Here is a 115,343-nt window from a genome sequence, read left to right as displayed (position 1 = left end):
TTGCGTCCTTTCTGCCCAACACGGGCTTCGTCCTGGAACCAGAGCTGGATCTGTTTGCCTTTGTGCCGTTTGACGATGAGCTTCACGGCTTTGGCGCGCCCCCTTTTTGAAAGCCTTCTGGGCGGCATCGGCTTGAGGATGACGAGGCCGGCTCTTTTGCCGGCTGAGGTCGAGGCCCTTCAGGAGATCGAACATGCCGCTCACCGAATAGGCCACGCCGAAGCACTCCTCACAGAGGCGGCAGATGTCAATCAGGCGCCAAGCTGAAACGCCGTCGCGATCCGGATCGGGACCGCGCAGGACCATGGTCCGCAATACCGCCTGCTGGCCTTCGTCCAGAAACGGCTTCGGACCGGAGCGCTTGCGATCGCAAAGGCCGGCAATGCCTTCGGCGTTGAAGTGGATCCTCCAGTCGCGCAACGCCTGCCGGTCCATCCCGAATGCTCTCGCCACCTCGGCACGGCTCATGCCGTCAAGGGCATTGGCAATTGCCGGAAGCCGAACTGCACCCGCCCATCCCGTTCAAGCCGCTCCCGCCGGCGTAAAGTCTCAAGGCTGATCAGTGCGAATGATCCATTTGCTCGACATCATCGACCCTCCCGAACGGGAAGGGAATCAGAGCCGAGCTGATTTTCATAGACCGAGAGTCACGATCTGACGAAACCGGGTATCACGTCGCCGCAAGCCTTTCGGACCACGCGGGCGCCCCCCTATTCCAGATTGGCGTGGCGGGTGAACATCTCGTCGCTGGTCGCGTTCTGCCGCGCCATCAGTTCGAGTATGACGGCGTCGAGCAGCAGCAGCAGCGCCTGCTCGAACAGCGAGCCCATGGGCTGGATCGAGCGGACGCTGTCGCCGGCCCTGGCTTTCGGCGACGGCGCCGGCAACACCAGACGGCGGTCGGCGAGCTTGCCGATGGTGGAGTCCGGCACGATGGTCAGCAGCGCGATCCTGCCGCCGATCCGCTTCGCCTTTTCGGCGATCGACACGAGGCTGCCCGTCTCGCCCGAGCCTGAGCAGACAACGAGCAGATCGTCGCCGGAATAGGCGGGCGTGGCGATCTCGCCGATCACGTAGGCGTTGAGGCCGAAGTGCATCAGCCGCATGGCAAAGGCCCGGCCCGCCAGACCGGACCGACCAGCGCCGGCGACGAAGATCCGCCGCGCCGCCAGAAGGTCGCCGACGAAGGCGCTCGCCTCGTCGGGCGACACCTTCGACAGCACGGCCCGCAGTTCGTCCAGTATGGCGCTGCCGTAATCCGCGACGTTCATGATTGCCTCTCCCTGGTGTCCTGATGGGCCAGCCTCGCCAGTTCCTCCGCCGCCTTCACCGGGTCGGCGGCATGGCGGATGCCGCTGCCGACGATGGCGACGTCGGCGCCGAGGCGGATGTATTGCGCGATGGTCGCCGGGCTGATGCCGCCGGCCACGAACAGCTCGGACCGTTGCGCCACTGCCTTCATCACCTGCAGATCGTCGGCCGGCGTGCGGCCGGCCGCCTGCTGGTCGACGCCGGTGTGGACGGCCAGCGCCGTGACACCAATTTCCTCCAGTTGGCGGATGCGGTCGGGAAGGTCGGGGACGCAGATCATGTCGGCAACGACGGTGCCGCCGAAATCCGCCGCCACCTCCAGGCAACCCTTGACCGTCAGGAGATCGGTGACGCCCAGCACGGTGACGTAGGCGGCGCCGGCGGCGAAAGCCTGCCGCGCCTCGTAATAGCCGGCGTCCATGATCTTGACGTCGGCGAGCACCGGCAGGTCGGTGTAGCGGGCGCGGAACTCGCGCACCGGCTTCAGCCCGTCCTCGATCAGGAAGGGCGTTCCCACCTCGATGATGTCGATCAACGGATGCACCCGGTCGAGGAGGGCGACCGCCTCGTCGATCGTGATGTCATCCAGCGCGAGTTGCAGCTTCATCCGGTTTCTCCTCCTGGCGCCGGACCCTCGTCCGGAGCGCATGTCTTGCGGGCCGCCGGGACGGCAACGAGCACGGTCGCATTCGTGCGCCTTGCGGGCGCCCTTCCCCAGCCGACGGCGGCCCCTCCCCCGGGCGCCAGCTCGCAGTCTAGAGCATTTGCCTCGACGCGAAACCGATTCCACCCCGGCCGGAACCGCTCCAGCGCACCTTCCAAAGTCGTAGAGGCAGCGCCCCCTTGAGACGGTCCGACATTATTGACAGGTCCGGACGCCTGTGGCAGCTTTTGCCCCGTGAGATCGATCTCATCGCATAAGAGATCGATCTCACATCGGCCTGAAACGGTCAAGGGCGAGTTCGGGGCAAGGCACGCCAGCCTGGCTCGGGCGAGGACGGAACATGGGATCGGACGGGGACCACACCACGGCCAAGCCGAAACGCGCCGCCCGCCTGATCGACGTGGCGCGCGTTGCCAAGGTGTCCCGCGCCACCGCCGCACGGGCGCTTGGCGGCTATGGCGTCGTCACGCCCGACACCCAGCAGCGCGTCCTGGAAGCTGCCGCCAGCCTCGACTATCGGGTCAACGACCTCGCCCGCTCGATGCGCTCCGGCCGCACGCTGACCATCGGCGTCGTCGTCGCCGACATCTCCAACTCGTTCACGCTGACTTCCATCAGGGGCATCATCGCCGCCGCCGCCGGTGCCGGCTACCAGAGCCTGGTGCTCAATACCGACGGCGACGTCGAGCGCGAACGCGAGGCGGTGCGCGTGCTGCGGGAAAAGCGCGTCGACGGGCTGCTGATCGTTCCGGCCTCGCGCATGGAGGTCGAGCATCTCGTCTCCACCCGCCGACACGAAGCGCCGATCGTGCTGCTCGACCGGTTCATCGACGGCTTCGCGCTCGACTCGGTGATCACCGACGACTTCGGCGGCGCCCACGCCGCCGTCCGCCTGCTCATCGAGCGCGGGCATCGGCAGATCGGCTTGCTGCTGGGAACCGCCGCCCATCACGGCCATCAGGAAAGCGAGCCGGTCGATACGGTCTCGACGGTCGTAGAACGCGCCCGCGGCGCTGCGGCGGCATTCGCCGAGGCGGGGCTTGTCCTTGATCCCGGCCTGGTCCGCTATGCCGGATCGGTGGCCGCGACGGCGGTGGCGGCTGCCCGCCACCTGCTCGCCCGGACACCGCGCCCCACCGCCATCTTTGCCGGCAACGAGGAAATGCTGCTCGGCGCGCTGGCGGCTGCCCGCGAACTCGACCTGTCGATCGACCGCGACCTGTCGCTGATCGGCTTCGACGACGCGCCGTGGCTCGCCGTTTTCCAGCCGGCGCTGTCGGTGGTCAGCCGCCCGACCTACGAACTCGGCCAGCAGGCGGTGAATCGTCTGCTGGCCCACATCAACGGCGAGTCGCGCCTGCGACGGGTCGAATTGAAAACGACCGTGATCGACAGGGGGTCGATCGCCGATCTTAGATCATGAGATAGACAAAAATCGTATTCTTCATTCACCTACACCATAGGTATTGATCTTCTGCGCCCTTCGTATGGCTATTGAACCGTTTTAATTCTTATATACCAACGGATATATTCCATTCAGATGAAGACAGTTAGATTATATACTTGAGGAAATCGGATATTAGTTTGCGAGGATGGGGCAACTCTCAAAAGCCGTTCCATGACAGCATGGAGCGGTGGAGTCTTGTGCTGCCTGCCCCGATGTCTTGGGAGGACCAATATGAAAAAGCTACTCACCGCCTGCGTTGCCGCCCTCTGCCTGAGCGCGACGTTCGCTCATGCCGCCGACAAGAAGTTCACGGTCGCCGGCATCGTCTTCCAGGAAGACCAGTTCATGAAGACGACGCTGCTCGGCATGAAGTCGGTGGCCGAGAAGGAAGGCGTCAACCTGTTGACGTCCAACACCTCGAACCAGATCAGCAAGGAAGTCGAGGTGGTCAACACCTACGCCGCCCGCGGCGTCGACGCCATTGCTATCACCTATCTCGACCCGGCCGCCGCGTCGATCCCGGCCGTCAAGGCCGCCAGCGACAAGGGCATCAAGATCGTCAGCTTCAACAACAAGCTGGCCGCCGACTTCCCGGTATCGACCGTCATGTCCGACAACACGCTGCTTGGCGCCGGCACCGGCAAGGAAGCCGCCGCCTTCATCAAGGCCCACTACGGCGACAAGAAGGAGATCAAGGTCGCCATCGTCAACTACAAGGCCCAGCTGCCGCCGGAGAGCAACGCCCGCCAGGACGGCTTCTGGAACGAAATCAAGGACATCCCCGGCGTTACGCTGGTTGCCGAGGCGTCCTCGCCGGTGGCCGAAGAGGCCATCAAGAAGGCCGCCGACATCATCACGGCCCATCCTGATATCGATCTCATGTACGCCTGCAACTCCGGCGGCCTGATCGGCTCCGTGCTGGCCGTCAAGAACTCCGGCAAGAAGATCCCGGTGTTCGGCATCGACCTCGACAAGCAGATCGTCGGCTTCCTGCAGTCCAAGGACGACATCCTTCAGGCTTCCACCGCCCAGGACCCGTTCAAGATCGGCGCGCTGGCCATGGAGAACGCCATCAAGTCGCTGAAGGGTGAAGCGGTCGAGAAGGAAATCATCGTTCCCGGTCTGACGCTGTCCCGCACCAACGAAGCGGCGGTCGCCGAATACGCCAAGACCGTCAAGTAAGAGATTAGGAACGGATGATGGGACCCGCAAAGCTCGAAATCAGCAATCTGACGAAAGCCTATCCCGGGGTCCTCGCTCTCGACGACTTTTCCGCCGTCTTTGACGGCGGGAAAGTCTACGCCCTGCTGGGCAAGAACGGGTCGGGAAAGAGCACCTTCGTCAAATGCCTGTCGGGAGCGGTGATCCCGACATCCGGCGAGATCCGGATCGACGGCGTCGAAGTCAACTTCAAGGGGCCGGCGGACGCCAATGCCGCCGGCATCGCCGTCGTCTATCAGGAACTCAGCCTGATCCTCGACTTCACGGTGGCCGAGAACATCATGCTCGGCCGCTTCCCGACCATGGGGCCGGGCAGCATCACGGTCGACTGGAAGAAGACCAACGCCCACGTCCAGGACATCCTGACGTCGCTGAGGATCGACATTCCGGTCACCGCCAAGATTTCCGACCTGTCGGTCGGCCAGCGGCAGGTGATCGAGATCGCCAAGGCGATGTCGCTCAATCCGCGCGTGCTGCTGCTCGACGAGCCGACGTCGGCGCTGGCCCGCCACGAGATCAACAGCCTGCTCGAAGTGGTGCGCTCGCTGCGCGAGAAGGGCGTGGCGATCATCTTCATCACCCACAAGCTCAACGAGATCCGCGGCGTCGCCGACTACGTGACGGTGCTGCGCGACGGCCGCATGGTCGGCTCGGTGCCGATCGACGTCGCCACGCCCAAGGTGATCGTCGACATGATGTTCGGCGAAACGACGCTGCAAAACCGGCCGGCCGACCTCAAGGTGGGCGAGGAAATCCGCCTGAAGGTCACCAACCTCCGGCGCCGGGACAAGTACGAGGACATCAGCTTCGACCTCCGGGCCGGCGAGATCCTCGGCATCGCCGGCATGCTTGGCGCCGGCCGCAGCGAGCTGCTGCGCGGCATCTTCGGCGCCGATGCCATCGACGGCGGCGCCATCGTGCTGAACGGCACCGAGGTGAAGCGTCCGACGGTCAAGCGCATGAAGGACCTCGGCCTTGCCATGACCATGGAGAACCGCAAGGAGGAAGGCCTCATCCAGATCATGTCGATCGAGGACAACCTCTGCCTTGCCAGCCTCAATGAGGTGGGGCAGCGCGGTTTCCTCAGCCATTTCCTGCAGGCGCCGGTGGCCGAGAAGTGGATCGGGCGGTTGCAGATCAAGGTCTCCGACGCCTTGCAGGAGGTGCAGTCGCTGTCGGGCGGCAACCAGCAGAAGGTGGTCGTCGGCAACTGGCTCAACACCGACCCGAAGGTGGTGTTCTTCGACGAACCGACGCGCGGCATCGACATCGTCGCCAAGCAGCAGGTGTTCCAGATCATGTGGGACCTGTCGCGGCGCGGCCTCAGCGTCGTCTTCGTGTCCTCCGAGCTGGAGGAACTGCTGGAGGTCTGCCACCGCATCCTGATCATGGAAGCCGGACGCTTCATCGGCGAGGTCCGGGAACCGGAGAACACGCCGATCGAAACGCTATACGCCATGTGCATGGGAGAGACGGCGAAATGACCACCACCGACACCACCGGCCGGACCGGCAATCAGGCCGCCCGGCGCGCGCCGGCTTCGCGCCCCTTCTTCAAGCCGTCCGACTTCGTGCTCGAAGCCATCCTGCTGGTCATCATCGTGCTGCTCGCCTTCACCGCGCCCGGCTTCGCCTCCTGGGACAACGCGATGAACATCCTGCGCAACGCGGCGATGACCGGCATCATCGCCTTCGGTATGACCTTCGTGCTGATCCTCGGCGAGATCGACATCTCCGTCGGCTCGGGCCTCGCCTTCCACGGCTGCCTGCTGGCCGTGGTCACCGAAAGCATGACCAACGCCGGCTGGTCGGCCGAGACGGCGGTCGCCATCGGCGTCCTGCTGTGCTTCGGCATCGCCATCCTGGCCGGCATGTTCACCGGCTGGGTGCGCCACGCCCTCGCCGTGCCGACCTTCATCACCACGCTCGCCTGGATGGCCGCCTTCCGCGGCGGCGCCTATCTTCTCACCGGCAGCTTCCCGGTGACGCCCTATCCGGAGTGGTTCTTCTTCTTCGGCTCGGGCGCCATCTTCGGCATCCCCTTCCAGGCCTTCGTCTTCCTGCTGGTGTTCGTCGTCACCTGGTTCATTTCCCGCTACACGGTGTTCGGCAAGTCGGCCTATGCGGTCGGCGGCAACGCCGAGTCGGCGCGGCTCTCCGGCATCAACGTGCTCGGCGTCCGCATGGCGGTGATGTCGATGATCGGCGTCTTCACCGTGCTCTCCGCCATCATGGTGTCGAGCCAGATCCAGGCCGGCAACCCGACGGTGGGCGTCACCTGGGAGTTCACGGTGATCACCGCCTGCGTCATCGGCGGCGTCAGCCTGATGGGCGGCAAGGGCCGCGTCTGGGGCACCTTCGTCGGCGTGCTGTTCCTGTCGATCATGCTGAACGGCATGACGCTGCTCAACATCGACGAGTACTGGCAGTATGTCGCCCGCGCCATCCTGATCCTCGGCGCCGTGCTGATCTACCAGGTGCAGGCCATGAACGCCCGGCGCGGCTGAGCGCCCGGCAACGGGCACGGCGCGAGGCCCTCTCCCCGCCGTGCCCCCTCCCCCAAGTCGCACTCCATCGGAGAACGACCGTGCAACCTTATGAAAGCGCCTTCCGCGACACCTCGCATCTGGTGGTCGAGGAGCTGTCCCGGACGCTCGACCGCATCGAGCCCGCAGAGGTGCAGGCCTTCGTCGAGGCGCTGCTCGCCGCCGACAAGGTGTTCGTGGTGGGCGTCGGCCGCGTGCTGCTGGCGCTCCAGGCGATGACCAAGCGCTTCGCCCATCTCGGCATCGCCATCACCCATGTCGGCGCCGTCACCGAGCCGGCCATCACGCCGAAGGACTTGCTCATCGTTGGCTCGGGCAGCGGCGCGTCGCTGTTCCCGCTGGCCATCGCCCGCAAGGCCAAGGCGATCGGCGCCAGGGTGGTGCACATCGGCTCCAACCCGCAGTCGGACATGAAGGACGTCGCCGACTTCATGGTGCGCATTCCCGTCCGCACCAAGCTCTACCTCGACGACGAGATCGACTCCCGCCAGCCGATGACCTCGCTGTTCGAGCAGTCGCTGCTGATCTTCGGTGACATCGTCGCCAAGATGATCATCGACGAGCGCCATCTCGACCTGAAGGGGCTGTGGCAATACCACGCCAACCTCGAATGACCATGCTGTCCAAACGCGAACTGCTGGCGCGCGTCGGCAGCGTCCAGCAGGTGGCCTCGGTCCGGCCGGTCACCTTCCGCGAAGGGCGGGCCGACGGCCTCACCGCCTATGCGGTCAGGAACGGGCCGCTCGCCTTCGACGTGCTGGCCGACAAGGGGCTCGATATCGGCAGCTTCAGCTATCGCGGCGTCGGCTTCGACTTCCTGGCGAAAACCGGGCTGCTCGGCCGCACCGCCTACGACACGCACGGCACTGAAGCGCTGCGCTCGATCATGGGCGGGCTGATGTTCACCTCCGGCTACGAAAGCATCTGCTCCCCCTGCACCCTCGACGGCCGCGACTATCCGTTGCACGGCCGCATCCGCACGACGCCGGCCGAGCACCGTTCGGCCGATGCCTTCTGGGATGGCGACGATTACGTGCTGCGCGTCTCCGGCGAGATGCGCGAGGCGGAGCTGTTCGGCGAAAACCTGGTGCTCCGGCGCTCCATCGAGACGCGGCTCGGGGAACGGACGGTGCGTATCGTCGACGAGGTCGTGAACGAGGCGTTCCGGCCCGAACCGCTGATGCTGCTCTACCATTTCAACGTCGGCCATCCTCTCTTGTCGGAAGCGGCGCGCGTCGTGCTGCCGGTTCTCGCCACCAAGCCGCGCGACGAGGTCAGCCGGCCGCAGGTCGAGAGCTGGGCGACGATGCCGCCGCCCAAGGCGAACGAGCCGGAATATGTGTTCCTGCACGAACTCGCCGCCGACGCCGCCGGCGACACATTCGCCGCCATCGTCAATCAGGAGTTGAAGCTCGGCGTGCGCCTCGGCTTCAACCGCCAGGCCCTGCCCTATTTCATGCAGTGGAAGTCGACGGCGGCCGGCGATTACGCGATCGGTCTCGAACCGGCCAATTCGTCCGTCTACGGCCGGCCGCACCACGCCGACGCCGGTGACCTGCACATGCTGGCGCCAGGAGCGAAGGAAATATTCGAACTCACCATCACCGTCCTCGACGGCGACGAGGAGATCGACCGCGTCCAGGAAGAAGCCGATCGGCTGTCGCGCCGATGAACCGGAGGAAATCCCGATGAAGAGGTCCGAAATCAACGGTGCCATCAAGCGCATGGAGAAGATGCTCGGCGACTACAGGTTCGCGCTGCCGCCGTTCCTCAACTGGACGCCGGAGGACTGGAAGACGGCCGGGCACGACTACGACGAGATCCGCGACAACATGCTCGGCTGGGACGTCACCGACTACGGCATGGGCAAGTATGCCGAGCTGGGCATCGCCCTGATCACGCTCCGCAACGGCAACGTCAAGAACGACAAGTACACCAAGACCTATGCCGAGAAGATCATCATGATCGAGGAAGGCCAGGTGTCGCCGATGCACTTCCACTGGTCGAAGATGGAAGACATCATCAACCGCGGCGGCGGCAACCTGATCTTCCGCCTCTACAACGCCACCAAGGACGGCGCGATGGCCGACACCGACGTCGAGATCAGCCGCGATGGCCGCCGCTACAGCGTGAAGGCCGGCGAGGACATCGTCATCAAGCCCGGCGAGAGCCTGACCTTCTATCCCTACTACTATCACGAGTTCATCGTTCAGCCGGGCACCGGCCCGGTGCTGATCGGCGAAGTGTCGATGTGCAACGACGACAACACCGACAACCGCTTCCTCGAACAGTATCCGCGCTTCCCGACGATCGAGGAGGACGAGCCGCCCTACCGGCTCCTGTGCACCGAGTATCCGAAGGCCGCCTGACGGCCCTTGGCGCGGCGTGACGAAGCGGCCGGCCCGGCGTCCCCGCCGGGCGGACGGCCGGAGGAGTATGCGCGTGGATCTTCTCGCAATCGGCGAAATGGTCATCGACTTCCTGCCCGGTCCCGAGCCAGGCAGCTACCTGCGCAACGCCGGCGGCGCGCCGGCCAACGTCGCCATCGCCGCGACGCGCAGCGGACTGACGGCCGCCTTTCTCGGCAAGCTCGGCAACGACGACTTCGGCCGCTTCCTGGTGGCGACGCTCGAAGAAAACGGCGTCGAGGTAGTGCTGACGGAGCTGACCGACGAGGCGGTGACGACAATGACCTTCGTCACGCTCGGCGAGGACGGCGAACGCAGCTTCACCTTCGTCCGCAAGCCCGGCGCCGACATGCTGCTGGCGCCGGCCGACATCCGGACGGAGGTGATCGCGGCGGCAACGATCGTCCATATCGGCTCCTGCTCGCTGTCGCGTTCGCCGTCCGCCGAAGCTACGCTCGAAGGGCTGCGGCTTGCCCGCAACGCCGGTAAGCTCGTCTCCTTCGACGTCAATTACCGGGCGCCGCTCTGGCAGCGCGAAAGCGACGCCGTGGACAGGATCGCCGAGGCGCTGCCCTTCGTCGACCTCCTCAAGGTGTCCGAGGAGGAGGTGCATCTGGTCGGCGGCCCGGCCGGCTTCACCGATTGCATCGCGGCGCATGGCATCGCCGTGGCCGTCGAGACGCTGGGCGCCCGCGGCGCCCGCTGCCACTTCGCCGGACAGACCGTCGACGTGCCGGCGCCGCCGGCCGTCGCCGTCGATGCCACCGGCGCCGGCGACGCCTTCTGGGGCGCCTTCCTGGCCCATCTCGTCAAGGCCGGCGTCCGCAACGTCGGCGACATCGGCCTCGACGCGCTCGCCGCCGCCGCCCGCTACGGCGCCGCCGCCGGCTCGCTCTGCGTGCGGCGCAAGGGGGCGATCGCCGCCCTGCCGACGCGGACCGAAATCCTCGATCTTCTCAACAAGGAGGCCGTCCGATGAGCTTTTCCTGGCGCCAGTCCTGCATCGTCGCCCCGTCGTTGATCTGCCTCGACCTCTGCAACCTGCAAGCCCAGGTCGAAGCCTGCGAGGCGGCCGGCATCGAGGTGCTGCATGTCGACATCATCGACGGCCATTTCAGCCCCAGCCTGCCGCTCGGCCTCGAAACCGTCCGCCGACTGCGCGGGCTCACCAAATTGAAGTTCGACGTCCATCTGATGGCGACGGAGAACGACTATTTCATCGACGAACTCATCGACATCGGCGTCGAACAGCTCGTCTTCCACTTTGAGACGGAGCGGCACGTCGACAACCAGCTCAACCGCATCCGCGCCAGGGGCGTGCGGGCCGGCGTGGCGCTGAAGCCGGCGACGCCGGTCGCCATGCTCGACTACATGATCGAGAAGTGCGACGCCGTTCTCCTGATGCTGATCAACCCCGGCTATGCCTGGAACAAGGGCGAGAAGCAGGCGGCCTTCGCCGACCGCAAGATCCGCGAGTTGCGCGCGCTGATCGACGCCCGCGGCTCTGACACGGCGATCAGCATCGACGGCCGCGTGTCGTTGCAGAACATCGCCGACTACGGCGCCGGCCTCGTCGACATCTTCGTCGGCGGCACCACCTGCATCTCGCGCGACGACATCGCCGGCAGCGTCGGCAAGCTGAACGCCCTGCGCGGGACGCTCGTCACCGCCTGACAGGGGCGATCGCCGGCAATTGCCATGGGAATCGCCCCGAAGGGCGGCGATTCCTATGGCTTTTTTATTTTCGCGGCCGCCGCTCCGTCTCGAACCCCTATGCGGCCGTCGCCATACTCCTTCCCGACATGAGCCTTGCAAGAGAAGGAGTTTCAAAAATGGATATCGCCCTGCCGCTCCTCGGCGCCGCCGTCTTCGCGCTGATGGCCGGCTATATCGGCGCCTGCGAGCGGCTTTGACCGGGAGGCCACGGACATGCCGTTCGACTACCTCCTCGGCGCCGCCGTCGCCGTGTTCATCACCGGCTACCTGATCTACGCCCTCGTGCGCCCCGAACGCTTCTGAAGAAGCTTCCAGCCGGGAACATCTGCCATGACCATCAACGGATGGATCGAGATCCTCGTCTTCACGGGGATCGTCGTCCTGCTTGCCAGGCCGCTCGGCGGCTACATGACCGCCGTCTTCGCCGGCGAGCAGATGCCGCTCTCCGCGCTGCTCGGGCCGGCCGAGCGCGGCCTCTACCGCCTCGCCGGCATCCACGAACGGGACGAGCAGCCGTGGACGGCCTACGCGCTGTCGCTGCTCGCCTTCAACTTCGTCGGCTTCCTCGCGCTCTACCTGCTGCTGCGCCTTCAGGGCTGGCTGCCGCTCAACCCCGCAGGCATGACCAACGTGCCGCCGGCGCTCGCCTTCAACACCGCCGTCAGCTTCGTCACCAACACCAACTGGCAGAACTACGGCGGCGAAGCCACCGTGTCCTACCTCACGCAGATGCTGGGGCTGACCGTGCAGAACTTCCTGTCGGCGGCCACCGGCATCGCCGTGGCCATGGCGCTGATCCGCGCCTTCGCCCGCAAGTCGGCGCGGACGGTCGGCAACTTCTGGGTCGACCTGACGCGCGGCACGCTCTACCTGCTGCTGCCGATCGCCGTCGTCATGACCTTCGTCCTCGTCTGGCTCGGCGTGCCGCAGACGCTCGCCCCTTACGCCGACGCCACGACGCTGGAAGGCGCGCACCAGACGATCGCCCTCGGGCCGGTCGCTTCGCAGGTGGCGATCAAGATGCTCGGCACCAACGGCGGCGGCTTCTTCAACGCCAACGCCGCCCATCCGTTCGAGAACCCCGACGCCGTCTCCAACCTGATCCAGATGGTGGCGATCTTCGCCATCGGCGCGGCGCTGACCAACGTCTTCGGCCGCATGGTCGGCAACGAGCGGCAGGGCTGGGCCATCCTCGCCGCCATGGGCGTGCTGTTCGTCGCGGGCGTCGCCGTCTGCTACGCGGCCGAGGCGGCCGGCAATCCGCTGGTCCACGCGCTCGGCGTCGGCGGCGGCAACATGGAGGGCAAGGAAACCCGCTTCGGCGTCGCGCTGTCGGCTCTCTTTGCGGTCGTCACCACCGCCGCCTCCTGCGGCGCGGTCAATGCCATGCACGACAGCTTCATGGCGCTCGGCGGCATGATCCCGATGATCAACATGATGCTCGGCGAGGTGATCGTCGGCGGCGTCGGCGCCGGCTTCTACGGCATCCTGCTGTTCGTGATCGTCGCCATCTTCGTCGCCGGTCTGATGGTGGGCCGCACGCCGGAATATCTCGGCAAGAAGATCGAGGCCAAGGAGGTGAAGATGGCGATGCTCGCCGTGCTCTGCCTGCCGCTCGCCATGCTCGGCTTCACCGCCGTGGCCGTGGTGCTGCCGGCCGCCGTCGCCTCGACCGCCAACGCCGGGCCGCACGGCTTTTCCGAAATCCTCTACGCCTACACCTCGGCGGCCGCCAACAACGGCTCGGCCTTCGGTGGGCTTTCCGGCAACACCGGCTGGTACAACGTCACCCTCGGCCTCGCCATGCTGATGGGCCGCTTCCTGGTGATCGTGCCGGCGCTCGCCATCGCCGGTTCCGTCGCCGCCAAGAAGACGGTGCCGGAATCGGCCGGCACCTTCCCCACCGACGGCGCGCTGTTCGTCGGCCTCATCGTCGGCGTCATCGTCATCGTCGGCGGCCTCGCCTTCTTCCCGTCGCTGGCCCTCGGGCCGATCGTCGAGCACCTGGCGGTCGTCGCCGGCCGGACCTTTTGAGCCGAGCGGACGACAAGGAGCCTTTCATCATGAAGTCCAGATCCGCGAGCCTTCTCGACGCCCGTATCCTCGTGCCGGCGATCGGCGGCGCCGTCCGCAAGCTCGATCCGCGCAGCCTGATCCACAACCCGGTGATGTTCGTCGTCGCCGTGGTCACCCTGCTGACCACCGTGCTGCTCGCAAAAGACGCCTTCACCGGCGGCGGGCAGCTCGGCTTTTCGTTCCAGATCGTCGTCTGGCTGTGGGTCACGCTGCTGTTCGCCAATTTCGCCGAGGCGGTGGCCGAGGGGCGCGGCAAGGCGCAGGCCGACGCGCTCCGCCGCACCCGCACCGAGACCGAGGCCAAGCTGGTCGCCGGCGACGGCTACCGGACGGTGCCCGGCCACAGTCTCAAGATCGGCGATGTGGTGCTGGTCGAGGCGGGCGACATCATCCCCTCCGACGGCGAGGTGATCGAGGGCGTCGCCTCGGTCAACGAGGCGGCGATCACCGGCGAATCCGCCCCGGTGATCCGCGAATCCGGCGGCGACCGCTCGGCGGTGACCGGCGGCACCGAGGTGCTGTCCGACTGGGTCCGCGTGCGCATCACCGCCGCCGCCGGCTCCACCTTCATCGACCGGATGATCGCCCTCGTCGAGGGCGCCGAGCGGCAGAAGACGCCCAACGAGATCGCCCTCAACATCCTCTTGGCCGGCATGACGCTGGTGTTCGTGCTGGCGACAGTGTCCATCCCGAGCTTTGTCAGCTACGCCGGCGGCGGCGTGCCGGTCGTCGTGCTGGTCGCCCTGTTCGTGACGCTGATCCCCACCACCATCGGCGCGCTGCTGTCGGCCATCGGCATCGCCGGCATGGACCGCCTCGTCCGCTTCAACGTGCTGGCGATGTCCGGCCGCGCCGTCGAGGCGGCCGGCGACGTCGACACGCTGCTGCTCGACAAGACCGGCACCATCACCCTCGGCAACCGACAGGCGGCCGAATTCCGCCCGGTGCGCGGCGTCGAGGCACGCGAGCTGGCCGACGCCGCCCAGCTCGCCTCGCTGGCCGACGAGACGCCGGAGGGCCGCTCCATCGTCGTGCTCGCCAAGGAAAAATACGGCATCCGGGGCCGCGACATGGAGAGCCTGCACGCCCGCTTCATCCCCTTCACCGCCCAGACCCGGATGAGCGGCATCGACCATGACGGCGTCGCCATCCGCAAGGGCGCCGTCGACGCCGTGCTGCGGACCATCGCCGCCGGCCGCGCCGACGCGGCGGTGCGCGAGGCGCAGGCCATCGCCGACGAGGTGGCGAAATCCGGCGGCACGCCGCTCGCCGTGGCCAGGGACGGCCGGGTGCTCGGCGTCGTCCACCTCAAGGACATCGTCAAGGGCGGCATCCGCGAGCGCTTCGCCGAACTCAGGCGGATGGGCATCCGCACGGTGATGATCACCGGCGACAACCCGATGACCGCCGCCGCCATCGCCGCCGAGGCCGGCGTCGACGACTTCCTCGCCGAGGCCACCCCCGAGGACAAGCTCAGGCTGATCCGCGCCGAGCAGGCCAAGGGCAAGCTGGTGGCGATGTGCGGCGACGGCACCAACGACGCGCCGGCGCTGGCCCAGTCGGACGTCGGCGTCGCCATGAACACCGGCACCGTCGCCGCCCGCGAGGCCGGCAACATGGTGGACCTCGACAGCGACCCGACCAAGCTGATCGAGATCGTCGAGATCGGCAAGCAACTCCTGATGACGCGCGGCGCGCTGACCACCTTCTCGATCGCCAACGACGTCGCCAAGTATTTCGCCATCATCCCGGCGATGTTCCTGGCCTTCTACCCCGAACTCGGCGCGCTCAACGTCATGCGCCTCGCGACGCCGGAAAGCGCCATACTCTCGGCGATCATCTTCAACGCGCTGATCATCGTGGCGCTGATCCCGCTGGCGCTCCGGGGCGTCCGCTACCGGCCGGTCGGCGCCGGCGCGCTGCTTTCCCGCAATCTCCTCATCTACGGCCTCGGCGGCATCGTCGTGCCCTTCGTCGGCATCAAGGCGATCGACCTCGCCGTCACCGCCCTCGGCCTCGCCTGAAGGACCACGCTCATGCTGAAGCACCTGAGGCCCGCCCTTGTCCTCTTCGTCGCCCTTGCCGCTGTGACCGGCCTCGCCTACCCGCTGGCCATGACCGGCATCGCCGGCGCGCTGTTCCCGCGCGAGGCGGCCGGCAGCCTGATCGAGCGCAACGGCGTCGTCGTCGGCTCCGAGCTGATCGGCCAGGCCTTTGCCGGCGACGGCTATTTCCACGGTCGCCCGTCGGCGGCCGGCAGCGGCTATGACGCCGCGAATTCCGGCGGCTCCAACCTCGGCCCGGCCAACCCGAAGCTGATCGGCCGCATCCGCGCCGACGCCGAACGGCTGAAGGCCGAGAACCCCGGCGCGCCGGTGCCGGCCGACCTCGTCACCGCCTCCGGCAGCGGCCTCGATCCGCACATCTCGCCGGCCGCCGCTTATTTCCAGGTGCCGCGCGTGGCGAAAGCGCGCGGGCTGGAGCCGGCAGCGGTGCGGGCGCTGGTCGACGCCGCCGTCCAGCCGCGCGAACTCGGTTTCATGGGCGAGCCGGTGGTCAACGTGCTAGACTTGAATCTGGCGCTCGACGCCCGGTCGGCGCGATGACCGGCCGCGCGACGAGGACGAGATGTCGATGCCGGAGGACATGAGATCGGATCTGAGGCCGTCGCCGGACGCGCTGCTTGCCAGCGCCGAACGGGAGAGCCGCGGCCGGCTGAAGATCTTCCTCGGCGCGGCGCCCGGCGTCGGCAAGACCTACGAGATGCTGACGGCCGGCCGGGCGCGCCGCGCCGACGGCGTCGACGTGGTGATCGGCGTGGTCGAGACGCACGGCCGCGCCGAAACGGAAGCGCTGCTCGACGGCTTCGAGATCATCCCCCGCCTGCGGCTCGACCACAAGGGCCGCCGCCTCGGCGAGATGGACCTCGATGCCATCGTCGCCCGCCGGCCGAGCCTGGTCCTCGTCGACGAACTCGCCCACAGCAACGCCGAGGGCAGCCGCCATCCCAAGCGCTATCTCGACGTCGAGGAACTGATCGGCCGCGGCATCGACGTCTACACGACGCTGAACATCCAGCACGTCGAAAGCCTCAACGACGTCGTCGCCCGCATCACCCGCATCAGGGTACGCGAGACGGTGCCGGATTCGATCATCGACCGGGCCGACGACATCGAGATCATCGACCTGACGCCGGACGACCTGATCAAGCGCCTCCAGGACGGCAAGGTCTACCTGCCCAGGACGGCGGCGCGCGCCACGGCCAACTATTTCTCGCCCGGCAACCTCACCGCCTTGCGCGAGCTGGCGCTGCGGCGCACCGCCCAGCGCGTCGACGACCAGCTCGTCAGCCACATGCAGGCGCATGCCATCGCCGGCCCGTGGGCGGCCGGCGAGCGGGTGCTGGTGTCGGTCGACGAGCGGCCGCGCTCGGCGGCGCTGATCCGCTACGCCCGGCGGCAGGCCGACCGCCTCCGGGCGCCGTGGGCGGCGATCCACATCGAGACCGCCCGGTCCACCGCCCTGCCCGACGCCGACAAGGACCGCCTCGCCGACCATCTGCGCCTTGCCGGGCAGCTCGGCGGCGAAGCCGTCACCATCCCCGGCCAGGACGTGGCGCGCGACATCCTCCGCCATGCCAAGGCGGGCAACTTCACCCACATCGTCGTCGGCACGCCGCAGAAGCCGCGCTGGCGGGAGATGATCGAGGGATCGGTGTCGCACGAGTTGATCCGCGGCGCCGGCGACATCAGCATCCACGTCATCGCCGGCGCCGAGCCGGCGCCGCCGCCGGCGAGGGGCGTCCGCACGGCGCCGGCGGCGCGGCCCTTCCGCCTCCGGCCCTACGCGGTCTCGACGCTCTATGTCGCCGGGGCGCTCGGCCTCGGCGCGCTGCTCGACCGCTTCCTCGACGTCCGCAACCTCGGCCTCGTCCTGCTGACCGCCGTGCTGGCGTCGGCGGTCACCTCCGGCCTCGGACCGGCGCTCTACGCCTGCCTCGCCAGCGCGCTGGCCTTCAACTTCTTCTTCCTCGAACCCCGCCACACGCTGATCATCCGCGACCCCGAGAGCGTCGTGGCGCTGGTGGTGTTCCTGATCGTCGCGGTCACCGCCAGCAACCTCGCCGCCCGGCTGCACCGGCAGGCCGCCGCCGCCCGGCAGCGGGCGCGGATGACCGAGGACCTCTACCAGTTCTCGCGCAAGCTGGCCGGCACCGCCACGCTCGACGACGTCTTGTGGGCGACCGCCTACCAGATCGCCGCCATGCTCAAGGTGCGGGTGGTGATCCTGATGCCGGAGGGCGATAGCCTCGCCGTCAAGGTCGGCTATCCGCCCGACGACACGCTGGTCGACGCCGACATCGCCGCCGCCCGCTGGGCCTGGCAGCACGAGCAGGCGGCCGGGCGCGGCGCCGACACGCTGCCGGGCGCCCGCCGGCTCTACCTGCCGCTGCGCACCGGGCGGACGCCGATCGGCGTCATCGGCCTCGACAGCGACAGGGCCGGCGACAAGCCCGGACCGCTGCTGACGCCCGAGCAGCAACGTCTGCTCGACGCCCTCGCCGATCAGGCCGCCGTCGCCATCGAGCGCATCCAGCTCGTCGCCGACGTCGAGGAGGCGCGCCTGTCCGCCGAGGCCGACCGGCTGCGGGCGGCGCTGCTGTCGTCGATCTCCCACGACCTGCGGACGCCGCTCGCCGGCATTCTCGGCGCCGCCGGCACGCTGCGCGATTACGCCGCCTCGCTGCCGGAGACCGATAAGGCCGATCTCGTCACGACGATCATCGACGAGTCGGAACGCCTTAACCGCTTCATCGGCAATCTCCTCGACATGACGCGGCTCGAATCCGGCGCGACGCGGCCGAACGCCTCGCTGCATTTCCCCGGCGACATCGTCGGCAGCGCGCTCCGGCGCGCCGACCGGCTGCTCGCCCGCCACCGGCTCGACGTGGCGCTGCCGACCGACCTGCCGATGCTGAAGGTCGATGCCGTGCTCCTCGAACAGGTGGTCTTCAACCTGCTCGACAATGCCGCCAAATACGCGCCGGCCGGCTCGACCATCGCGGTCCAGGGCTGGCGGGATGGCGGGCATGTGCTGCTGCGCATCGTCGATGAGGGGCCGGGCCTGCCGCCGGACGACCTCGAACGCGTCTTCGACAGCTTCTATCGCGTCCGCAAGACCGACCACGTGCCGGCCGGCACCGGCCTCGGCCTCGCCATCTGCCGCGGCTTCGTCGAGGCGATGGGCGGCACCATCACGGCAGGCAACCGTGCCGGCCGGCCGGGCGCGGCCTTCACCATCCGCCTGCCCGTCCCCAGCGAGAGCCCGGAGGGTTCGTCATGACGGCGCCGCCGGTTCGCATCCTGGTGGTCGACGACGAGCCGCCCATCCGCCGTCTGCTGCGGGTCGGCCTGTCGACCGAGGGCTACGCCGTCATCGATGCCGCCGACGCCGGCGAGGCGCAGGCCGAGATCGCCCGCCAGAAGCCGGACGTGATCATCCTCGACCTCGGCCTGCCCGACATGCCCGGCCACGACCTCCTCGCCCGCTGGCGGCGCGAGGGGCTGGACCTGCCGATCCTGATCCTGTCGAGCCGCGCCGACGAGGCCGGCATCGTCCGGGCGCTGGAGACCGGCGCCGACGATTACGTGGTGAAGCCGTTCGGCGTCGCCGAGCTGGCGGCGCGGGTGCGCGTCGCCCTGCGCCACCGGTTGCAGCAGCAGGGCGAGCGGCCGGTGTTTCAGTCGGGCGACCTCTCCGTCGATCTCGTCAAGCGCATCGTCAAGGTTGGCGGCCGGGAGGTGAATCTGTCGCCCAAGGAATACGACATCCTGCGCCTCCTGGTGCAGCATGCCGGCAAGGTGCTGACCCACCAGCATATTCTCCGGCAGGTCTGGGGCGGCTCGGCCGACGTGCAGTATCTGCGCGTCTACGTCCGCCAGCTCCGGCAGAAGATCGAGCAAAGCCCCGACCAGCCGCGCTACATCCTCACCGAGACCGGCGTCGGCTACCGGCTGCGCGTTGACGGGTGAGCGCAATCCGTCCCGGTCCGCTGGCAGCTTCCCGCGACGCGGATGGCCGGAACGGCAGCCTCTCGCTTCCCGAGCCGGGAGAGGAGCGGCTTGCGTGGGATCGGCCCCGTTCCGGCGATTGCCCCGCTGCCATCCATCGCCATCGTCCATTTCGGGGGGATTCGTCCCCATGTCCGGCGATGCAACCGACGGTCAACGCCCGACGGAAAGTGACGCGATCAGAGTGCCGACGATCGGGAAAACTGCCGGGATCCCCCTGGGCCGGGCAGCAGACGGCCGCCAAAATGTAAAATGGTGCATAATGATTTGTTGAATTGGCTTAGCGGGATTAGCTGCCGGCGCGCATACTCTCCTCCATCGACAGCCGCGCAAGAGCGTCAGAGAACGCAGGTGAGCGGCTCCGGGAGGAAGCATCATGAAGGTAAGAGCCGTCGTCCTCGAGGGCATTGGTGACATTTGTCTCCGCGACATCGACATTCCCGGCACCCTGGAGCCCGGTGATACCGAGGTTCGGGTGGCCATCAAGGCGGTCGGCATCTGCGGCAGCGACGTCCATTACCTCAAGCATGGCCGCATCGGCGATTTCATCGTCAACGAGCCGATGGTGCTCGGCCACGAGGCGTCGGGCGTGGTGACCGCCGTCGGCGCCAAGGTCAGCCACCTCAAGGTCGGCGACCGCGTCTGCATGGAGCCCGGCATTCCCGACTTCGGCTCGCGCCAGACGCTTGAAGGCCACTACAATCTCGATCCGAGCGTCCGCTTCTGGGCGACGCCGCCCATCCACGGCTGCCTGACGCCCGAGGTGGTGCATCCGGCCGCGCTCACCTACAAGCTGCCCGACAGCGTCGGCTTCGACCAGGGGGCGATGGTCGAGCCGCTGGCCATCGGCGTCTATGCCGCCGCCAAGGGCGCCATCCGGCCCGGCGACATCGCCGTGGTGGCCGGTGCCGGCACCATCGGCATGATGGTCGCCTTCGCCGCGCTGGCCTCCGGCTGCTCGGAAGTGATCGTCAGCGACGTGGCACGCGCCAAGCTCGACATCATCGCCAAGGTGCCGGGCGTCGTGCCGGTCGACCTGACCCAGGAGAAGCTCGCCGACGTCGTGGCGGCGCGCACGGCCGGCAAGGGCGCCGACCTGTTCTTCGAGGCGAGCGGCAACCCCAGGGCCTTCGACGACATGCTGGACGTGGTGACGCAGGGCGGCCGGGTGGTTCTGGTCGGCATGCCGCAGGACCGGGTGCCGCTCGACGTGGTGGCCTTGGAGGTCAAGGAGATCAGCCTCACCGGCATCTTCCGCTACGCCAACGTCTGGGACCGCACGCTGGCGCTCCTCGGCTCGGGCAAGATCGACCTGAAGCCGCTGATCTCGGCCACCTATCCGTTCGACAAGTCGATCGAGGCCTTCGAGCGCGCCGCCGCCCAGAACCCCGACGACGTCAAGATCCAGATCGCCTTCTGAAGACCGGAAGCGCCCCCGCCAGAGGGGGCGCGACGCCACGATCATGCCGGGCCGGTGCGGCTCGGCAGGTGTCCTTTCGCTATTGCGGAGAGTCTAAATCGTTCAAACCGGTCGCGCCGCGAGGCGCTCCCAGTTGTCACAGGCATTCAGGGCAGAGGAGGCCCGCCGGATGACAAGGGGACGGGGGGAGAGGAACCATGTTCATTGGAGTCGACTGCGGAACGCAGGGGACCAAGGCGCTGGTCATTGACGGCGACGGCCGCGTGCGTGGCCGCGGCCACGCCGCCCATAGCCTGATCGAGCGCGACAGCGGCGCTCGCGAGCAGCATCCCTCGATCTGGGTGGATGCCATGATCGCCGCCGTGCGCATGGCGCTGTCCGAGGCGGCCGTGCCGGCCGAGGCGATCCGCTGCCTCGGCGTTTCCGGCCAGCAGCACGGCCTGGTGGTGCTCGACGCGTCCGGCGCGGTGATCCGGCCGGCCAAGCTCTGGAACGACACCGAGACCGCGCCCGACAACGAGCGGCTGGTCGCCGCGCTCGGCGGACCGGCGGCCTGGTTCGAGACGGTCGGCATCATTCCGCTCACCGGCTACACCATCTCCAAGCTGGCCTTCCTGGCCGATCGCGAGCCGGAGAACTTCGCCCGCATCGCCCATATCCTGCTGCCGCACGATTATCTCAACCACTGGCTCACCGGCCGCTTCGTCGCCGAGTTTGGCGACGCCTCGGGCACCGGCTTCTTCGATGTCCGCAAGCGCGCCTGGGCGCCGGAGGTGCTGTCGTTGATCGACGGCGGCAGCGGCCGTCTCGCCGCCGCGCTGCCCGAACTGGTGGCGCCCGATGCCGTGATCGGCACTCTGACGCCGGCTGCCGCCGAGGCGCTCGGCCTCACCACGGCTTGTCTGGTGGCGGCCGGCGGCGGCGACAACATGATGGGCGCCATCGGCACCGGCAACGTGCGCGAGGGCGTCGTCACCATCAGCCTCGGTACCTCGGCGACGGTGTTCTCCTATGCCGACGCCCCGGTGCTCGATCCGTCCGGCGCCGTCGCGCCCTTCTGCTCGTCGACCGGCGGCTGGCTGCCGCTCGTCTGCACCATGAACGCCACCAACGTCACCTCCGGCGGCGCTCACCTGTTCGGCCGCGACGTCGGCTTCGTCTCCGAGGCGCTGGAGGCGACCGGGCCGGGCGCCGGCGGCATCACCATGCTGCCGTTCCTCAACGGCGAGCGGACGCCCGACCTGCCGACCGCCCGCGGCAGCATCCTCGGCCTGTCCGCCGTCAACATGACGCCGGACAACCTGATGCGGGCGATGGTCGAGGGCGTCACCTTCGGCGTGCTGGCCGGGCTCCACCGCATCCGCGGCGACAGGGCGCCCGAGCGCGTGTTCATGATCGGCGGCGGCGCCCGCAGCAAGGCCTGGCGACAGATGGTCGCCGACATGACCGGCGCCGAGATCGTGGTGCCGACGGGCGACGAGGCAGGATGCCTCGGCGCGGCGATCCAGGCCATCTGGGCTTACGGCCGCGCCAGCGGGGCGGGCGAGGAGATCGCCACCATCGCCGACCGTTGCGTCGCCCTCGACCCGGACAAGACGACGGCGCCGGTCGCCGGCCGCAAGTCCGCCTACGACGACGCCTTCGCGCTCTACCGGCGCCGGCTCGCCGAGGTCCACGGCGTGCATTGAAGGACATGCCGGGACATTCCGCCGATGAGGCGCCAACGGACCACGTGTCGCATGGAGGAGCAGCATGACCCAAAGAAATCTTCTTGAAGTCAGGCACATCAGCAAGTCCTTCCCGGGTGTGAAGGCGCTCGACGATGTCAGCTTTTCTGTCAAGGAGGGGTCGGTTCACGTTCTATGCGGCGAGAACGGCGCTGGAAAATCGACCCTGATGAAGATCATCAACGGCATTTACCATCCCGATGGCGGCGAAACGCTGATCCGGGGTGAGAAGGTCAGGATCGATACCCCGATCCGGGCGGGCGAACTCGGCGTATCCATGATCTTCCAGGAGCTGAACTACACGCCCGAGATGTCGATCGAGGAGAGCCTGTTCGCCGGGCGCTGGCCGAAGACGCGGTTCGGCCGGGTCGACTGGAAAGCCATCCGGGAGCGGACGCTGAAGCTGCTGGCCCAGGAGAACCTCCCCTACGATCCGGAAACCAAGCTGAAGGATCTGTCGATTTCCAATCTCCAGATGCTGGAGATCCTGAAGGCGATCTCGCGGGATGCCGACATCATCATCATGGATGAGCCGACGTCGTCGATCACCAACAAGGAAATCGAGATCCTCTTCGAAAAGATCAACGACCTGCGCGCCCGCGGCAAGGCCATCGTCTACATCTCGCACAAGATGGACGAAATCTTCCGGATCGCCGACGAAATCTCCATCCTGCGCGACGGCAGGGTGGTCGAGACGCGGCCCAGGGATCAGTTCGACATCGATCAGGTCATCGCGCTGATGGTGGGGCGTGCTCTCGGGCAGGGCTACCCCAAGGAGGAGGTTGCGCGCGGCGACGTCGTCTTGGACGTGGAGCACTTCAGCGGGCCGAGCGGCTTTGCCGATGTCTCGTTCAACGTCCGCAAGGGCGAGATCGTCGGCTTTGCCGGTCTGGTCGGCGCCGGTCGGACGGAAGTGATGCGGGCGCTGTTTGGCCTCGACGCGCACACGGGGGGAACCGTCCAGGTCCATGGCAAGCCCGTCGCCATCCGCAACGTCCAGGACAGCATCCGCAACGGCGTCGTCATGCTGTCCGAGGACCGGCGGCGGTTCGGCATCGTGCCGGTACGGGACGTCAAGGAGAACGTCACCCTGGCTTCGATGAGGCAGTTCTTCCGGAAAGGCCGTCTCCACAAGGCCAAGGAAAGAAGAAAGGTCGAAGAAATCTGCGGCCGGATCAACGTCAAGATGGCGTCGATCGACGTGCAGGTCAGCACATTGAGCGGCGGCAACCAGCAGAAGGTCGTGCTGTCGAAATGGATGCTCCAGGACCCGGACATTCTTATCCTGGATGAACCGACCCGCGGCATCGACGTCGGCGCGAAATTCGAAATCTACAAGCTGATGACCAGCCTGGTGAAGGAAGGCAAGTCGATCATCATGGTGTCCTCGGAGCTGCCCGAGCTGATCGGCATGTGCGACCGCATGTACGTGATGGCCGGTGGACGGATAACCGGCGAGATCGACAGGGCGGACTTCTCCCAAGAGACGATCATGCGTTATGCCATGAACATCGTCAGGAAAGCAGGCTGAGCAGTAACGGACAGACGGGATACGAAGGGGAGGAACATGAACAATCTGATGACGAGGGAGAAATGGCAGACGATCAAGTCGCGATATTCCATTTACTTGGTCCTTATCGTGATGATCATCGTCTGTAATCTGCTGAACGAGAATTTTCTCTCTCCGCGAAACATCTCGAACATCTCGGCCCAGATTTCCGTTACGACGATCTTGGCCTTTGGCGAGACGATCCTGATCATCGGCGGCCTCCTGGACCTCTCCTGCGGCTCGGTGCTGGCGCTGGCCGGCGTGCTGTCGGTCTATGTGTTCAAGGAGACGGGCTCGCTGTCCGTTGCCTTCGCCGTCGGCCTGCTGGTCGGCGTGCTCTGCAACTGGGTGAACGGCATTCTCGTCCGCCGCTTCAACATTCCTGCCTTCATCGCCACGCTGGCGATGATGACGGTGGCCCGAGGCATCGCGCTGCTGTTCACCAAGGGCCAGAACATCTACCAGATCGGCGACTACGTCTGGTTCGGGCAGGGCAAGATCGGCTTCGTGCCCCTCCCGGTGGTGTTCATGATCATCATCGGCATCCTGACCTGGTACATCCTCGGCCATACCAGCTTCGGCCGCTCGCTCTACGCGGTCGGCGGCAACGAGGAAGCCGCCCGCGCCTCGGGCATCAATGTCGGCCGGGTGAAGATCGGCGCCTACCTGATCAACGGCGCCTTCGTCGGCCTCGCCGGTATCCTGCTGATGGCCCGCACCAACGTCGGCGCCCCCAATTCGGGCCAGGGCTACGAGTTCGAGGCGCTGACGGCGGCGATCATCGGCGGCACCAGCTTCTCCGGCGGCCTCGGAACGGCCGGCGGCACGCTGGCCGGCGCGTTCATCGTCGGCTTCCTGAACAACATCATGAACCTGACCGGCGTCGACTCGTACCTGCAGCAGGTTATCAAGGGCGCCATCATCGCATTGGCCGTCGGCTACGACATGTGGGCCAAGGTCAACCGCACCCGGAAGACTCTGGGTGCCGCCAAGACATCAAATGAGCGAAAGGAGGCTAAGGTATAATACTTTTGCTTTGGAGGAGCAACGGGGCTCGCATCGTGTAACGACAGCCCCTTTAGGTAGGAAACCTTGGAGGAGAACTAAATGAATACGTTTATGAAATCGCTCCGTACCGTTACGGCCGTCGCCGCCCTGTGCCTCGTCACCGCGACGGTGGCCCAGGCCCAGAACTACAAGGTGGCGTTCATCGCCCGTGCCCAGGCGGACTCGTTCGCGGCCTGGCTGGCCAATGGCATCATGGACGAAGCCAAGAAGTACCCGGACCTGACGGTCGACGTGATGGACTCCCAGGCCGACGACGCCAAGGAGAATGCCTTCATCGAGAACGCCGTCGCCAACAAGTACGACCTGATCATCGTCCAGCCGAACAACGGCGAGGCGCAGCGTCCCTATGTCGAGCAGGCCGTCAAGGATGGCGTCAAGGTCATCACGACCAACGCGCGCATCAAGGACATCCCCGGCTCGTCGTCCGTCGACGCCGATCCCTACGAGCAGGCTGCCGTGAACGCCCGTCTGGCGCTCAAGCAGGTGCCGGAGAACGCCAGCGTCGTCGTCCTGAACGGTCCGTCCGGCAACATGCACGCCGACATGCGTCGCGATGCCTGGCAGAAGGAGTTCTTCGACAAGCGCTCCGACGTCAAGATCGTCGGCGAGCAGATCGCGCATTGGAACAAGGAAGAAGCCATGCGCTACATGGAAGACTGGGTGCAGGCCAACGACAAGATCGACGCCATCGTCTCCATGAACGACAACATGGCGGCCGGTGCGCTGGAAGTCATCAAGGACGATCCGAAGTTCGACAAGATCCTCGCCTATGGCGTCGACGGCACCGCCGAGGCGATGCTGCTGATCCAGTCCGGCAAGATGACCTCCACGGCGCTCCAGAACGCCTATGATCTGGCCGCCAAGAACATCAGCGTCGCCCACGACCTCTTGACCGGCAAGATCACCCAGATCGACACCGACATCGACTGCCCGCTGGTGACCAAGGACAACGTGGCCGAGTTCATCGAAATCCACAAGAAGTCGGGCGCCATCAAGTAATAAGACGTTATCGATCGACTTCAGGGGCGGGATGGCAATCCCGCCCTTTTTTCATTGGGGTCACAACGGCAGGCCGATCCTGCGGATTTGCCTGAGTTCGTCCACGAACATCCCGAAGGCGGCGCGCTGCGCCTCGGGGTCGGGCAGGCGCAACAGATAGGACGGATGGACGGTCAGGTAGCCGCGCCGGTTGCGGAAGGTCATCGGTCCGCGCTCGCGCATGACGCCGACGGGGCGCTCGGCGAGCGCCAGACCGGCCGTGGCGCCGAGCGCCACGATGACGACGGGCTGCACCAGGTCGATCTCCTGCCACAGCCAGGGGCGCTGCGCGGCCACCTCGGCGTTACCGGGCTTGGCGTGCAGCCGCCGCTTGCCGCGCTCGACGAAATGAAACTGCTTCACCGCGTTGGTCATGTAGCTCATGCCGCGGTCGATGTCCGCCGCGTCGAGGGCGCGGTCGAGCAGGCGGCCGGCCGGGCCGACGAAGGGTCGGCCGGCGCGATCCTCGGCATCGCCCGGCGCCTCGCCGACGAAGGCGAAGATGGCCGTCGCCGGCCCCTCGCCCGGCACGAAGCGGCCGAGGCCGGGGCCGGGCATCAACTGCCGCTGCATGGCCTCGTTGAGCGCGTCAAGCGAGGTGAAGTCCTGTTGCATCGTCGTCATTATCCGGCCTCGTCAGCGGGTGGGTTCGGCGTGAACGCCGTGAAGCCGGCGGCGGTTCCTGAAGCCGTTAGCACATCGTTAAGGACGGCACGGATCAACGCCAGCGCATCGTCGGGCGCGTGCAGGCCGTCGGTGTTGTCGAAGAACAGGAAGACGTCGCGCGGCCGGTCGGGCGCCCGGTCGTCGCTGGCGAACTCGCCGTCGTCCATGGGGTCGCCCCGCGACCAGGCGGCGATGCGCCCGGCCCAGCGCCGGAGCTGCCAGTCGTCGTAGCCGGACCGGTACAGTTCGGGCGAGCCGTGCAGGCGGCAATAGACGAAGTCCGACGTCACGTCCATCAGCCGGGGCCAGCGCGGCGTATCGGCACAGACCAGCGCGATGTCCTGCTCGCGCAGCAGCCGGATGAAGGCCGGATCGCGGAAGCTGTCGTGGCGGACCTCGACGGCGTGCCTGAGACGGCGGCGGACGGGCGACGGCTCGTCGAGCAGGCTGGGCTCGGCCGCCGGCCGGCCGGCCGTCGCCGCGGCGGTCTCGGTATCCCGCGGCAGCAGGGAGAAGAAATCGCGCATCCGTCCGGCATCGAACGGCAGGCTCGGCGGCAGCTGCCACAAGAGCGGACCGAGCTTGCCGCCGAGCCGCAGCAGGCCGGCGGCGAAGAATTCGGCGAGCGGCGCCTCGACACTCCTGAGACGGCGGTCATGGGTGATGAGACGCGGCGCCTTGACGGCGAACACGAAGTCCCGGGGCGTCGCGGCGGCCCAACGGTCGAAGACGCGCGGCCGCTGCGGGCCGTAGAAGGTGGCGTTGATCTCCAGCGCCGGGAAGCGCGATGCGGCATGGGCCAGTTCGTCGCTCTGCCGCAGCCCCTTCGGATAGAAATGGCTGCGCCACTGCGGGTAGGCCCAGCCGGACAGGCCGATGCGAACGGTGCCGCTATTCACGCGCGTTTCCTCCGAAGGCGTCCTGTCTGGAACGTCGCCTCCGGACGACGGTTCCCCGGCGGTGCCTTGGAAGGGATTGCCCTTGTGTCATAGTGGTGTCTCAAGTGGCGCGACGATCCTCGTCGCGGAGGAGGTATGGCGCCATGGCGTTCGCGGTGTCGCTGATTGATCTCGCCGGCTATATCGCCCTGCTGCTCTGGGGCACGCACATGGTACAGACGGGGGTGCAGCGCGCCCTCGGCGCCGACCTGCGCGCCATTCTCGGCAAGGCGCTGCGCGATCGCGGCCGCGCCTTCCTGGCCGGTCTCGGGGTTACCGCCGCCTTGCAGAGCAGCACGGCAACCGGCCTGATGATGGCTGGCTTCAGCGCCGACGGCCTGGTCGGGCTGGTGCCGGCGCTGGCGGTGATGCTCGGCGCCAACGTCGGCACCACGCTGATCGTCCAGGTGCTGTCGTTCAACGTCAGCGCCGTCTCGCCGGCGCTCGTTCTGGTGGGCGTCCTGATGTTCCGGCGCGAGTCGTCCAGCCGGGCGCACGATTTCGGCCGCGTGTTCATCGGCCTCGGCCTGATGCTGCTGGCGCTGCACCAGCTGTTGCAGCTCATGGCGCAGTTCGAGGACGCCCCCGGATTGCGGCTGATGCTCGCCGCCGTATCGGCCGTTCCGCTGGTCAACCTGTTCATCGGCACCGTCGCCGCCTGGGCGGCGCATTCGAGCGTCGCCGTCGTGCTGCTGACCATGTCGCTCGCCGCCAACGGCGCCGTGCCGCCGGAGGCCGCCTTCGCGCTGGTGCTCGGCGCCAACCTCGGCTCGGCTATCAACCCCGTCTTCGAGGGACCGGCCGGCGACGACCCCGCCCACCGCCGCCTGTCGATCGGCAACCTCGCCACCCGCCTCGCCGGCATCGTCGCCGCGCTGGCGCTGCTGCAGCCGATCGGCCGGCTGCTGTCCGCCATCGAGCCGGACGCCGCCCGCGCCGTCGCCAATTTCCACACCCTGTTCAACCTCGTGACAGCGGCGGTCTTCCTGCCGCTGCTCACCCCTTATGCCCGTCTGCTCGAACGCCTGCTGCCCGACCGCGTCGATCCCGCCGATCCGGCGACGCCGCGCTATCTCGATCCGGCGGCGCGCGAGGTGCCGATCGTGGCGCTCGGCGCGGCGGCGCGCGAGGCGCTGCGCCTCGTCGACGTGCTGGCCGGCATGCTCGACGGCGCGCGCGAGGCGCTGGCCAAGGGCGACCGCCGCCTGATGGTCGAGACACGGCAACGGGACGACATCCTCGACAGCCTCACCACCGCCATCAAGGCCTATCTGACGCGTCTCGATCCGGACGACCTGTCGGAAGGCGACCAGCGGCGGCTGAACGAGATCCTGCTGTTCACCATGAACATCGAGCAGGCGGGCGACGTCATCGACCTCAACCTGCTGCCGCATGCCGCCAAGCGGCTGCGGCGCGGTCTGGTGTTCGCCGACCGGGACCGCGCCGAGCTGATCGCGCTGATCGACCGCCTGGCGGTCAACCTGCGCACGGCGGCGTCGCTGTTCATGACCGAGGACGTGCGGGTGGCCCGTCTGCTGGCCGAGGAGAAGGTCGCCTTCCGCGAGGCGGAGACCCGCGCCACCGCCGTGCATTTCGACCGCCTGCGCAGCGGCCAGCCCGACGTGTCGCAGGCGAGCGCGCTGCATCTCGACCTCCTGCGCGACCTGAAGCTGATCAACAGCCACATCGTGGCGGCCGCCGCCTATCCGGTGCTGGAACGCACCGGCGAATTGCTGCCGAGCCGTCTGGCCGGTGATGCCGTCGCGCCTCGCGGCAATCGCGGCGGCAAGCATCCGGGGTGATTGCCGGCGACCATCAGCGGCGGCGCCCAGCCTTGCAGTGGCCATCACATATGCGTGAATCTACGCAAGCCGCATCCTCATCGGCGGCACGGCGGCGTATCCTGTACAGGCAGCCAGGGAGACGGGAGGAGATCGACATGACGACGCGACGCGCCCTGCTATCGGCGGCCTCGGCCGCCATCGCGACCTCGCTGCTCGGCTGGCGGACGGCCGGAGCGTGGGCTGCCGGAACCTTCGCGGTGACGCACAGCGAGGCCGAGTGGCGCAAGCTGCTCACCGCCGAGCAATACGCGGTGCTGCGCGAGGCCGCCACGGAGCGGCCCTACAGCAGCCCGCTCAACGACGAGCATCGGCGCGGCACCTTCAACTGCGCCGGCTGCGGGCGCGACCTGTTCCCGTCGACGACCAAGTTCGACAGCGGCACCGGCTGGCCGAGCTTCTGGTTGCCGCTCGAAAAAGCGGTGGAAACCGAGCGGGACACCTCGGCCGGCATGGTCAGGACGGCGGTGCACTGCGCCCGATGCGGCGGCCATCTCGGCCATGTCTTCGACGACGGCCCACCGCCGACCGGTCTGCGCTATTGCATGAACGGTCTAGCGATGGGCTTCAGACCCGCCGAGGCGTAATGCCGGACTGCGTGCCCATTCCTCCCCCTTCGCCGAATGGAGGCCGCCACGATGAGACCCGCCAACGATACCAGGAGAGCAAATCGTCGCCATCGCGCCGCGGCACTGCTGGCGGCCGCGCTTTTCGCCACCGCCATGCCATCGGCACGGGCCGGGGAGGCACGGCTCGTTCCCGCCCCGGTGGTCGACGAGGCGGCTAATCCGGCCGCGGCGACGGAGGTCGCCGTGCTGGCGGGCGGCTGCTTCTGGGGCGTCCAGGGCGTCTTCCAGCATGTCGCCGGCGTTACCGGCGCCGTCTCCGGCTATGCCGGCGGCGATGCGGCGACCGCCCAATACGAGACGGTCGGGTCCGGCACCACCGGCCACGCCGAGTCGGTGAAGGTCACCTTCGATCCGCGGACGATCAGCTATGGCGAAATCCTCAGGATCTATTTCTCGGTGGCGCACGACCCGACGGAACTCAACCGGCAGGGTCCCGACTACGGCCCGCAATACCGATCGACGATCTTCCCGACCTCCGACGCGCAGGCACGCGTCGCCAGGGCCTATATCGCCCAGCTTGACAAGGCCCATGCGTTCGACGCCGCCATCGTCACCACCATCGAGCCGGGCAAACGCTTCTATCCGGCCGAGGCCTATCACCAGGATTTCCTGACGCTCAACCCGGACTACCCCTATATCGTGATCAACGACCTGCCGAAGATCGACGCCCTCAAGGCGTTGTTCAACGACCGCTACCGCGCCGAACCGGTGCTGGTGTCGGCGGCCGGGTGAATCGACCGTCAGCGGCGGCGGAACAACGCGGCGTCCGGATCGGGCCGGCCGGCGATCTCGGCGGCGACGATCTCTGCAGCGATCGTCGAGAAGGTGATGCCGTTGCCGCCGAAGCCCATCACCGAGAGCACCCGCCGGTAGCCCGGCACGCGGTCGATCACCGGCAGGCCGTCGTCGGTGACGCTGAACGGCGCCGACCAGACGTAGGCCGGCTTGCCGATGCGGATGCCGGTCAGCGCCTCCAGCTTGCCGGCGATCACCCTGGCCTTCCTGGCGAGCTTCGCCGGATCGGCATTGGCGTCGGACGCTTCCTCGTCCTCGCCGCCAGCGATGATCCGGCCGGATTCGTCGGCGCGAAAATAGAGATAGGGGTCGGACGCCTCCCAGACATTGGTGTCGAGGAGCCAGCCCAGCAGGCCGGCCAGCGGCCTTGAGGCCAGCGCCCAGGTGGAAACGACGCGCTGCGACGCCGTCTTCATGGGCGGAAGATACTCATAGCCGGTGCAGAAGACGGCGTGTTCGGCCACCAGCACCTGGCCGGCGGCGGTGGCCAGCGCGATGCCGCCGGGCAGCTCGGCCATATCGGTGATCTCGACCGGCGAAACGAGCCGCGCGTCGCGCGCCAGCGCCGCCCGCAGCAGTCCCGCCGCCAGTTGCGCCGGGTTGGCCGAGGCGGAGTCCTGCGACAGGATGGCCGCCGGCCGGTCCATGCCGAAGCGGTCGATCAGTTCGGACCGCGTCAGGTAGTCGGCGCGGATGCCGATGTCGGCGCGTGCCTCGGCCTCGCGGCGCAGCGCCCGCGCCGCCATGTCGTCTCCGGCCAGGAAGACGGTCGGCTTGCGGCGCATCCGGCAGTCGAGCTTCAGCCGGCCCGCAAGATCGACCAGATCGTCTACCGCCCTGACCGAGCGCCGCCAGACCGCATCGGCCTTCGCCTTGCCGATCTTGCGGCGCAGCCGGGTCAGCGGCACGTCGATCTCGTGCTGGATCATCGCCGTCGAGGCCGGGGTGGAGCCGCGCACCGGCGGCCGGCGGTCGACGATTAGCACCGACCTGCCCTGCCGCGTCAGCGCCTCGGCAACCAGCGCACCGCTGATGCCGGCGCCGACGACGATGACGTCGAACCGGTCGCGATCAAGGCGCGGCCTCGCCTTGACCGTCGAGTGCGGGGTTCGCACCCAGAAGGGCGTGCCGGTGCGCAGGTCGTCCTTGCGTGTGACGGCGTCGGAAGCAGACATCAAGGTCTCCGTGAGAGGCGGCAGCGGGCGGCCTGGCCGGCCGGGACAAGTGGCGATTGTCGGTTCCTCACTCGGGAACCACCTGGCCGACGGTCGCGGAGGTCTCGTCGTGGGCCCGCTGTTCCGGTTCCACCACGGCGTCGCCGGTGATCGCCGACACGACATTGGCGGCCATGGTGCCGAGCAGGTCGACCTCCTCGTCGTCCAGCTGGCGCGGTTCGCTGTCGAGCAGGCACAAGGCCCCCAGCACCAGCCCGTCGGCCGTCGTCAGCGGCGCGCCGGCATAGAAGCGCGTGCGCCACAGCTTGATGGCCGGATGGTCGGAAAAGCGGGGATCGCGCTCGGTGTCGTCGACCACCAGCGTCTCGCCGGAGGCGACGACATGGTCGCAGATCGCCTCATCGCGCGGCATGGTGATCATGTCGGTGCCGTCGCCGGCGCGCGTGCCGGGCAGCTCCATGCTCTGGCCGATGATGAACTCGGCATCGGCGCCGACGGCCGAGATCACCGCGAACCTGACGTCGAACACCTCGGCGGCGCGCTTGGCCAGCGCGTCGAGGTCCTCGCGGGCATGGCCGTCGAGCACCCCGGTGGCCTCAAGCGCCGCGACGCGCTCCGCGTCGTTGTCGGGCGTGTCGGCCATCTGCGCCCGCAGCTTCTCCTCGGGGGCGAGCAGGAGACGGATGCGGTGAATCGCCTCGTCCACCGAGGCGACCGCCTCGTCGGCGCCCATCGCCTCGATCCGGTCCGGCTCCAGCAGTTCGTCGGGCGCGTTCCACAGCGCCACGACGATCTTGCGGCCGGGCCAGCGGCGGCGCAGCCGGCGGCAGAAGGTGCGGGCGGACAACTCCGGCTGACGGCTGAAGTAGCTGAGGCAGATCACCTCGATGCCGTCGAGATCGAGCCTGTCGACATAGCGCGCCGTCGCAGCGCCCTCGCGGCGCTCTACGGCCGGCAGGCCGTCGAGCGACAGGGCATGGACCAGCATCTCGCAGGCGACGCTGTCGATCTCCCGCTTGCCGCCGATGCAGGCGACGCGCGGTGGCGTATCCGGGGCAAGGGACGGCGGATACTCCTCGCGCAGGTCGTCGAGCAGCAGGTCCATGCCGCTCGCCACACGCAGGCGATGCTCGGCGCGGGCGTTGCCCTGGCGGTCGTCGTTGATCCGCCGCAGCACCTCGATGCCGTATTCGTCGTAGAAATCGCCGACGCTGCCGTCGCCGATCGCCTCCTCGACGATCTCGATGGCCTCGTCCGGGTCGTCGGCGATCAGGCGCTGATAGATGCGCGTCGGCACATCCAGCACCGGCACCGAGCCGAGCAGCGTATCGAGAAACTGCAGCTGCGGCAGGTTGCGGCCAACCACCAGCAGGCAGACGGTGAGCGGGGTGGAGAGGATCAGGCCGACCGGTCCCCAGAGGGCGGTCCAGAAGGTGGCGGCGGCGATCAGCGACATGGCCGACAGGCCGGTGGAGGTGCCGTAGAGCAGCGGCTCGACGATGTTGTTGCTGATCAGTTCGAGCAGCAGGATCAGCGCCACCGTCCAGATCACCATGTTCCAGCCGGGATCGACGGCGAAGGCGAGCGCGACCGGGAATATCGCCGAGATCAGCGGCCCGGCGTAGGGCACGAAGCGCATCAGCGCCGCCAGCGCGCCCCAGAGAATCCAGCCGGGCACGCCGATGAACCACAGGCCGAGCGCCATGGGAATGGCATAGGTGACGTTCACCACCACCTGCATCAGCAGGTATTTGGAGATGCGCTTGCCCGCCTCCTCCAGCGCGCTGGTGGAGCGATGCAGGTTGCCGCCCATCAGGCGGATCAGCCGGTCGCGCAGGTCGCTGCGATCGATCAGGGCGAGAAAGACGAACACCAGGACGATGCCCGCCGTGGCGATCGGCTCCAGCGCCGGGGCCAGCCAGGCGATGGCCGTCTCGAATGGCGAGGCGGAGGGCTGGACGACCTCGATGCGCTGCGCCGGCCCGACCACGGCCGCCGGACCGGCGGTGGCAGCGGTCTCTTCCTTGACGGCATCGAGAATGCCGGTGGCGCGGATCCGGCTGCGGATGTCATCGAGCTTGGCGTGGACGGTGGCCTGATAGGTCGGCAACTGGGCGCTCAGCGACTTGATCTGGGATCCGACCAGAAAGCCCACTCCGGCTAGCAGCACGCCGGCGATCAGCATGACGACGACCACCGACAGCACGCGCGGCAGGCCGAGGCGGCTCAGCCAGGTCACCGGCGGGCTGAGCGCGAAGCTGATCAGGAAGGCGACGGCGAGCGGGATCAGCACGCCCTGCCCGAGGTAGAGGCCGCCGATGATGGCGGCGGCGACGATCAGCCAGGCGGCCAGGCGAACGATATCGCCCTGCTCGCCGGCATTCGGGGCGGCAGGGATCGAAGAGGGTGGGTCTTGCGCCATCGCGATACTCGGAGAACGGGAGCATGAGTTCCGTTAGCAACGCGGCGCCCCCGAACCCGGTTCCGTCCGGGCCGCAGCGGGCGGCGCGGCGTCAGGCGCCGGCCTGCCGGGCGTCGGGGCCGGCCATCGGCTTCAGCAGATGCGCCGGGCAGCGCCGGCAGTCGCTGCTGCCGAACCGCGGGAAAGCCGGCTCGAACCGTCCCGACCGCAGCAGGCGATCGACGATGTCGCATTCCGATCCGTGCGGCAGGACGAGCGCGGCCATCCGGTCGGCCGCGACGGTCAGCTCGTCGACGTGCCAGTGGACGGGCTTGCTGCGGCGGAAATGCCGCCCGAGCCGGGCGCGGACGCCGCCGCCGCCGCGGGCGCTGCCGGCATAGACGAACCAGCCGGCCAGCGACGCCGCCCGGCCGTGGCGCGCGAACCGGACCGGATCGGCGAGATGCAGAAGGAGCAGATAGGCGCCCGGCCCGCCGAAAGCCGTGTCGGGCGCATCCTCCGCGACCCTCTCGCTGCCCGGCAGCAGCCGCTGGATCGCCGGAAGCAGGTCCGCCAGGGGATCATCGGTCATCGGGCCTTCCCTCTCCGATGGGATCAGGCCGCGACGGAGGCCGCCACGGCTTCCAGCGTGGCGTCGCACAAAACCTGCGCGCCGGCAATCGCCTGATGCGGCTCGACATATTCCGCCTCATTGTGGCTGAGGCCGGCGCGGCAGGGCACGAAGACCATCGCCGCCGGGCCGAGGCGGGCCATGAACAGCGCGTCGTGAAAGGCGCCGGAGAACAGGCGCCGGCTCGCAAAGCCGCGCCGCTCCGCCGCGCCCTCGACGATGCCGACCAGACGCCGGTCGAAGCGGGCCGGCGCCACGTCCATGCTTCGCCGCACCGAGGCGCGGCAGCCGCCGGCCGCGGCGATACGGGCCGCCAGCGCGGTTATTTCGGCTTCCAGCCGGTCGATCTCGGCGCCGCTCGGATGGCGGAGATCGATCGAGAAGGCCACTTCGCCGGGAATGACGTTGACGGCGCCGGGGGCGATCGTCAGGCGTCCGACGGTGAGGCGCGCATCGGCGTCGGCCGGCATCACAGTCGTTTGCAGCCGGGTGATGACGGCGGCGGCCGCCGCCATGGCGTCGCGACGGTCGGCGAGCGGCGTGGTGCCGGCGTGCGCCACCTGCCCCTCGATGGCGACCTCCAGCCAGCGGGTGCCCTGGATGCCCTCGACGACGCCGATCAGCGCGCCCTCGCGTTCGAGCAGCGGGCCCTGCTCGATGTGCAGTTCGAGATAGCCGGCGAACGGGCCGCCGAGCGGCCGCATCGCCGCCTGCGGCAAGGCGGCCAGCGTGGCGGCCAGCTCGTCGCCGAGGCGGGCGCCGTCGCTGCCGACCGTCTCCGGCCAGCCGGCCGGCAGGGCGCCAGCGGCGGCGGACTGCGAGCCGAAGGCGCCAGGCGCGAAGCGGCTGCCCTCCTCGTTGGTCCAGGCGACCAGCTCGACCGGCCCGGCGGTGACGATGCCGCGATCCTCCAGCGTCTCCAGCACCTCCAGCGCGGCGAGCGTGCCGAGCGCGCCGTCGAAGCGGCCGCCGGTCGGCTGGCTATCGAGATGGCTGCCGATCAGGAACGGCGGCCGGCGGTCATCGGCGCCGGCCCGGCGCAGGAACAGGTTGGCGGCCGCGTCCTGGAACAGCGAGAAGCCGCGCGCCGCGCCGAGATCGGCGAGCAGCGCCCGCGCCGCCCGGTCGGCTTCGCTCAGCGCCGGCCGGTTGACGCCGCCGGCCGGCGTGGCGCCGATCGCCGCGAAGGCGTCGAGCCGGGCGAGCAGGCGCCTGCCGTCGATGGCCGGGAAACCGGTCATGGCCTGAGCCCGGCCATGAAGGCCCCGACGCGGTCGGGCTCGACCTCGTTCCACCAGACGCCGTCGTATTTGAGGGCACTGGCGACGATGACGCCGTCGACGATGGCGAGGATGTCGCGGGCGTTGTCGGGCGTGACGCCGCTGCCGACCAGCGTCGGCAGGTGCGAGGCCTCTTTGATCATCCTGATATAGCCGAGGTCGGCGGCGTGGCCGGTGCGCTGGCCGGTGGCGATCACCGCGTCGGCGTCGAAGAAGGCGAGGTCGCGCACCAGCTCCTCGACCGGCCGGTCGGCGACGATGGCGTGGGCGCCGTGCTTGACGTGGGCGTCGGCGAAGATGCGCACGCCGCTCGCCCGGAGGCGGGCGCGGTAGCGCATGGCGCGCGCCGCCTCGCCCTCGACGAAGCCCTCGTTGGCGACATAGGCGTTGGCCCACTGGTTGACGCGGACGAAGCCTGCCCCGGACGCGCTCGCCACGGCCAGCGCCGGGATGGCGGCGTTGGCGAGCACGTTGATGCCGATCGGCTTGCCGAACTCGCGGCGGATGCGGTCGGCCACCACCGCCATGTGGGCGGCGGTCTCCGGGCCGATGTCGTCGGGTTTGGAGAAGGGCACGTCGCCATGGTTCTCGACGATGACGCCGTCGCAGCCGCCGGCGAGATAGGCGCGGGCGTCGGAGAGGCCGCGCTGGTAGATCGCCTCGACGGCGCCGCCGTCATGGCGCGGCGCGCCGGGCAGCGGCGCCAGATGGACGACGCCGATCACCACCTTGGTCCGGCCGAACAGCTTGAGAAGGGCGTCGCCGGCGGTCTGGCCGACCGGGGTTGCGGCTTCGGTCATGATGGGTCCCTCGATATGCGGCCGATCAGCGCGGCGATTTCCGTCCGGCTCGGGCAGGCGGCGAGCGTGCCGCGACGGGTGACGGCGACGGCGGCGGCCTCGACGCCCACCCTCGCGGCGGCGGCGAGCGGCAGTCCCCGGGCGAGACAGCCGGCGATGACGCCGGCCAGCACGTCGCCGGCGCCGCTGGTGTCGATCGCCGTCACCGCCGGCGCCGGCAGCAGCCTCGCCCCGCCCGGCTCGTGCAGCCAGGCGCCGCGGGCGCCGAGCGTCACGACGATGCTTGCCGCGCCGTCCCGCGACAGGCGGCGGGCCGCCTCGGCCGGATCGGCGAGGCCGGTCAGCGCTTCGGCCTCGACGGCGTTGACGATGACGACATCGGCCTCCGGCAGCGCCGCGCCGAGCGGGCTGGGGTTGAGGATGGTGACGGCGCCCTTGGCACGGGCCGCGTCCAGACAAGCCCTGGTTACGTCCGGCCGAAGATTGCCCTGCATCAGCAGGTGGTCGCCGGCCGCAAGCGCCGCCAGATCGGCCGACGGATCGAAGGCCGAGGCGCATTCCGCCGCCGTGACGATGATGTTCTCTCCATCGCCATCGACCAGGATCGACGAGCGGTCGGTGGATGTGTCGAGCGTCACCAGCCCGTCGAGCGGTAGTTCGCCGAAGAGCGTCGCGCGCACGACATCCGCCTCGGCGTCGGCCCCGAGCGCGGCGCGCAGGATCACCTCGGCTCCCGTCCGCGCCGCCGCCACCGCCTGGTTGGCCCCCTTGCCGCCGACGCCGCGCCGCGTCGAGACGGCGTTCACCGTCTCGCCGGGGCGCGGCAGGCGGTCGAGGTAGAAGGTGGTGTCGACGCAGGCGTTGCCGACGACGTGGAGCGCCATCGCTCAGTCCTGCCCGGTCGCCCAGGCCAGCATCTGCTCGAACAGCGTCTTGTAGCCCTTCCAGGCGACGAAGTCGGGCGACAGCCAGTGCGGGCCGACGTCGGAGGTCCAGGCGACGGTGCGGCCCTTGCCGTAGAGGCCGGTGGCGAGCAGCGGCAGCGCGCCGTATTCGTTCGAGACGGTGGCCAGCACCTCGGCGCCGGGCTTCAGGCCCACCTCGTTGAAGCCGAGCAGCAGCGGCCAGTCGCCGCCGAGGCCCTTCAGGATCGGGTGATCGGTTCGGCCAGTGACCACGGCGGCGAAGCCCTCGGGCACCTCGACGCGGTCGTCATACGGCAGGCAGACGACCGGCAGCACATCCTCGACGGCGGTCTTGTGGTAGCGGGCGCCGCCGTTGATGCCCTGGAAGGAATAGTAGCCGCCGAACATCAGGAGACCGCCGCCGGCCAGAACGTAGTCGCGGATCAGCTTCAGGCGGTTGGGCGTGGTCTTCGAGTGGATCCATGTGTCGGGGTGGAGGAGCAGCGTGTTGGCGCCGATGTCGGAGAGCACCACCGCGTCATAGGCCGAAAGCGCCTCCATGGTCTGCGGGAAGTCGCGCTGCGCCTCGTGCGAGGGCATGAAGGTGACGTCGAACGGTCCGCCCTTCAGCGCCTTCAGGAGTTCGTCGGCGCCGGTGTGGTAGGTGACGGTGGCGAACTGGTCGAAGCCCTTGATGTGGGTGGCGGTCGACACCCAGGACTCGCCGGCCAGCAGGATCTTCTTAGTCATTTTGCTTTCCTCGGGCTGTTTCTTGAACGGCGTCCGTCAGGCGGAGAACACCGATTTCGGATTGTCGATCAGGATGCGGTCGATGGTGGCGGCGTCGAGGCCATGGCGCTTCAGGCGCGGCACGAAGTGGCGCAGCACGTGGGCGTAGCCGAAGCCGCCGTAGCGGGTCAGCATCATCTTCAGGAAGACGTCCTGCGACAGCAGCACGCGGTCGGCGTAGCCGCGCTCGACGAGATTGAGGACGCCGCGGGCGTTGTCCTCGTCGGACGGCGATTGGGCATCCTGGTCGGCGTAGTAATAGTCCATGCCGATCATGTCGTATTCGATGAAGGCGCCGCGGGCGGCAAGCGCAGCCTGATAGGCGGTGTCGTTCCAGCTCGGGTTCATGTGGCAGAGCACGGTGTGGCGGAGGTCGGCGCCCTCCGCCTCCACCACGTCGAGCACCTCATGGGCAAGGCGCTCCCAGCCCGGCAGGTGGATGGTGAGCGGCACGCCGGTGCGCGCCGAGGCCCGCGCGGCGCCACGCAGCGACCGGCGCTCGGCCTCGGTGAAATCCTTGGAAACGCCGATCTCGCCGATGATGCCGGCCATGATCGGCGGCTGCGTCTCGCCGCCGCCGACGTCGTCGACGATGAACCGGGCGATGGCCTCGACATCCATCGCCTTCATCCACTCGGGGTGGCTGAATTCCAGATAGAAGCCGCTGCCCATGACGATCTTCAGGCCGGACAGGCGGGCGATGCGGGCCAGCGCCTCCGGGTCGCGGCCGATGCCGATGCTGGTGGCGTCGACCACCGTGTTGCCGCCGAAGCGCCTGTAGCGGTCGAGTTCGCGCAGGGCGAGGTCGGCGTCGTCGAGCGACACGTTGTCGCGGTTGAGATAGGGGTTCATCCTGAGTTCACCGATGATCTCGATGTTCACCGGCTGCTCGGAGACGCGGCGGCCCTCGTCGTCGATGTCGCAGGGGCAGCGCCAGGCCTTGGCGCCGTCGAGCAGGATGTGCTCGTGCATCAGCGTGACGCCCATCTCGGTCACCGGCACCGGCCCGGTCACCGTCATCACCATGCCCGAGCGGACGCCGACCGGCCGCCGCTCCTCAGCCTTGTCCTTGAACAGATGGTCCATGGTCAGCGGCTCCTGGACCCGCCCTTGAACAGGCGGAAGTTCAGCCAGATGGCGATGAGGATGATCGATCCGGTGACGATCGGCGTCAGGAAGGGCGACAGATGGGCGAGGATCAGGCCGTTGGCGATCACCGCCACGGTGAGGGCGCCGAGGACGGTGCCGACGATCGAGCCGCGGCCGCCGAACAGCGACGTGCCGCCCAGCACCACGGCGGCGATGACGTCCAGCTCGAAGCCCTGGCCGGAGTTGGACGAGCCCGAGCCGAGGCGCGAGGCGAGGATGATGCCGGCCAGCGCCGCCGCCGCGCCGGTCAGCACGTAGACGGCGAGCGTGACGAGGCGGGTGTTGACGCCGGCCCGCCTCACCGCCTCGGCATTGGCGCCGACGCCGGTGACGTAGCGGCCGAAGGCCGTCTCGTTGAAGACGATATAGGCGACGGCCAGCACGGCGACGGCGATCAGCGCCGGCACCGGCACGCCGAGGAACCAGGCGCGGCCGATGACGTTGAACGGGCTGGCCGGATCGACGGGGATCGAATAGCCGCCGGTGATCAGCAGCGCCACGCCGCGGATCACCGAGAGGCCGGCCAGGGTGACGATGAAGGCCGGAATGCCCTCATAGGCGACGAAGAAGCCCTGCGCGGCGCCGACAGCCGCGCCGAGGCAAAGGAGGCCGAGCACGACGAGCGGCCAGGGCACGCCCCATTGCAGCAGCACCGCCGACAGCGTCGCGGTCAGCGCCAGCACCGAGCCGACCGACAGGTCGATGCCGCCGGTGGTGATGACGAAGGTCATGGCCGAGGCGACGATCAAGAGCGGCGCCGACTGGCGGACGATGTTGAGGAGGTTCGGCGCGGTCAGGAAGGCGTCGGTGGCCAGCGAGAAGACGATGCAGACCGCCGCGAAGAACAGGGCGATGGAGACGACGCCGCCCCGCGCCACGGCCTTCTCGTGCCAGCTCGCCCGGACGAGGCGCGACGGCGCCTCCGGTTTGATCACGCTGTCGCTCATGCCGGCACTCCCGCGCTGTCGGCGGACTTCGCCGAGCGGGCGGCGAACTTGCGCCCGACGATCAGGTTGACCACTTCCTCGATGCTGGTGTCGGAGACGTGGCGTTCGGCGACGTTGCGGCCCTCGTACATCACCTGGATGCGGTCGCAGACCAGGAACAGGTCCTGCAAGCGGTGGGTGATCAGGATCACCGACACGCCGCGGGCGCTAACGGCGCGGATCAGGTCGAGCACCGCCTCCACCTCGGCGACGGCCAGCGCCGCCGTCGGCTCGTCCATGATCAGGACGCGCGGATCAAAGGAGGCGGCGCGGCCGATGGCGATCGACTGCCGCTGGCCGCCGGACAGGTTTTCCACCTTGAGGCGGGTGTCGGCGATGACGATGCCGAGCCGGTCGAGCATGGCGCGCGCCTCGGCGTGCATGCGCGGCTTGTCGAGGAAGGAAAGGCCGGCGACGCGGCGGCGCGGCTCGCGGCCGAGGAACAGGTTGCCGGCGACGTCGACCGTGTCGCAGAGAGAGAGGTCCTGGTAGACCATCTCGACGCGGGCGGCGCGGGCGTCGGCGGGGGTGGCGAAGCTGACGGCCTCGCCGTCGATCTCGATGCGGCCGGCGTCGGGGATGATCGCCCCGGACAGCACCTTGGAGAGCGTCGACTTGCCGGCGCCGTTGTCGCCGACCAGGCCGAGCACCTCGCCGGGCTTCAGCGTCAACGACACGTCGTCGAGCACCTGGATGGGATGATAACGCTTGGAAATACCGGTCATCCGGACGCGGTAGAGCGAACTTTCGGTCATGCTGAAGTCCAGTCGGGAGCGCCTCGTCTGAGAAGCTCCATTGTCCGAGCCTGAAGCCGGGCCGGCAAGCCCGAACGGCGGCCGGCCGGCGTACGAACGGCCGGGGCGCCACGGGGCCGCTCCTCTTCGGTTGCGTACCCCGGCGCCCCGCCGCCCGTGCTGGCTCGGCTTATTGGAACATCGACTTGAAGTCGGCGACGTTGTTCTTGGTGACGATGGTCACGGGGACGTTGATGATCGGATCGACCGTGCCGCCCTTCTTCAGCGTCATCAGCGCCTCGACGGCGGCCTTGCCCTCGCCGGCCGGGTCCTGCTGGACGACGGCGACGACCCAGCCTTCCTCGATGCCCTGGGCGGCCTGCTTGGTCAGGTCCCAGCCGAACACCTTGACGCTGTCGGTGTGGCTCTGGGCGGTGACCGCCGATACCGCGCCGATCAGCGCCGGCTCGCCGGTGGCGTAGAGCGTCGACATCTGCGGGTTGGCGGTCATCAGGTTCTCGGCGGCCGACAGCGCCACGTCCTGGACGTTCTGGCCGTCGACGGTATCGAGGAAGGTGACGTCGGCGCCGCTGCCTTGCACGGCCTTCTTGAAGCCGTCGAGCCGCTGGTTCTGGATGAAGGAGTTGAGGGCGCCGACGATGCCGACCGTCGCCTTGCCGCCCATCTCGGCCTTGACGTAGTCGGCGTAGAACGTGCCGATGTCCTCGCCGGCCTTGGTGTTGTCGACGCCGACGAAGGCGACGTTGTCGCCGTCGGGAATCTGCGCGTCGATGGCGATCACCGGAATGCCGGCCGCCTTGGCGGCGGTGATGGCCGGCTTGACGCCGTTGACGTCGATGGCCACCAGGATGATGCCGTCGACCTTCTGGGTGATGTAGTTCTCGATGGCGTCGTTCTGGGCGGCCGGCACGTTGTTGGCGTTGAAGATGACGAGGTCGACGCCCGCCGCCTTGGCGGCCGCCGTGGCGCCGTCGTTGATCTGGTTGAAGAACAGCGCCTGCTGGTTGATGTTGACGAGCGCGAAGGTCTCGGCGGAGGCCGCCGACACGGACAGGGCAGCGGCAGCCGCCATCGCGCAGCCCGCGAGTAGCTTGGAAATAGACATCTGGGTTCCCCTTTTCGGACCGCCCGTTTTCGGGCTGGGCGTTTCTCACGCTCGTCGATAATTCAAGAACATTGATTTGCTGTCAAGTAGCTTGAATGGCGACTTTGGCGGCATTCCGCCCCTGTTCTGGCCCGGACGGCGCCGATGCCAAGGCCAACTGAGGCGACGGCGCGGCGCGCGGGAAAGCCGCCGACGCGGCCTAGAACGTCGCCGGCGTGTTGACCCAGAATATGCTGGCCCGCGTGTCACCGGCGTTGCGATAGTGATGCGGAAGTTCGGAGTTGAAGACGAAGGCGTCGCCTTCCGACAGGCGGAAGCGGCGGCTGTCGACGATCAGTTCCACCTCGCCGGCGATGACGTAGCCGACTTCCTCGCCGACGTGCTGGATGGGGCCGGCACTCTCGCCGCCCACCTCGACGTGGTGGATGTTGCACTGGAGGAGATGGCCGGGCGAATAGGGAATGACCCGCTCGAGCGCGATGCCCTTGCCGCGGCGCAGGGGATCGAGCGTCAGCACCGGCCGCGTGCCGGCGCGGAAGATCATGCCCTCCTCGCCGTGCGACTCCTCGAAGAACCAGCCGATGTTCTTGTCGAGCACCTTGATGATGCGATGGAGCATGGGCAGCGACGGCGACGCCTTGCCGTTCTCGATCTTCGACAGCAGGCTCTCCGAGCAGCTCGCCGCCTCGGCCAGCGCCTTCAGCGTCATGCCGCGCGTCTGGCGCGCCAGCTTCAGCCGCGTGCCAAGGCCGGCGGGCATGCCGTGGCGGGGGTCTTCGGGCTGGGAGCTAGGGACATCAACGAGGACCGCGTCGTCCATTTCTTCAAGACACTTTCCTGGCCGGAGCGCTTCTTCATGGACACGCTCAGGCTTCCTGGTTTCGGGCAATTCCGGACGGAGAAGCGATCACACTTTTCCTGGAATTGCTCAAGTGGCGTTCCCTCGCCCCGGCGGAGGATCTCGTCCATCCGGGCCGCGCCGCCCGGCGTCGAGCCGGAACGCCGCGGCCCGAATACACCGGGATTGAGCCTCAACTCTCGCCTTTCGTCAATGCGCGGCTCCCAAACCCGCCCTCAGGCGAGATAGTCGTCGAGCACGAAGTCGTCGAGGCCGGGGATCACCGCGTCGGCCTCGGTCAACACCGAGGGACGGCCGATGCCGAGCGCCGCCATGCCGGCGCCCTTGATCGAGGCGACCCCGGCCACCGCGTCCTCGACGCCGAGGCAGTCGGCCGGCTCGACGCCAAGCTGCGCCGCCGCCTTCAGGAAGATTTCCGGATCGGGCTTGCCGCGCGCGAGCAGCCGCGCGTCGACCACCGCGTCGAACAGGTCGGCGATGCCGAGCCGTTCCAGGATGGCCGGGGCGTTCTGGCTGACCGAGGCGAGGCCGACCTTGAGGCCGGCGGCGCGCACCGCCTCAAGCGTCTCCAGGGCGCCGGGCAGCAGATCGTCGCGCGTCATGGTGCCGATCAGTTCCTTGTACCAGACGTTCTTCATGTCGGCGAGACGATCGAATTCGGCCGGCTCCAGCGTGACGCCGCCCTTGTCGAGGATCATCGTCAGCGACATGCGGCGGTCGATGCCCTTCAGGCTCTCGGCCAGTTCGTCGTCGAAGCCGATGCCCAGCGTATCGGCCAGCCGCTTCCAGGCGAGATGGTGGAAGCGGGCGGTGTCGGTGATGACGCCGTCGAGATCGAACACCACGGCCTTGAACGGCTTCCGCGCGAAGGCCGGCGGCAGCGGCGCGACGCGCACCGATTCGGCCGCCGACAGGTCGATCGGCTCACCGCGATGGAAGAGGCGGATCGCCTCGCCCTCGACCAGGCGGAACTCGACGCGGGCCGCCGAGACGGCGATCTCCAGCGTGCGGCCGTGGTCGACGAGGCGGAAGCGGTAGCGCCGCCAGCCCTCGGGCAGGTAGGGGGCGAAATGCAGTTCGCCGTTGACGGCCCGGAGGCCGGCGAAGCCGTGCACGACGCTCATCCAGGTGCCGCCCATCGCCGCCGTATGCACGCCGTGGAAGGTGTTGCCGTGGGTGTTGTCGATATCCATGCGGGCAGCGTCCATGAAGAAGCCATAGGCCCGTTCGCGGAGACCAACCTCGGCGGCGATGATCGAGTGGATGCAGGTGGACAGTGAGGAATCGTGGGTGGTGATGGGCTCGTAGTAATCGAAGTCGCGCCGCTTCACCGCCCTGGCGAACAGGTCACCGCGCAGGAACAGGGCGAGCAGCACGTCGGCCTGCTTGCAGACCTGATGGCGGTAGATGACCAGCGGATGATAGTGCAGCAGCAGCGGATAGTTGCTGGCCGGCGTGCCGGCGAAGTCCCAGACCTTGCGGTTGAGGAAGGCGTCGTCCTGGGCATGGATGCCGCGCGCCGCGTCATAGGGCAGCAGCAGGCTGTCGGATACGTCGGACCAGTGGTCGATCTCGCCGGCGTCGAGGCCGAGCTTCTTCGACAGCGCCGCGAAGACCTCCGGCGCCTCGCGGCCGAGCCGCCCGGCGATCTCGGCGGCGAAGGCCAGATGGGTCTTGGCCATCACGTTGGTGTAGAAGTTGTTGTTGACGAGGGCGGTGTATTCGTCCGGCCCGGTCACCTCGTCGATGCGGTAGCTGCCGTCAACCGGGTGAGCGAGATCGGCCCAGACGCGCGCCGTCTCGAACACCAGTTCCGCCGCGCCGTCGGTGAGCAGCGAGACGTCGCCGGTCGTCTCGACATACTGCTTGATGGCGAAGGCGATGTCGGCGTTGATGTGGTACTGCGCCGTTCCCGCCGGGAAATAGGCCGAGCATTCCTCGCCGGTGATGGTCCGCCAGGGGTAGAGCGCGCCGCGGGCATGGCCGAGGTCGCGGGCCCGCGCCCGCGCCTTGTCGAGATAGCCGATGCGGTGGCAGAGCACGGCGCGGGCCAGTTCCGGCATGGTGCGCAGAAACACCGGCAGCACGTAGATCTCGGTGTCCCAGAAGGAATGGCCCTCGTAGCCCTCGCCGGTCAGGCCCTTGGCGGCGATGTTGGTGCGGCCGTCGCGGCCGATCGCCTGGTAGAGATGGTAGAGATTGAAGTGCAGGCCCTGCGACAGGGCGTCGTCGCCCTCGATCTCGATGTCGGCCTTGTCCCAGAAGACGGCGAGACTGGCGCGCTGCTCGGCGGCCAGACCCTCGAAGCCCTGGGTGCGCGCGGCCTCCAGCGCGTCGGCGGCGCGGCCGGCGAGCGCCTCGGCCGGCGCGTCGCGGCTGGTGACGATGGCGGTGATCTTCTGAAGCGTCACGGCTTCGCCGGCTCTGGCGGCGACGCGGAAGCGCTGGGCGAGGATGCCGTCCGCCTCGTCGGCCGTGCTGTCGGCGCCGGCCACCGAGGCGAGCGTCTCGACACGCAGCGTCAGGCCGCTGTGGCGGGTGCGGCAGACCAGCACCGCCCGGCCCGGTTCGACGGAAGACTCGACGGCGGTGAGCGCCCGGGCGGAGGCGCCGGAGCCGAGGCGCGGGTCGAAGCTCTCCCCTCCCCCACGCACGGCGCTGTCGATGGTGGCGGTGAACTCGATCGCGGCATCGGCGTCGAGCGGCGTCACCGTCACCTGCTGGGCGAGGATGGCGCTGTGGGCGAGGCTGACAAGACGCTTCGAGACGATGCGCAGCCGGCGACCGGCCGGCGACTTCCACTCGACGGAACGCACCAGCACGCCCTCGCGGAAGTCGAGGCTGCGCTCGTAGGCGAGGATGGTGCCGGTGGCGAGGTTGAAGCGCTCGCCGTCGATGCCGATCTCGACGCCCTTGGCGTTGGGCAGGTTCAGCATGAACTCGTTGACGCGGGCGAAGCCGTAGGCGTTCTCGGGATAGCGGATCGCCTCGGTATCGTAGAAGCCGTTGACGTAGGTGCCTTCCATGCTGGCCTCGACGTCGCCGCGCCAGGTCTCGTCATGGCTGCCACGGGTGCCGATATGGCCGTTGCCGAGCGCGAACAGCGTCTCGCGCAACAGGTTGGCACCGGGCTCCCAGGCGGTTTCGACCAGACGCCAGGGATCGGTGGGCAGCGACGTGGGCATGTTGGGCGTGTTCGCGGACACTTCAGTCTCCTTGGGGATGGTCTTCCACCGGCGATCGACTCAGGGTCGAGCCAACGGCCATGCCGTCGCGATGTCAACCGGTGGAGCGATGCACATTTCGGCGAGAATTGCGGCGGCATCGGCCAGCCGGTCGTCGCTGCCGCCGGGGCCGACCAGCGCCATGCCGTCCGGCAAGGCGACGGCGGCGAGGCCGCAAGCGTTGACGAAGCCGGCCGGAGCGGAGCCGGCCGGCACCAGCAGCAGGTCGACGGTGGCAAAAACCGTCTCGACGGCCTGCTTCAGCCTGGCGAGGCGATGCTGCGCCCCGGCCAGCTCGCGGGCCGGGCAATCGAGGGCGCGGGACAGGCGCGGCCGCAGGGCGGACGGGAACAGTTCAGGCATCTCGATGAAGATCGCCTCGACGTCGTCAAGCCTCGGGGACAGCCAGACGTCGCCGTCGGTCAGCGCGGCGATCTCCACGAAGGGGGCCGCATCGATGGTCAGCGGCACGAGGCCGAGCCGGTCGGCAACTGCGTGGCCGGCGGCGTCGTTGCCGATGAGGCCGAGGCGAGCGGGCGCCGGCATCGGCCGCCGCTCGGCGTCCTCGATCGCCCGGCGCACGGCCACGGCGGAGGCGACGTCGGCCGCAAGGATGGTGATGCCATCGATCCCCGGCGCGGTGCCGAACAGGCCGTCGGTGCCGACGCGCCCCGGTGTCGGCTTGACGGCGACCACGCCTCGGCCGGCGGCGTCGAGGCTGGCGGCGCCCGTGCGGTCGCTGGCAATGGCGAAGACGGCAAGGCCGGCCGCGACGGCCTCGGCAGCCGCGCCGGCCGAAGCGTCGAGGCCGAGCGGATCGACCGCCGCCTTGCCGACAATGAGAGCGCCGGCGGCGCGCAGCCGCTCAATCGCCACGGCGTCGAAATCGGCCAGGAAATCAATCGCCGGCAGACCAGCCGAGGTGGCGAGACCGGCGACGTCGATGTTGGCGCCGACGATGCAGGGCGCGCCCCAGAGCGGCAGGGCCGTGGGATCGGGACAGCGGGCGAGGAGATGGCCGGCCGCCGCGCGCAGCGGCGCCGCAACGACGGCATCGCCCGATGCGGCGAGGCGGGCGGCAAGATCGTCCGCAAGGTCGAGGACGGCGTCGGGATGCCGTGCGAAACGGCGGCGCAGATCTTCCAGCGTCAACACGGGGGCGCTCATCGGCACTCCTCTCCCTACTGTCCGATCGACGGCCTGAGCCCTACCAAAAGCGCTTTTGGCACCTAACATTGACATCCGTCGCTGTCAATGAATTTGCGCAGCGTTGTGTTCGATCACGTATTCCAGCGTATTGACCGAAGGGCATCATGCCTTCTCCTGCCTTTTCGCAACGTTTTCTTTCCAAGGCGCATACTAATCGTCATATGAAAGCGCTTCCGGAACACGTAACAAGCTGTACAAGCCAGGATGCGGCGGCTATACAGGCGGTTTCTTCCCTGTCTTGCCGGCGGATCATGAATCTCAAGGAACTGTCGCGTCATCTCGGGCTGTCGCAGAGCACGGTCAGTCGCGCCCTCAACGGCTACAGGGATGTCAGCGCCGACACGCGCGAACGGGTGCTGGAGGCGGCGCGGCGGTTCGGCTATTCGCCGAACGTCAATGCCCACCGTCTGGCGACAGGTCAGTCCGGGGCGATCGGCATCGTCTTTCCGTCCGGCAACGATCCGCTGCTCGACCCGCTGTTCACCGACTTCCTGTCCGGCCTCACCAACAGCGCCGCCCGCCGGCAGATGGACGTGCTGGTCAGCGCCAGCTTCGACAGCGCCGAGGCCAGCTACCGGCGGCTCGCCCAGCGGCGATCGGTCGATGCGGTGGTGCTGTCGGGCCCGCTGGTCGCCGACCCGCGCGTGTCGCTGCTCGACAAGCTCGACATTCCCTATGTGGTGCACGGTCGCACGCGGGCGCCGCACCCTTACGCCTTCCTCGACATCGACAACGAGGGGGCCTTCCGGCAAGCCGCCGAGCTGCTGATCGGCCTCGGCCACCGGCGCATCGGCCTCGTCAACGGCGATTTGCGCCAGTCCTTCGCCGTCGACCGCGAGGCCGGCTGGCGATCGGCCCTCCTCGCGGCCGGCCTTGTGGCGCCGGACGCGCTGAACGACTCCGACGTGATGACCGACGAGGCCGGCTACCGGCTGACCGCCGGCATGCTGTCGAGCGAGACGCCGCCGACCGCCGTCATCTGTTCCAGCATCTTCTCGGCCATGGGCGCCTGCCGGGCGATCCGCGATCGCGGCCTCGCCATCGGCTCGGACATCTCGGTGATCGCCCATGACGACGGCATCAGCTCGATCCGGCCGGAGACCCACAACCCGCCGCTGACCACCACCTTCTCGTCGATCCACAAGGCCGGCGAGCGCATCGCCGAGATGGTCGCCGACCTCCTCGGCGGCAAGGCGGCGTCGGCCAGCCAGGAAGTCTGGCCGGTCGACCTGATATTCCGCGACAGCACGAGGCCGCCGGCCAGGGCGTGACGGATACGCCGGCGCGTCTCATGCCAAGTCGCGAAGACGCGGACGCATCCGCCCATTGAGACCGTTGCCGGTTTCTCTTTTGCATCACCGCTCGTAGGTACCGACCAGTTCGGCGACCGCCAGCGCGTGCTTCTCCGCCTCCCGGCGGAGCTGCCGCACGTCGGCGGTGCGCGGCACCGGCAGCGACGGCGCATCGAGCGCGTAGAGGCGGAAGTGGTAGTGATGAACGCCATGCCCGTGCGGCGGCTCCGGCCCATCGTAGCGGGCGTTGCCGAAGTCGTTCACCACCACCGGCGCCACATGCTTCAGCGGCCCGGTCTCGACGCTTTCCGGGAAACGGTCGACGTCGGGCGCCACGTTGTAGACGCCCCAGTGGTAGAATGTGCCGCGCGGCGCATCCGGGTCCTCGACCACCAGCGCCAGGCTGCGCGTGCCGTCCGGCAGGCCGCTCCAGCGCAGTTCCGGCGACAGATTGTCGCCGTCGCGGCTGTACTTGAGCGGGATCGGGGCGCCATCGGCAAACGCCGGACTGATCAGGCTTAGGGGCATCTCGGCCTCCCTCCGTTGGAAAACGCTTGGCAACGCACCAATGCCCTGAGGGGTCGGATGTTCCCGCAACAGGAGGAACTACCCCCGGAGCGAAACGTTAATCTACTCCCGACGACTTCAGGAGCAAAGCCATGCAGTCGAAGAGAACCCACGAGCAACAGCTCGACATCATCGAGAAGCGGGTGGAGACGGCCAATGCCGGCCCGGAATTCGACGAACGCGCCGACCTCGACCGGCCGGCCGGACAACCGCCGCCCGAGCGGCAGGACGGGCCGGTGCCGCCGGTCTCGGCCGGTGACGAACGGCGCATGCCGCGCGGCGTCCATCAGGAGAGCGAGCACAACAAGCACCGCGTCCAGTCCGGCAAGGGAGGCAAGCCATGACGTCCGACAAGCATCCCAAGACGCAAAAGCCGTCCGACAAGGACCTCGTCGAGGATCCCGGCATCGGCCGGTCGCCCGGCATCGCCACGCCCGAGGATGACGAACTCCTCAAGGGCGACAACACCGTCGAGGGCGACGTCGCCAACGATCTCAACCAGCAGGGCGGCGTCGATCCCCGCCACGTCGGCCGCACCAACAAGTAGACGCCGATGTCCGCCGACCTCGCCAAGGACCGACAGCACATGGTGGAGGCCCAGATCGCGCGGCGTGGCGTGCGCGACGCCGCCGTACTCGCCGCCATGGCCGAGGTCCCGCGCGAGGCTTTCGTCATGGCGGGATCCGAGGCGTCCGCCTACGACGACGAACCGCTGCCGATCGGCGAGGGACAGACCATCTCGCAGCCGTATGTCGTGGCGCTGATGATCGCCGCGGCGGCGGTGCAACCAGGCGACCGGGTGCTGGAGGTCGGCGCCGGCTCGGGCTACGCGGCGGCCGTGCTGAGCCGCATCGCCGGCCGGGTGCACGCCATCGAGCGACATGCGCCGCTTGCCATCGCCGCCCGGCGGCGGCTCGCGGCGCTCGGCTACGACAACGTGGAGATCCGGGCCGGCGACGGCAGCCGGGGCTGGCCCGAGGTGGCGCCCTTCGACGTCATCATCGTGTCGGCCGGCGGGCCGCGCGTGCCGGAGGCGCTGAAGCGGCAGCTCGCCGTCGGCGGCCGCCTGGTGATGCCGGTCGGCAGCGAGGAGACGTTGCAGCGCCTCCTGAAGGTGACGCGCCGTAGCGAGACGGATTACGTCTCGGAGGGCCTCGGCGGCGTGCATTTCGTACCGCTGATCGGCGCCGAGGGCTGGCGCGGCGCACCGCCGGCCGTGCCGCGCCTCGCGGACCTGATCGCCACCGCCGCCGAACCGCTGCCGGAGATCGACGACCCGGCCTTCGCCCGGGCGTTCGACCGTTTCGCCGGCCGCCGGTTGGTACTGCTCGGCGAATCGACGCACGGTACCGCCGAGTTCTACCGGGCGCGCGCTGCCATCACCCGCCATCTGATCGAGGAACACGGCTTCAGCCTCGTCGCCGTCGAGGCTGACTGGCCGGATGCCGCCGCCGTCGATCGCTATGTCCGTCATCGGCCGGCCGCCGGCGGCGAGCCGCCATTCCAGCGCTTCCCGACCTGGATGTGGCGCAACGTCGAGGTAGAGGCTTTCGTCGGCTGGCTGCGTCGCCACAACGCGGAGCTGCCGCCGGAGCGGCGGGCCGGCTTCTTCGGCCTCGACATCTACAACCTCTCCGGTTCGATCGCCGCCGTGCTCGACTATCTCGACCGGGTCGATCCGGCGGCGGCCGCCGTGGCCCGCCAGCGCTACGGCTGCCTGACGCCCTGGCAGCGCGATCCTGCCGTCTACGGCCGTGCCGTCCTCACCCAGAGCTACCGCAGTTGCGAGGCGGCCGTGGTCGCCCAGTGCCGCGAACTGCTCGGCCGCCGGCTCGATGCCGCGGCGACCGACGAGGGTGACGGCCTGTTCGACGCCGCCCAGAACGCACAGCTCGTCGCGGCCGGCGAGCATTACTACCGCGCCATGTACTACGGCGGCGCCGAGACCTGGAACCTGCGCGACCGGGCGATGTTCGATACGCTAGAGCGGCTGCTCGATGCGCGTGGCTCCGATGCCAAGGCGGTGGTGTGGGCGCACAATTCGCATATCGGCGATGCCCGCCACACCGACATGGGCGCGCTGCGCGACGAGCTGAACATCGGCCAGCTCTGCCGCGAGCGCTTCGGCGACGCCGTGGCGCTGATCGGCTTCGGCACCCACGCCGGCACCGTCGCCGCCGCCTCGGACTGGGGCGCCCGGATGGCGATCATGCCGGTGCAGCCGTCGGCCGGCGACAGCTTCGAGAGCCTCTGCCACGCGGCCGGGCCGGCACGCTTCCTGCTCGATTTCCACGGCGACGATACGCTGCGCGCCCGTCTGGCGCAGCCGCTGCCACAGCGCTTCATCGGCGTCATCTACCTGCCCGGCAGCGAGCGCCTCAGCCACTACCAGGATGCCGCGCCGTCGCGGCAATTCGACGCCTACGTCTGGTTCGACACGACGACCGCCGTCACGCCGCTCGGACCGGAGCCGCACACGCCGGCCGATGCGGCCGAGACCTATCCGTTCGGCGTCTGACGGGCGGCGGCCGGCAAGAGCCGAGCCGCCGCGCCAGTTTTCCAGCTGCGCTTCGATCCGGGAAGCCTCGCGCGCCCGAGCCGGATGCTTAGCTGATGGCTTCCGCCGCCGCCTTCTCGATCGCCAGCCCCGCCTCATACTGCTTCAGCCACGCGGCATAGCCCGCCACATCGGCCGGATCAGGCTTGGCGACATCGAGCTTGGCGCTGGCGAACACACGCTCCGCCAGATAGTCGCCCAGCCCCTTGCCGGCGCCGCTCCTCAGGTACTCGGCCAGCACGGCGATGCCCCAGGCGCCGCCCTCGCTCGCCGTGTCGCCCACCGTCACCGGCGCGCCGATGGCGGCGGCCAGCAGGCGCTGCGCGACGCCGGCCGTCCGGAACATGCCGCCGTGCGCGAACATCGAATCGAGCTTCACGCCCTCGCCATGCAGCACGTTCATGCCGAGGCTCAGCGTGCCGAAGGCGGCGTAGAGCTGGGTGCGCATGAAGTTGGCCAGCGTCAGGCGGCTGCCGGGGGTACGCACCACCAGCGGACGCCCCTCGGTGAGGCCGGTGATCGGTTCGCCGGCGAGATAGTTGTAGGCGATCAGCCCGCCGCCGTCCGCCTCGCCTTCCAGTGCCGCGGCGAACAGCGCGCCGAACACGGCATTGGCGTCGGCCTTGGCGCCGATGGCCTTGGCGAACTCGGTGAACACCCCCGCCCAGGTGCCAAGCTCGCTGGCGCCGTTGTTGCAGTGGACCATGGCAACGAGATCGCCGGCCGGCGTGGTGACGATGTCCAGTTCCTCGTGCACGGTGGTCAGCGGCTTCTCCAGCACCACCATGGCGAAGATCGAGGTGCCGGCGCTGATGTTGCCGGTGCGCGGGGCGACGGCGTTGGTCGCCACCATGCCGGTGCCGGCATCGCCCTCGGGCGGGCAGACCGGCGCGCCCGGCTGCAGCTTGCCCGTCGGATCGAGCAGCGCGGCGCCTTCGGCGGTCAGCGCGCCCGCATCTTCACCGGCCACCAGAACCTTGGGGAACAGCGCGGCGGCGTCGAGGCCCGGCCGGTGGGCGGCGACCATCTCGCCGAACCGCTTCAGCATCGGCGCGTCATAGTCATGCGTGGCCGCGTCGATCGGAAACATGCCCGAAGCATCGCCGACGCCGATCACCTTCCGGCCCGTCAGACGCCAGTGCACAAAGCCGGCGAGCGTGGTGATGAAGGCGACGTCGGCGACGTGCGGCTCCTTGTCGATCACCGCCTGATAGAGATGCGAGGCCGACCAGCGGAGCGGGAAGTTGAAGCCCAGCGTGCCGGTCAGTTCGGCGGCGGCGCGCTCGGTGTTGGTATTGCGCCAGGTGCGGAAGGGAACCAGCAGCTTGCCGGCCGCGTCGAAGGCGAGATAGCCGTGCATCATCGCCGAGAAACCCAGCGCGCCGATGCGGGTCAGCGGCACGCCGTGGCGCTTCTCGACATCGGCGCGGAGCGCGGCGAAGGCGGCCTGCAGGCCGGCCCAGATTGCCTCTTCGGAATAGGTCCACAGGCGGTCGACGAACTGGTTTTCCCAGCCGTGGCTGCCGGTGGCGATCACCTGATGGTCCGGCCCGACGAGGCAAGCCTTGATGTTGGTGGATCCGAGTTCGATTCCCAGCGATGTCTGGCCGTTGGCGATCGCCTCGGCCATGCTGCTCCCCTCACGCGTCATCGGCTTTCAACTCCCTTGTCTGGTGTCCGCCTGCCGCGGGCTACCGCTATGATCGTTATCCTCACCATACCGCACGCGCCCTGTCGATGAGTAGTCACAGCTATCGCCAAGCTCATGGACAATCCTGCACACCGGCCGCCCGGCAGGACCGGAGAGGCCAGCCAGAGATCGCAAAGCGGGCATCATGCCGGTCTTGCGCCATGCCGAGCGCGTCACCAGAGGGGCGCGACACCTTCCTGGCCTGCCCCGTCGAGCCTGTCGCCGCCCGGCCGAGCCCGGAGATGGCGGCAATCGGCCCCTGGCCGGCCGCCTGATGAGGGGGAGCTTCTCTGCGCGATCGACCGACCGCCTTCGGAACTATCCGGAGGTCCGGCAACGCATTGAATTTGCTGGGTGCGAGTTCAGGCGCCGGAGGCGTCGCGCCTTGCGGTCATCCGCCGAGCGCCGACATATGGCGCCCGAGCGCGGGACGGCGGTCCGGGCCGATGGCGAAGTCGTGCCCCTTCGGCTTGAGGTCTATGGCGCGCTCCAGCGCGGCGTTCAACAGATCGTCGCCTTCCGAGCCGCGCAGGGCCGACCGCAGGTCGGTGTGCTCCTCCTGGCCGAGGCAGGTGTAGAGGACGCCGGTAGCGCTGACGCGGACGCGGTTGCAGCTGTCGCAGAAGTTATGGGTCATCGGCGTGATGAAGCCGAGCCGGCCGCCGGTCTCGGCGACGCGGGCGTAGCGGGCCGGGCCGCCGGATCGTTCGGGCGTGTCGGTCAACGTGAACCGGCGCTCGATGATGCGCCTGAGTTCGGTGAGCGGCAGGTACTGGTCGGTCCGGTCGACGCCGACGTCACCGAGCGGCATGGTCTCGATCAGCGTCAGGTCCATGCCGTGGCCGTGGGCGAAGTCGATGAGGTCGAAGATTTCCGTCTCGGTGATACCCTTGAGCGCCACCGTGTTCAGCTTGACCTTGAGCCCGGCCTCGCGCGCCGCCCTCAGGCCGTCCATCACCGTGCCGAGCACGCCGCGCCGGGTCAGCGCCCGGAAGCGATCGGCATCGAGCGTATCGAGCGACACGTTGACCCGCCCGACGCCGGCCGCCGCCAGGGCGTCGGCATGGCCGGCCAGCTGCGTGCCGTTGGTGGTGAGCGTCAGTTCCCTGACGGCCCCGCTCATGAGGTGGCGGGACAGCGAGCGGAACAGCGTCATGACGCCCTTGCGCACCAGCGGTTCGCCGCCGGTGATCCGGATCTTGCTGACGCCGCGCGCCACGAAGGCCGAGGCCAGCCGATCGAGTTCCTCAAGCGTCAACAGATCCCGCCGCGGCACGAACTGCATGTCCTCGGCCATGCAGTAGACGCACCGGAGGTCGCAGCGGTCGGTCACCGACAGGCGCAGATAGCGGATGGTGCGGCCAAAGCGGTCGGTCAGCGCGCAGGTCACGGCAGCACTCCCTGAAAATCCGGATCGCGGAACGGCAGCACCTCGAGCGGATCGCCCGATTTGAGCGGGACGTCGGCAGGCGGAACGATCGCCACGGCGTCGGCGGCGAGGAGCGGCATCAGGCGGTGCGATCCCGGCTGTCCGGCCGGGCGCGCCACCAGTTGCCCGCTGTCCGTGTCGAGCGCGACCGGAACCAGTTCCGTCCTGTCGCGGCGGCCCTGGCCGGCAAAGCCGGATCGCGCCATAACGGGGGATGCGGCGGGCCGGCCGATCAGCGCGGCGATCATCGGCCGGATGAAGGCCAGGGCGCCAAAAGCGGCCGCCTGCGGGTTACCCGGCAGCCCGACGAAGGCCGCGCGGGCGATCGTGCCGAGGGCCAGCGGCTTGCCCGGCTTCATCGCCACGGAGGGCACGACGATCGCACCGCCGGCGGCGGCCACGGCGGCGCGCACCAGATCGCGGTCGCCGGACGACATGCCGGCCGAGGTGACGACCAGATCGGCGCCGCGGCCGGCGGCGGCGAGTTGCTCCGTCAGGGCATCGCGATCGTCGCCGACCGCCGTTCTCGTCACCTCGACGCCGTTGCCGGCCAGCAGCGCTTTCAGCATCGGTCCGTTGGAATCGTAGACGCCTGCCACGGGCAGCGTCTCGCCGGCGTCGCGCAGTTCGGCGCCGGTGGTCAGCAGGACGACCCGCGCCTTCGCGACCACCTCCACGGCGCCGATGCCCAGCGCGGCGAGCGCGGCGATGTCGGGCCAGGCGAGCCGCCTGCCCTTTTCGAGCAGCACCCCGCCGCGCGCGATGTCCTCGCCTGCCCGGCGGATGTTGTCGCCGGGGCGCACATTGTTCACCGTCACCAGTTCGGCGCCGGCGATCGCCGTTTCCTCGTGCGGAACGACGGTGTCGGCCCCGGCCGGCAGGCCGGCACCGGTCATGATGCGGCGGGCGGTGCCCGGCGTCAGCCGGGCCGGGCGATCGCCGGCCAGCGTGGTACCGTCGACGCGGAGCGGCGCGTCGCCGATATCGGCGAAGCGGACGGCATAGCCGTCCATGGCCGCCTGATCGAAGGCCGGCAGATGGCGCGGCGCGACAATCGTTTCCGCCAGCAGGCGGCCGGAGGCCGAACCGAGCGGCACGCTTTCGCGGCGGTCGATCGGTCCGACGAGGCGCAGGGCTTCCCGGCGGACTGCCTCGAAGGACAGGGCGTTGGCGATGACGGACCGGAAGCCTTCGGCGGCATGGAAGGTCATGTCAGCGCTTCCCTTCGGCCGGCAGGACGGCCTCGACAATGGCGCGCATGGCGGCAAGGCTCGGGTCGGCCGCCCGGTTCATGATGCCGACGAGCTGCACCCACGCGTCGTCGGACGCCGTATCGACGAAGGTGCGCACCGAGACCGCGAGGTAGGCCGAAGGCGTCTGTCCCGCGGCTGCGGCGGCCCGGCCGATCCGCGCCAGCAGGTCGGGCGCGTCGAGGGCGGCGACCAGATCGAGCACGACCTGGGGATCGTCGAGATCGTTGATGAACTTTCCCAGCATGGCGTTCTCACTGGACCAGCGGCAGGGCGGAGCCGGCGATATCGAAGCCGTCGATGTCCGCCCGGCCGATCAATCGGGAAACATATTGGGCGCTCGCCCGCCGCTCGACGCGCTCGCTGAGATAGTCGGCGATGCGATCCCGTACCGCCTCGAAGGGCAGCACCGCGCCGTCGATCCGCCGGTCGAGACGGATCAGATGGACGCCGTAGGGCGTTTCGACCGGCTCCGACAGTTCGCCGGGCGCGAGGGCGGCCAGCGCCGCCTCGAATTCCGGCGTCGTCTCGCCCGGCCCGATCTGCCCGAGCGTGCCGCCGACCTTGGCCGACGGGCAGTCGGAAAGATCGCGAGCGAATTCCTCGAAGCGATGCGGCTGCCGGACGAGCTGTTGGCGCACCGCCGCCGCCTTGTCGCGGGCCGCCGCGAAGGCCGCCGCATCGTCGCCGCGGGCGGCGAGCAGGATGTGGCTGGCCGCGAAGAGAGGCGGCGACGAGAAGCGGCGGCGGTTGTTGTCGTAATAGCGGCGCAGCGTTTGCTCGTCGGCGTCGGGCACCTGCACTTCCGCCGCGACGAGCGCCCTGATCAGCGCATCCTCGTCCGTCTCGCGGCGGCCGTCGGCATCGGTTTCCGGCTCGGCGACGATGCCGAGACGGCGGGCCTCGCCGAGGAGCAGTTCGCGGATGACCAGCGCCACCGCCGCCTTGCGCAGCGCCTCGCCGGCGTCTTCGCCGGGGTGGTTCTGCATCTCCGCGGCGATCGCCTGGCGCTCGATGACAACGCCGTCGACGGTGATCCTCGGAAGATCAGGACGGGAGGCCGTCGGGGCGGTCCGGGCGGGGTCGGCCTGCCCGGAAGGATGCTTGCGGCGGTGATCGACGTCGATGGCGACCATGGGCGTCACTCCCCGGCCGGGCGCGGCAGCGGCCGCCTGGCCACGCCGGGGCGCAGCCGGCGGCGGGTGCGCACCACCTGATAGCCGGTTCGGCCGAGATACCAGATCGGCGCGCTCCAGACGTGAACGAGACGGGTGAACGGGAACACCAGGAAGATGGTGAGGCCGAGCAGGATGTGGGTCTTGAATATCCAGTGGACGTCGGCGAGCTGGGCGGCGGCCGACGGCTGGGCGGTGACGATGCCCTGTGCCCAGCTCATCAGCTTGACCATCTCATGGCCGTCGAGGTTGTGCGCCGACACGAAGATCGACGACAAGCCGAGCGTCAGCTGCGCCCAGAGCAGCAGGAGGATGGCGATATCGGAGAAGCTCGACGTCTTGCGGATGCGCGGGTCGAACAGGCGGCGGTGGGCGAGCAGCCCAATACCGATAAAGCAGGCGACGCCGGCGATGCCGCCGACCGTCATGGCCAGGAGCTGCTTGAAGGTGTGGCTGATGCCGAGCGCGTCGAACACCCAGACCGGCGTCAGCAGGCCGACGAAATGGCCGCCGAAGATGACGAGGATGCCGACGTGGAACAGGTTCGAGCCCCAGAACAGCTGGCGCTTGCGCAGCAGCTGCGAGGAGCCGGTCTTCCAGGTGTATTGCTCGCGATCGAAGCGGATCAGGCTGCCGAGCGCGAACACCGTAAGGCAGACATAGGGGTACCAGCCGAAGAGGGCACTGTTGATGTACTCAGACATGGTTGGTCTCCTCGGCACGCGCATCGCGGCGGGCGGCCCGGATGCGGCTGATGGTGCGGTCGGACGAGCAGCCGGGGGCGGCTTCCGGCCCGAAGGCGACCGGGTCCTCGGCCCAGTCGGCATCGATGTCGGCGGGCTCGGCCAGCTCCGCCGGCTCGGTGCCGGCATCGCCGGCGATGGCAAGCAGCGCCGCGAAGATGCCGGCATAGGCCGAGCGGCGTTCGGACAGCCGCTCGCGCAGCGCGGCGACGATCGGCGCGATGTCGGCGAGGAGCTGACGGGCCTCGGCCAGCGGACGGGTCGAGGCATATTCGAGCAGCAGCGGCAGGTAGTCCGGCAACTCGTTCGCGGTCATGGTCAGGCCGCCACGCTCATAGAGCGCGGCAAGATCGACCATCGCCTGACCACGGTCGCGGCTCTCGCCGTGCACGTGCTCGAAGAGGTTGAGCGTCAGGGTGCGCGAGCGATCGAACAGGCCGACGTAGCGTTCCTGCAACTCGTAGAGGTCGTCGTTGCGCAATTCGGCCAGAAGCGGCCAGAGATCGGCGCGCTCGCGCGCTCCGACGAGGCCGTCATCGACCAGAATGGACCCGATGTCGGCGATGGCCTGGCGCAGGTCGTCGGTCGGATAGGCGAGCAGCGCCGAGAGAGCCCTGAAGGTGTTGGACATCAGATCACCTCCATCGGATTCCGGGCCTTCTTCACCTTGGCGGTGGAGAACAGGTTGGCGTCGCTGTCGCCGCCCGAGCAGCCGTTGCCGAAGGAGAAGCCGCAGGAGCCGCGCAGGCTCTGCGCGTCGTCGTTGATCTCGCGATGGCTGGTGGGGATGACGAAGCGGTCCTCATAGTTGGCGATCGCCATTATCTGGTACATGTCCTCGATGGTCGCCCCGGTGAGGCCGACGCGGGCGGCCAGCGCCTCGTCGGCGAAGCCTTCCACCGTCTTGCCGCGCATGTAGGCCCGCATGGCCAGCATGCGTTCGAGGGCCAGCGTCACCGGCTCCTCCTTGCCGGCGGTCAGGAGGTTGGCGAGATAGCGGACGGGGATGCGCAGGGAACGGACGTCCGGCATGCCGTTGGTCTCGCCGATGCGGCCGGCGGCGGCCGCCGACTGGATGGGCGACAGCGGCGGCACGTACCAGACCATCGGCAGCGTGCGATATTCGGGATGCAGCGGGAAGGCGACCTTCCATTCCATCGCCATCTTCCAGATCGGAGACTGGCGCGCCGCCTCGATCCAGCTGTCGGGAACGCCGTCGGCGCGCGCCTGGGCGATCACCGCGGGGTCCTTCGGATCGAGGAACACCTTCAGTTGCTCCTCGTAGAGGTCCTGCTCGTTCTCGGTCGACGCGGCGGCCTCGATGCGGTCGGCGTCGTAGAGCAGCACGCCGAGATAGCGGATGCGGCCGACGCAGGTTTCCGAACACACCGTCGGCTGGCCGGATTCGATGCGCGGATAGCAGAAGATGCACTTCTCGGATTTGCCCGAGGACCAGTTGTAGTAGATCTTCTTGTAGGGACAGCCGGAGATGCACATGCGCCAGCCGCGGCACTTGTCCTGATCGATCAGGACGATGCCGTCTTCCTCGCGTTTGTAGATCGCCCCCGAGGGACAGGAGGCGACGCAGGCCGGATTGAGGCAGTGCTCGCAGAGGCGCGGCAGGTACATCATGAAGGTGTTTTCAAATTCACCGTAGATGTCCTTCTGGACGCCCTCGAAGTTGACGTCCTTCGAGCGCTTCTCGAACTCGCCGCCGAGGATTTCCTCCCAGTTCGGCCCCCACTCGATCTTCTCCATGCGCTGGCCGGTGATGGCCGAGCGCGGCCGGGCGGTGGGGAAGGCCTTCGACTCCTTTGCGGTGTGCAGGTGCTCGTAGTCGAAGGTGAAGGGCTCGTAGTAGTCGTCGATCTCCGGCAGGTCGGGGTTGGCGAAGATGTTGGCGAGCACCCGCCACTTGGCGCCGATCCTCGGCTCGATGCCGCCGTTTGTCTTGCGGCGCCAGCCGCCGTTCCAGCGCTTCTGGTTCTCCCACTCGCGCGGGTAGCCGATGCCGGGCTTGGTCTCGACGTTGTTGAACCAGGCGTATTCGACGCCTTCGCGGCTGGTCCAGACGTTCTTGCAGGTGACCGAACAGGTGTGGCAGCCGATGCACTTGTCGAGGTTCAGCACCATGGCGATCTGGGCACGGATCTTCATGTCTCAAACCTCCTGAGCAGCCGGGACGCCCGAAGCGGCGAGCGGCTCTTCCAGCCAGTCGACCTTGGACATCTTGCGGATGACGACGAACTCGTCGCGATTGGAACCGACGGTGCCGTAGTAGTTGAAGCCGTAGGACTGCTGGGCGTAGCCGCCGATCATGTGGGTCGGCTTCAGCACGGTGCGGGTGACCGAGTTGTGGATGCCGCCGCGGTTGCCGGTCAGCTCGGAACCGGGCGTGTTCACGATCTTCTCCTGGGCGTGATACATCATCATCATGCCGGGATTGACGCGCTGGGAGACGACGGCGCGGGCCGTCAGCGCCCCGTTGGCGTTGAACACCTCCACCCAGTCGTTGTCGACGATGCCGGCCGAGCGGGCGTCGGTTTCCGATATCCACACCACCGGGCCGCCGCGATTGAGCGTCAGCATCAGAAGGTTGTCGGTGTAGGTGGAGTGGATGCCCCACTTCTGGTGCGGCGTGATGAAGTTGAGGACGATCTCCGTCTCGCCGTTGCTCTTGTGGCCGCCGAGCCGGGCAATCGCCTTCAGGTCGACCGGCGGCTTCCAGGTGACGAAGCTCTCGCCGAAGGCGCGCATCCACAGGTGATCCTGATAGAGCTGCTGCCGGCCGGTCAGCGTCCGCCAGGGGATCAGCTCGTGGACGTTGGTGTAGCCGGCGTTGTAGCAGACCTTCTCGCTCTCGATGCCCGACCAAGTGGGCGAGGAGATGATCTTGCGCGGCTGCGCCTGGATGTCGCGGAAGCGGATCTTCTCGTCTTCCTTCGGCAGGGCGAGGTGGGCGTGCTGGCGGCCGGTGGCCTTGCCGAGCGCTTCCCAGGCCTTCACCGCCACCTCGCCGTTGGTCTCGGGGGCGAGCATCAGCACCACCTCGGTGGCGTCGATGTCGGTGTCGATCTTCGGCAGCCCCCTGGCGGGGCCGTCGCGATGCACGCCGTTGAGCGCACCGAGCGCCTCGACCTCGTGCGCCGTCTTCCAGGCGATGCCCTTGCCGCCGTTGCCGACCTCGGTCATCAGCGGCCCGAGGGCGGTGAAGCGGTCGAAGACGTGCGGGTAGTCGCGCGTGATGACATTCACCGCCGGCATGGTCCGTCCGGGGACGGGGTCGATCTCGCCGCGCTTCCAGTCGGCGACGTCGAAAGCCTGGGCAATCTCGCCGGGGCTGTCGTGCTGGATCGGGGTGAGGACGACGTCCTCCTCGACGCCCAGCACCTCGGGCGCGATGGCCGAGAAGGCCCTGGCGAGGCCCTTGTAGATCTCCCAGTCCGAGCGCGCCTCCCAGGCCGGATCGACCGCCGCCGACAGCGGATGGATGAACGGGTGCATGTCGGAGGTGTTGAGGTCGTTCTTCTCGTACCAGGTGGCGGTCGGCAGCACGATGTCGGAGTAGACGCAGGTGGTCGACATGCGGAAGTCGAGCGTCACCAGGAGGTCGAGCTTTCCTTCCGGCGCCTTGTCGTGCCAGACGACCTCCTTGTTGAGGACCGCGCCCTCGGTGCCGAGATCCTTGCCCATCACGCCGTGCTTGGTGCCGAGCAGGTGCTTCAGGAAATACTCGTGCCCCTTGCCGGACGAGCCCAAGAGGTTCGACCGCCAGACGAACATGTTGCGCGGCCAGTTGGCCGGATCGTCGGGGTCCTCGCAGGAGAGGTCGAGGTCGCCCGACTTCAGCGCCTTGGCGACATAGTCCTTCACCTCCAGGCCAGCCGCCCTGGCGGCGGCGGCGATGCCGAGCGGATTCTGCCTGAGCTGCGGCGCCGACGGCAGCCAGCCCATGCGCTCGGCGCGGACGTTGTAGTCGATGAAGCTGTTCTCCCACTCGCCGCCCGGCGCGGTGGGCGACAGGATCTCGGCCGCCGTCAGGCTTTCGTAGCGCCACTGGTCGGTGTGGGCGTAGAAGAAGGATGTCGAATTCTGCTGGCGCGGCGGACGCGCCCAGTCGAGGCCGAAGGCGAGCGGCGCCCAGCCGGTCTGCGGCCTGAGTTTCTCCTGGCCGACATAGTGCGACCAGCCGCCGCCCGACTGGCCGACGGCGCCGCAGAACACCAGGAGATTGATCACCCCCCGGTAGTTCATGTCCATGTGGTACCAGTGGTTCATGCCGGCGCCGATGATGATCATCGAGCGGCCGCGCGTCTTCTCGGCGTTGTCGGCGAACTCACGGGCGACGGTGACGATGGCGTCGCGCTTGACGCCGGTGATCTTCTCGGCCCAGGCCGGGGTGAACGGTACGTCCTCGTCATAGGTGCGGGCGACGAAATCGCCGCCGAAGCCGCGATCGAGGCCGTAGTTGGCCATCATCAGGTCGTAGACGGTAGCGACCTTCACCCTGGCGCCGCCGGCCGTCTCGATATCGCGGACCGGCACATTGCGCGTCAGGATGTCGCCGTGGCTGGTCGAGACGAAGTGCTCGCTGGCCCGGCCGCCGAAATAGGGGAAGTCGACGGCGGCGATCTGATGGTCTGCATCGGCCAGCGTCAGCTTCAGGCGGGTATCGCGGCCCCGGCCGTCCTTCTCCTCAAGGTTCCAGCGGCCGCTCTCGCCCCAGCGGAAGCCGATCGAACCGAGCGGCGCCACGAGGTCGCCGGTGGTCTCGTCGATCGCCACGGTCTTCCAGTCGGGATTGTTGGCCTCGCCGAGGCCGCCGGGCAGCTCCGAGGCACGCAGCAGGCGCTCCGGGATCAGGCGGCCGTCCTTCTCCTCCATCCGGACGAGGAAGGGCATGTCGGTGTAGCGGCGCGCGTAGTCGTCGAAATACTCGACCCGGCGGTCGAGATGGAACTCGCGCAGGATGACGTGGCCCATGGCCAGCGCCAGCGCCGCGTCGGTGCCCTGCTTGGGGGCGAGCCAGATGTCGGCGAACTTGGTCGCCTCGGCATAGTCGGGGCTGACGACCGCGCTCTTGGTGCCCTTGTAGCGCACCTCGGTGTAGAAATGGGCGTCGGGCGTGCGCGTCTGCGGCACATTGGAGCCCCAGAGGATCAGGAAGCCGGCGTTGTACCAGTCGGCGCTTTCGGGCACGTCGGTCTGCTCGCCCCAGGTCTGCGGCGAGGCCGGCGGCAGGTCGCAGTACCAGTCGTAGAAGGACAGGCAGACGCCGCCGATCAGCGACAGGTAGCGGGCGCCCGCCGCGTACGAGATCATCGACATCGCCGGAATGGGCGAGAAGCCGACGACGCGGTCCGGACCGTGCGCCTTGATGGTGTGGGCGTTGGCGGCGGCGATCAGTTCGTTGACCTCGTCCCAGGTGGCGCGCACCAGCCCGCCGTGGCCGCGGATCGAGGTGTAGGAGCGGCGCTTCTCGGCATCGCCGACGATCGATGCCCAGGCGGCGACCGGCGGCAGGGTCTTGCGCGCCTCGCGCCAGAGGCGAAGCAGGCGGCCGCGCACCATCGGATGCTTCACGCGGGCGCCGGAATAGAGGTACCAGCTATAGGAGGCGCCACGGGCGCAGCCGCGCGGCTCGTGGTTCGGCAGGTCGGGCCGGGTGCGCGGATAGTCGGTCTGCTGCGTCTCCCAGGTGACGATGCCGCCCTTGACGTAGATCTTCCACGAGCAGGAGCCGGTGCAGTTCACGCCGTGCGTGGAGCGGACGATCTTGTCGTGCTGCCAGCGCTTGCGGTAGCCGTCCTCCCAGGAGCGATCCTCGTCGGTGACGATGCCGTGGCCGTCCGAGAAGCTTTCGGTGGACTTCCGGAAGAAGGTCAGGCGATCGAGAAAATGCGACATTGTTCTCGCCTTTCGTGGAATTAGCGGTGGGCCGGGACGGCGGCGGACCGCCGCTGCCGTTCGACGTCGTGGAGCAGGCCGCCGCGGCGGGCATAGACGGCCCAGGTGATCACCAGGCAGGTGACGTAGAAGGCCATGAACGACCACAGGGCCGCCTCGGCACCGCCGGTCAGGGCGATCGAGGTGCCGAAGCCCTTGGGGATGAAGAAGGCGCCGAAGGCGGCGATGGCCGACGTGAAGCCGGTGATGGCCGCCGCTTCCTTCTCGGCCTGACGGCGGCGCGTCTCGGCGTCGGCGTCGGGCATCAGCCGCGCCATCTCGCGGGCGGAGATGGCCGGGATCATCTGGAAGGTCGAGGCATTGCCGACGCCGGTGGCGAAGAACAGCACCAGGAACGAGATGAAGAAGCCCCAGAAGGCGCCCGGCTGATCCTTGATGCCGATGAACCACAGCACGCCGGCCGTGCCGGCCATCATCAGCGCGAACACCCAGACCGTGACGCGAGCGCCGCCCTGCCGGTCGGCCAGCCAGCCGGTTCCCGAGCGCGCGAGAGCGCCGACCAGCGGGCCGAGGAAGGCGTAGGCGAGCGCGTTGACGTCCGGGAACAGCATTTTGGACAGCAGCGGGAAGCCGGCGGAATAGCCGATGAACGAGCCGAAGGTTCCCGTGTAGAGCCAGCACATGATCCAGTTGTGCCGGCGCTCGAAGATCACCGCCTGCTCGGAGAAGGACGCCTTGGCAGAGGCGATGTCGTTCATGCCGAACCACGCGGCGAAGGCCGACAGGACGATGAAGGGCACGAAGAAGAAGCCGGCGTTCTGCAGCCACAGCGGCACCGGGCCGGACGCGCCGGCGACGATGATCGGCTCGCCGCCGAACTTGCCGAACATGCCCATGGTGATGGCCAGCGGCACGACGAACTGAACCACGGAGACGCCGAGGTTGCCGAGGCCGGCGTTGAGCGCCAGCGCGTTGCCCTTCTCCGACCGCGGGAAGAAGAAGGAGATGTTGGCCATCGAGGAGGCGAAGTTGCCGCCGCCGAAGCCGCAGCACAGCGCCAGGAAGAGCAGCACCGCGTAGGGCGTCTCGGGGTTCTGCACGGCATAGCCGATGCCGAGCGCCGGGATGATCAGCGACCAGGTGGTCAGCGTCGTCCAGAGACGGCCGCCGAACACCGGCACCATGAAGGAGTAGAAGATGCGCAAGGTGGCGCCGGACAGGCCGGGCAGCGCCGCCAGCCAGAACAACTGATCGGTGGTGAGGTCGAAGCCGACGAGCGGCAGCTTGCCGACCACCACCGACCACACCTGCCAGATGGCGAAGCTGAGCAGCAGGGCCGGAATCGACAGCCAGAGGTTCCGCCGGGCGATGGGGCGTCCGGTCGACTGCCAGAACGACTTGTCCTCCGGCCGCCAGTCGGTCAGCACGGCCTTGCTCGGGGCAACCGCCGCGACGGGCCGGGGCATGTCCAGCATTTCCGGGAACGGCGGCAGCGCGGCCAGCACGGGACCGGCGGCGGCCCGCTCCATCTGGCGGACGGCGACATGCATCCATATGAGCGACACCGCCACGACGACGAACAGCGCCATGAAGCAGGACGTCCAGAGGCCGGTGAGATCGAGCAGCACGCCGAACAGGATCGGCAGCACGAAGCCGCCGAGACCGCCGATCATGCCGACCAGACCGCCGACCGCGCCGACGTGATTTGGATAATAGACGGGGATGTGCTTGTAGACCGCCGCCTTGCCGAGAGCCATGAAGAAGCCGAGGATGAAGACGGTCACCGTGAAGCCGACCAGCCCCATGCCGAGGTGGAAGCGGATGTCGCCGTGGGCGCCCTGGATCACGTAGTCGGCGGCCGGATAGGACAGGACGAAGGTGGCGACGATCGAGACGAGGAAGGTCCAGTAGAGGACGCGACGGGCGCCGTAGGTGTCGGACAGGTGGCCGCCGTAGGCGCGGAACAGGCTGGCCGGGATCGAGAAGCAGGCGGCGATGACGCCGGCCGTCTCGATATCGAGACCGTAGACGCGCACCAGATATTGCGGCAGCCACAGCGACAGGGCCACGAAGGCGCCGAAGACGAAGAAATAGTAGAGCGAGAAGCGCCAGACCTGCACGTTGCGGAGCGGCGCCAGTTCGAGCAATGCGCTCTTGGGACGCTCACCGGTCAGCCGACGCTGCCGGATGACCGGATCGTCCTTGGTGGTCACCCAGAACAGCACGGCCATCAGCGCCAGCGCCACCGCCCAGACCTCGGCCACCGCCTGCCAGCCGAAGGCGACCAGCACGAACGGCGCCAGCAGCTTGGTGACCGCGGCGCCGACGTTGCCGGCGCCGAATATGCCGAGGGCGATGCCCTGGCGCTCGGGCGGGAAGAAGCGCGACACGTAGGCGACGCCCACCGAGAAGGAGCCGCCGGCGATGCCGACGCCGAGGGCAGCGACAAACACGGTCGGGAAGGTGTGGGCGTAGGACAGCAGGAAGGTGGCGGCGGCCGCCGCCAGCATGTTGAGCGTGAACACCAGCCGGCCGCCGTAGAGATCAGTCCAGATCCCCAGTATGATGCGGATCAGCGATCCGGTGAGAATCGGCGTACCGACCAGAAGGCCGAACTCGGCCTCCGAGAGCTGCAACTCCTCGCGCAGCCGGATGCCGATGATGGCAAAGATCGTCCAAACGGCAAAGCACACCGTAAACGCAACCGTGCTCATGCCAAGGGCGCGCTCCGCGCCTTCCTGCCCTGCGACCTTCATCATAGTCCTCCGACGGCCTGGACGCTTATGTGATCGGGCTAGCTCCTCGCCTCGCCTGCTGTCATTGTGGTCGCGTTGGCCGCACCGAACGTTGATATGGAACAATAATGAACGTGACATAAGTCACAAGTCGGAGAGATGGCGATCAATCTTTAGGATAAGCACATAGAGGATGGATATTTCGCCCATGGCCTTGACTCCCGAGGAACTGCCGATTCTGCGCGGCCTGTCCGACGACCATCGTCGCGAGATCATGGAAACCACGCTGCTCCACGTGGTTCCGGCCGGCAGCCTGTTGTTCGAGCAGGGCGATCTGCCGAATTTCCAGATCGTCGTCATGTCGGGTTCGGTGCAGCTTTTCGGTCGCTCGACCAAAGGGCGCGAAGTGCTGGTGGAGGTGGTGTCACCGCCCGACCTGATCATCCCCGCTGCCGTCGTCACCGGCGCACCCTACCTGATGCGGGGCAAGGTGCCCGAGCCGTCGACCTTCCTGCTCATCCCGGCTCGCACCTTCCGCGAGCTGGTGACCTCCGACCTCACGCTGGCCAACGCACTGATCGGCAGCCTGGCGACCCAGTTCCGACGCATGGTGAGGCAGATCAAGAACCTCAAGCTGCGCTCGGCGGTCCAGCGGGTCGGCTGCTACCTGCTGATGCTGTCGGAGCGGCAGGGCACGCCCGACCGGGCCGTGCTGCCCTACGAGAAGAACCTCATCGCCTCGGAACTCGGCATCACGCGCGAATCCTTCTCACGCGTCCTTTCCGGCCTCGAGGCGCACGGCATCCGGATCGACGGCCAGACCATCTGGATCGACGACGCCGAGCGGCTGGCCAAGGAGTGCGTTCCCGACCCGCTGATCGACGATCACGAACTCGGACCGGGCATGCCGGACTGAGGGCATTGAACTCGATCCCGGCCGGCGGTCAGCTCCCGGCCGGCTTCGATCAGCACGCCGTTGCCGTGTCTTGGCGCCGTCATCCTTCGAGCCGCGGCGCGTCGAGGGGCGGCATGCAGGCCATCCATTCGTCTCGCCCCCCTCGGTCAAACCTGGGCCACGGATGGAATCACTCGCCGCGCCGGGCGCGGCATCGGGCACAGCCGCGATTCCGTTCTCTACCGACTACACCTTCCAATTGATCTAGCAAGGAAACACACCAAAGACTATCGGTACTCCGTCCTCAAGGCGGCGGAGCGGGCAACCATAATTCTTCAGTTTCCCGGCCTCATAATTTCTGGTTGATAGAATTCGTGTGACAAACATAAAGTAGCGATCAAGACAGTTTATTTGGTGGCATGCCCCACCCCTCATGATCTTTTGTGCTCCCTCGATAATCTTCATGCTACGCCGCCTCTCGACTCAAAGAATTACGTCTATATTCTATATGTAACACAAAGTTTACGACAGATAATAAGAACGTTAAAAACGGGACTTGCCGATTGTTATTGTCTTGGTCTAGACCTATCTCGAAGATTAGATTTTGAGATCCCCTCAAAGCACGTTGTTCGCAACGTTGAAATAGCCAAATTTACGTAGCTCCAGAGAGGCGCGACATGCCACTGCGATCTGGCAGAAAGTCCCGAGATCTGACCTGCTGCGTAGGTCGTCCCCGTCACCGTTCTCAGGCACGGGCGGTTTCCGCTGCGCCAAACGGGCTTCTGGCGCCCTGGTATGCCGCTGTCGTCGCGCTATACCTTTGCGGCGCACATTCCGCTTATGGCGCGGACGTCTCCCTCGGCCCTCCGGAGGAGCCTGTTCCGGCGCCCCCCCCAAGATGGGCGTTGCAGATCACGCCCTATGTATGGACCACCGGTATCGACGGAAATATTTCGCCGTTTCGGCACGGCCCGTCGATCGGCATCGAGAAGACATTCTCCGATGTAATGAAAGACCTGAGATTCGGCGGTTTCATGAACGTCTGGGGACGCTATGACCGCTTCGTTGTCTCGGGCGACCTCATGTACGTCAATCTGGCCGACAGCCACAGTACCGGACCGTTGCCGGCACTAACCATCCCCGGCGTCGGCGTGATCCCGGCAGGCGGCGACATCGACTTCAAGCTGGACACGACACTGCTCACCTCGACATTGATGGGTGGCTACCGGGTCTTCGATACGCCGCAGTTTACCTTGGACGCTCTCGGAGGCGCACGCATCTGGAGTGTCTCGAACACTGCGAAGATCCACGGGAGCCTTGGCGGCCTGCAAGGGTCCGTCCACTACAAGGAAACCCTCGCATGGGTCGATCCGGTGGTCGGCCTGCGCGCCTTCGTGCCGGTGACGGAGAACCTGTCCTTGCAGGGAGAGGCCGACATCGGCGGCTTCGGCGCCGGTTCCAATTTCACATGGTCGGCTCTGGCGACCGTCAACTACGTCTTCAGCGATCACCTTTCCGCTTCCGCGGGCTACAAGGCGCTCGGCGTCGATTACGAGGGCAATGGCCATGTCTTCGACGCGCGCTTCCACGGCCCTGTTCTCGGCGTGACCTATCGATTTTGATCGACAAAGGTCTCGCGCAGTCTTGTCATGGATAGGAGTTCAACATGTCCCAACTTGTATATCTGCTTGCCACGCTGGCTGCCGCCTCGGTGCTGTTCACCGTCGAGGCTCAGGCCTGCACGCGGGTCGTCTATCATGGACCCGAGGGACGGAACCTGACCGGTCGCAACATGGACTTCAAGGATCCGATGGTCAGCAACTTCTGGGTCTTTCCGCGCGGGATGAAGCGCGACGGCGCCGCCGGCGCTCGCTCGATGGAATGGACCTCGAAATATGGCAGCCTGGCCGTTTCGGGCTACGACATTTCCACCGTCGACGGCATCAACGAAGCCGGGCTCAATGCCAGCCTGCTGTGGCTGAACGGCACGACGTTCCCGAAGGATGACGGGAAGACGCCGCGCATGTCGCTGGCGATCTGGGCGCAGTTCTTCCTCGACCAGTTCGCAACGGTTTCGGAAGCGGTCGAATACGCGGGCAGCCATCCGGTGCAGGTGGTGAGCGGCGAGGTACCCGGCCGTCCCGGCACCCTGGCGCCGCTGCACATGACGCTGTCCGATTCGTCCGGCGACAGCGCTGTTCTCGAATGGATCGACGGCGCGTTGAAGATCCATCACGACCGTTCGTATCAGGCGGTGACGAACGACCCGCCCTATGACGAGCAGCTCATCAACCTGAAATACTGGCAGGCGGTCAGCTTCGTCAACTTCCTGCCCGGCACCAGCCGCCCCGAAGACCGCTTCGTGCGCGCCAGCTCCTATATCAACGCGGTGACCCAGAGCGATGATCCCCGGATCGCCGCCGCCGCGGTGTTCAGCGTGATCCGCAACGCGTCCGCCCCCTATGGCGTGAGCATTCCCGGCACGCCGAACCTGTCCACCACCCGCTGGCGCGTGGTGGCGGATCAGAAGAGCATGGTCTTCTACGGCGAGTCCGCAACGTCGCCCAACATCTTCTGGGTGGATGTGAAGAAGCTCGACTTCACCGAAGGCGGCGAGGTCCGCAAGCTGGAACTCGGGACGGACATGGCCCGTATCCTCGCCGGCGAGGTGTCGAAAGAGTTCGTCCCCGAAAAGCCGTTCGACTTCCTGAAGGTCGAGTAAGAAAAGCCGGTTTGCCGCGTTCCACCCCCTGCGCCCCTGAAGCGCTGTGAACGTAGCGAACTGCCGCATGGCCGAGAGCAGGCGCAATATCCGCCAAGCCCGGCCATGCGGCAGGATCCGGCTCGCGGCATTTGGAATCATGCCGATATCGGCATGGGGAATCCCCGCAATAGGGCACTGCCCAGGGAGCCGGGGATACCTCCGAGCGGGCGGCATCCTTCCCGCGCCTTGCCGGTTAGCTCGACATCATCATCTCGAGCGTGATCAGCTCCCCCGGCGAAACCATCAGGACGTCGCCGCTCCAGTTGCCTTCCGCCATCTGCTTCAGAAGCGCGAGGCTGCCTTCCATCTCGACATACTCCAGGCCAAAATTTGCCGCGTGAGCGCGAGCATAAAGACGGTCGCTTTCCATCGGCTCGACGCCGGGCATGGTGATGTAGACGAGCTTTCGGTAGTGACCGAGCAACTCCTGCATCACCGCCGTCGCCCGTTCCCGGCCAAAGCGCTTTTCGAGGCGTGGATAGTCATCGAATACCGAACCGGTGCCGTCGCCGATGTAGCCGCGGGTCAGGTAGTAGCTGCCCGGATCGCTGTCGAGCAGGTGTCGGCGGGCTTGGCGTGAGCCAAGAAACGCGGTGATGCAATCATCGGCGCGCAACAGGACCAGCCGCGATTGCCGGGCCGCGAGGCCGACGGTGGCCTGCGCACAGAGCCCATAGCCGAGATAGATCGGATCGTAATGGCCATCGGCCGCATCGATGGCCGCCTGCAGTGCCACGTGCAGGCGGCGAGGACGATTGTGAAGGCTGATCTCCAGGCTCTCGAACGACCAGTCCGCCGGCATCAGCGACCGGAGTTCGTTCAGCATGACCTGGCAGGCAATGACCTTGGGCGTCATGGCGGTCGTCCGTCACATCAGGCAGTTCGAGGCGAAGACGGTATCGAAATCCGGCTGCGAGGCGAGTTCGACATAGCGGATCTCCGTCGCAAGCCGGGCCGCGCGCGTCCGCGCACCGTTGCAGGCGACGAGCCGGCATGCGCCGGTGCCGGCGACGTTGCCGATTTGCACGACATTCCGGCGGGGCACATCGGGCAGAAGACCGATGGCGATGGCATCGTCGATGTCGATGAAGCTTCCAAAGGCACCGGCGACAAGAACGCGGTCGAGGTCCTGGCTGGCAAGCCCGGCATCGCTCAGCAGGACATCGAGACCGGTGCGGATGGCTCCCTTGGCGAGCTGGATGGCGCGAATGTCGTTCTGCGTGAAGACGAGAGGCGCGGCCGTCCCGCCACAATCCTCGCTCAGGACGAATTCGCGTCTGCCGTAGCGCTCGCGGACGCGCAGCCCTGCGATGTCGAGCCGGCCGCGCGCATTGATGACACGGGATCGGCGGAGTGCCGCCACCAGCGACAGGGCGCCGGAGCCACAGACGCCAACCGGCTGTCCGCCGCCGACGGTTGACAGGTGAAGCTCGTCGTCGATGCTGACGTGCTCGATCGCCCCCGGTGCCGCCCGCATGCCGCAGGAAAGGCCGGCCCCCTCGAAGGCGGGGCCGGAGGCGCAGGATACGCTGGTCAGCTTGCCGCCGGCGCTGAGCGATATTTCCGTGTTGGTCCCGATGTCGAGCAACGCCCAGGTTCCGGCGGGCGGCGCGGCAAGGACATCGATCAGGGCGGCGACGTGGTCGCCGCCGACAAAGCCGGCGATGCTGGGGGCACAATAGATCTGCGTGCCCGGTGCGACGGCGAGACCGAAATCGGCGGCTGGCCGCTCGACCGCCGCCTTGGTTGCCGGCGTGAACGGCACTTTTGCCAGGCCCTCGACGGGCAGTCCCAAGAGCAGATGCTGCATGACGGTATTGCCGGCTACGGCAATCTCGCCAATTCGCAGCGGTTGGCCGTCAGTCAGCTCATCCGCGAGCGCCGCGATGCCGCCCAGCGCGGCGGCCTGCAGTTGCCGGCGCTGCTCGACGCCGGCCAGGGCGTGGCTGAGGCGGCCGATGATGTCGCCGCCGAAAGCCGTCTGCGGATTGAGGCGTGAACCGCTGCGCAACACCTCTCCCGAGGTCATGTCGACAACCGCCGCAGCCAGGTTGGTGGTGCCGAGGTCGACGGCAAGGCCGAGCGGGGCCGGACCGGCGACCGGTCCGACAAAGGTCGCGCCGCGTCGCCAGCACCGGTCCTCGGCCGGCGCCAGCACCGCCCGCTCGATGGGTACGAAGTCCAGCGCCGCGTGCTTGACGTGCAAGGACTGGCCGACGAGGCCCCGCTCGGGAACGTGAACGATGCAGTCACCGGCCGGAAATGCCTTGCAGGCTCGCCGCCATCCAGCCGCAGTCTCTTCAGCGGTAAATCCTTGCTCCTGCGAAGGCGCGGCGGGCAGCAGCGGTCCCTCCACGCGGACGGCGCAGGATCGGCAAATCCCGCGTCCGCCACACGCCGATTCGAGAGCCAGACCGGCGCGACGTGCGATGGTCAGAATCGACTGCCCCTCATCGGAGCTTGCCACAAGTCCGGACGGTCGGAATGAGATGGCGTGATGCTCGGACATGGTTCCGTCGGCGTTTGCAGCGGCGCCTGGATGGCCGTTTCGGCCGCGAGAAACTCCGGGCAAAGCAAGACGGAATGCTTCGCCCGGATTTTCCGAAAGCCCGGCTTGGCGCTTGGGCAGGCCTCAATAGGCGTTGGGATTGCCGACCACGCCATCGACGATGGCCGGACCGGAGCTTGTGCCCACCAGTTCGGCGCCCGCCTCGAACAGCGCCTGCATTTTCTCGCGCGTGTTGACCTTGCCCGAAACCTTGACGCGACACGGCAGTTCGACGTTGGCCTTGAGGATCTTGACGTGCTCGACGATCGCCTCGCAGCCGCCCTTGCCCCAGCCGCTCGACTGCTTCACCCAGTCGATCCCGGCTTCGCTCGAGTAGCGACCGGCCTTGGCCTGCAGCTCGGGCGTGGTGATGTAGCCGAATTCCAGCATCGACTTGATGACCATGCCTTCCTCATGGGCGACGTGGGCCATCTGGCGCAGTTCCTCGAAATACGCCTTCTCCTCGCCGCCGAGCAGCAGGCCGGGATTGGGCGGAAAGTCCAGTTCGTCGGCGCCTTCCTTGGCCAGGAGGCGCAGCACGGCGATCTTCATCCCCAGGGTGTCGTTGGCGGTCGGAAAGTTGACCGTCGAGGCGATCTTGATGCCGGTGCCGGCCAGCACGTCCTTGGCGAACGAGACGAAGCAAGGCGCGATCATGGCGGCCTGGAAACCGTAGGCGACGCAGGTCTTGAGATGCGCGGCCATGCCGTCGCGCGTCAGGTCGGAGCTGACGTTCGTGTACTGGATTGCCTTGGCAACGGCTTTCTTGTCGGTGAAATCGATCATGGAACGAACCTCCTGTCTTGGCCTTCGAGGGAAACTCTAGTGGGGTTTCCGATGGCGGTGGATGGCAGGCTCTCTCAAAAACATGGATAGGATTCTCATTCGCTCCGTATCCCCGGCCCGGCCTTCAATCAGCGTTCCAGGGCGCGAAACTGGCGGGGCGAGACGCCGACGTTCTTTCGGAAGTCGCGCGAGAAATGCAGAGGGTCGTCGTAGCCGACGGCAAGGGCGACAGCACTGACGGTCTCGTCGGTCTCGACCAACAGCCGCTTGGCCTGCGCCAGACGATAGCCGCGCAACCAGTTGTTCGGTGTCTGGCCAAACCCGTATTTGAACAATCGGAACAGATGGGACTTGCTGACCCGGCAGGTCTCGGCGAAGCGGTCGGCCGTCCAGGTCTCGGTGTAGTGCGAACGCACTTCGCGCATCAGGCGGGCGAGGCCACGGTGGCTGGCCTCGACGGGGTCGAGCAGGTGGGAGCTTCGGCTCTCGGTCAGCCTTTCCACCAGCGTGGCGGCGATCCGTTCGGTGGCCGCGGCGGCCAGCATCGAATGAGCGCTGATCTGACGCAGGGCATCACGCATCAGCTCCTGGATGGCGGCGGCGTCGGTGAAGGCGAAGATCGGATCGGCCTCGACGGCGAGCACCGTCTCGAGACGGTTGAGATTGGCTCCGTCCATGCGCAGCCACAGGATCTCCCAAGGCGTTATCGGGTCGGCAAAATGGGCATGCGGTCGCTGAACCGGTATCCAGGCGAGCCGACCCGGCTCGACGCGATGGACCGCGCCGCCGACCCGGACATAGCCGACGCCATCCAGGCAGAAGATGAACTCGTGACCGGGGGCCTGCTCGCGTTCGATGCGGTAGTCGGCGCTCGCGGCGATGTGCCCCGCCCGCAGCAGGCGGTAGTTGAAAGGGCTCGACCAGCTGTCGAGGCCGCTATAATGCGACTCGAAGACGCGCATGGGGCGCGAGGACGGGCCGGCACCGGCCGGGGGCGGGGTGACGTTCATCCATCCTCCTCGCGGCTGGAAACCCGGTCGTCGGAGGCGCACCAGAACTGGAACGGGCGCCTCCGACGGGGAGATCTCAGGCCGCCTTCGCCTCGGCGCACAGGCGCTTGGCTATGGTCGCCGCGACGGACGCGTTCTCGCCATAGGCGTCCGCGCCGACCTCCCGGGCATATTCCTCCGTCACGGGCGCGCCGCCAACCATGATCTTGATGCCATCGCGGACACCGGCCGCCACCATCGCGTCGATGGTGGTCTTGATGGCCGGCATGGTGACGGTGAGCAGCGCCGACATGCCGACGATCTGCGGCTTCTTGTCGCGGATCGCTTCGATGAAAGTCTCCGGCGGCACGTCGATGCCAAGATCGATCACCTCGAAGCCGGCTCCCTCCATCATCGATACCACGAGGTTCTTGCCGATATCGTGCAGATCCCCCTTGACGGTGCCGATGACGATCCGGCCGGTGGGTTCGACGCCCGAGGCGGCAAGGATCGGCCGAAGCAACTCGAGTCCCGCCTTCATGGCGCGGCCTGCCAGAAGCAGCTCCGGCACGAAATACTCCTCGATCTCGAACAGCCGGCCCACTTCTGCCATGGCCGGCACCATGGTGTCCGAGATCAGGGCCGACGGATCCTCGCCGGCCTCGATCGCTTCCCTGGTCAATCTGGCGGAGGTCTTGTCGTCGCCATCGACGATGGCATCATAGAGCTTGGACCAGTCTTGCATGGATAATTCTCTTTCTTTGCAATCGGGCTGCGCTAGACCGCGACCGCCTCCATGATGGCGTCGAGCTTGTCTCTGATGGTGCATTCGCAGCCCGGCACGTGCAGCACGTCGCATTCGGTGCCCAGGATGAACGGATGACCGATCTCGCGCATGCGGGCGATCAGCTCGCGCGAGCTGTCGGACACCTGGCTGCGCGTGAACAGCGTCGGCGAATAGAACTTCTTGCTTGGCAGGTTGCCGTAGAGAATGGTGGTCTTGGGCACCAGGGCCGCGTCCTGCCAGAGCACGCGCGAACTGCCGAGGCTCAGAACGGCCGGATCGAGAGAGGCGAAGGCCTCCACCATCTCGTCGATCAGCTCGCCGCAGCAGTGGAAGAACAGTTCGACGCCGTTCTCCTTCAGCAGCGCGGCGATCTTGCGGTTGGGCGCCATGGCGAAGCGCTCGAAGATATCCGAACCGCGCCGGATCAGCTTGGGCGAGAAGAATACCTTGTTGGACGCGGGCTCGGCGACGACGATCATCCTGGCGCCCGCCTTGATCTGGCGGTCGACGATCTCCAGAACCAGCCGGGTCGACAGATCGAGAGCCGCCTCCATCAGGGCCACTTCCGCGTTGTCGGCGGCGCTGTTGCCCATGCCGGCCAGCGTGACGGGCATGATCGGGTCGGCCAGAAGCTTGGTCATCAGCGAGAACGGGCCGATGCACATGCCGAGCGGCACGAGGTCGGAGGAGCGCGCCACGTGAGCGATCGCCTCGATGTTGGCTTCGCACTCCGGCGTCAGCGGTCCCTTCAGGCCCGCTTCGAAACGGGCAAGCAACTCGGGGGACGGCGGGGCCGTGAAGTGGAATTCGCCGGCGCCGCCGTCGAGACCCATCAGGACCAGCAGGGCGTCCTTCTCGAGTGTCAGATTCATCTGCGGCAGGGCAAGCGGCGTGCGATAGCGTCGCGCCGCTTCGATCATGACGTCACCGAGCCGCCGGCCGTCGACGCGGATCGCTTCCGGATCGGGGTGCTCGTTGAGGACGATATCGGTTCCCATCGGCATCTTCAGGCCGCGGTTTGCCAGGTCTATGTAAAAGCTGCGATTCATGGTGGCAGGTCTTTCCGTAGCGGTGGCCGGTCCGGAGCCGGGTCCGGACCGGCCGCGGCCTCAACGAAGCGCGGTCTCGTAGAGCGCCAGGACGTTGGCGAGCGGGGTGTCGGACTGGATGTGATGCGAACTTGCCAGCACGTAGCCGCCGCTGGCGCCCAGGATTCCGACGAGGTCCCTGACGGCGGTGCGGATATCGTCGGGGCTGCCCTTGGGCAGGAGGCCGACGATGTCGACGCCACCATGGAAGGCCAGCCGTTCGCCGAAGTCCCTTTTGAGCCCGTCCGCCTCCATGCCGGTAACGCCCGGCTGAATCGGATTGAGCACATCGACGCCCATCTCGATCAGGTCGGGGATCAGCGGCCTGACGGCGCCGTCGGTGTGATACATCACCTTCTTGCCGTAGCTTCTGGCCACTTCGATCAACCGGGCATGCAGCGGCCGGATATGGGTGCGCCACATCTTCTTCGACATCAGCAAGCTGACGTTGGCCGCAAGGTCGTCGTAGAAGTAGACCATGTCGACGGCGTCGCCGACGGCATCGAGCGCCCGCTTGGTGACCTCGATGGTGATGTCGGTGATGCGCTCCATCATGTAGACGGGGATCTCCGGCTCACCGGCGAGTTCCATCAGGAACTTCTCCATGCCGCGCATCTGCCAGGCCAGCTCAAAGACCGTGCCCATGCGGAAGCGGATGTGCCTGGCGCCGTCGCGGTTCAACTCGTCGACGACTGATCTGGCCGAGCTGAAGTCCCACCAGTCGGGGTCGGGCCAGGTGTGGGCCTGTATCTCGGCGAGCGTACCGGCTGCGGAAAGGGTGGCGATATTCTCCTCGTAGACGCCGGAGGCGTTGGCGACCTCGCGGAAACCTCGTCCGAAGATGTCGGTCGCGAACCCCTCGGTCTTCCAGCGCCACATGCGGGCCGGCGTCGATCGGCTCTGGACGTTCCACACCTCGGGGCGTCCCTTGGGGCCGAAGGCGCTGGCCGGCGGCGAGCAGAACTGATCGAAGGAGATGACGCGACAATCGACGTCGAGCTTGCCGAGCACCGCCTCCCAGGCCGGATCGAAGAACTGATCATCCCCCGGTCTCACCGGCTCGATGCCGAAATGCTCGACCAGCTGGTGCCAGATTTCCGGCACGGCCAGAAAGTCGACGGGTGTGCGGTCCGGCTGCCGGTGGGCAAGGGCGGTTTCAACGCGCTGTCTCGAAGACATTATTTTGGTTCCCTGTAATTCACGCGGTCTTCGTAGTAGCTGGGAGCGACAGCGCCGGGCTTCTCGAACCAGACGGGGGCGTCGATGCCGGATTGCAGGATGACGTTGCCCCAAGGCTCGAACGCTCCGGTGCGGATCACGTACTTCAGCTTCCGGCGCATCTCGCCGATCAGCTTCTCGTGGGGAACGGTGGTCACCGGGCAGCGGACGGACAGGGCGCTGACCTTGGCGAACAGTTGCGGATTGAAGCTTTTCTGCTCTTCGGCGACGTAGCAGGCCTCGTAGATGAAATCGCTCATAATGAGATCGAGGATGTCGACGATGCCCGGCACGTCCTGCTCGAGTGCCAGGTCGACGCGCTTCGCAGTGTCGTCGATGGGGAACCCGGCATCGGAAATGACGATCAGGTCGCCGTGTCCGAGGTCGGCGATCGCCGCGTTGAGGTAGCTGTTGAGGATTCTGCTCTTCTTCATTTGATGCTCCTGGAAACCTGGGCGAGCCGGGCCTCGACGCCGGCGCGATGAGGAATGCCTTCGACGACGCCCTCGACTTCGACCGACATGCTGGCGGCCATGTTGGCGAAGGAAACCGCGGCGATGAGGTCCCTGCCCTCGCCGAGCGCGACGGCGAGAGCGCCGCTGAAGGTGTCGCCCGAACCGGTGGAGTCGATGCACCTGGCGGGATAGGTCGGCACGGCCTCATCGAGATCGGCCGAGCGAACGTGGGCGCCCTTCTCGCCAAGGGTGACGACGACGGTGGTGCCGAAGCGCTCGAACAGGCGCGCGGCCAGTTCGGAGCCGTCGAGGACGCTGTCCTGCGGCAGACCCAGCAGCGCGGCCGCCTCCGTTTCGTTGGGCGTCAGGTAGGTGGCCTTGGCGAGCGTGGCGGCCGGCAGGTCGCGATACGGCGCCGGGTTGAGGATGACCGGTACGTGGCTTTCAGCGGCGAGGTCGATCGCCCGCATCACGGCATCCAGATTGCACTCGAGCTGCACCAGCAGCAGGTCGCTCGCGGCAATGGTGTCCTGCATGGCGTCGATGTCGGCCAGCGACAGGGCATCGTTGGCGCCGAGATCGATGACGATTTCATTGCTGCCGCGGTCGGAGACCATGACGAGGCCGACACCGGTGGAGTGACCGGGCTTGCGCATCACGAAATCGATGCCGATGCCCTCGTCCTTCAGCATGGCGACGGCCTGATCGCCGAAGGTATCGACGCCGACGGCCGTGCCGAAGTCGGCCGCGCCGCCCAGCCGCGCCACGGCGATAGCCTGGTTGGAGCCCTTGCCGCCGTGCAGCATGTGGAAGTTCCGGCCCGGCACCGTTTCGCCCTCGGTGGGAAAACGCGCGCAGGAGATCGTCATGCCGACCGCATAGCTGCCGACAATGGTGATACGGGCTTTTACGCCGTCCATGTCCTTGATCCTAAACTAGATGGTCGTTCCCCCCGGAGCGGATGGGCCGGACTTGGGGGCAAAATGAAACCTTCGAAGAGGGGGTGCCTGGATTGGGGGAGCCGCCCGACCCTGGCCTGACGGACGGCTCCGAGGCGGTCCCGATCAGCCGATCGGCTCGCCCTTCTTCAGTTTCTCGAGGTATTCATCGATGTTCGTCTGGTCGACCTGAAGAATTCCGGTATCGATGCTCTCGATGGCCTTGCCGGTGGTAATGAAGTCGTACAGTGCCTTCACCGGCAGATAGCCCTGCATGTAGGGATTCTGGCTGAGGGCAGCATCGGTCACGCCAGCCTTGACGTTGTCGAGCGTCTCCGGAATGAGGTCGAAGCCGACGTGGTGGATCTTGGTGGCGCGCTCGACCCGGTGCAGCGCACGGCCGGTTGCCGGGGTCGTCGCGGCATCGAGCGAGATGATGCCGTTGAGATCAGGATTGGCGCGAATGGCGTTCTCGATCGCCGCGTACTGGGCCTGTTCTTCCCAGCCGGTGCTGATCGTGTTGACGACCTTGATGCCCGGATACTTGGCCAGTTCCGTGCGGGCGCCGCCCTCTCTGTCCTGCGACCAGGAGGCGGCCGCCTCGCCGGTGATGATCAGAACCGACCCCTCGGACCCCATGGCCTTGACCAGGGAATCGGCCGCCGCCTTGCCGGAAGAGACGAGATCCTGGCCGAAGAAGGCGATGCGCTTCGATCCGGGCGCCTCGCTGTTGAAGGTCACGACCGGGATATTGGCGGCCATGGCCTTGTCGATCACCGGGTTCAGCGCTTCGCCGTTGACGTTGGAAATCGCCAGACCCTCGACCTTCTTGGTAATGGCATTCTCGATGAAGGCCACTTCCTCGTCGACCTTGATGCCGATCGGGCCGACGAACTCGACGTTGATGCCGAGTTCCTTGCCCGCCGCCAGGGCGCCCGCCTTGATGACCTGGCCGAACTCGATACCGGTGTCATGATATACGACGGTGATGTCGATGTCCTTGGCGGCCGGACCGGCAAAAGCGACAGACCCCATGACCGCGGCGAAAAGCACTGACCCGATGCCGGCGCGGGAAAACTTGTTCCTCATTGGTGTTACCTCCCATGTAAACGCTGAATTCAGCTTGTCGTTTCGTTCTGACTGCTTTCCTCCAGGCTCACCTCCTTTGTTCACTGGCCTGCCAGGGCATAGCGGATGACTTGTTCCTTGGTTCTCCGCTCGCCGCGCAGATCGGCGACCATCGCCCCGTTCTTCATGACCAGGATGCGGTCGCTCTCGGCGAGGATCTCGGCGAGTTCCGATGAGACCATCAGAATGGAGAGCCCGGATTCGCGTAGAGATTTCAGGATCTTGTAGATCTCGAACTTGGCGCTGACATCGATGCCGCGGGTCAGTTCGTCAACGAGGACGATCCGCGGGTGAGAGGCCAGCCAGCGGGCGATGATCACCTTCTGCTGGTTGCCGCCTGACAGCTGGCTGATCTTCTTGAAGCGGGAACTGGTCTTGATCCTCAGCTTCCTGATGAAGTCTTCCGCGGTGTCGGCCATGAAGCGGCGCCGGAGGACGCCGGCGGAGTTGCTCATGTCGCCCGCATTGGCGGTGTTGACGTTGTCCATGATGCTCATGTCGGGGAAGATGCCGGCGTCGCGGCGGTTCTCCGGGATCATGGCAAGGCCGTTGCGTATGGCATCGCTTGGGCTGCGGTTGTTCATCGGCTTGCCGAAGGCGGAGATCGACCCCGCCCATTCGGGAGCCAGCCCGAAGATCGTTTCGAGAACCTCGGTCCGTCCCGAGCCCTGCAGGCCGTAGATGCCGACGATTTCACCTTCGTGGAGGGCAAAGGAGACGTCCGAGAAGCAACCGGGCCGGCTGAGGCCGTTGACTTCAAGGACTTTCCGGCGATCGGTGTAGTCGCGGACCTCGGACGCATGAAGATCGGCCAGGTCGCCGCCGGCGATCAGCCGGACCACGCCGGCCTGATCGATGTCGGCAATCTCGAAGCCGCCGACGAACCTGCCGTCGCGCAACACCGAAATGCGGTCGCAAAGCGGGAAGATCTCCTCGAGGCGATGCGAGATGTAGAGGATCGTCACGCCGCGGGCGCGCAGCGCCTTGAGGTTGACGAACAGTTCCTCCGCTTCCTTGAGGGTCAGGGCCGAGGTCGGCTCATCCATGATGATCACCTCGGCGTCGAGAGCGAGCGCGCGGGCGATCTCGACGATCTGCTGATCGGCGATGCTGAGATTTTCCACCAGAGCGGTCGGATCGATCGAACTGCCAAGCCCGGCCAGGATCTCGCTGGTACGCGTCTGCATCCTCGGCCAGTCGACCTTGCCGTCGCCGAGTTGCCGCTCCCGGCCGAGAAACAGGTTCTCGGTCACGGTGAGATTGGGGCAGAGGCGAAACTCCTGATAGACGACGGCGACACCGAGTTCGTGAGCGGCGTGCGGACTGTCGAGCCGGACCGGCTTGCCGCGATAGACCACCTCGCCGCCGTCGGGCATGTATTCGCCGCCGAGGATGTGCATCAGCGTCGACTTGCCGGCGCCGTTCTCGCCGACGATGGCGTGGATCGAGCCCTCCTTGATGGAAAAGCTGACGTCGTCGAGGGCGGTGACTGCACCGAAAATCTTCGTGATGTGGCGGAAGTCGATGATGTCGCTCATGACCGGCCACTCTTTCGTGTCCAGATGTCGAGGGCCACGGCGAGGATGATCACGGCGCCGACGATGGTCATCTGCCAGAAGGGGGAGATGCCGAGCAGGATGATGCCGTTATTGAGCACGCCCATGATCAGGACGCCGATCACCGTGCCGATGATCGTTCCCTGACCGCCGGCCAGCGACGTCCCGCCGATGATGACGGCGGCGATGGCGTTGAGTTCCATGCCTTGACCGGTGGTGCCCTGCACGCTGCCCAGGAAGGCGATGTTGAGCAGGCCGGCCAGCGCGGACAGGAAGCCGACGATGGCGAAGGCCGCCGTTTTGACGACGTTGGAGTTGATGCCGCTGGCGCGGGCCGCCCTGGCGCTGCCGCCGACCGCCTTCATGCGAAAGCCGAGCAGGGTCCTGTTGTAGAGGAAGTAGGCGCCAATCGCCGTGGCGATGAAGAACAGGCACATCACGGGAATGCCGGCGATCTTGCCCTGGCCGAGGAACAGGAAGATTGGCAGGGTCGGATCATCGACGGTCCGCGGCGAGATGTTGACGACGCGACCGCTGCTGATGATCAGCGAGATGCCGCGCACGACGTTCATCATGCCGAGCGTGACGATCAGCGCGGGAATCTTGGTGTAGGTGATCAGGATGCCGTTGATCAGGCCGAACAGCGTTCCCACGGCAATGCCCAGCACGAAGGCGAGCCAGATGGGAAAGCCGTTCATCATCATGACGGCGGTCAGGATCGCCGAAGCGCCGTAGATGGAGCCGACGGAAAGGTCGATCTCGCCGCAGACAATGACGAGGCACATCCCCATGGCTATGATGCCGAGAAGTGAAATCTGACGCAGAATGTTGATCAGATTTTCCAGATTGAAGAAGTACGGCGACATGACAGAAAAGAACAGGAATATCACAACAAAAGCGATAAATATTCCGATCTCTTTCGTTGATGAAAATGTAACCCTGCGACGGGAAACATTGGTCTCGGCTTCTGCGCTCACGGCGTAACCTCCCAATCAAACTTTATATTTGGACAACGCTGCCCTTGTCTCGCAGCGCAGCGGCAAAGACCTGCCGCGTGACCGCGAGAGGCTGCCCCTTCATCAGGGCGATCAGCATCTCAGTTCCGCATGATCCGAGCTTGTAGCCAGGGATCTCGATGGTGGTGATCAACGGGCGGAAAACCGCCGGATAGGTGATGTTGTCAAAGCCGGCGATGGAGATGTCGCTCGGCACCTGGTAGCCGCGTTCGACGAGCGCCTGATAGGCGCCGAGCGCCATCAGGTCGTTGCCGGCAATGAGAGCGGTGAACTTCGGCTTGCCGTGTTCCAGAAGCTGGTCGACCGCCGCATAGCCGCTGTCGAGCCGGTAGTTGCCCTCGACCACAAGCCTCGCATCGACCTCCACCCCGTTGCTCTGCATCGTCGACATGAAGCCGGACTTGCGCATCCTGGCGTTCATGGTGCTGAGCGGCCCGGAAATGAAGGCGATGTTCCGGTGCCCCTTGTCGAGAACGAACTGGGTCAGCAGCGCCGCACCGCCCTCGTTGTCGAAGAATACGCCCGGCGTTTCCGGCAGTTCGTCGACATAGCGTTCGATGAAGCACAGAGGGGTCTTGTTTCTATGGAAATCAAGGAAGGCCGGGTTGGACTCCTTGTTGTTCTGCGTCGTGAACAATAGTCCATCGACGATCCGGTCCCGCAGGATGTCGATATACTCGTTTTCCTTGTCGAGCTTTCCGTCGGTGTTGCAGAGAAAGCAGCTGTAGCCGTTCTCGTTGCAGACGTCCTCGACACCACGGACCAACTCCGAGAAGAACGGGTTGCGGACGTCGGGAATGACCAGGCCGATCGTATGGGTGACCTTGGTGATCATGCTCTGGGCCAGACGATTTGGCCGATAGCCGACTTCCTCGATCACCTTGCGAATGCGCTCGACCGTTTTCTCTCCCACACCCTTGGGGCTGTTGTTGACCACGCGGGACACCGTGGCGATCGAGACGCCGCAGAGGTTGGCGATGTCCTTGATGGTGATCGGCTCGGCCATGCTCGTCTCCTCCTTGAGCACACTGATCGAGTAAACGTTTTCTCTCTCGGGGTGCCGCGTCTTCTTCGCCCTTCTCGGTGGCGATTGCAGGCGGTGTCAGTCTTTCAGGCGGTGTTCGGAATGGGGTCAGTCCCCATCTGACCAGTTCACCGGTCCCAACTGAGGCTGGGGCGGGTTGGCCCAACGCAGTCGCCCCCTTTCAGAAAGGGGTACAAGTTTCTTCCATACCGGCACGCATCGCGCCGGAAGCTCTTTGAATTCAAGACGAACTCAACCTGCCGGCAGAGCACGCAGCGCCTTGCCGTCCTTGATATCTTCGCTCGCGGGACTCGCGCCTGGGCTGTATCCCTCCCATTTGGCGCGATTTGCTTGCGTTGATCTGCCTCATTTCCTCCAGGGCAGAGTCAACGTAAACGTTTACTCTCTTATGAAAGGAATATTGGCATCAATACTTTATTCCGTCAAGAAGTTATGAATTCTTGACCAGTCTGGAGAAGTTTCGACTGCCACGCCGAGAGAGGGATGCGCCGATCATCTGGAAGGGCGGAAGCCGAAGCGCGCATCGCCCTACTCGGACGCCGGGCAGTCGACAATGGCCGGAAAGCCTTGAAGAATTCCGGACACGGCACGTTGGTCCGGGCCTTTCTTGCGACGGCTGCCACTCCGGCCGGTCCTGACCGAAGCATTAGCCGAAATGCTAATGCCGGGAACTGGTGACAACCGGCCGACAGCGCCGCTGGAGAACCTGTCGCCATCGATCCAGATCGGAAGCTACATGCCGCCGTCGTCGATCCGGCATGGCGCGGTTCGCATCGGCGTCGAGCCTGGCGACGCTCCCTGATGGCCCGGAATCCGTTCATGACGCGCCGGCCAGCGATGGACGGATCGCGGCTATCCACCGGCGAGTGGCCTGAGGCGATGCTGTTCCGTTTGCCGGAGATGCTGGCGTCAGCGACGACACAAGAGTGTCGGTTGCCGGTCAGAATATGCCCTCAACTTGCACCGCATGGATTTCGTGTACACGAGCAGGCACTCAGTAAATCAGACAAGCGAATTCGCTTCTACATATACTCGTGTGTAAATCGTCAAATTCTAACAGGCTGTCGGAATTCCCCGAAGATCACAAATCGTCTTTCACCGGGGCCAAATTTTTCTCATTATTTATCATCAAGATTACCGTTACGCCATATATGTCCTTCGACCACCAAGCGTTCGGCATGAACCGGCCTGTTCTTCAACTGGTCAGTCAGGCAGCGGAAGATTGTTCTGGCGATCGCCTTCTCGTCCTGCCTGGCGGAGACAACCCTGTTGGGCAGGAACTCCAGCAACGGGTGGTGGTCGAAGGTGCCCAGCAGAAGGTCCGGCGGCAACCGGCCGTTCCGGACTCCGATTGCCTGAAGCGCCCCCTCGAACATCAGCAACGAAGAGCACACGAAGGCTCTGGGCAGGCCGCCCCGACTGGCTATCGCTTGTTCCATCAGCCGCCGGCCGGCGGCCACGTCGTCGCTCTCCGAACTGAAGACGCGGGCTTCCGCATCGTCCAGTCCATATTTGCCACATGCCGAGAGAAAGCCGCGAATGCGCTCCTCGATGCTGGGCAACCATCGGCTGGCGGCGAGGAAGACGGCGTCGCCCCGCTCGGCGAGGAGAATGTCGGCCAGCCGATATCCGGCGGCCTCATTGTCGGTCACGACCACGGGATAAGGCTGGCCGGGAAAGGCGCGGTCGGTCATGACGACGGCGCAGGACCGGCGACCGCCGCTCGGTGGAAGGGCGATCCTCGGTGAGCAAGGCGCGATCACCATGCCATCGACGCCGCGCTCCAGAAGGCGCGTGACCGCCCTCGCCTCGCCCGCCGGGTCGTCGTGCGAGGAGGTGGTGAGCAGGACGAGCCCGGCCGCATGGCAGAGATCCTCCAGCGCGGCCGTCAGATGGGCGAAGAAGGGATTGGCGAGGTCCGGCAGCACGAGGCCGATGGCGTCCGATCGCTGCAGGCGCAGGCTGCGCGCCGTGCGATCGATGACGATGCCGTGCTCGCGGATGAACTGTTCGATCTGGTCTCGCGTCTGCGCCTTGATGCGATAGCGCTCGGCCTGGCCGTTGACGACGAAGCGGACCGTGGTGCGCGAGAAACCGGTGGCCGCCGCCACCTCGTCGAGTGTCATCGGGGTGGAAGCAGGTCTGTTCGGATCGGGGGGCGTCACCACGGTCTCGCCAAGCTCCATCTCGCGGGGCGTCCGCCGGCAGGCGTTTCCGGCGACAGGACTGAGGGCGCTTATACTCCTCGTTCCGGCAAAGGCGAATGCAAAGGCGGCCCCGCGCCCGTGGCGGGCGCGGGGCCGGATCCGTCAGAGCAGCTTGCGGGCGTCGCCGGCCACCTGAACCTTGATGTTCTGGGTGACCGCCTGGGCGACGAAAGCCTTGAGCACGTCGGCGAGCCTGTCCTCGTCGACATAGGCGAGGCTGACGTGGTTGGACTGGTGGCCGGCCATCAGGTCGTCGCGGCCGACGCCATCGAGCACGGCGTTCAGAAGCGGCCACTCGTAGCAGGTGGCCTTGCGCCGCTGCTCGAACTCCGCCTCCGGCAGCTCGATGGCGTGGCCGGTGCCGATCTGCATGATGACGGACGTGCCCTCGTAATGGGCGCGCGCCCACAGCAGGCGACCCGCCTTGCCCTGGCCGGTGATGGTCGAACCGCCCTTGGGGAAATACATGGCCGGCTGGCGATAGCCGGTGGCACCGGCGATACCACCCTTGAGATGGCCGAACGGCACCGCGCCGGAGATCTCGAAATCCCAGACGAATTCGCCGTTCCAGTCGCTGCCCCAGCGGATGTCGTGCAGCGTCGTCTCCGAAGGCAGCCCCAGGCTGTCGAGCAGGCGGAACATCATGGTCTGCGGAATGGCCGTGCCCATGTCCACTTCGTTGGCGCAGGTGATCGGCTTGCCGTCCCGGATGATATGGCCGTCCTCGGCCGGGATCGGGAAGCGCTCGGCCGAACCGATGGCGCCCTCGGCGAAGTCGGACGCGGCGCAGGACCGGGCGAGACCCTGCTGGTACTGGACACCGACGCAGGAGAGACCGAAGCGTTCGGCGTAGCGGGCCAGCGCGATCATCATCGCGCATTGCTCCTTGACCTGCTCGCGCGTCAGTTCGCGGGCGCCGTCGGTGCCGAAGCGGAACTTCATGCCGCGCTTCTCGTACCAGGCGAGGCACTCCTCCCTGAGCGCGTCGGACACCTTCGACATCTCGACCAGCAGATCGGACTGCGACAGGCTTTCGAGCGGCATGCCGATGTCGCAGAGCGCCTTTTGCGGGAACACGCCGTTCATCATGCCCATGCACAGCGTGTCGAACAGGCCGAGGATCTCCTTGTGCCGCAGCGACCAGGCGCCAACGGCGGCGCCGACCTTGCCGGCTTCGCTCTTCATCACCGGATGATCGGCGGTGACGTCGGTGAGATAGGAGAGATCGTGGTCGACCGAGCCGGTTTCCAGCCAGGACTTCAGGCCGGAGAGGAAGAAGTCGTCGTCGAAATTCTCCGACCACAGGCGCGAATAGTCACGCCCGAGTGCCGTCAGCGAGCCGGCCATGCACAGCATGCCGACGAGGCCCGGCCAGGTCCCGTCGAAATTGGCGAGCAGCAGCACCGGGCCGCGATGGGTGGCGAGCGACGGCGCGATATGGTGCGAGTACTGCCAGGCGGTCAGCAGCACGATCACCGGCGCGTCGGGATCGATCGTCGCGAATACATCCGAACCCTCGCGTTGGCTGGCGATGAAGCCGTGCCCCTTGTCGGCCTTGATCGGGTGGGCGCGGCGCGCCTTGCGGCCAAGCGAGGCGAGCGCCTTTTCGAGCAGGGTTTCGTACTTGGCCTCGACCGGCCAGCATTCGACGTTGGCGCTCTCGCGAAGGTCGGCATTGGTGACGAACAGCACCTCGCCGGGCGCCGGCTTCAGCAGGGCCGGCTCTGCCGGCAATGTGACATGAATACCCATCGTTTCCTCCTTTGTCGTCGGCTGTTTCGGCCGAAATTGGCTCGAAAGCCGGCCCTCAGCCTGCGGGATATGGGGCCAATCTCATTTGCTACATCGTGGTAGCAAGTGATATGCACAAACAGCGCGTCTCGCAAGCCTGCCGTTTTGCTGACTAGACGAAAGTCGAATGGATCCCGACGACGCGGGGCATGAGCCTGTCATCCGCCGATGGCGGGTACGCGCGACGCGGCGCCTAGCGAGGGCGGCGGCCAACGTCGGAGCTTTCACCTGATCCGAGCTCGGGGAGATCACGCTCCACGGAACGGACCGGCGATGTCGCCCTCCAGGGGTGAAATGACACACGGAAGCGCGGGAGGACGGCTTTCTACCTCTCGTCGCCAAGGCGAAGGGTGGAGGGCGGTTCGACGGCCTGACGAGAACGGAATGGATTTCCGCCTGTGCAACCGAAAGCATTGCCCTGGGGGTGCTCAAGAAGGGTCCCTCCGGCGACCGGCCCACGCCCGAGGTAGCCATTTTCCGGTCAAGGCAATCAGTCGTTGTCGCCAGCCCAGCCTGTCGATCAAATTCCACCAATTCCGTTTTTCGGAATTGACATCCGGTAATCAGAACTTATTCTAGCCGCATCGATCCATCACCTGGTCCAACGGCTCCACGAAACGCCGACTGAAATGCATGGACGATAAAATCTGAGGGAGGTTATCCAGATGAAACGTGTGCTGAAGTATCTTGGCGCCATGGTCGGCGGCACGATGGTGGCTGCTGCGGTCACCGCGATGAGCGCCGGAACGGTGGCGGCGCAGAGCATCTCCGACATCGACAGCAAGGGAAAGATCACCATCGGCGTTCTGACGGGCATTCCGCCCTATGATACCGTGGACAGCAGCGGCAATACCGACGGCTTTCTGGTGGACCTCGCCCGCGACGTCGCCCAGAACCTGAAGGTCGAGCTTGAACTGGTGCCGGTCAACAATGCGTCCCGTGCCGCCGCCCTGGAATCCGGCCGCGTCGACATGCTGATCGCCCACATGACCGCCACCCCGGAGCGGGCCAAGCTGTTCCTGATGACCAACCCCTACGGCGCCTACGACATGCGCTTCGTGGCCAACAAGGGCATGCCGCTGACCAAGATCGACGATCTCGCCAACAAGCGCGTGTCGGTGCCCAAGGGCAGCACGCAGGACGTGGCGGTCAGCAACCTCGGCGTCGAGGGCCTCGAAGTCGTCCGCTTCGACGACGATGCCCTGGCCATGCAGGCGCTGATCTCCGGCCAGGTTGACGCCACCGCCGCCGTCGCCACGGTCGCCGCCGACGTGATCCGGAAGCGCAACCTCACCGATCTCGAAGTGAAGACAGAGGTGCCGCTGTTCACCCTCTACTGGTCGATGGCCGTCCGCAAGGATGCCACCCAGCTGCACCAGTGGCTCAACAACTTCATCTACTACGAAGAAGTGAGCGGACGCCTCGGCGCGCTGCACGAGAAGTGGGTCGGCGTCCCGATTCCGGGCGGCAAGCTGCCGACGTTCTGAGACCGCTGAGGCGGCGGTGGTCGGACCGCCCTCGCCGCCGGCGATCTCTCGCCCGGCCCTCGGGCCGGGCTCCCGCCCCGCTTTTTCGCTCATAGGTTCAACATGGCATATCAAATGCACTTCGGTCCGGTACTGGACCGAGCGCCGGAGTTCGTGGACGGCACCATCAACACGATACTGCTGTCCGGTCAGGGCATCGTGATCGGCCTCGCCATCGGCCTGGCGGTCGCGATCATCCGCGTGGAGGGACCGCGCTGGCTCGACCGGATCGCCGTCGCCTATATCGAAATCATCCGCAACACGCCGCTCCTGGTTCAGGTCTTCCTGTTCTTCTTCGGCCTGCCCTACATCGGCCTGCGACTGTCGGCGGATACATCGGCGATCATCGCGATATCCTTCAACCTCGGCGCCTATTCGGCCGAGATCTTCCGCGCCGGCTTTCTCGCCATCCCCAAATCGCAGATCGAGGCTGGACTGGCGCTCGGGCTGACGCGCCTGCAGACCATCCGCTACGTGGTGATCGTGCCCGCTCTCAAGGTGGTATTCCCGGCGCTGACCGGCCAGCTGACCCTGACCTTGTTGGGCAGTTCGGTGGTCTGCGCCATTTCCGCCAGCGAGCTGACGCTCGCCGCTTCGAAGGTCGAGTCGCTCACCTTCCGCAGCCTCGAGACCTTCCTGGTGGCCGGCGCGATTTACGTGACGCTGACCTTCGTCTTCCGATTCACCTATTGGCTGATCTCGCTCTGGCTGTTCCACCGCAAGGATCCGGCCCGCTTCCAGATCGCCGGCGCCCTGCCGCATGGCCAGGAGAGGGTTGAAGCATGATCCAGTCCTTCGGCTTTTCCAGCCTGCCCATCCTGCTGTACGGCGCGCTCTGGACGCTGATCCTCTCGGCATCGACCTTCGTGGCCGCCGGCATCTTCAGCTTGATCTTCGCCCTGTTGCGGGTGCTCGGCCCGAAACCGGTCCGGCTGCTGATCGCCGGCTATATCGAGCTGGTTCAGGCAACGCCCCTGTTGATCCTGCTGTTCCTGGCCTATTACGGCCTCAGCTTCCTCGGCTACTACTTCCCGCCGCTGGCCGCCGCCGTCATCTCCCTGACGCTCTACGCCACGGCCTTCCTCGCCGACATCTGGCGCGGCTGCATCGAGGCGATCCCCAAGCAGCAATGGGAAGCCGCCGACGCCCTCGCCATGTCGACGCCGCAGAAGCTGCGCTACGTCATCCTGCCGCAGGCCTTCCGCATCTCGCTCGGCCCCACCGTCGGCTTCCTGGTGCAGATCGTCAAAAATACCTCGGTGACGGCGCTGATCAGCTTCGTCGAGCTTACGCGCGCCGGCCAACTGCTCAACAACATGACCTTCCAGCCCTTCGAGGTGTTCCTTACGGTTGCGGCCATGTATTTCATCATCTGCTATCCGTTGTCCTATTACAGCGAATACCTCCAGGGAGGCAAACGTGCCCGCAGTTCAACTTAACAACATCAAGAAGTGCTACGGCGCACTGTGCGTGCTCGATGGCATCAACCTGTCGGTCGAACCTCGGGATGTCGTCGCCGTCATCGGTCAGAGCGGGTCCGGCAAGAGCACGATGCTTCGCTGCATCAACGGCCTCGAGCAGATCCAGGGCGGCAGCATCGACATCGTCGGGCACAGGATCGAGCCGGGAACCCATAGCCTGCGCAGCTTGCGCAAGGAGGTCGGCATGGTGTTCCAGAGCTACAACCTGTTTCCGCATCTCAACGTCGCCGAGAACATCATGCTGGCGCCACGCGTCGTCAAGAACGTGCCCAAGCCGGAAGCCTGGGAAACCGCCCAGATGGTGCTGAAGCAGGTCGGGCTCGCCGACAAGGTGGGTGCCTATCCGGACGAGCTTTCCGGCGGCCAGCAACAGCGCGTCGCCATCGCCCGATCGCTCGCCATGAAGCCGAAGGTAATGCTGTTCGACGAGGTCACCTCGGCGCTCGATCCGCAGCTGACCGGCGAGGTTCTGAAGACGATCGCCGAGCTGGCGGCGGCCGGCATGACCATGATCCTGGTCACGCACGAGATGGGCTTCGCCCGTCAGGTCGCCAACCGCACGGTGTTCATGTACAAAGGCCAGATCTGGGAGGAAGGACGGTCGGAGGACCTGTTCTCGGCGCCGAAGACGCCGGAACTCAGAAGCTTCATCGCCCCCAATCTCAAATGAATACGACGCCGGCGCGATTGTCGCGCCGGCGCCGTCTTTTCAGGGCGGCCGGTTGAATGGCGCTCGGCGACGAATACGGTCTCAACCCGACCGAAGGGCGTCCTGTCCGGCGGACCATTGCCGCAAGACGCCGGCGATGGCCGCCTGCTCCGCTTCCGACGCGTCGCGCATCGGCGCCCGCACATGGCTGGCCGGCAACCCCTGGATCATCTGCGCCGCCTTGACGCGGGCCGGCAGGTTTGCCCCGCCGACCACCTTCCACAGATCGGCAAGGAACGCGGCAATCGGCTCGGCGACCGGGTCCCCGGCGTGAACCGCCTTGAACAGGCGCGCGCTCTCCGCCGGCGCCGCGGCGGTGATGGCGGCGATCGAACCGGTTGCGCCGATGGCATAACACTCGGCGAGCTGATTATCGATGGCCGCGATCACCCGCTCCGCTCCGACGCAACCGACCAGTTCGCGATAGGCGTCAATGCTCTTCCGGCTGTGCTTGACGGCGACGACGCCGGCATGGGCGTCGAAGATACGGGCAATGAGGGCCGGTGCCAGTTGCAGCCAGGGAATGACGTTATAGATGATCACCGGGGCCGGCCCGGACGATGCCATCGCGGTGTAGAAGTCCACCATCTCATCGTCGTTCGGCGTGAAAATATAGTGCGGCGGCGTTACCTGCACCGCCGCCAGCGGATAACGGCTGAGACTGCCGGCCACCGCGACCGCCTCGCGCGTGCTGTCGGCAATGATGCCGGCCACCACGCCGGTTCCCCGCGGAACCACTTCGATGGCCATGGCAACGAGGCGCTCGATCTCGGCCGGCGACAAGGCATAGCCCTCGCCCGTGCTGCCACCGACGACGACCCCGTCGACGCCGCAGGCCAGCAGCCATTCGATCTCCGCTCTGAAGGCCGCGTCGTCGATCTCGCCGTGGCGGTCGAAAGGCGTGGTCAGGGGGGCGAGAACGCCCTTGGGAACAGGACTCCGCACTTCTCGTATTCCGTCGCCCGCATGCCGTGGCGATTTCGATCGAAACCGTCTTTGCAGCACGCCAAAAATCAAGGCCGGGGCATCGCCCCAGCCTCGCTGACTTGTCGTTGCTGGCTCACTATAGGAAATTGCCCCGGCCGTTCAAGCGTTGCATGGACGTCGACCGCCCAGGTGCCCGCCGGGTCAGTTGTAGGATGAGTCGACCGGCCAGACCGATTGCAGGCGTTCCCCCTTCAGGATGCGGTCGCGGGCGGCTCCCTCCATGGCGCCGACCTCGTCGGCCTTGTCGGCCACGGCCTTGACCATCGTCCTGGGAATGACCACCACGCCGTCGACATCGGCGAAGACGACATCGCCCGGCGCGATCCGGATGCCGCCGATCACCAGTTCGACCTGCGAAGCCTTCGGCTCCATCTTGCCGGAGACCGACACTGGGCTGGATCCACGGCCGAACAGCGGATAGCCGAGCGCCCGCACCTGGGCGAGGTCGCGCACCGTGCCGTTGACGATGGTGGCGGCGGCGCCGGCGGTCTTGGCACCGGTCGACATCAGCTCGCCCGAACAGGAGCCCTCGGCGCAGCTCGAATCCACCACCAGAATGCCCCCCTTGGGCACGTTGTCGATGGCGTTGTGGTAGACGTCCTGCGGCTGGTTGCGGCGCTGGCTCGGCGCGAACTGGACGGTCACTGCCGGTCCGCAGACCACCTCGCCGGCCTTCAACGCCCCCTGAAGGGAGATGCCCGACAGATACCCGCGGCCGCCAAGCTGCTCGAGGCTGTCGTGCACATCGCCGGAGTACCATTTCGACAGGCGCCCGATCGCGTCCCAATCCGTATCGTCATAGTTGAACTTTGTCATTGATGTCTGCCTTCGATGAATTTGTCCGGGGTCCGGCAGTCGCCGCGGGGCCGATTGGGCGGAAAGGATATCTTCGCCGGCGATTCCTCGGCCGGTGGAGCATCCGTCCCGTCTTCGGGGGGAGGAGATGCGGCCCCGCGGCGCGCCGTGGGCGGCTCACCAGGCGGTAAAACCGCCGTCGACCACCACGTTCGAGCCCGTCATGTAGGACGAGGCATCCGACGCCAGGAACTGAATGACGCCGTTGTACTCGTCGATCTCGGCCTGCCGGCGCATCGGCACGCGCTCGAGGAAGGCGTCGATGAATTCCTTGTCGAAGTTGGCGGTCTTGACGCCGCCGAACGAGATCAGGTTGACGCGGACTTTCCTGGTGGCCCAGTAGGTGCCGAGATAGCGCGTCAGGTTGACCAGCGCTGACTTGGAGGCGGCATAGGAGATCGCCTTGATGAAGGGCTTGCCGTCGCGCTTTTCGCGATAGGCGTAGAGAGCCTGGTTCGGCGACACGATGCCGTAGATCGAGCCGACGTTGATGATCGAGCCGCGACCGGCCGCCGCCATGGGAGACCCGATCACCTGACAGCACAGCATGACGCCGGTCAGGTTGGTTTCGATGATCTCGTTCCAGTATTCCTGGGGATAGATCTCGAACGGGCTGTTCTGATCGGCCGAGCCGGAAGGCTTGGAATCGATGCCGGCGTTGTTGACCAGGATATGCGGCACGCCCCAGTCGGCGATCAGTTGATCGGTGGCCTGTTGAAGCGCCGCCTTGTCGGTGACACTGGCGACATAGACGCGAATGCGATCCTCGAGACCGGGGAACTTCTCGGCGATCCGCTCGCGGCTGAACTCACGCCGGCTGAAGATCGCCACCTTGGCGCCCGCCTCGGCAAGCGACTTGCTGAATTGCGTTCCAAGCTGGCCAAGGCCGCCGGTCACCACCGCAACGCGGTCCTTTACGCTGAAGATATCCGTCATCTAAAGCCATCCCATTGATTTGATTGTCGATCCGTGGCGCGATCGGGTCTCGCCCCGTCTTCCGCCAAGGCACAAGAAGCTTCCTTCAGGAGCGGCGGTGCTGGCCGCCCCTGTCGAATTCTCGGATCCCGCATTCCATCTTCCGGAAGACGGTGCCGGTATCAGCCGTCGAGCGCAGCGCGAACGGCGCGGAAACCCTGGTTGAGGAACATGATGTCGTTGCCCATGATGATCATGTCGACGCCCTTTTGGGCGAGACGCTGGGCGCTCTCCTTGTCGGGCGGGATGCAGGGCGCCATCACCTTGATGCCGCGGGCGTGGCACTTCTCGATAAGCTCGTCGAGCTTGTCATTCACTTCCGGGTTCGACATGGAATAGTCGATGGAAATCCGCCGGGAAATGGAATAATCCGCCGGACCGAAGTTGATGACATCAATGCCTTCGACGTCCAGAATCTCGTCTATGTTATCGAAGAACTCATAGCTCTCGGCCATGGGAATGACGAGGGTGTTGTTATTCTCGCTTTCCATATAGCTGGACCACTGGAATCCCGGCCCCGCGAAGCCGGCAGAGCGGACCGAAGCGTCGCCGCCGCGACGCCCCAGCGGCGGGAACTTCGCAGCGCGGACGATCTGCCGCGCCTCGGCGGCGGACCCGACCTGCGGAATGATGACGCCGGCGGCGCCGATCTCCAGCGTCTTGCGGATGTCCCACTCGTTGGTGCCGCGCACGCGCACCAGCGGGGCGATGCCGCCAACTCGCGCAGCCAGAACCAGCTTCTCCATATGCGAGTCAATATTGACCGGCGTATGCTCAGCATCGATGAAGGCGAAATCCAGCCCCCAGTTGGCAGCGATTTCGACGCCGGCACAGCTGCCGCTATAGAGCGTTACACCATAGGTCGGCTTGTTCGAGCGGAGTTTCTCATTAAGCTCATCCCGCTGTTTGTTGGACCCAGTCACGTTTTCCTCCATAGAGTCTATTCATGTCATCAATGATGTTTATCCGAACGAGACCTCAAATCCGTTCAACTTGTTCGTCCGGCGCGCCTTCGGTTCGGCAGCCGGGCTGGCAGGAGGAGCCCGCGTCGCCTGGAACCGCACTTGGCGTTCATACTCGGGAATTGACATTGCCGCTCTCATTTGCGGATTAATGTTCCGCTATTCGGAATAATCTTCTAGAACGCGGGTTATCGCTTGTCAATCGGCCTCACTACGATTTAACGCTATGACAAGCGCGATCCCCGGCGGGACCGCACAGAGACCGTGGGCAACGGAACGACACCATGAAAACCACAGCCGAACGACAAGACGTGACTGCCGAGCCGGCCGCCGACAAAGGCCCGCAAAAGAAGAGAAGCGACGACCGTGGCTCGCTGAAGTCGATGCAGAAGCTGATGGCGGTGCTCGACTGCTTCTCCGTCTACGAGCAGTCTCTCACGCTCAATGACATCGCCGTGCGCTGCGGCATACCCAAGACCACGGCCCATCGGCTTGTCACCTCGCTCAGGGAAGTGAAACTTCTCGAGCAGGACCACGAGCGGGACCGCTATCGCATGGGCATCCGCCTGTTCGAACTCGGCAGCATCGTGCTCGCCAATCTCGACATCTTCTCGCGGTCGCGGCATCTGGTGCAGCGGCTGATGGATACGACGGGCGAGGACTCGCACCTCTGTGTCTTCGATGGCACCAACGTCATTTCGGTCGAGCATATCGAACCGGGCAGCGGCCGGGTGAACTGGACGACCGCCCTGTCGATCTCGCCGGCCTATTGCACCGGTGTCGGCAAGGCGGTGCTCGCCTACCAGGACAGCAGCGTCGTGGCCAAGATCGTGCGCGGCGGCCTCAGGCCATTCACGCCGAACTCCATTACCGATCCGGACGTCCTCGCCGCGGATCTCGAGGCAACGCGTCGGCGGGGCTATTCCGTCGACAACGCCGAGCACCAACCGCTGATCCGCTGCATCGCGGCGCCCATCCGCAACGTCACCGGGCGGGTATTTGCGGCGGTCAGCGCCTCCGGACCGTCAAGCCGGATGACCGACGACCGGCTCTTCTCCTTCGCCCCGCTCGTGATCGCCACGGCCGACGAGATCTCGCGGCTTTCCGGCTACGTCCCCCGCCAGGATTCAAAGCCGGTCATGGGTTGATCGCGGTGTCCGTTCTATTGGAGGGGACGCGTGATCACGGCGATAAAGGAGGCGCTGCTCCGGTTGCCGGACGCAGCATGAGCGGCGATCGACAGCGCCCATCAAGATCCAGCGCGGCCTTCGGCGCAAAAGGGCGCGCCAGCGGCAGGCCATCGGTCGCTCTCCGGGACCCGTCAACAGCAGGCTCGCTCGACAGCGAGGCAAGCGCGGCATCCGATGGATCGGGGGCTGCTCTCCGTCGATGTCACCCAAGCCACCCGGCCGCTGGCCGGCCGTGATCGCCGGGACCGTTCCTGCGTCGCCGGACAAGGGATCGGGGCGGCAAGCGGCGTCCGGCAGCGGTCCCGCCGCCATCACCGCACCGGCGAATTCCAGACTGCCGTTCGCCTTGCCGTCAGCTCATCTGGCAGGCGAGTACGCGGCGCTTTCATCTGCCGGACGCACCGCGTGGGATTCCAGGCTTGGCGTTTCCTGCTGACCCGGTAACGGCCGGCCGTTGCCGTCCGAATCCTGGGCCTTCTCCGGTGGCCGGATTTTGGTCGGCGACAGGCCGAAGCGCTTGCGGAAAGCGCTCGAGAAATACTGGCTCGAATTGAAGCCGCAGGCGAAGGCTACCTCGGTTACGCTCAATGCGCTTTCGTTGATGAGCTGCCGGCGGGCCTGCTCCAGCCGCAGGTTCTGAAGATGTTGCATCGGCGTCATGTTGGTCAGCCGCTTGCAATAATCTGCGAAGCGGGTGCGTGACAGACCGCACTCCTCGGCTATCGTCTCCAGCGTCCAGTCCTGTTCGAGCGCGGAGACGAGGCGGCGCAGGAAGATCGCCACTGTGTGCTGGGACGAAGACAACGATGGATCGAGCTTGGGCTCATGCTCGACGAGACGGTCGAGCAGGCTCAGCATGATCGAGTTGATTGCCACCTTGAGCCGGGTTTCGCCGCTCTGCGGCTCGTGGCCGAGCAGGATCGGCGGCACGGCCTCGAAGGCGCGGCGGAGATCGGCGCCGCCGTCCCACAACGGTTGCTCGTTCTGCGTCAGCAGCCGGCCGAGCCGGTCGGCCTCCTCCGACGAGAGGACCATCCACTCCGGCCAGTGCCAGTCCTCGCTCGGCCGGCGCAGGCCACCATCGAGGATGATCCAGAGAAGGCGGCTCGACCCGACGGTCGGATTGCCGATCGAGTGGAGCTGCCAGGGACGGATGACGATGAACTGGCCCTGCTCGAAACTGAAGGGAACGTCGTCGACGACGAGATCCAGCCGCCCGCGAGCCAGATAGGCGATCTTGAAACCCTCGTTGCAGTGGCGCCCGAGGCCCCAGTCCTGACTATGGCGGGCATCCCAGAAGCCGACCGTGCAGATGCCCGGCAGCCGGCTTCCCAGGGGATCGCCGGGGTAGCTGCCGCGCGTCCAGAGGTATCCTCGGACTTTATAGACCAAGTCGATCAGCCGGGATGGCGACCGGCGATGCATAGACGGGGCGCGCCGAAGCGCCCCGTCCATTACCTCAATCTCCGGCGCGAGTTGCCGATACCTACAGCCGCCAGCCGGTTTCGACGTCGAAGAACGACGCCTTCTGCACATCGATGGTGACGGCGAACGTGCGATCCGCCTCGCAGCCGTCGTCCTGCCCCACCAGATGCGACAGGCTGAGGCCGTCAAACACAGACCAGGCCAGGATGCTGCTGCCCATCGGCTCGACCAGCGACACCTTTCCCTCGATGGCTGCTGCCGATCCGCTGGCGGGGAGGATGTGTTCCGGCCGGAGGCCGAGCACGACCTTGCGGCCGCTCTCCACTTTCTGCGTGAAGGGATAGCGGCTGACGTCCAGCCGGAAGTCGCCCGCCGCGAACGACAGGTGATCGCCGTCGGCGACCAGTGCGCCCTCCACCTTGTTCATGGCCGGCGAGCCGAGGAAGCTGCCGACGAATTCGTTGGCCGGCTTGTTGTAGACGTTGAGCGGCGTGTCGAGCTGCTGGATGATGCCGTCCTTCATGACGGCGATGCGGTCGGCAAGCGTCAGCGCCTCGATCTGGTCGTGGGTCACGTAGATCATGGTCGACTTCAGCGTCTTGTGCAGCTTCTTGATCTCGAGGCGCAGCTCGGCCCTCAGCTTGGCGTCGAGGTTGGACAGCGGCTCGTCGAACAGGAAGATATCGGCATCGCGCACCAGCGCCCGGCCGATGGCCACCCGCTGGCGCTGGCCGCCGCTGAGCGCCGACGGCTTGCGGTCGAGCAGATGGGCGATCTGCAACAGGTCGGCCGCCCATTTGACCTTCTTCTCGATGATCGCCCGGTCGATGCCGGCGATGCGCAGGCCGAACGACAGGTTTCGCTCGACGCTCATCGTCGGATAGAGCGCGTAGGACTGGAACACCATGCCGATGCCGCGATCCTTCGGATCGGTCCAGGTGACGTCCTTGTCGTTGAACAAAATGCGGCCGCCGCTGACATCGGTCAGGCCGCCGATGGCGCTGAGGAGCGTCGACTTGCCGCAGCCGGACGGCCCGAGCAGCACGAGGAACTCGCCGTCCCGGATGTTCAGGTCGAGGTTCCTGACGATCTGCACGTTGCCGTAGCTGACGTCGAGGCTTTCGAGGGATACGGAACTCATGGCTTACCCCTTCACGGCGCCGGAGGCGATGCCGCGTACGAACCAGCGGCCGGACAGCAGATAGACGGCGAGCGGCACCAGCGAGGTGAGCACCGTTGCCGCCATGTTGACGTTGTAGGCGCGCTCGCCGGTGGTGGTGTTGACGATGTTGTTGAGCTGGACTGTCATCGGCAGGTTCTCGCGCCCGGCGAAGACCAGGCCGAGCAGGAAGTCGTTCCAGATGGCGGTCACCTGCATGATCACGGCGACGATGGCGATCGGCGCCGACATCGGCAGGATGATCGAGACGAAGATCTTCCAGAAGCCGGCGCCGTCGATGCGCGCCGCCTTGAACAGTTCGATCGGCAGGCCGGAATAATAGTTGCGAAACAACAGCGTCATCACCGGCATGCCGAAGATGACGTGGGTCAGCACGATGCCGGCCAGCGAGCCGTAGATGCCGGTCTGGGCATAGACGCGCACCAGCGGGTAGATGAACACCTGATAGGGGATGAACGAGCCGAGCAGCAGGCAGGCGAACAGCACGTTGGCGCCCTTCACCTTCCAGAAGGACAGCGCGTAGCCGTTGACGGCGCCGAGCAGGATGGACACCACGACGCTCGGCACCAGGATCTTCACCGAGTTGCCGAAGCCGACCCTGAGACCGGTGCATTCGAGGCCGGTGCAGGCCGACGTCCAGGCCTTCACCCAGGCGTCGATGGTGAACTGCCGCGGCAGCGAGAAGATCAGGCCGAGGCGGATCTCGTCCATGCTCTTGAACGACGTGACGAGCATCACGTAGAGCGGCAGCAGGAAGAACAGCGCCACCACGCCGAGGAAGGCGTAGATGCCGACGCGGCCCCAGACCTCCTGATAGTTGAGCGGGCGTCTGGCGACGGCCGGCTTTGCCTGGCGCATCATGCCGCCCTCCCGCTTTTCCGGAAGTACTGGGAATAGATGACGGGCGCCATGACCATCAGGACGGTGATCAGCATCACCGTCGACGCCGCCGTGGCGAGGCCGATGTTGGCGCGCTCGAACAGGTTGTCCATGATGAACTTGGCCGGCACTTCGCTGGCCGTGCCGGGGCCGCCGTTGGTCATGGCGACGACGACGTCGTACATCTTGACGATGCTGATCGACAGCAGCACCAGCGAGGTGATGATCATCGGCCGCAGCATCGGCAGGACGATCGACAGGTAGACGCGCCAGGCCGGAATGCCGTCGATGCGCGTCGCCCGCCATATCTCGCCGTCGATGCCGCGCAACCCGGCGAGGATCAGCGCCATGACGAGGCCGGAGCCGTGCCAGACCGTCGCCAGGATGACGGCGTAGAGCACCATCCTGGGATTGACCACCCAGTCGAGGACGAAGCCGGAGAAGCCGAAGCCGCGCATGGTCGCCTGGATGCCGAGGTCGGGATTGAGGATCCACTGCCAGATCAGCCCGGCCACCACGAAGGACATGGCATAGGGATAGAGGAACACGGTGCGGAACAGGCTCTCGCCGCGCACGTTCTGGTCGATGAAGATCGCCAGCAGGCAGCCGAGCACGAAGCAGATCAGCAGGAAGAAGAAGGCGATGACGGCGAGGTTGCCGAGCGAGGTCAGCCAGCGCGAGGTGTCGAACAGGGTGACATACTGATTGAGGCCGACAAAGTCGCTCCTCGGCAGCAGCTTCGAGCTGGAGAACGACAGCCGGACCGACCAGGCCATGGTGCCGAGATAGGCGAAGATGACGACGGCGGCCATCGGCAGAAGGGCGATGTAGGCAACGAGGTTGCGCTTCACATGCCGGGTGAATTCGGCTCCCACGTGGTCCTCCCCTGTGCAGTTGCGGGAAGGCGGACGGCCGCCTCCCCGCGGTCTTGAGGCGGGATCAGCCTTTCAGGGCCTTTTCGAAGCGGTCGACGGCCTGGTCGACGGTCATCGGGGTGTTCCAGAGTTCGGTGACGATGTCCTGCACCGAGCCGTAGACGTACTCCTCCATCATCTGCGACGCGTCGGGCACCTGGCGGGCCGGATCGGACATGATCTTCATGCCGAGCTGGGCGCAGGCGTCGAGGCTCGACACGTCGACGTCGGAGCGGATGGGGATCGAGCCCTTGAGATTGTTGAACTTCACCTGCACCGCAGGATCGGTCATGATCTCGACGAGGAGATGCTGGGCCTTCACCTGCTCGGCGTTGTCGGTCTTGGGGAAGACGAAGACGTCGCCGCCGAGCACGTAGGGCGAGTCCGGACGGAGGCCGGGAATGCAGCCGTAGTCCTTGCCGATCTCCTTGTTGGCCTGCTTGAACTCGCCCTTGGCCCAGTCGCCCATCACCTGGAAGCCGGCCTCGTCCTTGATCAGCAGGGCGGTGGCGTCGTTCCAGTTGCGGCCCGGCGATGCCTGATCGACATAGGGCTTCAGGCTGACAAAGGTCTCGATGACCTTGCGGAACTCCGGCGAGCGGATCGCCGCCTCGTCCTTGTCGCCGTAGACGGACTTCCACAGCGCGGCGCCGCCGACATTGGTGAGCACGGCCGAGAACAGCGAGTTCTCCTGCCAGCGCTGGCCGCCGAGGGCGAGCGGAATGACGCCCGCCGCCTTCAGCTTGTCGAGGTCGGCGAGGAACTGCTCCATGGTTTCCGGCGGCTTGTCGATGCCGGCCTTGTTCAGGGCGGCGGTCGAGTACCAGATCCACAGGGGCATGTGGATGTTCACCGGCGCGGCGTAATACTTGCCGTCGACCTTGACGGCCCTGGCGATCGGCTCCGGCAGCACCTTGTCCCAATCGTTCTTCGAGGCGACGGCGTCGATGTCGTTGAGAAGGCCCTCGCCGATGATCTCGTGATACTGGCGCGACGTGTTGAACAGCGCGGCGGTCGACGGATCGCCGCCGATGATGCGGTTGATGGCGGCGCTGCGGGCGGCCGAGCCGCCGGCGACGGCATTGTCGACCCACTTGCCGCCGGCCGCGTTGAAGGCGTCGGCGAACACGGCGATGGCCGCGGATTCGCCGCCCGACGTCCACCAGTGGATGACCTCGGCGTTGAGCGGCTCCTCCGCCCTGGCGATGCCCGTCGCAGCCGCAAGGGCGATGGCCGACACGGCGACCATTTGCTTCATTGCAGTCATGGTTCCTCCCAAACGAGTCGCGCCGATCGCGGCTCTCCAAGCCGGACGAACGACGGTTCATGATCCAAAAGTGGGATCGGTTCCATTTTTGACCCAGGTGCCTTGATTTTGTCAACTCACCTTGCGAGAAAAGCGGGAACAGAAAGCGGGGCAATTCCGAGGAATCAAATTTTGATCCTTTTAAAACAAAAGGATAAGTGATATTGTGCGGAGCATCAGGGTGAGCGGAGCTGCGAGATGGCAACGGTAAAAGATGTAGCCAAGCTGGCCGGCGTGGGGTCTGGAACCGTTTCGCGCTATATTTCTGGAACCGGTTCCGTCTCGCGCAAATCGGCCGAGAAGATCGCGCGCGCCATCGAGCAGCTCAACTATCGGCCGAACAGCATGGCCCGATCGCTGTCGTCGCGCCGGTCCGACCTGATCGGCGTCTGGGTGCCGTCGCTCGAGGGGCCCTACTACCACATGATGATCCGCACCATCGAAAGCGCGCTTCGCTTGCAGGGCAAGCACATGATTCTCGCCAATGCCGAGGACGCGCAATCGAACGACGACCGCCTCGCCCATCTCGACTACCTGATCAACCGCGACTGCGACGGCATCCTGATTTCCAGCTCGCTGCAGAGCGAGTTCGAGCTGGCGCGCTATGCCGAGAAATTCCCCAATCTGGTGGTGATCAACCATCGCACCGACGAACTGGCCGGACGCTCCTTCTCGATCGACCACGATCTCGGCGGCCGGCTGGCGGCCCGGCACCTCGTCGAACTCGGGCACAGGCGGGTGGCGACGATCACCGGCCGGCTGTCGGCGCAGGACGCCCGACAGCGCCATGTCGCCTTCCTGGACGAGATGGCCAAGCTCGGCCACCCCCTGGCGCCGGAACGGATCATCGAGGGCGCCTTCTCCTATGCCGGCGGCGAGAGCGCCGTGGCGGCGCTGCTGGCGTCGGGCGCCGATTGCTCGGCGGTGTTCTGCGGCAACGACAAGGTGGCGATGGTGCTGATCGCCGAGTTGCACAAGCGCGGCATACGCGTGCCGGACGAGGTGTCCGTCCTCGGCTACGACGACGTCGATTTCACGCCCTTCACCGCCCCCGCCCTCAGCACGATCCATGCGCCGATCGAGGAAATGAGCCAGTCGGCCTGCCACCAGCTGCTGAACCTCACCTACGGCTTCGATCTGCCCTACCGCGAGCGCTTCGAGCCGTCGCTCTCCGTGCGGCAGTCGACGGGGCCATGCCGTCCGTAATCGAACACTTCCCCTTCGAGAGACACCGATGCCCTCCTTCATCGACAACGGAACCCGGTTCCACCTGGACGATCCGACGCTGGCTCCCAACGCGGCCGGCTATCTGTGGAACCGGCGGATGATGATCCAGATGAACAACCGCGGCTACGCGGTGAGCCAGTACATGGACCCGGAGCCGCGCAAATACGCCTATCCGCCGACCATCGCCGCCCAGACCTTCATGCAGCCGGAGCAGGGCTACTATCCCAATCATCCCGGCCGCTTCTTCTACATCCGCGACAACCGCACCGGCGCGCTGTTCTCGGCGCCTTACGAGCCGGTGCGCGCCTCGCTCGACCGTTTCGCCTTCGAGCCTGGCCTGTCCGACATCCGCTGGCTGGTGGAGAAGGACGGCGTCCGGGTGGAGCTTTGCCTGTCCCTGCCGGTGGACGACGTCGCCGAACTCTGGACGGCGAAGGTGACCAACGTGGCGGCCGCGACGAAGTCCCTCTCCTTCGTGCCGTTCTTTCCGGTCGGCTACATGTCCTGGATGAACATGGGCGGCCACTTCGATCCGAGGCTCGACGCGGTGGTCTGCACCTCCGTCACGCCCTATCAGAAGGTCGAGCAGTATTTCAAAAACCGCCATCTCAAGGACATCACCTTCCTGGCCGCCAGCCGCCGCCCGGACCATTTCGAGGTGGCGCAGCAGGCGTTCGAGGGCGAAGGCGGCCTGCACAACCCGTCGGCGCTCGCCGACGGCGGCCGTCTCCGCGACGGCGAGGCGCTCTACGAAGTGCCGGCCTGCGTCATGCAGTGGGATCTGGAGATTGCCGCCGGCGCCAGCGAGGAATTCCGCTTCCTGTTCGGTCCGGCCAAGGACGAGGCGGAGATCGCCGCGCTGCGGGCGAAATACCTCGACGGCGACGCCGAGGCGGCGCGGCGGGCCTATCATGCCTACGTGACGGTCGGCGGCCGCAGCTGCCTGGAGATCCGGTCGCCCGACGAGACATTCAACCATTTCGTCAATCACTGGCTGCCGCGCCAGGCGTTCTACCATGGCGACACCAACCGCCTGACCACCGATCCGCAGACCCGCAACTATCTGCAGGACGCGCTGGGCATGCTGTTCATCCGGCCGGAGACGACGCGCGAGGCCATCCTGCACGCCGCCGGCCAGCAATACGCCAGCGGCAAGATGCCGGACGGCATCCTGCTGAGGCCCGACGCCGAGCTGAAATACATCAACCAGGTGCCGCATACCGACCATGCCGTATGGCTGGCGATCGTCACCAAGGCCTATCTCGACGAGACCGGCGACCGCAGCGTTCTGGCGGACACGGCGGCCTGGGCAGATGACGACCGGCCGGCCAGCATCCGCGAGCACGTGACGGGCGCGCTGCGCTTCCTGGCGGCGGCCGTCGACGAGCGCGGGCTTCCCTATATCGACCAGGGCGACTGGTGCGATCCGATGAACATGGTCGGCTACAAGGGCCGCGGCGTTTCCGGCTGGCTGGCCGAGGCGTCGAGCTATGCCATGTCGTTGTGGTCCGAGGTCTGCGCCGCCGAGGGGGATAAGGACACTGCCGACTGGCTGAAGGCGGAGGCCGACGCTCTGGTCGAGCGCGTCAACCGCCATCTCTGGGACGGCGACTGGTATAGCCGCGGCATCACCGACGACGGCGTCGTCTTCGGCGTATCGACCGACACGGAGGGGCGCATCTTCCTCAACGCCCAGAGCTGGGCGCTGCTGTGCGGTGCCGCCGGCGAGGACCGCAAGGCGCGTATGCTGAAGGCGATCGACGAACAGCTGGTGACGCCCTATGGCGTGGAGATCCACGCGCCGGCCTTCACGGCGATGCGCGAGGATATCGGCCGCGTCACCCAGAAATGGCCGGGCAGCGCCGAGAACGGCGCCGTCTACAACCACGCCGCCGCCTTCTACGCCGCGTCGCTCTACCATGTCGGCGAGCGTGACCGGGGCTTCAGGGTGCTGCGCGCCATGCTGACCGACGCCGAGCGGGTGGATATCGCGGCGCGCGGCCAGTTGCCGCTCTACATTCCCAACTACTATCGCGGCGCCTATCGCCAGTTTCCGCGCACCGCCGGCCGCTCCAGCAACCTGTTCAACACCGGCACCGTCGCCTGGTTCTACCGACTGGTGGTCGAGCAACTGTGCGGGGTGCGCGGCGACGGCGACGGCGCGGTGATCGCGCCGCAAGTCCCCTCGGACTGGCAGACGCTGGCCTTCAGCCGCCGGCTGCGCGGCGCGACGTTCAACGTCAGCTTCACGCGCGAGGATGGCCTCGCCGGGCAGGTGGTCGAGGTCGGCGGCCGGCGTCTCGATCACGGACGGCTTGCCGGCATCGAGGCCGGTCGAACCTATGACGTCACCGTGCGAAGCCCACGCTGAGACCCGGCCGGGAGGTAGCGATGATCGTCATCGTCATGGGCGTGTCGGGCTGCGGCAAGACCACGGTCGGCGAGCTGCTCGCCGAGCGGCTGGGCTGCGCCTTCTCCGACGCCGATGATTTTCACCCCGCCGCCAATGTCGAGAAGATGCGGGCCGGCATTCCGCTCAGTGACGACGACCGCCGGCCGTGGCTTCAGGCCCTGCGGCGGGCCATCGAAGGCTGGCAGGCGGCGGGCGAAAGCCGCGTCATTGCCTGTTCGGCCCTGAAGGCCGCCTACCGCGACCTGCTTTCGCCGCATGACGATGCGATTTTCGTCTTCCTCAAGGGCAGCACCGAGACGATCGCCGCCCGGCTGGAGGCTCGCAAGGGCCACTACATGAACCCTGGCCTCCTGGCGAGCCAGCTCGCGACGCTGGAAGAGCCGACCGACGCCATCGCCGTCAATATCGCGCCGCCACCGGCGGCCATCGCCGACAAGATCATGGCCCGGCTCGACGCGCGCGGCCTTTATCAGGAAAAGAGACGCACATGACCGTTCGCTCCATCATCGCCGACGTCACCGAGCGGATCGAGCGGCGCAGCCGGACCAGCCGCACCGCCTATCTCGACGGCATGGAAAGGGCGCGCGAGGCGATCCGCGCCGCCGGCCCGGCACGCCGGCGCCTGCCCTGCTCCAACCTCGCGCACGGCTTCGCCGCCTGTCCGACCGGCGACAAGCAGCGCCTGGCCGGCGGCGACGCGGTCAATCTCGGCATCGTCACCACCTACAACGACATGCTGTCGGCGCACCGGCCCTACGAGCGCTACCCGGAACTGATCCGCGAGGAGGCGCGGCGGCTCGGCGCCGTCGCCGAGGTAGCCGGCGGCGCGCCCGCCATGTGCGACGGCATCACGCAGGGCCGCACCGGCATGGAGTTCAGCCTGTTCTCGCGCGACGTCATCGCCATGTCGACGGGCATCGCCTTGTCGCACGACATGTTCGACGCCGCGCTGATGCTGGGTATCTGCGACAAGATCGTGCCCGGCCTGATCATGGGCGCCCTGGCGTTCGGTCACCTGCCGACCGTGTTCATTCCGTCCGGCCCGATGCCGAGCGGCCTCGGCAATGCCGAAAAGAACGCCGTCCGCCAGGCATATGCCGCCGGCCGGGCAACCGACGCCGAGCTTCTCGACGCCGAGGCGAAATCCTACCATTCGCCCGGCACCTGCACCTTCTACGGCACCGCCAACACCAACCAGATGCTGATGGAGATCATGGGCCTGATACTGCCCGGATCGGCCTTCGTGGCGCCCGACACGCCGCTGCGCGACGCGCTGACCCGCGCCGCCGTCGCCCGCGCCGTCGCCATCGCCGGCATGGGCGACAGCAGCCTGCCGATCGGCCGGCTGCTCGACGCGCGCGCCTTCGTCAACGGCATCGTCGGCCTTTGCGCCACCGGCGGCTCGACCAACCTGACCATCCACCTGATCGCCATGGCACGGGCGGCCGGCCTTGTCGTCGACTGGGACGATTTCGCCGCCCTGTCGGCGGCGACGCCGCTCCTGGTGCGCGCCTATCCCAACGGCAAGGCAGACGTCAACGGCTTCCGCGATGCCGGCGGCGTGCCCTTCCTGGTGCGCGAATTGCGACGCGCCGGGCTGCTCCACGATGACGTTCTCACCATCCTCGGCACCGGTCTCGCTGCCTACGAGCGCACGCCCCGTCTCGACGCCGACGGCGCGCTGGTGTTCGAGGAAACGCCTGAAGCCAGCGCCGACGACAGCGTCGTCCGGTCGATCGCCGCGCCTTTCCAGTCGACCGGCGGCATCAACCTTCTGACCGGCAACCTCGGCCGGGCGGTGATCAAGTCGTCGGCCGTCGCCGTTGAGCACCAGACGGTCGAAGCGCCGGCCCGCGTCTTCGCCTCGCAGGAGGCGCTGCTCGCCGCCTTCAAGGCCGGGCTCGACGAGGATTTCGTCGCCGTGGTCCGCTTCCAGGGACCGCAGGCCAACGGCATGCCGGAGCTGCACAAGCTGACGCCGGCGCTCGGCCTGTTGCAGGACCGGGGCCGCAAGGTGGCGCTGGTCACCGACGGCCGCATGTCCGGCGCCTCCGGCAAGGTGCCGGCCGCCATCCACGTGACGCCGGAAGCGGCACGCGGCGGGCCGATCGGCCGCGTCCGCGACGGCGATACGGTCAGGCTCGACGTGGCGACCGGGCGGCTCGACGTGCTGGTCCCTCAGGAAGAATGGGACGCCCGTCGCCAGGCCGTCGCCGAGACCTCGCCCAACACCGACAGCAGCGACCGCCGCCTGTTCGCCGTGCTGCGGCGGGCGGTCAGCACCACCGAGGACGGCGCGACGGCGCTTGGCTGAGCCGTCGCCCTCCGTCTCAGTAGCCGAGGTCGTGCGAGACGCTGGCGCCGATGTCCTTCAACTGCTCGATGAACAGCTTGAATTCGTCCATCGACACGTTCTCGACAACCGTCGAGATGGAAATGGCGGCGACGGGCTTGCGGTCGTGTCCCCACACCGGCACGGCGGCGCAGCGGCAGCCCCGGACGTTCTCCTGTTCGTCGACGGCGAAACCGTCCGAGCGCACCCTGGCGAGCGCCGCCCGGAAGGTATCGCAGTCGGTGATGGTGTTCTCGGTGGACGCCATGAAGTCGTAGCCGTCGAGCGTCTTCTCGATGATGGCCGACGCCTGGTAGGCGAGCAGGATCTTGCCGATCGCCGTGGTGTGGATCGGCATGCGCCGGCCAACCCGCGAGTAGACGATGATGGAGCGTGTCCCCTCGACCTTGTCGACGTAGACGCCGGATTTGCCGTCGAGCACGCCGAGATGAACGGTCTGCCCGGTGCCCTCCGCCAGCTTCTCGATATACGGCCGGGCAACGGCGATGAAATCGCGCGAGCGCTGCACGAGATAGCCGCGCTCAAGCAGCTTCACGCCGAGGCGATAGGGCGTGTTGGCCTCGGTCTGCTCGATGTAGCCCTGGGCCTGCAGGGTTTTCAGAAGCGAATGCAGGGTGCTCTTGTGCAGCCCGGTCATCTGGCTGATCTCGGCGAGGTTGAGTTCGACCTTCTGCTCGCTGAACAGTTCGAGAATGTTGAGGGCGCGCTCCACGGCCTGGATCAATGGCATTCAAGGCGACTCCGGAAAGACGGCAGCAAGGCATTCTGCGATTCTTGCCCCTGTTCGATTAGTGGGCCGGGGCTCGTAATCCAAGCGCGGAAAGACAACAGGATGCAATTCCGGCTTGTATCCTCCTGGTCTTCCGGGAGGGCTGGCGGTCTGAATTTCATTTTTTTATCAACCATATAGATTGACATCCCTTCAATCGACCACAACGCTGGGTCACGCAGGATGCGCATCTCTGCCTACACAGCATCCCGGATTTACCGCCCCAGGCATCACCGTTAACGTACGATATTATAAAATAGCGTTCTACAATATAGAACGAAAGAATGAGGTCAGGAGCTTCCGATGTCAGCAGTGCGTTTTGAAGGTGTCATTCCGCCGGTGTCGACGATTTTTACCGAGGCGGGCGCCTTTGATCCGAAGGGCCAGGGGCTGGTCATCGACAAGCTGATTGCCGCCGGCGTCGACGGCCTCTTCATGTGCGGCACCGGCGGCGAGTTCTCCCAGATGACCTCGGCCGAGCGCAAGGCGGTGGCCGAGTTTGCCGTCAAGCAGGCGGCTGGGCGAGCCAAGGTACTGGTCGGCGTCGGTTCCAACAACCCGCGCGAGGCCGTCGAGCTGGCCGTTCATGCCGAGGCCATCGGCGCCGACGGCATCGTCGTGGTCAATCCTTGCTACTGGAAGGTCACCGAGCCGCGCCTTCGCGCCTATTTCACCGACATCGCCGCTGCCACCAAGCTGCCGGTGCTGCTCTACAACATCCCCTTCCTGACCGGACAGGATCTCACGCCGGCCTTCGTGAAGTCGGTGGTCGAGGCGGCGCCCAATGTGGTCGGCATCAAGGAAACGGTGGATTCCATCGGCCATATCCGCGAGATGATCAATGTCGTCGGCGCCGTGCGCCCAGACTTCCAGGTGCTCGCCGGCTATGACGACCACCTGCTCACCACGCTGATGCTGGGGGGCGCCGGCGTCATCTCGGCCAGCGGCAACTTCGCGCCGGAGCTGTCCATCGGCATCTACAAGGCTTTCCGCGCCGGCGATTTCGCCAAGGCCGTCGCGCTGCACAGCCGCCTGATCCGCCTGCCGTCGATGTATGGCCTCGATACGCCGTTCGTGAACGTGGTCAAGGAAGCGATGCGCCTCACCGGCCTCGACGTCTCCACCTACTGCCTGCCGCCGGCCGGCCCGCTGGCCGCCGACCAGATCGCCCGCCTCGCCGAGCTGCTGAAGCAGGCCGGCCTCGTCAAATAACCAAACGCCATTCACAGGGAAGAACCGCATGTCCCTCAAGGAAATCTACGACGAGAGCAACGAAGCCGTCTATGTCGCGGCGACCAATGCTCCCGGCCCGGCCGGCAAGCTGCCGCTGACGGCCGAAATGCTGATCAACCGGCCGAGCGGCGATATCTTCGGCATGACGCTGAATGCCGGCATGGGCTGGGAGCCGCAGAAGCTCACCGGCACGGAAGTGCTGGTGATCGGCGTCACCGGCGGCATCCGCGGCGCCGATGGCAAGCCCGTCGCCCTCGGCCTGCACACCGGCCATTACGAGACGCCGCTGCAATTTGAAGCGGCGGCCCGCGAGGTGGCCAAGGCGGGCGGCGTTCCCTACGCCGCCTATGTCAGCGACCCCTGCGACGGCCGCACGCAGGGCACCACCGGCATGTTCGACTCCCTGCCCTACCGCAACGACGCGGCGATCGTCTTCCGCCGGCTGATCCGCTCGACGCCGGTGCGCAAGGCGGTGATCGGCATCGCTGCCTGCGACAAGGGCCTGCCGGCGCTGATGATGGCGCTTGCCGCCCAGCACGACCTGCCGACCATTCTCATCCCCGGCGGCGCCACGCTGATGCCGACCAAGGGCGAGGATGCTGGCAAGGTGCAGACCATCGGCGCCCGCTTCGCCAATGGCGAACTGACGCTGGACGAGGCGAGCGAACTCGGCTGCCGGGCCTGCGCCTCGGCCGGCGGCGGCTGCCAGTTTCTCGGCACCGCCGGCACCTCGCAGGTCATCGCCGAGGGTCTCGGCATCGCCCTGCCCCATTCGGCCCTGTCGCCGTCCGGCCAGCCGGTCTGGCTCGAAGTGGCGCGCCAGTCGGCGCGGGCGGTGCTGCAACTCGAACAGCGCGGCATCACCACCCGGGACATCCTGACGTCGAAGGCGATCGAGAACGCCATGGTCGTGCATGCCGCCTTCGGCGGCTCGACCAACCTGTTGCTGCACCTGCCCGCCATCGCCCACGCCGCCGGGCTCGCCATGCCCTCGGTCGAGGACTGGACGGCGGTGAACCGTCGCGTGCCGCGCCTTGTCAGCGTCATCCCCAACGGGCCGGTCTATCACCCGACCGTCCGCGCCTTCATGGCCGGCGGCGTGCCGGAAGTGATGCTGCATCTCCGGGCGCTGGGGCTTCTCAACCTCGACGTTCTCACCGTCACCGGCGAGACGCTCGGCGCCAACCTCGACTGGTGGGAGACCTCCGAGCGCCGCCGCCGCTTCCGCGACATGCTCGAGACGCAGGACGGCGTCAACCCGGACGAGGTGATCATGCCGCCGGCCAAGGCGGCCGCCCGCGGCCTCACCTCGACGATTACCTTCCCGATCGGCAACATCGCGCCGGAAGGGTCGGTCATCAAGTCGACCGCCATCGATCCCTCGGTGATCGGCGAGGACGGCGTCTATCGCCACACGGCGAAGGCCAAGGTGTTCGTCTCCGAGGTCGATGCCATCCACGCCATCAAGAGCGGCAACATCGTTGCCGGCGACCTGATGGTGGTGATCGGCGCCGGTCCGTCCGGCACCGGCATGGAGGAGACCTATCAGGTCACCTCGGCGCTGAAGCATCTGTCCTACGGCAAGCACGTGGCGCTGATCACCGACGCCCGCTTCTCCGGCGTGTCCACCGGCGCCTGCGTCGGCCATGTCGGGCCGGAAGCCCTGGCCGGCGGCCCCATCGGCAAGCTGCGCGACGGCGATATCGTCGAGATGATCGTCGATTGCCGCAAGCTGACGGGATCGCTGAACTTCCTCGGCACCCAGGAGGCGCCGGCCACCGCCGAGGAAGGCGCCGCCATCCTGGCAGCCCGTCCGCCGCATCCTGACCTCGCGCCTCAGGCCGAGTTGCCCGACGACACCCGCCTCTGGGCGGCGTTGCAGGCGGCGAGCGGCGGCACCTGGCGCGGCTGCGTCTACGACGCCGACCGGATCATCGAGGTGCTGGAGGCCGGTCGCGCGGCGCTGGCCGCAAGAAAGGGCTGACACCGGAATACGGAGGGAGAGGCGCTGCCTCTCTCTCCAGAGTCCGCCGGCGCTCCGAGCCGGCGCCACTGGAGGACATCGCGGCCAAGGGGGCTGGTCGTCCATCCGAACATCGGGGCAGGCAGTACCAACTGGATCGGCGGCGACACCGCCGCCCCAGGGGCGCGGCCTGTTGTCTTCGCCGGCCGGACCGGCGTCCAACCAAACCAAGGGAAGAGGAAATGCCTTTAGTCATCGTCGTAGCCGGCATCGTGCTGCTGCTGCTTCTGATCATGAAGCTGAAACTGAACACCTTCGTTTCGCTGATCATCGTCTCCTTCTGCGTCGCGCTGGCCCTTGGCCTGCCGCTCGACAAGGTGGTGAAATCGATCGAGAGCGGCCTCGGCGGCACGCTCGGTCATATCGCCCTGATCTTCGGCCTCGGCGCCATGCTGGGTCGCCTGATCGCCGATGCCGGCGGCGCCCAGCGCATCGCCGTCACGCTGATCGAGAAGTTCGGCGAGCGGAACGTCCAGTGGGCGGTGGTCGTCGCCTCGTTCATCATCGGCATCGCGCTGTTCTTCGAGGTCGGCCTGGTGCTGCTGGTGCCGATCGTGCTGACCATGGCCAAGCAGATGAAGCTGTCGCCGCTGCATCTCGGCGTGCCGATGTGCGCCGCGCTGCTGGCCACCCATGCCTTCCTGCCACCGCATCCCGGCCCGACGGTGATCGCCGGCGAGTATGGCGCCGATATCGGCACGGTGCTGGTCTACGGCATCATCATCGCCATCCCGGCGGTCATCATCGCCGGCCCGCTCTACAATGCCCTCGCCAAGCGGATCGTTCCGTCGGGCTTCGCCAAGAAGGCCGACCTCGAGACCATCGGCTCCTTCAAGACCTTCGACCTCGACAAGACCCCGGCCTTCGGCATCTCGGTGCTGACCGCCATGCTGCCGGTGATCATGATGTCGGCGGCCGCCATCATCGCGGTGATCCGCAGCGAAGCGGGCATCGCCGACAATACCGGCTTCGCCATCATCCGACTGGTCGGTGACGCCTCGGTGTCTATGGTGGTGTCGCTGCTGTTCGCCATGTGGACGATGGGCGTCAAGCGCAACATCCCGGTCAAGGACATCATGGCCTCCTGCACGTCGGCGGCCAGCCACATCGGCATGATGCTGCTGATCATCGGCGGTGGCGGCGCCTTCAAGCAGGTGCTGATCGACGGCGGCGTCGGCAAGTATGTGGCCGACCTGTTCGCCGACACCAACGCCTCGCCGCTGATCTTCGCCTGGGGCGTGGCCGCCCTGCTGCGCATCTCGCTCGGCTCGGCGACGGTGGCCGCCATCTCGACGGCCGGCCTGGTCATCCCGATGCTGGCGACGCACAACGTCAACCTCGCCCTGGTGACGCTGGCCACCGGCGCCGGCTCGGCGATCTGCAGCCACGTCAACGACGCCGGCTTCTGGATGTTCAAGGAGTATTTCGGCCTGTCGATGAAGGAAACCTTCGGAACGTGGACGGTTCTCTCGACGATCGTCTCGATCATCGGCCTCATCGGCGTTCTCGTTCTGGAAGGCTTCGTCGGCTGACGATCGACCCCAGATGAAAGTACCGGCGGTCGCGGCAATGTCGCGGCCGCCTTTCGATTCCGATGCGAGTATGACGGCGGCCCGCCGCCCGGCCCTGACGCCGGGCTGGCGTCAGCTCGCCGTCTCGCCGGGATAAACCACGCCGATCTGCTTCCGGATGTCGTCGAGCGTCTCCATGATGACGACGCTTTGCTCGATCGGCAGGATGGGACTGCTCCGCTCGCCGGCGGCGACCAGCCGTTCCAGCTCGACGGCCTGGAAGTGCATGCCCCGCCCGCGGATGTCGGCCGGCTTGAACTCTTCCAGCAGGTTCTTCTGGCTGTCGTAGATCCGGAAGCCGGTCGGCGTGTACCAGACGCCGTCGATCTCGACATGACCCTCCGTGCCGTTGATCTCGGCGCGATTGCTGCCGGGCGCATCGCTGGCGGACACCGTCAGGGCGCTGGCGCC

97 protein-coding genes and 3 pseudogenes (2 of these 100 cut by a window edge) are annotated in these 115,343 nt (G+C 66.8%); 43 read left to right on the top strand and 57 right to left on the bottom strand.

Annotated elements, in window-relative coordinates; translation table 11 throughout:
* From H512_RS27635 to hxlA, 4 genes and pseudogenes are all read right to left on the bottom strand, one after another.
* Positions 1 to 143, bottom strand: a pseudogene (locus H512_RS27635) (IS630 family transposase); its annotated part reaches 472 nt to the left of the window's first position; the annotation flags it as partial.
* Positions 115 to 468 (bottom strand): annotated as a pseudogene (locus H512_RS27890) (winged helix-turn-helix domain-containing protein); the annotation flags it as partial. The pseudogenes H512_RS27635 and H512_RS27890, both read right to left, overlap by 29 nt.
* Before the next feature lie 242 nt (positions 469 to 710).
* Entirely contained in the window at positions 711 to 1,271 is a 561-nt protein-coding gene (hxlB, locus tag H512_RS0111755; protein ID WP_026783624.1) for a 6-phospho-3-hexuloisomerase, read from the bottom strand.
* A complete protein-coding gene (gene hxlA / locus H512_RS0111750; RefSeq protein WP_026783623.1) occupies positions 1,268 to 1,918 on the bottom strand; it encodes a 3-hexulose-6-phosphate synthase in 651 nt (216 codons plus the stop codon). The genes hxlB (H512_RS0111755) and hxlA overlap by 4 nt, the downstream gene beginning before the upstream one ends.
* Before the next feature lie 397 nt (positions 1,919 to 2,315).
* Between hxlA and H512_RS0111745 the strand changes: the two genes are divergently transcribed.
* The 20 genes from H512_RS0111745 (at position 2,316) to H512_RS23670 (ending at position 26,222) form a co-directional block, all read left to right on the top strand.
* Positions 2,316 to 3,398, top strand: coding sequence for a LacI family DNA-binding transcriptional regulator (locus H512_RS0111745; RefSeq protein ID WP_026783622.1), 1,083 nt, complete (start codon positions 2,316 to 2,318; stop codon positions 3,396 to 3,398).
* Positions 3,399 to 3,653: 255 nt separating this feature from the next.
* Positions 3,654 to 4,604, top strand: a complete 951-nt coding sequence (locus H512_RS23680) for a substrate-binding domain-containing protein (RefSeq protein ID WP_053239789.1) — start codon at positions 3,654 to 3,656, stop codon at positions 4,602 to 4,604.
* A gap of 14 nt (positions 4,605 to 4,618) precedes the next feature.
* Positions 4,619 to 6,127, top strand: a complete 1,509-nt coding sequence (locus tag H512_RS0111735) for a sugar ABC transporter ATP-binding protein (protein WP_026783621.1) — start codon at positions 4,619 to 4,621, stop codon at positions 6,125 to 6,127.
* Positions 6,124 to 7,149, top strand: a complete 1,026-nt coding sequence (locus H512_RS23675) for an ABC transporter permease (RefSeq protein ID WP_053239787.1) — start codon at positions 6,124 to 6,126, stop codon at positions 7,147 to 7,149. The genes H512_RS0111735 and H512_RS23675 overlap by 4 nt, the downstream gene beginning before the upstream one ends.
* A gap of 80 nt (positions 7,150 to 7,229) precedes the next feature.
* On the top strand, positions 7,230 to 7,802 hold the full coding sequence (hxlB, locus tag H512_RS0111725; RefSeq protein ID WP_210162686.1) for a 6-phospho-3-hexuloisomerase: 573 nt from the start codon (positions 7,230 to 7,232) through the stop codon (positions 7,800 to 7,802).
* A gap of 2 nt (positions 7,803 to 7,804) precedes the next feature.
* Entirely contained in the window at positions 7,805 to 8,860 is a 1,056-nt protein-coding gene (locus H512_RS0111720) for an aldose 1-epimerase family protein (protein ID WP_036791323.1), read from the top strand.
* A gap of 16 nt (positions 8,861 to 8,876) precedes the next feature.
* The gene (locus H512_RS0111715; protein ID WP_026783618.1) at positions 8,877 to 9,557 is read left to right on the top strand and encodes a D-lyxose/D-mannose family sugar isomerase; all 681 of its coding nucleotides are present in this window, start codon (positions 8,877 to 8,879) and stop codon (positions 9,555 to 9,557) included.
* Between the two features lie 73 nt (positions 9,558 to 9,630).
* Positions 9,631 to 10,575: a carbohydrate kinase family protein gene (locus H512_RS0111710; RefSeq protein ID WP_169507152.1), complete on the top strand. Its 945-nt coding sequence runs from the start codon at positions 9,631 to 9,633 to the stop codon at positions 10,573 to 10,575.
* Entirely contained in the window at positions 10,572 to 11,270 is a 699-nt protein-coding gene (locus H512_RS0111705) for a ribulose-phosphate 3-epimerase (protein WP_026783616.1), read from the top strand. The genes H512_RS0111710 and H512_RS0111705 overlap by 4 nt, the downstream gene beginning before the upstream one ends.
* A 255-nt stretch (positions 11,271 to 11,525) precedes the next feature.
* Complete coding sequence (gene kdpF / locus H512_RS26325; protein ID WP_084798439.1) at positions 11,526 to 11,615, top strand: K(+)-transporting ATPase subunit F; 90 nt, start codon at positions 11,526 to 11,528, stop codon at positions 11,613 to 11,615.
* A gap of 27 nt (positions 11,616 to 11,642) precedes the next feature.
* Positions 11,643 to 13,346: a potassium-transporting ATPase subunit KdpA gene (gene kdpA, locus H512_RS0111690; protein WP_026783615.1), complete on the top strand. Its 1,704-nt coding sequence runs from the start codon at positions 11,643 to 11,645 to the stop codon at positions 13,344 to 13,346.
* 29 nt (positions 13,347 to 13,375) lie between these two features.
* A complete protein-coding gene (gene kdpB, locus H512_RS0111685; protein ID WP_425414175.1) occupies positions 13,376 to 15,412 on the top strand; it encodes a potassium-transporting ATPase subunit KdpB in 2,037 nt (678 codons plus the stop codon).
* 12 nt (positions 15,413 to 15,424) lie between these two features.
* The gene (gene kdpC / locus H512_RS0111680) at positions 15,425 to 15,994 is read left to right on the top strand and encodes a potassium-transporting ATPase subunit KdpC (protein WP_026783613.1); all 570 of its coding nucleotides are present in this window, start codon (positions 15,425 to 15,427) and stop codon (positions 15,992 to 15,994) included.
* Between the two features lie 28 nt (positions 15,995 to 16,022).
* Positions 16,023 to 18,731: a sensor histidine kinase gene (locus H512_RS0111675; protein WP_026783612.1), complete on the top strand. Its 2,709-nt coding sequence runs from the start codon at positions 16,023 to 16,025 to the stop codon at positions 18,729 to 18,731.
* On the top strand, positions 18,728 to 19,420 hold the full coding sequence (locus tag H512_RS0111670) for a response regulator transcription factor (protein ID WP_026783611.1): 693 nt from the start codon (positions 18,728 to 18,730) through the stop codon (positions 19,418 to 19,420). Before H512_RS0111675 ends, H512_RS0111670 begins: the two co-directional genes overlap by 4 nt.
* A 415-nt stretch (positions 19,421 to 19,835) precedes the next feature.
* Positions 19,836 to 20,879: an NAD(P)-dependent alcohol dehydrogenase gene (locus H512_RS0111665; protein WP_026783610.1), complete on the top strand. Its 1,044-nt coding sequence runs from the start codon at positions 19,836 to 19,838 to the stop codon at positions 20,877 to 20,879.
* A 197-nt stretch (positions 20,880 to 21,076) separates the two neighbouring features.
* Positions 21,077 to 22,567: a xylulokinase gene (gene xylB / locus H512_RS0111660; protein ID WP_026783609.1), complete on the top strand. Its 1,491-nt coding sequence runs from the start codon at positions 21,077 to 21,079 to the stop codon at positions 22,565 to 22,567.
* 64 nt (positions 22,568 to 22,631) lie between these two features.
* Positions 22,632 to 24,137 (top strand): sugar ABC transporter ATP-binding protein, encoded by a 1,506-nt coding sequence (locus H512_RS0111655; RefSeq protein ID WP_026783608.1) that lies wholly within the window; start codon positions 22,632 to 22,634, stop codon positions 24,135 to 24,137.
* A gap of 96 nt (positions 24,138 to 24,233) precedes the next feature.
* The gene (locus H512_RS0111650; protein ID WP_210162685.1) at positions 24,234 to 25,181 is read left to right on the top strand and encodes an ABC transporter permease; all 948 of its coding nucleotides are present in this window, start codon (positions 24,234 to 24,236) and stop codon (positions 25,179 to 25,181) included.
* Positions 25,182 to 25,262: 81 nt separating this feature from the next.
* A complete protein-coding gene (locus H512_RS23670) occupies positions 25,263 to 26,222 on the top strand; it encodes a sugar ABC transporter substrate-binding protein (RefSeq protein WP_210162684.1) in 960 nt (319 codons plus the stop codon).
* 60 nt (positions 26,223 to 26,282) lie between these two features.
* Here the strand turns inward: H512_RS23670 and H512_RS23665 are convergent, their stop codons facing one another.
* Positions 26,283 to 26,885, bottom strand: coding sequence for a UdgX family uracil-DNA binding protein (locus tag H512_RS23665; RefSeq protein WP_053239784.1), 603 nt, complete (start codon positions 26,883 to 26,885; stop codon positions 26,283 to 26,285).
* Complete coding sequence (locus H512_RS23660) at positions 26,885 to 27,826, bottom strand: DUF72 domain-containing protein (RefSeq protein ID WP_084798438.1); 942 nt, start codon at positions 27,824 to 27,826, stop codon at positions 26,885 to 26,887. Before H512_RS23660 ends, H512_RS23665 begins: the two co-directional genes overlap by 1 nt.
* 143 nt (positions 27,827 to 27,969) lie before the next feature.
* On the opposite strand from H512_RS23660, the gene H512_RS23655 reads away from it, so the two are divergent.
* The 3 genes from H512_RS23655 (at position 27,970) to msrA (ending at position 31,067) form a co-directional block, all read left to right on the top strand.
* Entirely contained in the window at positions 27,970 to 29,667 is a 1,698-nt protein-coding gene (locus H512_RS23655) for a Na/Pi cotransporter family protein (protein WP_036791316.1), read from the top strand.
* 137 nt (positions 29,668 to 29,804) lie between these two features.
* Positions 29,805 to 30,293 carry a peptide-methionine (R)-S-oxide reductase MsrB gene (msrB, locus tag H512_RS0111625; protein ID WP_026783606.1) on the top strand — a complete coding sequence of 163 codons (489 nt, stop codon included), beginning with the start codon at positions 29,805 to 29,807 and terminating at the stop codon, positions 30,291 to 30,293.
* 51 nt (positions 30,294 to 30,344) lie between these two features.
* Positions 30,345 to 31,067, top strand: coding sequence for a peptide-methionine (S)-S-oxide reductase MsrA (gene msrA / locus H512_RS0111620; protein ID WP_026783605.1), 723 nt, complete (start codon positions 30,345 to 30,347; stop codon positions 31,065 to 31,067).
* Positions 31,068 to 31,075: 8 nt separating this feature from the next.
* On the opposite strand, the gene H512_RS0111615 is transcribed toward msrA, so the two are convergent.
* From H512_RS0111615 to H512_RS0111550, 14 genes are all read right to left on the bottom strand, one after another.
* Positions 31,076 to 32,305: an NAD(P)/FAD-dependent oxidoreductase gene (locus H512_RS0111615; protein WP_026783604.1), complete on the bottom strand. Its 1,230-nt coding sequence runs from the start codon at positions 32,303 to 32,305 to the stop codon at positions 31,076 to 31,078.
* Between the two features lie 67 nt (positions 32,306 to 32,372).
* Positions 32,373 to 34,727: an AI-2E family transporter gene (locus H512_RS0111610; protein ID WP_053239783.1), complete on the bottom strand. Its 2,355-nt coding sequence runs from the start codon at positions 34,725 to 34,727 to the stop codon at positions 32,373 to 32,375.
* 91 nt (positions 34,728 to 34,818) lie between these two features.
* Positions 34,819 to 35,298: a GIY-YIG nuclease family protein gene (locus H512_RS0111605; RefSeq protein WP_084798436.1), complete on the bottom strand. Its 480-nt coding sequence runs from the start codon at positions 35,296 to 35,298 to the stop codon at positions 34,819 to 34,821.
* 23 nt (positions 35,299 to 35,321) lie between these two features.
* Entirely contained in the window at positions 35,322 to 36,578 is a 1,257-nt protein-coding gene (locus H512_RS0111600) for a hydantoinase/carbamoylase family amidase (protein ID WP_026783601.1), read from the bottom strand.
* The gene (locus tag H512_RS0111595; protein WP_026783600.1) at positions 36,575 to 37,417 is read right to left on the bottom strand and encodes a BtpA/SgcQ family protein; all 843 of its coding nucleotides are present in this window, start codon (positions 37,415 to 37,417) and stop codon (positions 36,575 to 36,577) included. The genes H512_RS0111600 and H512_RS0111595 overlap by 4 nt, the downstream gene beginning before the upstream one ends.
* Positions 37,414 to 38,301 carry a PfkB family carbohydrate kinase gene (locus H512_RS0111590; protein ID WP_026783599.1) on the bottom strand — a complete coding sequence of 296 codons (888 nt, stop codon included), beginning with the start codon at positions 38,299 to 38,301 and terminating at the stop codon, positions 37,414 to 37,416. Before H512_RS0111590 ends, H512_RS0111595 begins: the two co-directional genes overlap by 4 nt.
* 3 nt (positions 38,302 to 38,304) lie before the next feature.
* Positions 38,305 to 39,072 carry a glutamine amidotransferase gene (locus tag H512_RS0111585; protein WP_026783598.1) on the bottom strand — a complete coding sequence of 256 codons (768 nt, stop codon included), beginning with the start codon at positions 39,070 to 39,072 and terminating at the stop codon, positions 38,305 to 38,307.
* 36 nt (positions 39,073 to 39,108) lie between these two features.
* Positions 39,109 to 40,197, bottom strand: coding sequence for a phosphotriesterase family protein (locus H512_RS0111580; RefSeq protein ID WP_036791312.1), 1,089 nt, complete (start codon positions 40,195 to 40,197; stop codon positions 39,109 to 39,111).
* A 2-nt stretch (positions 40,198 to 40,199) separates the two neighbouring features.
* Positions 40,200 to 41,207: an ABC transporter permease gene (locus tag H512_RS0111575; RefSeq protein ID WP_053239782.1), complete on the bottom strand. Its 1,008-nt coding sequence runs from the start codon at positions 41,205 to 41,207 to the stop codon at positions 40,200 to 40,202.
* Positions 41,204 to 42,001, bottom strand: coding sequence for an ATP-binding cassette domain-containing protein (locus H512_RS0111570; RefSeq protein WP_026783595.1), 798 nt, complete (start codon positions 41,999 to 42,001; stop codon positions 41,204 to 41,206). Before H512_RS0111570 ends, H512_RS0111575 begins: the two co-directional genes overlap by 4 nt.
* A gap of 169 nt (positions 42,002 to 42,170) precedes the next feature.
* Positions 42,171 to 43,106 carry an ABC transporter substrate-binding protein gene (locus H512_RS0111565; protein WP_026783594.1) on the bottom strand — a complete coding sequence of 312 codons (936 nt, stop codon included), beginning with the start codon at positions 43,104 to 43,106 and terminating at the stop codon, positions 42,171 to 42,173.
* 199 nt (positions 43,107 to 43,305) lie between these two features.
* Positions 43,306 to 43,866, bottom strand: a complete 561-nt coding sequence (locus H512_RS0111560) for a cupin domain-containing protein (protein ID WP_053239781.1) — start codon at positions 43,864 to 43,866, stop codon at positions 43,306 to 43,308.
* Between the two features lie 314 nt (positions 43,867 to 44,180).
* Positions 44,181 to 47,171, bottom strand: a complete 2,991-nt coding sequence (pgmB, locus tag H512_RS0111555; RefSeq protein WP_026783592.1) for a beta-phosphoglucomutase — start codon at positions 47,169 to 47,171, stop codon at positions 44,181 to 44,183.
* A gap of 39 nt (positions 47,172 to 47,210) precedes the next feature.
* Positions 47,211 to 48,356, bottom strand: a complete 1,146-nt coding sequence (locus H512_RS0111550) for an amidase family protein (RefSeq protein ID WP_026783591.1) — start codon at positions 48,354 to 48,356, stop codon at positions 47,211 to 47,213.
* 293 nt (positions 48,357 to 48,649) lie between these two features.
* Between H512_RS0111550 and H512_RS0111545 the strand changes: the two genes are divergently transcribed.
* Positions 48,650 to 49,669 carry a substrate-binding domain-containing protein gene (locus H512_RS0111545; RefSeq protein ID WP_026783590.1) on the top strand — a complete coding sequence of 340 codons (1,020 nt, stop codon included), beginning with the start codon at positions 48,650 to 48,652 and terminating at the stop codon, positions 49,667 to 49,669.
* Positions 49,670 to 49,753: 84 nt separating this feature from the next.
* On the opposite strand, the gene H512_RS0111540 is transcribed toward H512_RS0111545, so the two are convergent.
* On the bottom strand, positions 49,754 to 50,218 hold the full coding sequence (locus H512_RS0111540; RefSeq protein ID WP_026783589.1) for a YbhB/YbcL family Raf kinase inhibitor-like protein: 465 nt from the start codon (positions 50,216 to 50,218) through the stop codon (positions 49,754 to 49,756).
* Positions 50,219 to 50,349: 131 nt separating this feature from the next.
* Between H512_RS0111540 and H512_RS0111535 the strand changes: the two genes are divergently transcribed.
* Genes H512_RS0111535 through H512_RS0111525 form a run of 3 tightly spaced genes read left to right on the top strand, consistent with a single transcriptional unit; the run spans position 50,350 to position 52,775 of the window.
* Positions 50,350 to 50,601, top strand: a complete 252-nt coding sequence (locus H512_RS0111535) for a hypothetical protein (protein WP_026783588.1) — start codon at positions 50,350 to 50,352, stop codon at positions 50,599 to 50,601.
* Positions 50,598 to 50,804, top strand: a complete 207-nt coding sequence (locus H512_RS0111530) for a hypothetical protein (RefSeq protein ID WP_026783587.1) — start codon at positions 50,598 to 50,600, stop codon at positions 50,802 to 50,804. Before H512_RS0111535 ends, H512_RS0111530 begins: the two co-directional genes overlap by 4 nt.
* A 6-nt stretch (positions 50,805 to 50,810) precedes the next feature.
* A complete protein-coding gene (locus H512_RS0111525; protein ID WP_036791307.1) occupies positions 50,811 to 52,775 on the top strand; it encodes a protein-L-isoaspartate(D-aspartate) O-methyltransferase in 1,965 nt (654 codons plus the stop codon).
* Between the two features lie 88 nt (positions 52,776 to 52,863).
* Here the strand turns inward: H512_RS0111525 and H512_RS0111520 are convergent, their stop codons facing one another.
* The 10 genes from H512_RS0111520 to H512_RS0111475 all read right to left on the bottom strand — a co-directional run bounded on the left by H512_RS0111520 (position 52,864) and on the right by H512_RS0111475 (position 67,767).
* Positions 52,864 to 54,465: a xylulokinase gene (locus H512_RS0111520; RefSeq protein WP_026783585.1), complete on the bottom strand. Its 1,602-nt coding sequence runs from the start codon at positions 54,463 to 54,465 to the stop codon at positions 52,864 to 52,866.
* Positions 54,466 to 54,895: 430 nt separating this feature from the next.
* A complete protein-coding gene (gene moaA / locus H512_RS0111515; protein ID WP_026783584.1) occupies positions 54,896 to 55,894 on the bottom strand; it encodes a GTP 3',8-cyclase MoaA in 999 nt (332 codons plus the stop codon).
* The gene (locus H512_RS23650) at positions 55,891 to 57,144 is read right to left on the bottom strand and encodes a molybdopterin molybdotransferase MoeA (RefSeq protein WP_053239780.1); all 1,254 of its coding nucleotides are present in this window, start codon (positions 57,142 to 57,144) and stop codon (positions 55,891 to 55,893) included. The genes moaA and H512_RS23650 overlap by 4 nt, the downstream gene beginning before the upstream one ends.
* 1 nt (position 57,145) lies before the next feature.
* Positions 57,146 to 57,430, bottom strand: a complete 285-nt coding sequence (locus H512_RS0111505) for a hypothetical protein (RefSeq protein WP_026783583.1) — start codon at positions 57,428 to 57,430, stop codon at positions 57,146 to 57,148.
* Positions 57,431 to 57,437: 7 nt separating this feature from the next.
* Entirely contained in the window at positions 57,438 to 58,319 is an 882-nt protein-coding gene (locus H512_RS0111500) for a peptidylprolyl isomerase (protein WP_026783582.1), read from the bottom strand.
* 5 nt (positions 58,320 to 58,324) lie between these two features.
* Positions 58,325 to 59,062 carry a respiratory nitrate reductase subunit gamma gene (gene narI / locus H512_RS0111495; RefSeq protein ID WP_026783581.1) on the bottom strand — a complete coding sequence of 246 codons (738 nt, stop codon included), beginning with the start codon at positions 59,060 to 59,062 and terminating at the stop codon, positions 58,325 to 58,327.
* Positions 59,055 to 59,732: a nitrate reductase molybdenum cofactor assembly chaperone gene (gene narJ, locus H512_RS0111490; RefSeq protein ID WP_036791304.1), complete on the bottom strand. Its 678-nt coding sequence runs from the start codon at positions 59,730 to 59,732 to the stop codon at positions 59,055 to 59,057. Before narJ ends, narI begins: the two co-directional genes overlap by 8 nt.
* On the bottom strand, positions 59,732 to 61,258 hold the full coding sequence (narH, locus tag H512_RS0111485; protein ID WP_026783579.1) for a nitrate reductase subunit beta: 1,527 nt from the start codon (positions 61,256 to 61,258) through the stop codon (positions 59,732 to 59,734). Before narH ends, narJ begins: the two co-directional genes overlap by 1 nt.
* Positions 61,259 to 61,261: 3 nt before the next feature.
* Positions 61,262 to 65,008, bottom strand: coding sequence for a nitrate reductase subunit alpha (locus tag H512_RS0111480; RefSeq protein WP_026783578.1), 3,747 nt, complete (start codon positions 65,006 to 65,008; stop codon positions 61,262 to 61,264).
* 20 nt (positions 65,009 to 65,028) lie between these two features.
* Positions 65,029 to 67,767 (bottom strand): nitrate/nitrite transporter, encoded by a 2,739-nt coding sequence (locus tag H512_RS0111475; RefSeq protein ID WP_026783577.1) that lies wholly within the window; start codon positions 67,765 to 67,767, stop codon positions 65,029 to 65,031.
* Positions 67,768 to 67,951: 184 nt separating this feature from the next.
* Between H512_RS0111475 and H512_RS23645 the strand changes: the two genes are divergently transcribed.
* From H512_RS23645 to H512_RS0111460, 3 genes and pseudogenes are all read left to right on the top strand, one after another.
* Positions 67,952 to 68,659 (top strand): helix-turn-helix domain-containing protein, encoded by a 708-nt coding sequence (locus tag H512_RS23645; RefSeq protein WP_156899464.1) that lies wholly within the window; start codon positions 67,952 to 67,954, stop codon positions 68,657 to 68,659.
* Positions 68,660 to 69,543: 884 nt separating this feature from the next.
* On the top strand, positions 69,544 to 70,260 hold the full coding sequence (locus H512_RS0111465; protein ID WP_245585396.1) for a hypothetical protein: 717 nt from the start codon (positions 69,544 to 69,546) through the stop codon (positions 70,258 to 70,260).
* Between the two features lie 44 nt (positions 70,261 to 70,304).
* Positions 70,305 to 71,225: pseudogene (locus H512_RS0111460) on the top strand (linear amide C-N hydrolase); the annotation flags it as partial.
* A 370-nt stretch (positions 71,226 to 71,595) separates the two neighbouring features.
* Here the strand turns inward: H512_RS0111460 and H512_RS0111455 are convergent.
* From H512_RS0111455 to H512_RS0111395, 13 genes are all read right to left on the bottom strand, one after another.
* On the bottom strand, positions 71,596 to 72,258 hold the full coding sequence (locus H512_RS0111455; protein ID WP_026783574.1) for a DUF1638 domain-containing protein: 663 nt from the start codon (positions 72,256 to 72,258) through the stop codon (positions 71,596 to 71,598).
* A 12-nt stretch (positions 72,259 to 72,270) separates the two neighbouring features.
* Positions 72,271 to 73,911 carry an ASKHA domain-containing protein gene (locus H512_RS0111450; protein WP_084798434.1) on the bottom strand — a complete coding sequence of 547 codons (1,641 nt, stop codon included), beginning with the start codon at positions 73,909 to 73,911 and terminating at the stop codon, positions 72,271 to 72,273.
* 123 nt (positions 73,912 to 74,034) lie between these two features.
* A complete protein-coding gene (gene deoC / locus H512_RS0111445; protein WP_026783572.1) occupies positions 74,035 to 74,736 on the bottom strand; it encodes a deoxyribose-phosphate aldolase in 702 nt (233 codons plus the stop codon).
* Between the two features lie 128 nt (positions 74,737 to 74,864).
* Positions 74,865 to 75,746 (bottom strand): helix-turn-helix transcriptional regulator, encoded by an 882-nt coding sequence (locus tag H512_RS0111440; RefSeq protein WP_084798433.1) that lies wholly within the window; start codon positions 75,744 to 75,746, stop codon positions 74,865 to 74,867.
* Between the two features lie 76 nt (positions 75,747 to 75,822).
* Positions 75,823 to 76,470: a corrinoid protein gene (locus H512_RS0111435; RefSeq protein WP_026783570.1), complete on the bottom strand. Its 648-nt coding sequence runs from the start codon at positions 76,468 to 76,470 to the stop codon at positions 75,823 to 75,825.
* 32 nt (positions 76,471 to 76,502) lie between these two features.
* Positions 76,503 to 77,510: a uroporphyrinogen decarboxylase family protein gene (locus tag H512_RS0111430; protein WP_169507151.1), complete on the bottom strand. Its 1,008-nt coding sequence runs from the start codon at positions 77,508 to 77,510 to the stop codon at positions 76,503 to 76,505.
* Between the two features lie 111 nt (positions 77,511 to 77,621).
* Positions 77,622 to 78,779: a uroporphyrinogen decarboxylase family protein gene (locus tag H512_RS0111425; protein WP_026783568.1), complete on the bottom strand. Its 1,158-nt coding sequence runs from the start codon at positions 78,777 to 78,779 to the stop codon at positions 77,622 to 77,624.
* Positions 78,779 to 79,252: a D-ribose pyranase gene (gene rbsD / locus H512_RS0111420; protein WP_026783567.1), complete on the bottom strand. Its 474-nt coding sequence runs from the start codon at positions 79,250 to 79,252 to the stop codon at positions 78,779 to 78,781. Before rbsD ends, H512_RS0111425 begins: the two co-directional genes overlap by 1 nt.
* Positions 79,249 to 80,193: a ribokinase gene (locus tag H512_RS0111415; RefSeq protein WP_026783566.1), complete on the bottom strand. Its 945-nt coding sequence runs from the start codon at positions 80,191 to 80,193 to the stop codon at positions 79,249 to 79,251. Before H512_RS0111415 ends, rbsD begins: the two co-directional genes overlap by 4 nt.
* 144 nt (positions 80,194 to 80,337) lie before the next feature.
* Positions 80,338 to 81,300 (bottom strand): sugar ABC transporter substrate-binding protein, encoded by a 963-nt coding sequence (locus H512_RS23640; protein ID WP_036791299.1) that lies wholly within the window; start codon positions 81,298 to 81,300, stop codon positions 80,338 to 80,340.
* Positions 81,301 to 81,380: 80 nt separating this feature from the next.
* Positions 81,381 to 82,877, bottom strand: a complete 1,497-nt coding sequence (locus H512_RS0111405) for a sugar ABC transporter ATP-binding protein (RefSeq protein WP_026783565.1) — start codon at positions 82,875 to 82,877, stop codon at positions 81,381 to 81,383.
* Complete coding sequence (locus tag H512_RS0111400) at positions 82,874 to 83,761, bottom strand: ABC transporter permease (protein WP_084798441.1); 888 nt, start codon at positions 83,759 to 83,761, stop codon at positions 82,874 to 82,876. The genes H512_RS0111405 and H512_RS0111400 overlap by 4 nt, the downstream gene beginning before the upstream one ends.
* Positions 83,762 to 83,894: 133 nt before the next feature.
* Positions 83,895 to 84,917, bottom strand: a complete 1,023-nt coding sequence (locus H512_RS0111395; protein WP_026783563.1) for a LacI family DNA-binding transcriptional regulator — start codon at positions 84,915 to 84,917, stop codon at positions 83,895 to 83,897.
* 700 nt (positions 84,918 to 85,617) lie between these two features.
* Here H512_RS0111395 and H512_RS26960 point away from each other — a divergent pair.
* Positions 85,618 to 85,758: a hypothetical protein gene (locus H512_RS26960; RefSeq protein WP_156899463.1), complete on the top strand. Its 141-nt coding sequence runs from the start codon at positions 85,618 to 85,620 to the stop codon at positions 85,756 to 85,758.
* A 316-nt stretch (positions 85,759 to 86,074) separates the two neighbouring features.
* Here the strand turns inward: H512_RS26960 and H512_RS23635 are convergent, their stop codons facing one another.
* Together H512_RS23635 and H512_RS0111380 are read right to left on the bottom strand one after the other, a co-directional pair.
* Positions 86,075 to 87,142, bottom strand: coding sequence for a LacI family DNA-binding transcriptional regulator (locus H512_RS23635; RefSeq protein ID WP_053239779.1), 1,068 nt, complete (start codon positions 87,140 to 87,142; stop codon positions 86,075 to 86,077).
* Between the two features lie 123 nt (positions 87,143 to 87,265).
* The gene (locus H512_RS0111380; protein ID WP_036791296.1) at positions 87,266 to 88,915 is read right to left on the bottom strand and encodes a signal transduction protein; all 1,650 of its coding nucleotides are present in this window, start codon (positions 88,913 to 88,915) and stop codon (positions 87,266 to 87,268) included.
* Between the two features lie 704 nt (positions 88,916 to 89,619).
* On the opposite strand from H512_RS0111380, the gene H512_RS0111375 reads away from it, so the two are divergent.
* From H512_RS0111375 to H512_RS0111360, 4 genes are all read left to right on the top strand, one after another.
* On the top strand, positions 89,620 to 90,441 hold the full coding sequence (locus tag H512_RS0111375) for a transporter substrate-binding domain-containing protein (RefSeq protein WP_053239778.1): 822 nt from the start codon (positions 89,620 to 89,622) through the stop codon (positions 90,439 to 90,441).
* A 153-nt stretch (positions 90,442 to 90,594) separates the two neighbouring features.
* Positions 90,595 to 91,266 carry an amino acid ABC transporter permease gene (locus tag H512_RS0111370; protein ID WP_245585393.1) on the top strand — a complete coding sequence of 224 codons (672 nt, stop codon included), beginning with the start codon at positions 90,595 to 90,597 and terminating at the stop codon, positions 91,264 to 91,266.
* On the top strand, positions 91,263 to 91,919 hold the full coding sequence (locus H512_RS0111365; RefSeq protein WP_026783559.1) for an amino acid ABC transporter permease: 657 nt from the start codon (positions 91,263 to 91,265) through the stop codon (positions 91,917 to 91,919). Before H512_RS0111370 ends, H512_RS0111365 begins: the two co-directional genes overlap by 4 nt.
* Positions 91,900 to 92,631: an amino acid ABC transporter ATP-binding protein gene (locus H512_RS0111360; RefSeq protein ID WP_026783558.1), complete on the top strand. Its 732-nt coding sequence runs from the start codon at positions 91,900 to 91,902 to the stop codon at positions 92,629 to 92,631. Before H512_RS0111365 ends, H512_RS0111360 begins: the two co-directional genes overlap by 20 nt.
* 81 nt (positions 92,632 to 92,712) lie before the next feature.
* On the opposite strand, the gene H512_RS23630 is transcribed toward H512_RS0111360, so the two are convergent.
* The 4 genes from H512_RS23630 to H512_RS0111340 all read right to left on the bottom strand — a co-directional run bounded on the left by H512_RS23630 (position 92,713) and on the right by H512_RS0111340 (position 96,410).
* The gene (locus H512_RS23630; protein WP_169507150.1) at positions 92,713 to 93,687 is read right to left on the bottom strand and encodes a dihydrodipicolinate synthase family protein; all 975 of its coding nucleotides are present in this window, start codon (positions 93,685 to 93,687) and stop codon (positions 92,713 to 92,715) included.
* Between the two features lie 111 nt (positions 93,688 to 93,798).
* A complete protein-coding gene (locus H512_RS0111350) occupies positions 93,799 to 94,473 on the bottom strand; it encodes an RraA family protein (RefSeq protein WP_026783557.1) in 675 nt (224 codons plus the stop codon).
* 156 nt (positions 94,474 to 94,629) lie between these two features.
* The gene (locus tag H512_RS0111345) at positions 94,630 to 95,448 is read right to left on the bottom strand and encodes an SDR family oxidoreductase (RefSeq protein WP_026783556.1); all 819 of its coding nucleotides are present in this window, start codon (positions 95,446 to 95,448) and stop codon (positions 94,630 to 94,632) included.
* Positions 95,449 to 95,609: 161 nt separating this feature from the next.
* Positions 95,610 to 96,410, bottom strand: a complete 801-nt coding sequence (locus H512_RS0111340) for an HpcH/HpaI aldolase family protein (protein WP_026783555.1) — start codon at positions 96,408 to 96,410, stop codon at positions 95,610 to 95,612.
* Between the two features lie 323 nt (positions 96,411 to 96,733).
* Here H512_RS0111340 and H512_RS0111335 point away from each other — a divergent pair, with 323 nt between their 5' ends.
* Positions 96,734 to 97,597, top strand: coding sequence for an IclR family transcriptional regulator (locus H512_RS0111335; RefSeq protein WP_084798431.1), 864 nt, complete (start codon positions 96,734 to 96,736; stop codon positions 97,595 to 97,597).
* A gap of 399 nt (positions 97,598 to 97,996) precedes the next feature.
* Here H512_RS0111335 and H512_RS23625 read toward each other — a convergent pair whose 3' ends face one another.
* From H512_RS23625 to H512_RS0111310, 5 genes are all read right to left on the bottom strand, one after another.
* Positions 97,997 to 99,094 carry a helix-turn-helix transcriptional regulator gene (locus H512_RS23625; protein WP_169507149.1) on the bottom strand — a complete coding sequence of 366 codons (1,098 nt, stop codon included), beginning with the start codon at positions 99,092 to 99,094 and terminating at the stop codon, positions 97,997 to 97,999.
* 31 nt (positions 99,095 to 99,125) lie between these two features.
* On the bottom strand, positions 99,126 to 100,205 hold the full coding sequence (locus tag H512_RS0111325; RefSeq protein ID WP_026783553.1) for an ABC transporter ATP-binding protein: 1,080 nt from the start codon (positions 100,203 to 100,205) through the stop codon (positions 99,126 to 99,128).
* A 3-nt stretch (positions 100,206 to 100,208) separates the two neighbouring features.
* Positions 100,209 to 101,102, bottom strand: coding sequence for a carbohydrate ABC transporter permease (locus tag H512_RS0111320; protein ID WP_026783552.1), 894 nt, complete (start codon positions 101,100 to 101,102; stop codon positions 100,209 to 100,211).
* Entirely contained in the window at positions 101,102 to 101,935 is an 834-nt protein-coding gene (locus H512_RS0111315) for a carbohydrate ABC transporter permease (protein WP_053239791.1), read from the bottom strand. The genes H512_RS0111320 and H512_RS0111315 overlap by 1 nt, the downstream gene beginning before the upstream one ends.
* A 127-nt stretch (positions 101,936 to 102,062) precedes the next feature.
* Positions 102,063 to 103,304, bottom strand: a complete 1,242-nt coding sequence (locus tag H512_RS0111310; RefSeq protein ID WP_026783550.1) for an ABC transporter substrate-binding protein — start codon at positions 103,302 to 103,304, stop codon at positions 102,063 to 102,065.
* 237 nt (positions 103,305 to 103,541) lie between these two features.
* Between H512_RS0111310 and H512_RS0111305 the strand changes: the two genes are divergently transcribed.
* Genes H512_RS0111305 through edd form a run of 4 tightly spaced genes read left to right on the top strand, consistent with a single transcriptional unit; the run spans position 103,542 to position 109,297 of the window.
* Complete coding sequence (locus H512_RS0111305) at positions 103,542 to 104,549, top strand: LacI family DNA-binding transcriptional regulator (protein WP_026783549.1); 1,008 nt, start codon at positions 103,542 to 103,544, stop codon at positions 104,547 to 104,549.
* 28 nt (positions 104,550 to 104,577) lie between these two features.
* On the top strand, positions 104,578 to 106,941 hold the full coding sequence (locus H512_RS0111300) for a GH36-type glycosyl hydrolase domain-containing protein (RefSeq protein ID WP_026783548.1): 2,364 nt from the start codon (positions 104,578 to 104,580) through the stop codon (positions 106,939 to 106,941).
* A 35-nt stretch (positions 106,942 to 106,976) separates the two neighbouring features.
* Entirely contained in the window at positions 106,977 to 107,474 is a 498-nt protein-coding gene (locus H512_RS0111295) for a gluconokinase (protein ID WP_210162682.1), read from the top strand.
* Positions 107,471 to 109,297, top strand: a complete 1,827-nt coding sequence (edd, locus tag H512_RS0111290) for a phosphogluconate dehydratase (protein ID WP_026783546.1) — start codon at positions 107,471 to 107,473, stop codon at positions 109,295 to 109,297. Before H512_RS0111295 ends, edd begins: the two co-directional genes overlap by 4 nt.
* Positions 109,298 to 109,313: 16 nt before the next feature.
* On the opposite strand, the gene H512_RS0111285 is transcribed toward edd, so the two are convergent.
* Positions 109,314 to 110,066, bottom strand: coding sequence for an IclR family transcriptional regulator (locus H512_RS0111285; RefSeq protein ID WP_026783545.1), 753 nt, complete (start codon positions 110,064 to 110,066; stop codon positions 109,314 to 109,316).
* 342 nt (positions 110,067 to 110,408) lie between these two features.
* Between H512_RS0111285 and H512_RS0111280 the strand changes: the two genes are divergently transcribed.
* The 3 genes from H512_RS0111280 to H512_RS0111270 all read left to right on the top strand — a co-directional run bounded on the left by H512_RS0111280 (position 110,409) and on the right by H512_RS0111270 (position 114,893).
* Complete coding sequence (locus H512_RS0111280; protein ID WP_026783544.1) at positions 110,409 to 111,317, top strand: dihydrodipicolinate synthase family protein; 909 nt, start codon at positions 110,409 to 110,411, stop codon at positions 111,315 to 111,317.
* Positions 111,318 to 111,345: 28 nt separating this feature from the next.
* Positions 111,346 to 113,322: a YjhG/YagF family D-xylonate dehydratase gene (locus tag H512_RS0111275; RefSeq protein ID WP_026783543.1), complete on the top strand. Its 1,977-nt coding sequence runs from the start codon at positions 111,346 to 111,348 to the stop codon at positions 113,320 to 113,322.
* A 221-nt stretch (positions 113,323 to 113,543) separates the two neighbouring features.
* Positions 113,544 to 114,893 carry a gluconate:H+ symporter gene (locus H512_RS0111270; RefSeq protein ID WP_026783542.1) on the top strand — a complete coding sequence of 450 codons (1,350 nt, stop codon included), beginning with the start codon at positions 113,544 to 113,546 and terminating at the stop codon, positions 114,891 to 114,893.
* A gap of 111 nt (positions 114,894 to 115,004) precedes the next feature.
* On the opposite strand, the gene H512_RS0111265 is transcribed toward H512_RS0111270, so the two are convergent.
* On the bottom strand, positions 115,005 to 115,343 hold the end of the coding sequence (locus H512_RS0111265) for a Gfo/Idh/MocA family protein (RefSeq protein WP_026783541.1). Its footprint extends 654 nt past the window's final position; only the last 339 of its 993 coding nucleotides appear in the window; the start codon falls outside the window, past its right edge; the stop codon is at positions 115,005 to 115,007.

The sequence above is a fragment of the Pleomorphomonas koreensis DSM 23070 genome (assembly GCF_000425185.1).
Lineage (GTDB): Bacteria > Pseudomonadota > Alphaproteobacteria > Rhizobiales > Pleomorphomonadaceae > Pleomorphomonas > Pleomorphomonas koreensis.
Note: the sequence above shows the minus strand (reverse complement) of the source record. Positions and strands in the feature narration are given on the sequence as shown.

Bases quoted from the DNA above. Each gene is read 5' to 3' on its own strand.
- hxlB (WP_026783624.1), bottom strand. From the start codon at position 1,271: ATGAACGTCGCGGATTACGGCAGCGCCATACTGGACGAACTGCGGGCC.
- hxlA (WP_026783623.1), bottom strand. From the start codon at position 1,918: ATGAAGCTGCAACTCGCGCTGGATGACATCACGATCGACGAGGCGGTC.
- H512_RS0111745 (WP_026783622.1), top strand. From the start codon at position 2,316: ATGGGATCGGACGGGGACCACACCACGGCCAAGCCGAAACGCGCCGCC.
- H512_RS23680 (WP_053239789.1), top strand. From the start codon at position 3,654: ATGAAAAAGCTACTCACCGCCTGCGTTGCCGCCCTCTGCCTGAGCGCG.
- H512_RS0111735 (WP_026783621.1), top strand. From the start codon at position 4,619: ATGATGGGACCCGCAAAGCTCGAAATCAGCAATCTGACGAAAGCCTAT.
- H512_RS23675 (WP_053239787.1), top strand. From the start codon at position 6,124: ATGACCACCACCGACACCACCGGCCGGACCGGCAATCAGGCCGCCCGG.
- H512_RS0111720 (WP_036791323.1), top strand. From the start codon at position 7,805: ATGCTGTCCAAACGCGAACTGCTGGCGCGCGTCGGCAGCGTCCAGCAG.
- H512_RS0111715 (WP_026783618.1), top strand. From the start codon at position 8,877: ATGAAGAGGTCCGAAATCAACGGTGCCATCAAGCGCATGGAGAAGATG.
- H512_RS0111705 (WP_026783616.1), top strand. From the start codon at position 10,572: ATGAGCTTTTCCTGGCGCCAGTCCTGCATCGTCGCCCCGTCGTTGATC.
- kdpF (WP_084798439.1), top strand. From the start codon at position 11,526: ATGCCGTTCGACTACCTCCTCGGCGCCGCCGTCGCCGTGTTCATCACC.
- kdpA (WP_026783615.1), top strand. From the start codon at position 11,643: ATGACCATCAACGGATGGATCGAGATCCTCGTCTTCACGGGGATCGTC.
- kdpB (WP_425414175.1), top strand. From the start codon at position 13,376: ATGAAGTCCAGATCCGCGAGCCTTCTCGACGCCCGTATCCTCGTGCCG.
- kdpC (WP_026783613.1), top strand. From the start codon at position 15,425: ATGCTGAAGCACCTGAGGCCCGCCCTTGTCCTCTTCGTCGCCCTTGCC.
- H512_RS0111675 (WP_026783612.1), top strand. From the start codon at position 16,023: ATGCCGGAGGACATGAGATCGGATCTGAGGCCGTCGCCGGACGCGCTG.
- H512_RS0111670 (WP_026783611.1), top strand. From the start codon at position 18,728: ATGACGGCGCCGCCGGTTCGCATCCTGGTGGTCGACGACGAGCCGCCC.
- H512_RS0111665 (WP_026783610.1), top strand. From the start codon at position 19,836: ATGAAGGTAAGAGCCGTCGTCCTCGAGGGCATTGGTGACATTTGTCTC.
- xylB (WP_026783609.1), top strand. From the start codon at position 21,077: ATGTTCATTGGAGTCGACTGCGGAACGCAGGGGACCAAGGCGCTGGTC.
- H512_RS0111655 (WP_026783608.1), top strand. From the start codon at position 22,632: ATGACCCAAAGAAATCTTCTTGAAGTCAGGCACATCAGCAAGTCCTTC.
- H512_RS23670 (WP_210162684.1), top strand. From the start codon at position 25,263: ATGAATACGTTTATGAAATCGCTCCGTACCGTTACGGCCGTCGCCGCC.
- H512_RS23665 (WP_053239784.1), bottom strand. From the start codon at position 26,885: ATGACGACGATGCAACAGGACTTCACCTCGCTTGACGCGCTCAACGAG.
- H512_RS23655 (WP_036791316.1), top strand. From the start codon at position 27,970: ATGGCGTTCGCGGTGTCGCTGATTGATCTCGCCGGCTATATCGCCCTG.
- msrB (WP_026783606.1), top strand. From the start codon at position 29,805: ATGACGACGCGACGCGCCCTGCTATCGGCGGCCTCGGCCGCCATCGCG.
- msrA (WP_026783605.1), top strand. From the start codon at position 30,345: ATGAGACCCGCCAACGATACCAGGAGAGCAAATCGTCGCCATCGCGCC.
- H512_RS0111615 (WP_026783604.1), bottom strand. From the start codon at position 32,305: ATGTCTGCTTCCGACGCCGTCACACGCAAGGACGACCTGCGCACCGGC.
- H512_RS0111610 (WP_053239783.1), bottom strand. From the start codon at position 34,727: ATGGCGCAAGACCCACCCTCTTCGATCCCTGCCGCCCCGAATGCCGGC.
- H512_RS0111605 (WP_084798436.1), bottom strand. From the start codon at position 35,298: ATGACCGATGATCCCCTGGCGGACCTGCTTCCGGCGATCCAGCGGCTG.
- H512_RS0111600 (WP_026783601.1), bottom strand. From the start codon at position 36,578: ATGACCGGTTTCCCGGCCATCGACGGCAGGCGCCTGCTCGCCCGGCTC.
- H512_RS0111595 (WP_026783600.1), bottom strand. From the start codon at position 37,417: ATGACCGAAGCCGCAACCCCGGTCGGCCAGACCGCCGGCGACGCCCTT.
- H512_RS0111590 (WP_026783599.1), bottom strand. From the start codon at position 38,301: ATGGCGCTCCACGTCGTCGGCAACGCCTGCGTCGACACCACCTTCTAC.
- H512_RS0111585 (WP_026783598.1), bottom strand. From the start codon at position 39,072: ATGACTAAGAAGATCCTGCTGGCCGGCGAGTCCTGGGTGTCGACCGCC.
- H512_RS0111580 (WP_036791312.1), bottom strand. From the start codon at position 40,197: ATGGACCATCTGTTCAAGGACAAGGCTGAGGAGCGGCGGCCGGTCGGC.
- H512_RS0111575 (WP_053239782.1), bottom strand. From the start codon at position 41,207: ATGAGCGACAGCGTGATCAAACCGGAGGCGCCGTCGCGCCTCGTCCGG.
- H512_RS0111570 (WP_026783595.1), bottom strand. From the start codon at position 42,001: ATGACCGAAAGTTCGCTCTACCGCGTCCGGATGACCGGTATTTCCAAG.
- H512_RS0111565 (WP_026783594.1), bottom strand. From the start codon at position 43,106: ATGTCTATTTCCAAGCTACTCGCGGGCTGCGCGATGGCGGCTGCCGCT.
- H512_RS0111560 (WP_053239781.1), bottom strand. From the start codon at position 43,866: ATGCCCGCCGGCCTTGGCACGCGGCTGAAGCTGGCGCGCCAGACGCGC.
- H512_RS0111550 (WP_026783591.1), bottom strand. From the start codon at position 48,356: ATGAGCGCCCCCGTGTTGACGCTGGAAGATCTGCGCCGCCGTTTCGCA.
- H512_RS0111545 (WP_026783590.1), top strand. From the start codon at position 48,650: ATGAATCTCAAGGAACTGTCGCGTCATCTCGGGCTGTCGCAGAGCACG.
- H512_RS0111540 (WP_026783589.1), bottom strand. From the start codon at position 50,218: ATGCCCCTAAGCCTGATCAGTCCGGCGTTTGCCGATGGCGCCCCGATC.
- H512_RS0111535 (WP_026783588.1), top strand. From the start codon at position 50,350: ATGCAGTCGAAGAGAACCCACGAGCAACAGCTCGACATCATCGAGAAG.
- H512_RS0111530 (WP_026783587.1), top strand. From the start codon at position 50,598: ATGACGTCCGACAAGCATCCCAAGACGCAAAAGCCGTCCGACAAGGAC.
- H512_RS0111525 (WP_036791307.1), top strand. From the start codon at position 50,811: ATGTCCGCCGACCTCGCCAAGGACCGACAGCACATGGTGGAGGCCCAG.
- H512_RS0111520 (WP_026783585.1), bottom strand. From the start codon at position 54,465: ATGACGCGTGAGGGGAGCAGCATGGCCGAGGCGATCGCCAACGGCCAG.
- H512_RS23650 (WP_053239780.1), bottom strand. From the start codon at position 57,144: ATGACCTTCCATGCCGCCGAAGGCTTCCGGTCCGTCATCGCCAACGCC.
- H512_RS0111505 (WP_026783583.1), bottom strand. From the start codon at position 57,430: ATGCTGGGAAAGTTCATCAACGATCTCGACGATCCCCAGGTCGTGCTC.
- H512_RS0111500 (WP_026783582.1), bottom strand. From the start codon at position 58,319: ATGGTCGCCATCGACGTCGATCACCGCCGCAAGCATCCTTCCGGGCAG.
- narI (WP_026783581.1), bottom strand. From the start codon at position 59,062: ATGTCTGAGTACATCAACAGTGCCCTCTTCGGCTGGTACCCCTATGTC.
- narJ (WP_036791304.1), bottom strand. From the start codon at position 59,732: ATGTCCAACACCTTCAGGGCTCTCTCGGCGCTGCTCGCCTATCCGACC.
- narH (WP_026783579.1), bottom strand. From the start codon at position 61,258: ATGAAGATCCGTGCCCAGATCGCCATGGTGCTGAACCTCGACAAGTGC.
- H512_RS0111480 (WP_026783578.1), bottom strand. From the start codon at position 65,008: ATGTCGCATTTTCTCGATCGCCTGACCTTCTTCCGGAAGTCCACCGAA.
- H512_RS0111475 (WP_026783577.1), bottom strand. From the start codon at position 67,767: ATGATGAAGGTCGCAGGGCAGGAAGGCGCGGAGCGCGCCCTTGGCATG.
- H512_RS23645 (WP_156899464.1), top strand. From the start codon at position 67,952: ATGGCCTTGACTCCCGAGGAACTGCCGATTCTGCGCGGCCTGTCCGAC.
- H512_RS0111455 (WP_026783574.1), bottom strand. From the start codon at position 72,258: ATGACGCCCAAGGTCATTGCCTGCCAGGTCATGCTGAACGAACTCCGG.
- H512_RS0111450 (WP_084798434.1), bottom strand. From the start codon at position 73,911: ATGTCCGAGCATCACGCCATCTCATTCCGACCGTCCGGACTTGTGGCA.
- deoC (WP_026783572.1), bottom strand. From the start codon at position 74,736: ATGATCGATTTCACCGACAAGAAAGCCGTTGCCAAGGCAATCCAGTAC.
- H512_RS0111440 (WP_084798433.1), bottom strand. From the start codon at position 75,746: ATGAACGTCACCCCGCCCCCGGCCGGTGCCGGCCCGTCCTCGCGCCCC.
- H512_RS0111435 (WP_026783570.1), bottom strand. From the start codon at position 76,470: ATGCAAGACTGGTCCAAGCTCTATGATGCCATCGTCGATGGCGACGAC.
- H512_RS0111430 (WP_169507151.1), bottom strand. From the start codon at position 77,510: ATGGGAACCGATATCGTCCTCAACGAGCACCCCGATCCGGAAGCGATC.
- H512_RS0111425 (WP_026783568.1), bottom strand. From the start codon at position 78,779: ATGTCTTCGAGACAGCGCGTTGAAACCGCCCTTGCCCACCGGCAGCCG.
- rbsD (WP_026783567.1), bottom strand. From the start codon at position 79,252: ATGAAGAAGAGCAGAATCCTCAACAGCTACCTCAACGCGGCGATCGCC.
- H512_RS0111415 (WP_026783566.1), bottom strand. From the start codon at position 80,193: ATGGACGGCGTAAAAGCCCGTATCACCATTGTCGGCAGCTATGCGGTC.
- H512_RS23640 (WP_036791299.1), bottom strand. From the start codon at position 81,300: ATGAGGAACAAGTTTTCCCGCGCCGGCATCGGGTCAGTGCTTTTCGCC.
- H512_RS0111405 (WP_026783565.1), bottom strand. From the start codon at position 82,877: ATGAGCGACATCATCGACTTCCGCCACATCACGAAGATTTTCGGTGCA.
- H512_RS0111400 (WP_084798441.1), bottom strand. From the start codon at position 83,761: ATGTCGCCGTACTTCTTCAATCTGGAAAATCTGATCAACATTCTGCGT.
- H512_RS0111395 (WP_026783563.1), bottom strand. From the start codon at position 84,917: ATGGCCGAGCCGATCACCATCAAGGACATCGCCAACCTCTGCGGCGTC.
- H512_RS26960 (WP_156899463.1), top strand. From the start codon at position 85,618: ATGCCGGGAACTGGTGACAACCGGCCGACAGCGCCGCTGGAGAACCTG.
- H512_RS23635 (WP_053239779.1), bottom strand. From the start codon at position 87,142: ATGGAGCTTGGCGAGACCGTGGTGACGCCCCCCGATCCGAACAGACCT.
- H512_RS0111380 (WP_036791296.1), bottom strand. From the start codon at position 88,915: ATGGGTATTCATGTCACATTGCCGGCAGAGCCGGCCCTGCTGAAGCCG.
- H512_RS0111375 (WP_053239778.1), top strand. From the start codon at position 89,620: ATGAAACGTGTGCTGAAGTATCTTGGCGCCATGGTCGGCGGCACGATG.
- H512_RS0111365 (WP_026783559.1), top strand. From the start codon at position 91,263: ATGATCCAGTCCTTCGGCTTTTCCAGCCTGCCCATCCTGCTGTACGGC.
- H512_RS0111350 (WP_026783557.1), bottom strand. From the start codon at position 94,473: ATGACAAAGTTCAACTATGACGATACGGATTGGGACGCGATCGGGCGC.
- H512_RS0111345 (WP_026783556.1), bottom strand. From the start codon at position 95,448: ATGACGGATATCTTCAGCGTAAAGGACCGCGTTGCGGTGGTGACCGGC.
- H512_RS0111335 (WP_084798431.1), top strand. From the start codon at position 96,734: ATGAAAACCACAGCCGAACGACAAGACGTGACTGCCGAGCCGGCCGCC.
- H512_RS23625 (WP_169507149.1), bottom strand. From the start codon at position 99,094: ATGGACGGGGCGCTTCGGCGCGCCCCGTCTATGCATCGCCGGTCGCCA.
- H512_RS0111325 (WP_026783553.1), bottom strand. From the start codon at position 100,205: ATGAGTTCCGTATCCCTCGAAAGCCTCGACGTCAGCTACGGCAACGTG.
- H512_RS0111320 (WP_026783552.1), bottom strand. From the start codon at position 101,102: ATGCGCCAGGCAAAGCCGGCCGTCGCCAGACGCCCGCTCAACTATCAG.
- H512_RS0111315 (WP_053239791.1), bottom strand. From the start codon at position 101,935: ATGGCCGCCGTCGTCATCTTCGCCTATCTCGGCACCATGGCCTGGTCG.
- H512_RS0111310 (WP_026783550.1), bottom strand. From the start codon at position 103,304: ATGACTGCAATGAAGCAAATGGTCGCCGTGTCGGCCATCGCCCTTGCG.
- H512_RS0111305 (WP_026783549.1), top strand. From the start codon at position 103,542: ATGGCAACGGTAAAAGATGTAGCCAAGCTGGCCGGCGTGGGGTCTGGA.
- H512_RS0111300 (WP_026783548.1), top strand. From the start codon at position 104,578: ATGCCCTCCTTCATCGACAACGGAACCCGGTTCCACCTGGACGATCCG.
- H512_RS0111295 (WP_210162682.1), top strand. From the start codon at position 106,977: ATGGGCGTGTCGGGCTGCGGCAAGACCACGGTCGGCGAGCTGCTCGCC.
- edd (WP_026783546.1), top strand. From the start codon at position 107,471: ATGACCGTTCGCTCCATCATCGCCGACGTCACCGAGCGGATCGAGCGG.
- H512_RS0111285 (WP_026783545.1), bottom strand. From the start codon at position 110,066: ATGCCATTGATCCAGGCCGTGGAGCGCGCCCTCAACATTCTCGAACTG.
- H512_RS0111280 (WP_026783544.1), top strand. From the start codon at position 110,409: ATGTCAGCAGTGCGTTTTGAAGGTGTCATTCCGCCGGTGTCGACGATT.
- H512_RS0111275 (WP_026783543.1), top strand. From the start codon at position 111,346: ATGTCCCTCAAGGAAATCTACGACGAGAGCAACGAAGCCGTCTATGTC.
- H512_RS0111270 (WP_026783542.1), top strand. From the start codon at position 113,544: ATGCCTTTAGTCATCGTCGTAGCCGGCATCGTGCTGCTGCTGCTTCTG.